Source organism: Paenibacillus sp. EKM212P (genome assembly GCF_011066115.1).
GTDB classification, from domain to species: domain Bacteria; phylum Bacillota; class Bacilli; order Paenibacillales; family Paenibacillaceae; genus Paenibacillus; species Paenibacillus polymyxa_B.
This window is the reverse complement of sequence record NZ_JAAMNR010000003.1, coordinates 576712-692054: the sequence shown is the minus strand read 5'-3', so window position 1 is coordinate 692054 and position 115343 is coordinate 576712. Positions and strand designations below refer to the sequence as shown.

The following is a 115343-nucleotide window of genomic DNA, read 5'->3' as shown; positions in this document are numbered from 1 at the left end:
AGATCGCTCAATAAGGGTTGCCAATCGTATGCTCAGCTCTCACGAGCTGGGCATATCACTTTATTCGTCTGGAGGAATGAATATGAAGCAGTACATTATTCGAAGACTGCTGCAACTCATCCCCACACTTATTGGCATATCCATTATCGTATTTGCGATTTCAGCCATGGTGCCGGGTGATTATATTACAGCCAAGCAGAACCCGAATATGACGGCCGAAAAGGCGCAGCAGCTACGACATATCTACGGGCTGGATAAACCGGAATACCAACGCTATTTTATATGGGCCGGTAATATGTTAAAGGGGAATATGGGGGATTCATTACAGCATAAGCAGCCGGTAACGAAGGTCATTGGCAATTATGTATGGAACTCATTTATTATCGCTTTTTTTAGTCTTATTTTTAGCTGGTTGATTGCGGTTATTGCAGGGGTATTTTCAGCCAAGTTCCAATATTCGTTATTCGATAAGTTTGTCACATTATTCATTTTCTTATGTATGTCGCTGCCTTCATTTTTTATTGGTCTATTGGTCATCAAAATATTTGCCCTGGAGTGGGGGGTTCTCCCGGTTGGGGGCATGACCACAGCAGGGATGGAGCCAGGCTCGTGGGCTTATATGGTGGATGTTCTCAAGCATATGTTTCTGCCGACACTCGTACTTACGATGCTGAGCACAGGAAGTCTGACCCGGTATTTCCGTACAGGCATGTTGGAGGTCATTCGTCAGGATTATATTCGTACCGCACGCGCCAAAGGCCTGAAGGAACGTACGGTTATTTTCAAGCACGCACTGCGCAATGCACTGATTCCAGCCATCACACTACTCGGCTTCGAGCTTCCGGCCTTATTTGGTGGAGCGATGATTCTGGAGAAGGTTTTTGTGTGGCCGGGTGTGGGTCAGGTCTATCTGGAGTCGATCAGTATGCGGGATTATCCGTTTATGTTGGGCTTCACGATTTTCCTAGCGGTACTTACGCTTATCGGTAATTTGCTCTCTGATGTATTGTATGGCATGGCAGATCCAAGAATTCGCTTGAAGTAGGAGGGATACTATTGTCCGCAGAAACAGTCACGATTGAAACGAATCAAAAGGCGGCGATCCGTCCTGAAGCGTCTCCATGGAGAATCGCCGTTCGCCGTTTTAACCAAAACCGTCTGGCTTTGGCTGGTCTCGTTATATTAATTCTGATGGTTACCATTTGTATATTTGGACCGATGATTTCACCTTATCATTTAGATGATTACAAGCTAGCTGACAAAAATTTATCGCCTAATGCTAAGTACTGGCTTGGGACGGATAAGTTTGGTAGAGATATTTTGCTGCGTACGATGCTGGCCGGCCGTATTTCCTTGACGGTGGGGCTAGTTGCCACGTTTATTTCGGTCATGATCGGGGCGACGCTGGGTGCGTTGGCAGGATTTTATCGTAAAGGCGTAGATACGGTTATTATGCGGATTGCCGATATTTTCATGGCACTCCCTACATTACCGCTGCTTATTATTTTAGGTGCTGTTCTGTCGGATTTGAAGGTCGATCCGTCGAATCGCATTTATTTTCTGATGCTCATTATCGGGATTCTGAGCTGGACGAGCTTGTCCCGTCTGGTCAGGGGGCAGATTCTTACGCTGCGTGAACAGGAGTTCATGCAAGCGACGGAAGCGCTAGGCTTGAGAGACCGCCGCAAAATATTCCGACATTTGCTGCCGAACACCATTCCTACCATTATTGTTACGGCTACGCTTGGAGTAGCGGGTGCGATTATTACAGAATCTGCGCTCAGTTACTTGGGAATCGGTGTTGTGCCGCCCACACCTTCGTGGGGGAATATGATATCGGCTGCGAATAACCTAATTGACTTCCGCAAACGGCCTTGGATATGGGTTCCACCGGGAATGTGTATTCTCATTACCGTTGTAGCGATTAACCTGATTGGCGACGGTTTGCGTGACGCGCTGGACCCTAAAATGAAGAAGTAGGAGACGAACGTTTATGGAAAATGCTTTGATTGAATTTCGTAACCTGAAAACCCACTTTCATACCTCTAACGGAACTGTCAAAGCGGTCAATGACGTCAGTTTTAAAATTCGTGAGGGTGAAACGCTCTGTGTGGTAGGAGAATCAGGCTGCGGTAAGAGTGTAACAGCGATGACGATGATGCGGTTGATTGATTCTCCCCACACCTCAGACGGACAAATCTGGTTTGAGGGCAAGGACCTCCTAAAACTCAATAAAGGTCAAATGCAGCAGATTCGCGGCAATGACATCTCGATTATTTTTCAGGAGCCCATGTCTTCTCTGAATCCCGTGCTTACGATTGGGGAACAGATCACGGAGCCATTGCTGATGCACACATTAATGAGTAAAAAAGAAGCACATGCTCGGGCAATTGAGCTGATTAATTTGGTGGGGATTTCACGTTCAGAGGAAATATTTCATTCCTATCCTCATGAATTGAGTGGCGGTATGCGCCAGCGGATTATGATTGCCATCGCATTAAGCTGTAATCCGAAGCTATTGATTGCGGATGAACCAACAACGGCACTGGATGTTACGATTCAAGCTCAGATTCTGGATTTAATGCGGGATTTGAAGGATAAGCTTAAAACGTCCATTATGCTCATCACGCACGACTTGGGCGTCGTGGCAGAAATGGCTGATTATGTGGTTGTTATGTATGCTGGAAACGTCATTGAAGAGGCGCCTGTCATTGAGCTGTTTAAAAATCCGCAACATCCATATACTCAAGGCTTATTAAAGGCGAAGCCCGTCATTAATCAGAAAATGGATCGACTCTATTCCATCCCAGGACAGGTTCCAAACCCGATTGAGCTAGGAGAAAATTGTCATTTTCATGATCGGTGCGCCCATTGTATGCAAATTTGCAAGGATCAGGCTCCTCCCTTGAATGAAAAGGAGAATGGTCATAAGGTTGCCTGCTGGCTATATGAGAAAGAAGGAGGGCAACGGATATGAGCGAGCCTTTGATTCAAGTGGAAGGGCTGAAAAAGTATTTCCCGATCACAGGCGGAATTTTTCAGCGTACTGTCGGACATGTGAAAGCAGTCGATGACGTATCCTTTAACATTCATAAGGGTGAATCCTTCGGTCTGGTAGGAGAATCGGGTTGCGGCAAAAGTACGATTGGACGTACGATTCTCAGATTGATGGATAAGACAGAGGGATCGGTACGATATAAAGGCGAAGACTTGCACGCGTTAAACAAAGAGCAGATCCGTGCGCTTCGTCCGAAGTTGCAAATCGTCTTTCAGGACCCTTTTAGCTCACTGAATCCGAGAATTAAGGTCGGTGAAGCCATTGGAGAGGCGTTGCTGGATCACGGGTTGATTGATCGTAGTGAGCTGCGGAAGAAGGTCAATGAAACGCTGAACATTTGCGGGCTGTCCTCGTATCATTATGATCGGTATCCGCATGAGTTCTCTGGCGGTCAGCGCCAGCGGATCGGGATTGCACGGGCTTTGATTTTGAATCCTGATTTTATTGTGGCTGACGAGCCGGTATCTGCTCTGGATGTGTCTATTCAGGCCCAGATCATTAACTTGTTAAGTGATTTGCAGCAGGAACGCCAATTGACCTATCTGTTCATCTCGCATGATCTAAGTGTAGTCGAGCATCTGTGTAGCCGGATAGGTGTGATGTATCTGGGTTCAATGGTAGAGCTTTCCTCCAAGGAGGAACTGTTCAGTAATCCGCTTCATCCGTACACGAAGGCGCTGCTATCGGCAGTACCGATTCCCGATCCCACGATCAAGAGACAACGGATTGTGTTGAAAGGAGACATCCCATCTCCGGCCAATCCGCCTTCAGGATGCAAGTTTCATACACGTTGTCCTATGGCAGAAGCACGTTGTAAAACAGAGACTCCGGTATACCGCGATGCGGGCGATCAGCATTTTGTAGCCTGTCACTTTGCCTAAAATATAATAATTAGGAAGCAAAATATCCGTCATCCTGAAAGCAGAATTGACGGATATTTTGGCGTGGAATAAAAAAGGTAAAAAAATTGTATCTTTTTTTCGAAAAATTGCAGACAAAATGGATTTTTCATCGTCTAATAAAGTATGGAGGTTATTACGATGATGAAAAAACACTGGTTACGTTGGGCTATTGTCGTCCCGGTACTTATTATATTGATTTTTATTACGCTTGGACCCCGCCTATTGATCGGAAAGCCGAATGTGGATGCAGAGGCTGCGGTGCTGATGGACATGCATACTGGGGAATTGCTGATGGATGTGAACGGTGATACGCCTATGCCTTCCGCAAATATGTCCAAGCTCATGACCGAGCTATTGGTGCTGGAGGATATTCGGGCCGGACGGTTAGGCTGGAATGATGAAGTGCGAATTAGCCGTTACGCCAGTACAGTGGGCGGTGTAAATCTCTCCCTCCGGTATGGTGAAAGGATGACCGTATCCGAATTGTTCCAGAGTATGGTTGTGTATTCAGCGAATGATGCCGCTGTCGCGTTAGCGGAGCGTTCAGCAGGGAATGAATCAGCTTTTGTGAAGCGTATGAATGGAAAAGCCGCCCAAATTGGGTTGTCATCCGATAGTCGCTTTAGCAATGCGTCTGGGGCAGGTCAGAGTGAACTGGGGCCGAATCACCCTGAGGATATTCAGGGAGAAACGAAAATGACAGCAAGCGACACGGCAAAGTTGGCCTCCTATTTGATTACGTCACACCCGGAGATTTTGAGAACGTCCAGTCGTACACAAATGGAGTTGAAGGATAAAGGCATCTACATTAGTAATACGAACTGGATGCTGCCTTCCTTGGCTGGACCGTACTCTTACGCGGGAACGGACGGACTGAAAGCAGGGTACACAAGCGATGCTGGATACTGCTTCACGGGCACAGCTGAGCAGCATGGAAGACGGCTAGTTGCTGTGGTGCTGGGTGCACCGAGCAAGGAAGAGCGTTTTGAGCAGACACGGAGGTTGTTCGATTATGGTTTTTCCCTGTCGACTTCTTTCCCGGTGAGACTGCAAAATTTGGTGAAACTGGCTCCACATTAAGGCGAAAAATGACTTTGAAAGCTACATAGGATACGGATATAAACATGAATTGGGGCTTTGACCGTGAGGTCGAAGCCTTTTTTGGTATGAATTCGAGGAGCTGACCACGCCATGACACTTTTGACAACAAGGTAGTAGACCTTTTATGCTTTGAGGGGAAGTTTCAGCTTCATGTGGGACCAATTTGGTTTAATGATGAGATGGGATTTGTGACGGAAAGAAGGAAGGTACCTGTTATGGAGAGAAGACATAAGAGAAGGACCAGTGGAAAGCCAAAAAAGAAAAAGAGGTTTACCGCTCTATATATTTCATGTATTGTTTTATTTTTGATTGCAGTGGGAGGCTACCTGTTCCGCAAACAGCTGACACTGGTGGCTTTTGATTGGTTTGTATCACCGACGTTGGAAAGCAAGCTGGAGAAATCTTATCAGCCGCGACAATCTGGGGAACAGCAGCAGCAAGAGACAGTAGCTTACCGTAAGGAACCCTTTTCGGTGCTGTTACTGGGTACAGATCAAAGGCCAAATGAAAAGGCGCGTGGTCGTTCGGATACGGTTATGTATGCAGTAGTACGGCCCGCGGAATCGCGTGTGCTTTTGGTTTCCATTCCAAGGGATACGTACGTACAGATTGCCGGACATGATCCGAATCGCGATGGCGAGGATGATTTTGATAAGTTGGGGCATGCTTATGCGTTCGGAGGCGAAGATATGTCCATGGCTACAGTAGAGAAGTTGATGGAGCATAAGGCCGATTATTATGCTACGATTAATTTCCAGGGTATTCAGGAGGCGGTGAATGCAGTGGGTGGAGTTGTGCTTCCAATCGACAAGCCCATTGAGAATAAGAACCCGCTGCATATCAAGTTCCGTATTGAGGCGGGCAAGCCGCTTTATAATGGTGAGGAAGCGATGTATTATGTTAGATATCGGGAAGATAGCGACTTCAACCGCACAAAACGGCAGCAAATATTTTTAAACGCTATGGCGGATAAGCTGCTGAATATCAACGGAATTACCAAGATCCCGGAGCTGCTCGATATTATGGGAGCAAATTTTAAAACCGATATGGAACCTACTTTTATTACTGGACTTGGCAAGCAAGCTATTTCGCAGGGGAATCCACAAATTTCAAGTTTTACGATTACGGGGGAAGGGTTCAAGAAGAAGGGCCTGTATTATGACCGGGCTAATGAACAGGAACTTGAATATGCCAGACTCATCATTGCGAACTGGCTTGATTCTGATACAACCCCGCAGACGCTGAGGCTTCCCGACAAGCAGGACATTCAGTGAGTAATCAATGGATTTATATTTGATTTTGAGGGGGATTCGTTTCTCATGAATATCGCTTTTTTCTTGCTTCCCAAACAGGAAGTTGCTTGTGTAACGGCAGATGCTACTTTACGGCAAACGTTGGAACGGATGGAATATCACCGTTTTACAGCGGTTCCTATTTTGGATAAAGAAGGTAGATATACAGGTACGGTTACAGAAGGTGATCTGTTGTGGCATATGAAAGAGTCCGAGGGGAAAATCACCTTTGAAAACGCTTCTAAGTTCATGCTTAAGGACGTTCCGTTGCGGGTTACGATGAAGCCCGTATCCATTGACGCGAACATGGAGGATTTAATTAATTTGGCGAAGGTGCAGAACTTTGTGCCCGTTGTAGATGATATGGAACGGTTTATTGGCATTGTACGTCGCAGCCAGATTATTGAGTATTGTGAAAAATTTGTGTCCAGGGAATCGCTTAATACTTCAAGCTAAAATAAGCAGCAAAGCTGGTCCGAAAATAACGATTTACCCTACGGGGTAACACTTATTTTCAGAATAGGATATGCTATAATGGAGAATAAAGCTTTTTCAGAGGGGTGTGACTCTTCATCATATGCCTAAAGAAATGGATGTAGTTAAACGGGCCAAGGTTATTGAATGGCTTAAAACAGAGGTGCTTGACCAAGTCTCCCGTCTGTTTAAGGCGATGTGGGAAGGCAGTACAGCCCGCATCGGTGATTGTTTGGCGAGTTTGGTGATGAGCAGTTATATTTTGGGGAGGCGCCTTGGAGTGTCTTACCGTGAATTGGATGATCTACTCATCGACAAGCTAAGAAAGCACAGAAAAGAAGGACACCAGCTGGAGGATTGGTATCAGGACATTTCCGCACTGGAAGAACATATGCGTAAGAGGTGAAAACGTTGAAATTCCGCTTGGCAACTGTAGCATGGAGCGTCATTTATTTGCTTCTGCTGCTGACTCTATTGACACCATTAAGAATCATTACCGTATTTTTGCTGATTGTGCCTGGCGCTGTATTGTTTTCATCGCTGCCTTTCAAAGGATTTCTGGTCCACGTCATACCGGTGCTGTTAATTATAGCGCTACTCGATGTGTATTCGCTGCTCCCTGCCATTTATTTTCTGATTCCTTCAATAATGATGGGACGGATTTATAAAAAGGGAGGACCTGCTTTTCAAGCGTTGATGACCGGGATGGGCGTTATTTTAGCCGAGTTGTTGGTTGTTCTGTTTATCGCTACGTATTCCTTTGGATTTGATCTTTCGCAGTACCTTCGTGATCAGGCTGCGATATCGGCAAGTATTGTACAGCAGGTTTTGAGTGCTAATCCGATGTTTTCAAACATGAATTGGACGGCAGAGGATACGCAGAAACTCGGCACAATGTTGATTGGAAAAATTCCGTATGTGCTGATCGTGACCTCGTTCATATTGGCGGTGATTACGCATGCTTTGGCACGTCCGGCATTGAGCAGTCTCGATGTACCGGTACGCAAAATGAAGCCTGCCCGCGAGTGGAGGCTACCACGCGCACTGATCTGGTATTATCTGCTGGCAATTGTAATTGAATGGATAGCAGGGTCTTCCGATAGCAGCTGGATTCAAATGGTTTCCATTAGTATGCTACCGCTGATTCATGCATGTTTTATTATCCAGACGATTGGTTTTGTATACTTCTGGACGCATAGCCGTAAAATGAGCCCGGTGATTGCGTTGCTGCTGTCGCTCGTCGTTCTGGTGTTCCAGCCGCTCCGCATTATAGGTATTATTGATTTGGCCTTTCCGCTGCGTGAAGCTATTACAAGATCAAAGAAATAGGGTGAACAGTCATGCCTAAATTTCTACAAAAACGCTGGCACGGCTATCAGACGGTCTGGGCGTTTTTACTGCTGCTGGTGCTTGTCATATGTATTTCCATGTACAACTGGGAACTGGGTGTGATAGGACTGCTGCTGTCATTCTTGCTCGGCGGGCTGATGCTGAAGACGGAATTGGATTTTCGTCGGGAACTGAATCAATATATCAGCGGTCTTTCCTTCCGGATCAAGCGGGTGGAAGGGGAAGCGATTAGTGCATTGCCGTTCGGCATCATTTTATACAGTGAAAATCGAACGGTAGAATGGCACAATCGGTTTGCCGGGGAGATGTTCGAGGAGCAATCACTGATTGGTGAGTCTCTTCAAGATTTGTTCCCTCAACTCGCAGGTGCTCTAAGCACCAAGAAGGAAACAAAGGAGCCTGCTCGTGAGCTGAAGGTGGAGCTACAGCATGATGAGCGTCATTATCAGTTTCTGATCGTGCCCGATGAGCGTCTGATATATTTGTATGAAGTCACGGAGTTGGCGGTGCTACGCAAGCAGTATGAAAACGAGCGGTTGGCGCTCGGTATCGTCATGCTCGATAATATGGACGAGGCTGCTCAGGGAATGGACGATCAGCAGCGCACCGCGCTTATTGCGAAGGTGTCAAGCGAGATTACATCCTGGGCTAATCAGTACAATATTTATTTGCGTCGATTATCTTCTGAGCGTTATCTCATTATGCTAAATCATAAAGCGCTTCAGGAGCTAGAGCAAAGTCGATTCGTCATTCTGGATACCGTAAGGGAAATGACAGCGGATTTGAAAGTACCGATGACACTGAGTATTGGCTTGTCCTTCGGTGCAGAGAGCATCAAGGAGCTAGGCGAGCTGGCCCAGTCCAGTCTGGATATGGCACTTGGACGTGGGGGCGATCAGGCAGCAGTGAAGGCGGGACAACGCCTGTCCTTTTACGGAGGCAAGTCCAATGCTGTCGAGAAGCGGACCAGAGTACGTGCCCGGGTCATTGCACATGCGCTGCGTGATCTGATGCAGGAGAGCGATCGCGTGCTGATCATGGGACACAAAATACCGGACATGGATGCGGTGGGAGCGGCCATCGGTGTGTGGAAGGCTGCGGCACTTTACAATGTAGAGGCACATATCGTACTGGATAAATCCAATCCGTCTATCGACCGAATGATGGAGCAGGTAAACAAGGATGAGAAGTTATCGCAAGCGCTCATGACGCCAGAGCAGTCGCTTCAGCTGATGACTGAGCACAGTCTGCTGGTCGTGGTGGACACGCACAAGGCCTCCATGACGATTGAGCCGCGTCTGGTGCAAACGGCTAGTCGGGTGGTGGTTGTCGACCATCATCGGCGGGGCGAGGAATTTATTAACGATTCGGTTCTGATCTACTTGGAGCCCTATGCGTCATCGGCCTGTGAGCTGGTGACCGAGCTGCTGCAATATATCCATGAGAAGGTCCAACTGACACCGCTGGAGGCAACATCACTGTTGGCAGGGATTACGGTGGATACCAAGCATTTTTCCCTGCATACAGGCTCGCGTACATTCGAGGCAGCCGGCTTTTTACGGCGTAGCGGGGCAGATACAGTTATGATCCAGCGCATGTTAAAAGAGGACTTGGATGAATATATTGCTAAGGCGGAAATTATTAAGCATGCTAAAATGATATATGGGCATATCGCAATTGCGGTAACTGAGCCTGGACAGAAAATACCGCAGCTCCTGATTGCTCAGGTGGCGGATTCATTACTCAATATGACGGATGTACTGGCCTCCTTTGTGGTCAGTGAACGTCCTGACGGCCTGGTGGGGATCAGCGCCCGTTCACTCGGACGCATGAACGTACAGGTCGTCATGGAACGGCTAGGCGGCGGAGGACATCTGACGAATGCGGCGGTTCAGCTGGATTGCCCGCTGGAGGAAGCTAAGCGCAGAGTGGTCGACGTGCTGGCCGAAATTGATGGGGAAGAGGGGTTATTTGAATGAAAGTGATATTCATTAAAGATATGAAGGGCCAAGGCAAGAAGGGGCAAATTAAGGAAGTGTCGGACGGTTATGCAGCGAATTTCCTGTTGCCGCGTGGTGTTGCCCGCCCAGCGACAGAAGGAAATATGAAGACGCTGGAAAATCAGAATGCTGCTGAGGAAAAGCGCAAGCAAGAGGAAAAGGAAGAGGCGCAAGCGCTTGGCAAAAAGCTGGAAGAGACAACGGTTCAGCTCAAGGCGAAGGCTGGTGAAGGTGGACGGCTATTCGGCGCGATTACAAGCAAGCAAATCGCGGAGGCAGTAGCTAAAACTGGCATCAAGCTGGACAAACGCAAAATTGAGCTGGAAGAACCGATTCGTACGTTGGGCGTGACTCAAATGACCGTTAAGCTTCATCCTGAGGTCAAAGCTACGCTGAAAGTACAGGTGACTGAAGAATAATTATGGGCGGCGAATTTTTTGATCGGATTCCTCCGCAAAATCTGGAGGCTGAACAGGCGGTTATCGGGTCTATTTTGCTCCAGTCTGAAGCACTGATTACCGCAATGGAGCGGGTGCAGACCGAGGACTTTTATGATAAGGCTCATCAGATGATTTACGAAGCAATGATTGAGCTGGGTGAATCCGGACAGCCGATTGACTTGGTTACGCTGACCTCGAAAATTCAGGACAAGGGACAGCTAGAGGATATCGGCGGTGTCAGTTATCTGGCGAAGCTGGCTCACGGGGTGCCAACAGCGGCTAACGTGGATTACTATGCCCAGATCATTGAAGAAAAAGCGATGCTTCGTCGCTTGATTCGTGCAGCTACACAGATTGTGAGCGAAGGCTATAGCAGTGGCGAGGATGTCGCTGGTATGCTGAGCGATGCTGAGCGCAAGATTATGGAGATATCCAACGGGCGCTCAGGTAGTGGCTTTATTGCCATCCGCGATGTCGTGATGGAAGTGTTTGACCGCGTTGAATTGCTGCATCAGAATAAGGGCAATACGACCGGAATTCCGTCTGGATTTGTTGATTTGGACAAGATGACGGCGGGTTTCCAGCGCAATGACTTGATCATTGTGGCCGCCCGTCCATCCGTAGGTAAAACAGCGTTCGCTCTGAATATTGCGCAAAACGTTGCAGTTCGGGCAAAAGAGACAGTAGCCATCTTCAGTCTGGAGATGTCGGCCGCTCAGCTCGTGCAGCGGATGATTTGCGCCGAGGCCAATCTGGACGCGAACGTCATGCGGACAGGTGAATTTAAAGGTGACGACGATTGGGCGAAGCTGACGATGGGCATTGCAGCCTTGTCAGAGGCGGAAATCTATATCGATGATACGCCTGGCATCACTGTGGCTGATATCCGTGCCAAATGCCGCCGTCTCAAAGCGGAAAAGGGACTGGGTATGATCGTAATTGACTACTTGCAGCTGATCCACGGACGAGGCAAAGCAGGCGAGAACCGCCAGCAGGAGGTATCCGAAATTTCACGGACATTGAAGCAAATCGCTCGTGAGCTTGAAGTGCCTGTAATTGCCCTCTCCCAGCTGAGTCGGGGTGTGGAGCAGCGTCAAGACAAGCGGCCAATGATGAGTGACTTGCGGGAATCGGGTTCTATCGAGCAGGATGCTGATATCGTGGCGTTTCTGTACCGGGATGATTACTATAATCAGGAAACAGAAAAGAAGAATATTATTGAGATTATCATTGCCAAGCAGCGTAACGGCCCGGTCGGTACGGTAGAATTGGTCTTTCTCAAAAATTATAATAAATTCGCTAATTACGAGCGTGCCCATTCGGATGCGTTCGCCGGATAACATATTAGTATCATTAGAAAAGGCTCTTTCGACGCGGATTTCGCGATCTCGAAAGGGTCTTTTTTTATAGAATTCACGTATTTTCATATAAGGAATGAAACTCTCAATTACGAACAATACTATTTTCATGTAATATAATGTTCGCTTTTTATTTGACTTTAAAAAATGGTGCTGTTACACTTATAGTGCTGCTTCAACGCAGTGGGGAGATCATTACGCCCGGGGCTTTCCGAACCTACGGAATGTCTGCGACGGACGTTTTTTCCTGCTGTCCGAGAACGCTCCATATCTGCTCGCTCAGGCGGTTGAAGTCGGATATGCGTAGTGTGTCAGCTCAAAATCAGAGTGTCTGTGGGCACTCCACGGAGGAATGAAACATGTCAACTGTAGTCGTTGTGGGAACACAATGGGGAGACGAAGGCAAAGGTAAAATCACGGACTATCTGGCGGAAAGCGCTGAAGTGGTGGCCCGTTACCAAGGCGGAAACAATGCTGGTCATACGATTCTCATTGACGGTAAAAAGTACAAGCTGAGCCTGATTCCATCCGGCGTTTTTTATGAAGATAAAAAGTGTGTTATTGGCAACGGCATGGTAGTCAATCCAGCCGCTCTTATTGAAGAAATTACTTACATTCATGATAATGGCTTTTCTACGAAAAATTTGGTCATTAGTGACCGTGCACATGTGATTATGCCGTACCATATGACGCTGGATGTGCTGGAAGAAGACCGCAAAGGTCCTAACAAAATTGGTACTACCCGTAAAGGGATTGGCCCTGCTTATATGGATAAAGCTGCACGTAACGGTATTCGTATTGCTGATTTGCTGGATGCAGAGGAATTCGAAAAGAAGCTGCGCCACCAAACGAAAGAAAAAAATCAAGTGATTGAACAAGTATATGGCGGCGAGCCATTGGATGTAGAAGCAATACTGAAACAGTATCTGGAATATGCTGAATTTATCCGTCCTTATGTAGGCGATACGTCTGTCGTATTGAATGATGCGATTGACGCAAATCAAAAGGTACTGTTTGAGGGTGCGCAAGGCGTTATGCTCGATATCGACCAAGGTACGTATCCATACGTTACGTCCTCTAACCCGTCGGCTGGCGGCGTATGTATTGGTTCCGGTGTGGGACCATCCAAGATTCAACAAGTCATCGGTGTAGCTAAATCGTACACAACTCGTGTAGGTGATGGACCCTTCCCAACTGAGCTGAACGATGAAGTCGGCGATTACATTCGTGAAACAGGTCATGAGTACGGTACGGTTACAGGTCGTGCTCGTCGTGTGGGCTGGTTTGACAGCGTCGTTGTGCGTCATGCCCGTCGTGTCAGTGGGTTAACGGGTCTTTCCCTGAACTCGCTGGACGTATTGACTGGCCTGAAAACGGTGAAAATTTGCACAGGTTACAAGTACCGCGGCGAGGTGATTACGCATTATCCGGCTAGCCTGAAAATGCTGGCGGAATGCGAAGCGGTATATGAAGAAATGCCAGGTTGGAGCGAAGACATCACTGGTGTGAAAACGCTGGAGGAACTGCCTGAGACTACACGCAATTACGTACAACGTGTGTCTGATCTGACAGGTATCCCAATCGCTATTTTCTCGGTTGGGCGTAATCGCGATCAAACGAATCAGGTGCTTCCGATTTATTTGTAGGACAAGAATGATATAGCTATTGATACACGTTCAAAGAGAGAGGCTGTTAGCAGCCTCTCTCTTTTTTTATTCTGTGAAGTGTTAAATGGTTACTCCCCCTTTACATAATCTTATCTTCCTTGTCGATTTGTGATAACAAACCCTCTCTATAATCCAAATAGAAAAGAGATTCGGACGTCTAGACGTCTTGAGAGGGATGAATTATGAACTGGTATCTTCGCTCACTCGGCACACGCAAAATTGTGGAATTCATCGTGCTTGTCATTTTCGTCATTTTTTTCCTGGGACCTCTGACCAACCTTCTCCTTTTGGCGGTTTCGGGAAAATGGCAGTATCCTGCACCGCTCCCGCAGAGCTTGTCACTGGAATGGTGGAAGTTTGTACTTACCCAGGATGATGTACTCAGCTCGATTTCCCTATCCTTCCTGATTGCGATTACCGTTACGGTCTGCTCCATTATCGTATGTATTCCTGCTGCTTATGCCTTTGCACGAATTTCTTTCCCGCTCAGTAAGTGGTTTCTTTTCTCATTCCTGCTTACGCATGCTTTTCCGAAAATGGGTTTGTATGTGTCTATTGCCGTACTATTCTACCAATTCGGGTTGATGAACACCTTTGCAGGCATTGTGCTTATCCATATGGTAAACACGCTCATGTATATGACCTGGATTCCTTCCTCTGCCTTCCGCAGCGTACATCGTGCACAGGAGGAGTCAGCGCGGGATGCCGGAGCCGGACCATTTCGGGTGTTTTGGAAAATCACCTTTCCTATGGCGCTGCCCGGCATTGTGGTCGCCTCCATTTTTACCTTTCTTGCTTCACTGGATGAAGCACAGGGGACACTCCTTGTCGGAACGCCGGACTATAAAACAATGCCGGTCATCATGTATTCCATCATTGCTGATTATCCGAGCACAACAGGCGCTGTTTTCTCAGTCATTCTTACCCTACCAACGATCATTCTGCTATTGGCAGCCAAGCGTTTTGTAAGTGCCGATGTACTGGCAGGCGGATTTCAGGTGAAATAACGTAATTGGTCAAAAGAGGAGTTTGTAAAATCCTGAAAAAGGAGCCTAAGCTAATGCCCATTCAATTATCCATTCAAGAGTTAACCAAGCGCTTCAAGACAGGAGACGGAGTCAAAGGCATTTCACTTGACGTGATGAAGGGAGAGCTGGTGACACTGCTGGGACCTTCCGGCTGTGGTAAAACAACCGTGCTTCGCTCCATTGGCGGCTTTTTGGACCCGGACAGTGGCGACATTCAGATTCAGGGTAAAAGCGTACTCAAGCTGCCGCCCGAAAAGCGTCCGACGGCTATGGTGTTCCAAAGCTATAATTTGTGGCCGCATATGACCGTGTATGACAACCTGGCTTTCGGGTTGAAGATTCGAAAGGTGAAGAAGACAGAGATTGACCGTCAGCTGAAGGAAGCGCTAGCGCTGGTTCGGCTAGAGAGCGCAGAGCGTAAAACGCCGGGACAGCTCTCGGGAGGTCAGCAGCAGCGGGTAGCACTCGCTCGGGCTTTGCTGCTAAAGCCTGATGTATTGCTGCTGGACGAGCCCTTTTCCGCGCTTGATGCCAAATTGCGTATGGAGATGAGAGAGGAGCTGCGCGATATCCAGAACCAGACGGGGATGACGATGGTGTTCGTCACCCATGATCAGGAGGAGGCGCTGTCCATTTCCGACCGCATCGTCGTTATGAATGCGGGCCGGATTGAGCAGCTTTCTTCACCGCAGGAGATCTATGACAAGCCACAGTCACTTTTTGTAGCAGGTTTTATTGGCCGGATCAATTTATTAAAGGGGGTGAGTACAGGTCGCAGTGTCTCTGTGAGCGGAATACCGTTTGCACAAGAGTATGAATACACGGGTGAATCCATGGTTGGTGTAAGGCCAGAGGATATTGTTCTGACGACGGAAGAAAAAGGTTCTCTAGCCGGAACGATCAGACAAGTGATGATTCTCGGGCATTATGCGGAAGTTTCGCTGGATAGCGGTACCCATCATCTGAAAATGTTTGTGCCGCGTGAACGAGCGACCGAGCTGCGCAGTGGAGAGCACATCAGATTCAGCTTCAGTAAAATTGTTACTTTTCCAGCAGCACAGTGAAGATTCACGATCAACCTCTATATCGCATCAATGTCCATCACGAACGCATCATCTGGTGATGCTGCGAACTTGTGCAACTATCTAAAGGAGGCAACAACGTGTTTGGGAAAAAGAATATGGGTCTGGTTTTGGCAGGGGTACTTAGTTTATCGTTGTTGGCTGGCTGTGGAAACGGCGGTAATGCCGCTACGGCTACAGGGGAAGCCAAGTCTACCAAAGCGGGAGCCGCTACGGGAACGACGGAAATCTCCCTGTACACTGGAGGGTCTCTGAACGTCAAAGAGCTGTGGGAAACGTTAATCAAGGACTTTGAAGCTAAAAATGATCACGTTAAGGTCAAACTGGTGTATTTGCCAGCAGGAACCGGAGGTGCATCTACACTGGACCGTCTGATCGCAGCCAAGAAAAGCGGACAAACCGATACAGATATCGACCTGTACGAAGGCAGTCTGGATGACATCACTAAAGGGGTAGGCGAAAAACTGTGGGAAACGGTGGACGCTGCCAAAGTTCCAAATTTGAAGAATGTGGATGAAACGTATCTCAAGCAAGTCAACAATCAGGCCATTCCATACCGTGCTTCTTCGGTTGTCCTTGCCTATAACAGTGCAAAAGTAGCGACACCTCCGAAAACAGCCGACGAGCTGTACACGTGGATTCGCCAGCATCCGGGCAAGTTCGCCTATAATGACCCGTCCACAGGTGGATCAGGCAGCTCATTTGTGAACACGGTTATCTATAATTTCCTTCCGCCAGAGGCGATGAACAGTGATGATCCGGCAAATATGAAAAAATGGGATCAAGGTTTTTCACTGCTCAAGGAACTGGGCCCTTCAATGTACCAAAAAGGAGTCTATCCTAAGAAGAACCAAGGCACGCTTGATATTTTGGCAAGTGGAGAGGTAGACATGGTCCCAGCCTGGTCTGATATGGCGCTCGAACAACTGGCAAAAGGGCTGCTTCCAGACACGGTGAAGCTGACACAGATCGACCCTGCTTTTACAGGTGGCCCCTCTTATCTGATGGTTCCTTCACTTTCCTCCAAAAAAGAAGCAACCCAGGAATTCTTGAATTATATACTGACGCCCGAAGCGCAAACGGTGGTTATTAATAAAATGTATGGCTATCCAGGGATTAAGTGGAATCTGATGCCAACGGAGCTGCAAGAGAAATTCAACAGTGTATCTTCTGGATACCGCAGCTTTAACAGCGGAGAGCTTCAGCAGGAAATCTACAAACGCTGGCAAAGTGAAGTAGCGGGCGGTTGAGGATGAGTTCATTGTCCAAAAGGGGGATGCTGGGGCTTGCTCTGGTCATCCCGTCTTTTCTCATTTTGCTGGTCGTCGTTATTATTCCGATTCTCTATGCCGTGAAGGAAAGCTTGATTGATCAATATGGAACGGGCTACGGTCTGGCCAATTATATTCGGCTGTTCACGGAACCTGCCATGCGTAGAAATATCATGTATACCATTAATGTCACGTTAGTCTCGACGGCCCTTACTCTGGTCATCAGCTATGCTTTGGCGATTTATCTGAGATTCGGCAAAGGAGTTGTCGTGAAGTGGATAGGCCGCTTGTATTTTATTCCGATGTTTGTTCCCGGTGTAATTGCAACGTATGCGATCATTACAATGTATGGCAATCACGGTTGGGCCGCACGTCTTTTGCTGCCGCTCGGCATTGAGACGATTCCGAGGATTATTTATGACTACAAAGGGCTGGTGCTGGCTAATTTGTGGTTCAACATTCCGTTCGCAACCATGCTGCTGAGCTCGGCACTTGCCAGTATTCCAAACGCTGTCGTCGAAAGTGCCAGAGATGCCGGAGCCAGCACGATGCAGCTGTTTGGTCGCTTTATTTTACCCCTTTCCTACAAAACGATGTGGGTTGCGGTGACCTTCATTTTCATGGGAATCATGGGAAGCTTTACGGCTCCCTTCCTGATCGGTGCCAACTCACCACAAGTGCTGGGTGTTGCGATGCAGCAGGTGTTTTCCAGCTATCAGGAGACGCATACGGCCAGTGCAATGGCAGTGTTTATGTTTTTACTGTGTTCTTTTATGGGCTACTTTTATATTCGGACAATGGTGAAAGATGCGGATGCCAGCTAGACCGCCGTTATACACTAAGGAGGTTACAGGGATGAACAGCCAAGCAGAGGTGCAAATTACCGGGTTTAGTGGGCGAGTATGGGAAAAGGATCTGCTGGATTGCGGTTATCGGATTGCCTTACACAAGGCGGAGGTTGAGCTCAGCCCGGGAAACGGGTTCCGGTTTAGGTTCTCCATGCCAGAAGACGGATACGCGGAGCTTGATCTGTTCGCCAGATCAGACAGTGACTGGGCTGCGACAGATCGAGAATCTGCCTTCGTACGCCTCTACCTGAATGAAGCCTATAATCAAGATGTCATTTTGTACTATGGCAGCAATCAGGGAGTATATACCCGTTTGTTGGGATATCTAAAAGAAGGCGATTACGAGGTCTATGCTGAATTTCGCGAACTGGAATCGGCTCCGCTTGTATCTCGAGCATGGATCGACGGGGTTGAACTGCGCTGCGTGGCTGATTCCTCTCCAAGATCGCTGATTTACCGCCATACCCCGCTTTTATATGGCCGCAATCTGTCACATCCCTATGAGAATCGCTTTACGGATACACCGCTTGTTTTGTTCTATTCCATAGAAGTGAACGAGGGGAAGACGGTCATCGAATACCAGATGATGTTCAGCCATGAAGATGAGGGAACGCCCGCGCCGCTGCTTATGAGCAAATGGGGAAGAACCACCGATATCGAATGGATGTACCGCGTAGAGCTAGATGCAGAGGACAATGTTCTGGAAGCCGTTTTCCAGGGGGCACATCATATTACGACTGCGTTTAATGGGAATTATGATCTGGGCGGGCATCCTGTTCTCCAATCCGCAACAACCAACGGAAACTTTAAGGATGACATTTCATCGGACTATCGTTTTATGCTGCCGCCTGCTTTCCATTGGAAACCAGAGGAAGAGCCGCGTGAGGCGGTCATGAGCCGTTTTCCTTTTGCCTATCAGGTCACTGGGTGGGAGATGGAACGTCAGCAGGAGCTGGAAATGCCATCACAAGCGTCTTCCATTACACTTGCACACCAGCGTAGCTATGTGTTTATCCAGACTTCCAAACGTCCCTTGCGGGATTCAGGCAGAGAATCGGCTCCAGCGTCCAGACCTGGCTTCAATCGGCGCGAGGAAGATGCCTGTGTCGATGTTCAGCTTCGCCTTCACGGCTCGGAGCAGTGGTATTCATCGTGCCATCATGATCTGAGACTCGGAGATTTTAGAGCCGCTTATGAGGGGGCAGAGTCACATTTTTCTACCACGATCAAGCTGTCTGGAGAGGCTGTGCTCGAGGATATAGCTGAAATCAGAGCCGTATTGCTTGAAGGCGGTGCGGACAGCATGGAAGTAGCCGGACTGTGTGCTTTTACGTTAAACGAGGATAATCTCCCGCAGTTTCCGGGTATTCGTACAGACCGGGTGATTAAGCTGATGCGGCTTCAACCCGTGGGTGTTTTATGGGCGGCAGACAAAGACATGTCAGGTGATGAAGAACATCCTGTGAATGATATGGTAAAGCATGTTGTGGATGAACTGTCTAGCCAGGATGGGGAGTCATGAGCAGACTACTGTATGTGGAAGGAACGGTCGACAGAACCAGCACCCAGAGCCATATTACGTACTCCTTCCATATTCCACAGATGACTGAAACGATTCGTATTCACTTCTCTTACACGCCCAAGTTATTGGAGGATCAAGAGCAAGCACGAGGAATCATTGAGGAAAGCATGAGCAAATACGGATACGACGAGCCGGGGCATTCATCCGATCTATGGAAGAAGTATGTACCGCTGCAAAATTTATTAACGCTGTCTGTCGATGATCCTCTCCGTCACCGTGGAAATGCGCACCGTCCCGAGATGCAGCAGGAGCATTGGCTCGGTTCGTCTGCGGCCTCGCCGGGATTCCTCGCAGGAGATCATCCGGCGGGCATGTGGCGGATTACGGTCAGTCTGCATGCCGTTGTGACCGAGACGCTTGCCTACCAAATTCATGTATTGGGGGAGGAAGCAGCATATGCTTAAATGGATTCCAGCTGAGCTTCACACCCATACGCTTCACAGCGACGGAAAGCAGACGCTGGAGGAGCTTGTTCAAAGCGCAGTGAATCTGGGACTTGAATGCATCGCTATGACGGATCACAACACGCAATCGGCACTTGCGGATCAGGAACAGGTTCAGCGGCAGTTTGGTCTCCCGATCATTTCAGGGATGGAGTGGACGACCTTTTACGGGCATATGCTGACGCTTGGGGTTGACCGCTTTATCGACTGGCGTGTGCTGGGACCAGATGACATCCATGAGGGGATTCGGCAGGTGCATGAGCAGGGAGGCATTGCAGGGATTGCCCATCCGTTCAGGATCGGAAGTCCGATCTGTACGGGGTGCTTTTGGGAATACACGATTCAGGATTGGCATGAGATGGATTATATAGAGGTCTGGTCAACGCTTATGCCATCTATTAAGCGGGATAGCCAGCGGGCGTTTGCCATGTGGACCGATTTGTTGAATCAAGGGTATCGCATCACTGCGGTAAGCGGTCGGGACTGGCATGTGTCTAAACCGGATGATGCACTTCCGGCTGTTACGTATCTGGGGGTTCATGATGAAGCAGAAGAGCGAGAAGGTTTAGCAGGCCGGTCAGTTGAGGCGATTCGCCAAGGTTCAGTGTCAGTTACGATGGGACCGTTACTGACGATGTGGGCACAGATTAAGGGCAGAGAACATCGTTATCATATCGGCGAATGTATAGAGCTGACTGTAGAGGATTCACTATCTGTGACGGTTCAATTGGATGTGGAAGCAAGAGCAGCCCATTACAACCTCAAGCCTCAGAATCTTCGTCTTCTGCTGACAAGTAGTCTTGGAATATGCTCCGAGATTCAGATCCCTGCTCAAACTGGAGAATATACGCTGTCATTGCAAGATCCGCTAGGAAAGGGCTGGATACGAGCCGAGCTATACGGCTGCATGGAAGACTGCGTGATGATGATTGCTTTTACGAATCCGATTTATATGGATTAACACAATAGAAAGGCTGGGCTTCGGACGGTGTCAACAAAACAAGAGAACATAAAGCAGCGTATAGAAGAATATATGAAGGTTAATCAAATGGGTCCGGGGGATCGTCTGCCGTCGGAAACTGCACTTTCCCAATCGTTTCGTGTCTCGCGTACGACGCTACGGGGAGCTATTCGCCAACTGGAATCGGAAGGTAAGCTACTAGTAAAACACGGGAGTGGCACGTTTGCGACTTGCCCGCTGCCGAGTATTCCAAGCTCGCTGGACCGCCTGTACAGCATCGGGGACATGATTCGTTCGGCAGGGCTACGGGAAGACGAGCAGCTGGAATCCATTCAGAGAATTTCGGTTTGTCCTCCTGATATTGCCGAACAGATGAGATTTTCCGAGAATGAGCCCATGATTGCTCTAGAGCGTACACGCACTGCCAACGGAGAGGCTGTAGCCCACTCTATAAACTGGATGCCAGAGAAATTAGCCGGTCCCATTCTGGAAGGTGACTCTTTTTCAGGCTCGCTTTTTCAGAGTCTTGAGTTCAAGGCGGGGGTGCGAATCGTCGGAGCGTATTCCGAGCTTACCGTTCCCAACTATGACGACGCACATATGACACGTCTGCTGAAGCATCCGCAGGCTACGGTATTACTATTGAAGCAGCTTCACTATGATGAAATGAACAGGCAGGTGCTGTATTCTCTGGATTATGTCCGCAGTGACATTTTCCGTTTCTGGGTGCGTCGTACGCGCTGATTCAATCAGAATGTGGCATCTCCTATTGAATTGTGCTAGTTTTACATATTCCATGGGTTAAAAATCGTCATATCTCGTCAATACTGATCTATATGCACTTCATGATGATACACACATGGCAGGATGCGTATAAGGAGGTAACGGGATATGAGGTGGTTTGGATGGCTGCTCAAAAAAGGAATGACGGTCGTGTTGGTTAGCGCACTAACGCTGGCAGTGACAGGTGTAGTCGTTAATGCTTATGTTCAATCGCTGCTGCGGCAGTTTAACATTCAGCTTGATCATCAGCCCATATGGGGATTGGGTTGGCTAAAAGGCAGCGCTGGCACTGACCAAAGCACAGACACGGGGAAGAACAAGACGACAGGAAGTGGCTCGGGAAGTGTAACACCGCCTGATGATGCGTTGCCTGTCATGGGACAGGGCTTAGAAGAAAGCGGAAGTGAGGCTGGTGGGGCAGCCAATGGCAAGGTGTCTCAGGAGGGGGCCACGTCGGCGGGAACATCAGGCAATGAGTCTCGGAAGCAGGCAGAAGGTACAACAGCTACACCTGAAACAAGTATTGAAGGCCATGATTTGGTTATTACGCCTGACCATTTGACGGAGAAGAAGAACAATTTACCAGCGGCACAGAAGCAGGAGATTTTTGCGATTCTGATGAATAAGCTGCCGCCGGAGGAGATGCAGAAGATATCAGCTGCGATGGAAGGCGGTCTCACCGAGCAGGAGCTTCAGGATATTCAGCAGGTGCTTGCGAAGTATTTGACCAAAGAGGAATATAACAAGCTGATGGATTTGCTTAAATGAGTATTTTGCAAAATCCTGAATAAATAACGATGAATTCAGGGGCAATGCTTATGCTCCAAATAGGACTGTAGAATCCGCGCCATGCGCGGATTTTTTTGCGTGTCAGGAAGTAATTGGGGTGTAGTTGAATTCTTTGTAAAGGCTATGTTAAAGTAAACAGTGTTGTGAAAAGGTTAAATTTTTGAAACCTTTTACGCAACTATGCAATGGTAGATAGCGACTAATATCATAGATACTTGTGAATACAGGCTAGATTCATAGTGTCAAAGACTAATAATGAACGCATTTATATAGAGATAAGATATGCTGAAAAGGAGAGAGTCATGAAGGTTTTGAAGGAGCAGGATTCACCAGACAGCAGGAATGCAGCTTCAAACGTTGCAGATAAGTCTGCTGTGGAAGCGGGGAAAATAGCAAAGTGGTGGAGCGGTCGGAGAAAATGGCTGAGCTGGACGGCAGGCGGTGTGGTGATTGCAGGCAGTCTTATTTTTGCGAGTAATCAGTATGTCGGGGCTAACACAGTTCCTTATTATAAAGTGTATGTAAAAGGCGTCGAGGTCGGAAATATCTTGAATGAGCAACAACTTAAACAGCTATACGCAACGAAGAGCAAACAGTATAAGGATAAGTATCCCGGCGTCGATATGGTGCTCAATACGAGCGCGGTAACGACAGACATTGAGAAGGCATATAAAGCGGATATCGACAGCGCAGCTACGCTGAAGAAGCTGGATGGTATGTTGACAGCGTATGCCAAAGGGGTAGAAGTGAAGGTCAACGGTCAGACGGTTGGCATTGTAAAGGACAAAGCGACTGCACAGGCGGCTTTAAAGCAAGTACAGAAGAAGTACACACCTGTGGGTGAGGGTACATCTACAGGCATCAAGGGGCTGGTTCGCAAAACATCTGTGGGCAGTAGTCATGCGAGTGCTAGTACTAAAACCCCTAAGGCATGGCTGGAGTCTGCCAGTATCCGTGAGAAAATCGCGTATGAGCCTGTGAAAGCAGACCCGAACAAGGTGCTGACCGAGGCTGAAGCAGTCAAAGTGTTGACTGAGGGGCGTGAGGCTCCTATCACGTATACAGTGCAAGAAGGCGATTCTTTGTCGTCGATTGCAACTAAATTTAATATGACCGCTTGGGAGATTAAGCAGAACAATCCCGGCTCGCGTGAGCTGTATTTGCAAATTGGAGACGAATTGAAGCTTACTGCTCCGAAGGCTCCGGTTACGGTGCGAACAGTAGAGAAGGTCGTCGAACAGATTGCCATCGAGCCTGAGGTTGAGATTCGCCAGAGCGATGAACTGAAGGCAGGAGTTACCAAAGTGGTCAGACCGGGACAAGCAGGTCTTAAAGAGATGGACTATCGTTTGACCAAGGAGAACGGTGAGGTCGTGCAAGAGGAATGGCTCGGTCAAAAGGTGCTGCAGCCGTCTGTTACTGAGGTGGTTCTTAGAGGAACGAAGGTCGTGGGAGAAGGCTCAGGACAGTTCGCTTGGCCGGTGTCCGGCGCATCGATGTCAAGTAGCTTTGGCGCACGCTGGGGACGTATGCATGAGGGTGTCGATTTGGTCGGTAGTGCTGACATTCGCGCATCAGATGAAGGCGTGGTAACATTTGCAGGTCAGCAGAATGGATACGGTAATGTCATTATGATCGATCATGGCAACGGCTACCAAACCGTGTACGGGCATTTGAGCAGCATTGGCGTTCATGTAGGACAGGTGGTTCAGCAAGGCGAGTCGATCGGGGTCATGGGGAACACAGGGCGCTCGACCGGGACGCATCTGCATTTTGAAATTCGTAAAGATAATACGCCACGCAATCCAATGACGTATTTAAGATAGGTTGGATGTTTATACCGAGAGTTACATGATTTATGAGGATCAATGAGAAAGGCCATGTTTTTCTGCATGCTTAACAGTAGGTGCAGGCATGGTTTTTTTCTGCGTAAAGAAAAGAGTCTGGAGAAGTAATGGAATGGCGCACGGGTATGATAGAATAGAATAAGCATCTTATAGGTACTGACAAACGAAAGTTATTATAGATTATGATCCGTGAAAAGAGGTGAAAGCTGTATGCAAGGAACGATTCTGGTAGTGGATGATGAACAGCCCATCGCTGATATTTTGAAATTTAATTTGGAAAAAGAGGGCTACCAGGTGATTTGCGCCTTCGATGGAATCAGCGCGGTGGATATTGCAGTCAAGCAGCAGCCTGACCTGATCCTGCTGGACCTGATGCTGCCGGGCATGGACGGCATGGACGTATGCCGAGAGGTGCGCGGACATCAGCTCCAGACGCCGATTATTATGCTGACCGCCAAGGACGGCGAAATCGACAAAGTGCTGGGGCTGGAGCTGGGCGCGGACGATTATGTAACAAAGCCGTTCAGCACACGGGAATTGCTGGCACGGGTGAAGGCACAGATGCGCAGACAGCAACGCGGCAGGGCAGATGCGTCGGAAAGCCGACCGCAGGAGGATAAGCAGGGGCTGCGCGTGGGCGACCTCTTTTTTGATACGGATATGTATACAGCTTACAAAAACGGAACACCGCTTGACCTGACGCACCGCGAATATGAGCTATTGCACTACATGGCGAAGAATGCCGGAAAGGTCATGACGCGGGAACATTTGCTCCAGGCGGTATGGGGCTTCGAATACTACGGGGATGTGCGGACAGTGGATGTGACCATTCGGAGGTTGCGCGAGAAGATTGAGGAGAATCCGAGCAAGCCGGAGACCATCCTGACGCGCCGTGGCCTTGGATATATCGTGAGCGGGGGCAAAGGTGGCCTGCGGGCATGAGATGGCTGTCTTTCTTTCGTACCATTCATGCAAAGTTGATTATTATCTATGTGCTGCTGATCTTGGTGGCTATGCAGCTGATAGGAGTCTATTTTGTCAGCTCGATGAAGAACTCCCTCACGAGTAATTTTACGCAGGATCTGCAAGCACGGGCGGAAATGCTGTCCGTGCTGGCGGAGCAGGATCTGAGTGGCAGTGATGGCAAAATGGAAGAAGACAGCGTGGAAAGCCTGCGCGCACGCGTGAATAATTTGTTTGATTTCAGCGGTGCGGAAATTCAGGTGCTGGATGCCAGCGGCAAAGTGTTGATTACTTCCCAAGGCTCACACGCCGATTATGTCGGACGCAAAAATACGCAGACAGTGGTCAGCCGCGCACTCCAAGGTATCCGTGATAACGAGGAATACATGGTGGACGAGGATAATGTCCGCAAGAAGGTCGTCGCCAAGCCTGTTATCAGCCAAGGCAAGATTGTCGGCGCGGTGTACATCGCCGCTTCGATGACCGAGCTCTACGATACGATGAAACGCATTAACAATGTGTTTCTCTCAGGTATGCTCATTGCGCTGGCGCTAACGGCTGTGCTGGGCGTGGTATTGGCCCACACGATTACGCATCCGATTAAGGTGATGACACGTCATGCAACAGAGGTTGCCGAAGGCAAATTCGATCAGCAGATGCCGGTGTTTGGGGATGATGAGATCGGCAGGCTCAGCGTGGCCTTTAACTATATGACAGGCCGTCTGCGTGAGGCACTGTCTCAAAATGAAGAGGAGAAGGAGAAGCTCTCCTCCATCTTGACCAATATGAGCGACGGTGTGGTCGCTACTGATGACAATGGCCGGGTCATTCTGGTCAACCGCCGGGCCAGCGCCATGCTGGGCGTGAACGAAAACGAAATGACCGGCAGGCATATCGCGGTACTGCTGGGGATCGACCCGGAAGAAACCGAGGCCCTGTATAGCGGATCTTCGGCCTCCACGCTCTTGCAGCTGGAGCCAGCCGGTCAGGATGAACCCATCGTCATCCGTGTGACATTCACGCCGATTCATCGGCGGGAATTTGGCATTACGGGAACGATTGCCGTGCTCCAGGACGTGACGGAGCAGGAGGAGATGGAGACGACACGGCGGGAATTCGTAGCGAATGTATCACATGAGCTGCGCACTCCGTTGACGACCATCCGCAGCTATGCTGAGGCGCTGGATGACGGCGCGATGGCTGAACCGCAGCTCGCGGAGCGCTTTGTAGGCGTGATCCGCAACGAGACAGAGCGTATGATCCGGTTGGTTACGGATTTGCTGCATCTGTCACGGCTCGATTCCAATGAGGCACCTTTGCGGATGCAGCCTGCCGATGTGATGGAGATGCTGGACGAGGTCGCAGATCGGTTTTCTTTTCAAATGAAGCAAAAGCACATTCGCTCAGGGATGTTCGTAGAGCAGGGAATCGGTAAAGTCGTGATCGACCGGGACCAAATTGAGCAGGTGCTGGATAACCTGATGTCCAATGCGTTGAAATATACGCCAGATGGCGGGAGTATTCGGATTGAAGCTCGCCGCAACAGTGAGGGAATGCTGTCCATTTCGGTACAAGACACCGGAATTGGTATTCCCAAAAAAGATCTGGACCGGATTTTTGAACGGTTTTATCGTGTAGATAAGGCGAGATCGCGCAATATGGGTGGCACGGGACTGGGGCTGTCGATTGCCCGGGAAATTGTAAAGGCGCATGGGGGCCAGATTTTTCTGGAGTCGGAATACGGTCAGGGAACCTGCACGACCTTTACGCTACCCATGTCGAGTGAAGGGAGGGAAGCACAGTGAAGGAACGTTTGAAATCCTGGACGCTTATTTTGCTGGTTGCTTCCAGCCTGGTACAGACTTATTTTTTGATTTACCGCCTTCCAGGCAGTGATTCTGTACTCACTTCAGAAACGAACTATGTCAAAACCGAAAGCATGGGGCAGGAGAAAAAGATTGAGAACCTTGTGTTTCCTGATAAAATGCTCATTCACCAAGGTGAGAAGAAGCATACCGTTTTTTATCCGGGTGTTACTTTTTACGATTTAATTTATACACGGCTGGAAAGCCGGAGCTTTAACAACTTCCAACGTCGAAGTATCCAATCGGCGGACTGGGCGCAGATTCGCAGCGAAAATGAAGGCCTCGAATTATCCTTTTCAGGCGGAGTCCCGGTTTCATTACTGGAACGGGTCATGCGTCTGACGCCGGATTCGGTGTTTCAGGGAGAGACGATTAACCGCATTTGGATCTATATAGACGAAAAAAATGCCAAGCCACACGCGCTTTTTTTCAGTGCTAGAGGCGATGTGGTGTATGAGGCGAACCAGTTCGACATGACGGTAGAGGACATTCGGCAGCATGTGAATTTCGGTGAAAATGCCCCGTTGTACGAGCTGGTGGATAATCAGTACTACATTCCCGTGAATGACCTGGAAACTGTGCAGCCTGTGGTGTATGCCGGGTTGTTTACGACGGAGCAAATGCAGCGGAACTTGTTCTTCGATCCGGGGATTACGCGCAATATTCAGGAGAAGGACGGCTCACAAATTTACACGGACAGCAAGCGTAGTCTGCAAATCAAGCAGGAGCAACGATGGATGAGCTATACCGATCCCAGTGCGCCAGGGGCAAGTGGAAGCAGTCCAATTAGGGATGTGCTGGCCGCAGTTGATTTTGTGAATCAGCATGGCGGTTGGGATGCTTCGTACCAAATGAAATTAAGAAGCAGCGATGAAAATCGAACGACTGTGTTGTTTCAGCAGTATTATGGTGCTTATCCGGTGCTGGACACACCATCGTTCCGCTTTGGTACAATTTCGCTGCAAATCCAGCAAGAAACGGCTTCTGTCTATGAACGTTCGCTACTGTATCTCAAGGGAGGAGAGCAATCCTCGAAGAAGGTTATGCTGCCGGGTGGCGAGCCCTTGAAGAAGCAACTGGAGACTGTAAGCAAAGGGAAAACGATTCGAGATCTGACTCCCGTATATCAACCGGAGCTGACCAATGATGGACTGAAGCTTGCTCCTGAATGGCGCGTTACGCTCAGTGACGGTTCTGTTGCAGAAATTCATGCTGTTCCTGTAACAACAGCATCCAACACAACACAAACGAAGCCAGACCGGGAGACAAAGAGGTGACAGGAAGGGGGAACGGGAATGGATTGGAGCCGCGCCAAGAACGTATTGATCTGTACATTTTTGCTGCTCAATGTGGTATTGGGTTACCAATTGTGGCATGATGCGCAGGAAACGGCAGGGCCGAATCTGGATTTTACTTCATTGGATGAAAATACGCAGCGTTTAATGGAAGAGAAAAGCATTCAGGTGTTGGCTCCGATTCCCGGGGATACCCCGCAACTGCCTAAACTTTCTTACACATATGTTCATAGTGGAGAAAAGGATGATCGTGTGCAGCTGGTGAAGCCGGTGGACAGCAAACTGGTATTCACCCATGACGCGCTAGTTGAGGCATTGGAGCCACAAATCAAGGATATCGATAACTTTCAGTACGATCCGCTGGATGTTCAGGAGGAGTTGGCATCCGGACAAGCAGATGCCTTTGTACTTCATCCGCTGGTTCAGGGCAAGTGGCCGCTATTTAATGTGAAGCTAGCTCTGTTTTATAGTAATCAGAAGATTACAGGGTATCGCAAAATTAAGGTCGATCTCCAGCCTTCGGATGAGGCAAAGAAAATGCTGCCTGCGTCCAAAGCACTGGCAAGGCTGATTGACGGTTATTTGCCGCGTGATACGATTGTGAAGGATATCCGGCTCGGTTATTACGGACAGACCTTTAACTCCGATAGCCAGGTGGCTGCGCCCGTGTGGCGGTTTATGCTGGACAACGGGAAAGGTGTGTATTATGTGCAGATGAACGGAGATGTCATTAGTCCAAAGACAGAACATACAGAAGGGTCTTGAACAGATATGGGGATTTCATTTACCGTGCTGTCGAGCGGTTCGACCGGCAACGCTACCGTTGTGCGGAACGAAGACACGACATTGCTCATCGACGCAGGTCTCAGCGCGAAGCGTATTGACGAATTGCTGAAAGAACGCGATCTGAGCGGAGAAGAGTTGGATGGTATTTTGGTCACGCATGAGCATTCTGATCATGTTAAAGGACTAGGCGCCATGGCGCGTAAATATAATTTACCTATATATGCTAACGAGAAGACATGGTTTGCCATCAGCAATGCTGTTGGGCAAATCGCAGACGATAACCGCAGAATATTGGAGACAGGCGCAACGCGGGAATTTGAGTCATTACGCGTGGAGTCTTTTGGCATATCCCATGATGCGGCTGAGCCTGTAGGGTATAGCTTTTATGATGGGGCAGAGAAACTCAGTGTAGCGACCGATCTCGGCTATGTCAGCGACAAAGTGAAACAGGCGATATCAGACGCGGATGTATTGGTGCTGGAGTCTAATCATGATGTGGAAATGCTGCGTATGGGTCGTTACCCGTGGAACATCAAGCGCCGTATTCTCAGTGATATCGGTCATTTATCCAATGAGATGGCGGGCGCGATTCTTAGCGAGCTGCTGACAGGCCGTACGAAGCGAACGTATTTGGCACATTTGAGCCGCGACCACAATATGATGGAACTTGCGAAGTTGACTGTACGTGGGGCGATGGAAGACCGCGGCTGTTTTTACAAGGACAGTGAATTTCGATTGTGCGATACGTACTATGATCGTCCTACACCTTGGGATAAGGTAAGTGAGCCATAAAGCTGTCCAGCTCGGCGGCTTTGCGTTCTACCTCTTCACGGGTCACTACGCCTTTGTCCACCAGTAGTTCAATCAATGTACTTAGCGCCAGTGTATTGCGGTAATGCTCGTCTTTCAAATCCGCAAGCTTGGCAGCCATGCGAACTTCATCCATAGCCGAACGATGTGAATTCATCATATATTCCTCCTGTAAAAATATTTTAGAAATGGCGTGCAATGAGCTTGGTTCTGCCTGTGGTTTTGCTGGGTGCTGTGATACAATAAAGCTAACAACGGAAAGCTTTCTGAAGGAAGGCTCTCATCGAAAGTATAGGCAGCTTTAAGCGGACGGGAACAGGCCAGAACGTCTCTATGAGACGATCATTTTGTAATAGAATAGAAGACTTGTTACTATTGTAGTCCATTGGTTTGGAAATCATTCCTCTTTTTTCCTCTATTCGGGGTCAGATTCGGCGTGTATGCTAATTTATGAGATTCGGTTGCTTAGGAAGGCATCATTTGTGGTGATTAATAAGTAGGCCGGAACGATTGGTTGCTGGATTCCGATGATAAGGGATATTCAATCCATTTGAGATGTTCAACGGAGCAGGTTCTCTGTAGCATAGGTTGGCGCAAGCCCGAATAGCCCTAATTTTTTAGTGAGTGTCGGTGCATGACAACGAAGGGGAGAGGATTAGCATGGGCTTGTTTGAGGACGATTTTTATTCAACAAAGGTATCCACACGTGCGGCTAAAAAAATGGCATTTAAGGCGCGCCGTGGAGGACGGGGACGTTGGCCACACAGGAAGCGTGGAGTAAGTCCGGTGCAAGCTGCTGTCATTAGCGGTGCAGTCAGTGCAGTGGTTGCTGTGCTGTTGTTCAGCTTTATTACAGGTCTGCCCTCCACTACAGCGGTAACCGGAGCCAGTCACTATCCCTTGCGGCAAGCAGCGGGTGATCCGTATGATCGGATTGTGCAGGCGGCAGCCAAGGTGCGCCCAGCCGTCGTCAGCATCGTGAATCTGAAAGAGGAAGATGGTAAAAGCACGGAACAATCCGCGCTTGGATCGGGTGTCATTTTCCGGGTGAGTTCGGGCAAAGCCTTCATTATGACGAATAATCATGTGATCGAAGGATCAGATGATCTGGATATTGTAACGGTAGACGGCGTCAGAAAAGAGGCAAAGCTGATCGGAAAGGATCGCATTAGTGATATCGCTGTACTCGCGGTGGACGATAAAGGCATTAGCACGGTAGCGGATATCGGCGATTCCAGCAAACTTCGTCTGGGTGAGACGGTCATTGCTATTGGCAACCCGCTCGGCTTGGGAGACACGCTTACCTCCGGTATTGTGAGCTATACGAATCGCATCATTCCGATTTCCATTAATCAGGATGGCGTATATGACTGGGAGCAACATGTCATCCAGACCGATGCGGCGATTAATGAGGGAAACAGTGGCGGCGCGCTGGTCGATCTGGACGGACGTGTGATTGGCATCAATACGATGAAAATCGCTGATACTGGTGTTGAGGGACTTGGCTTCGCCATTCCTGCCAATGAGGTAATGAAGACGGTGAATGAACTGGTTGAGGACGGCAAGATCACCCGCCCTTATCTGGGGGTATACACGGTGGACCTCAATAATGAATATGCACCGCTGGATGAAACTCAGCGCAAGGAGCTCAAGTTGCCGGACAGCGTGAAAAATGGGGCAGTCGTTCTGGAGGCCCATGGTCCTGCCAAGGAGGGTGGCTTGAAGCTGAACGATGTCATTACAGCGTTTGATAGCGAACCGATTAACTCTACGCTTGATTTGCGTCGCTACTTGTACGATAACAAGAAGATTGGCGATGAGCTGAAGGTTACTTTTTACCGGGCAGGCAAGGAAGAATCCGTGACATTAAAATTAACAGATAAGCCGGAAGGCTAAGGTAACTTATAGGCTTAACTATAAAAAGGCGTTCACCGGCTTAGTTCCGGGAACGCCTTTTTTCGATCTTCTGCTGCGCCTTAGATTAAGATGTCGTTCCCGTCACACGGGTTCCGCTCTTGGTGATTTTGTATGTCACCACATCGCCACTCCAAAAATGGAACTTCAGCGTGACGTCACCATCTTTTACACTATTAAAAAATTCAGGCAATAGCTTGATGCCATTGGCCTCATAGGCAGGGGAAAAGGTATTGCCAAATTCCTTATAAGGTGTCCAATCCTGTGGACCCGCATTGCCACCATTCGTATAAACGGCTTCCATCGTGGCAAGCTGGCTGCCGCGGAAGTCCGTTGGAATGGTAAAGGCTTGTGTAGTTCCTTCGATAGCACTTAGTTTTGGAGTATCATACACGACTACTTTGAAATTCCAGTCTGTCCCCTTGTTAAACTTAGCGGTAATGACGGCATTCTCCCCATATTTACTGGAAGTGGTCAGACTGGTGAGCAAGCTGGCTTTGAAGGTTAATGTGTCTCCGCTCAGCGTATAGTCGGTGCCCTGTTTTAGTTGCTTGCTGTTAGCACTGAGTGTGTTCAGCTGATTGCCGTTCAGGTTTAAGGTGACCTTGGTGTCCTGAGCAGAGGTGCCTTTCTTCAAGTGAATGAGGTCACGGTTTGCATTGGAGGAACGCCCTTTTAGGCTGGCTTTAATAACATTAAAGAGTTCGGGATCAGACCATTTGTACGTTGTGCGGTTAAAATGCTGGCCGTTATCCCAGAGTATGCCTGTTATTTTCTTCTCCTTCATGTAGTAGGTCAGGAACTCGAAAAATTTTAGCTTTTCGCCCTGTTCAATAACGCCTGTATGTTTATCGAAGCCGAGTAGACCGAATTCACCTACAATAACCGGAATACCTTTGGCTACAAAGGTGTTATAGACGTTATCAAAGGTTTGGATGATATCGTCTTTAGTATCTTTATCAAAAGTAGTATGGCCCGCAATATTTACACTGAAAGGCCAATAACCATAATAGTGGACGGTGGCAATCAGATTGGGATCGTTCAGCTTGGTTATCGTGTTGTACAGCTCGTTGATTTTGGCCTGAGCAGGTGCGGTGTCCAAGCCAGGCAGAACAAGGGGACGAGTGGCATTTTTACCGCCAGAGGCGCGGACAATTTTGTGAAAGGATACGTTCAGTTCTTGGAGCATCTGATTCATTTTCGCTTCATCCGTAGTCCCTCCTTCGGAGAAACGGGGTTCGTTAATACTTTCGAACATCAGCTTGTTAGGCTGGTCTTTAAAGCGCGGGGCAATTTGTGTCCATAATGCGTTATAGCGAGCCAGCACCTCATCATGTTTGGGCTCCATACTGCTTACCCACGTCCATGAATCATGATGGACATTGATCATGACGTACAGATTAGCATCCAGTGCCCAGCGAACAACCTCTTCCACACGGTTCATGTAGGCAGACTCAACGGTATAGTTTGGTGCTGCTCCAATGTGCTTATCCCAGGTGACCGGGATGCGTATGCTTTTGTACCCTTGGGCGGCAATTTGCTGGATCAACGCCTGGGTAATGCGCGGATTGCCCCAGGCTGTCTCATCCGCGCCGACAGCATCCAGAGAATTTCCTAAATTCCATCCAGGCTGCATGGCTTCTACATACGATTGCATGCTGCTCACAGCCGCAGCTTGTGGTGCTTGTCCGTCAGATTCGGCAGCAGCGGCAACGGATGCGAACGTAGATAACAACAGGGTAATGGCAAGCGTCAACGACAGCAATGAAACGGGTCTTCGTTTTAACATAACAGGCCCCTTTACAAAGTTATTTTTGAAAGCGCTTTCTAATAAAACACTACCACACTATTTGAATATGGAATACCTGTATAATTCATGTAAAAATCATGTGTTAATTAGATATTTTAATTTTGTAAGCGTTATTATTGAAAAAATACAGAAATGAGTGTAGAATCTATGGCCCTACGTGGATTGTAGTATCGGATTTGTAAATACAAAAGAAAGAAGGAGATGAATATGAATAAGTGGGACACGGAAGAGGCCATTCGACGCTGGGATATGCATGCAGAAAACTTTACGGCCAAGTACACGGAGGAAGGGGATCGATCTCGCGAAGTACTGCTGAATCCGGCATTGCAAGCCTGTATGGGACCCCTCGGGGGCAAAAAAGTGCTAGATGCCGGCTGTGGCGAAGGCTATCTAAGCCGTAAAATGGCCAGGGCGGGTGCGTTGGTAGAGGCTGTCGATTACTCGACAGAGATGCTGAGGCTAGCCAAAGAGCGAACTCCATCAGCGTTGGGAATTACATATCATCATGGCAATCTGGAAAAGCTGCAGATGTTCGGGGACCAGAGCTTTGATCTGATCGTGTCCAATATGGTCATACAGGACTTGGCTCATTATGAGCAGGCGATTGCCGAAATGCAGCGATTATTAGTTCCAGGGGGCCGCTTTATTTTTTCTATTCTGCATCCGTGCTTCCAGACGCCACAGAGTGGTTGGGTGAAGGATGAGACAGGGAAAAAACTGTATTGGAAAGTGGACCAATATTTCAACGAAGGCCCATTGGAGCAAGCGATCCCTTATGATCAGGAAGAAAAGTTTTTGTACTTTCACCGTACGCTGGGCAGCTATGTACAGACCATTATTGAGGCGGGTTTGCTGTTGGAAGGGATGATCGAACCCAAGCCTTCTGCCGAAATGTTGGAAAAATATCCCCATTTTCACGAGGACCTGAATGTCAGTAATTTTCTTATTTTTACAACCAGACGCCTGGGGTAAAAAGCAAGCCCTTTCCTTTCCCCGTCAAGTGTGGTAGAACAAAAGAAGGCGGTTTTGGCACAACTACAACAGGAAGAGCTTCAAACGGAAAGGGATGCAACTGGAATGTACGTGGTATGTAAAGAGCATGTGGAACTGGCAATTGATATGTTCGTCGATGAATACGAGGATGCACCGGATGTCGTCGATCTTAAGGAAACAAAATTTTCGGATTGGGACCCTCCAGTGAAGTGCAAGGAATGTGAGAACAAAGCAGAGTTTTTGGTCGTCTAAAAAACAAGCACGGGCGTTTCGGGCAGAAACGTCCTTTTTGTATACCAGAATTTTTGCGGAAATACCCCATACATAGACCTATATTTATTCCCACCACGTGCTGAGACAGGAGTGAACGATGGATGGACCCTTTGCTGCATTCACTATTTCGTCCGCTTCAAGTCAATGGAAGTGATCCCTCCACATATTATATCGAACAAAAGCCGTCTGCTGCGCTTAGAGCTTATATAGCTTGCTATTGGGAGTCTGGTCCGGCTAATAGGGTGGTAGAAGAGAATCTAGCAGCTTCGTGCGAAGACACTGCTTCGTTAAGCTTGCCGCATGAAGAAACCATGGAGCGGGTATTACCTGACGGCTGTACGGATATTCTATTTGAATACGACCCGGTGAGTAAGCGTCAGGAACTCTCGTACTGTGGGACATTTACGCAACCGTTTGTGTCTACCAGACAAGCAGGATCCGAGACACGCATTTTTGCGGTGCGATTTTTCCCCGGTGGGGCACATTATTTTCACGGGATGCCGACTCACTTGTTTACAGGTGGTAATTATCGCTTGGAAGATCTATGGCCCGAAAGCATCGCCGTCATAGGTGAGCGCATTATGGAAGCGCAGAATTTCAATGAACGGGTGCACATAATGGATGAGTATCTTAACCAGCTTCTGCTGCGCCGTAGGATAAGCGATTGTGACCTGATGAAAAACTTGCTGCATCGCATCTTTGTGAGCGGTGGGAGTGTGGGGGTTAAGGAGCTGGCGGAGCGTGAGGCAATCGGTGAAAGACAGCTTAACCGCAAGTTCGGACAATGGATCGGAATCAGCCCCAAAAAGTTCAGTGAAGTCGTCCGCTTCCAGAGTGTTCTGCATAGTATCCAAAGCGGCGGGGGTCTGGATTGGACGGAGCTAGCATTGAGGCACAGCTTTTTCGACCAGGCGCATTTAATCCGCGATTTCCGCAGGTTTTATGGAGATTCTCCGCTTACTGCGGCTAAGGATTTACGGAAGTTGTCCGATTTTTACAATACACGCCCAGAGGCTTCGGCTATACTCAAAATATGAATAAGAATGGCAAAGGAGAGATGTGAATATGAGTGGAACGCTGCAAGTTCGCGATCATCTGCTGAATGAGCTAGAGACCGGAGTACGAACGGGGGAAGCCTTGATCCGTAAAATACGTCCAGAGGATTGGAGCTTTCGCCCACAGGATAATTTCCGTTCGCTGCTGGAGTTAGTTCATCACTTTGTGCTTATTCCTGCTTCGGATCTTGCGATAATGCAGGAGAAGTCTGAGGGTGAAGTGGGAAGCATTGAAAACAGCCTGTCCGGGGTGGAAGATCCCGAGCGCTTGGCTGCCACTTTCAGGCAGAATTTTGAAGCTTATAAGGCTTATATTCTTTCGCTTAGCGAAGATGATTATCTGAATCGTTCGACAAAGGCCTTCTATATGGAGCACGGACATCTACAGGTTCAATGGCAGATTGAGACCGTGACCCATGTGTTCCATCATCGCTCGCAGATTTATAATTATCTGAAGCAACTGGGACATGAAGTGAGCTTTTTTATGTTGTACGCTTGAGTATTGTTATAGAAGGTTAGAAGGGCACCTGTGTGGTGCTCTTTTTTGGATTTATTCAAGACTTTTTTAGGGTGGAATGACTTAGTCGAACGCGCGTGAGACTTCTTTACTAACGCGTCTGAGGATGCTGATTTGTTCTTCATTCAATCTGCTGGTCAACGCAACAAACTCATCTATTGCCTCTTGCCGAATAGTTTCGTCTTCAGTCATATGTTCTTTGGAAAACATCAATTCACTGATAGACACGTTTAAGGCAGTTAACACTTTCTCCAAGGTATCAATCGAAATGTTTCTTTCGCCTCTTTCTAATGCACCAATATATCTATAGTCCAAGCTTGCGATGTCAGCCAGTTTTTGCTGTGTAGGTCCCTTTGCATTTCGAATAGCCCGGATTCTTGTACCCATTTGCTTGCGTAATTCTGTCATACTAACCACCTCATAACAAGCTTATGGAAGATGAAGTGTAAAAGTCAGGTAGAAAAGAATTATTCAATTCTTTTTTTGCTGTAACTCAACTAAAGCAACAATATTTTTTGTTATAGTAGTAAGAATTTCGAGCTCTGTTGTTTCTCTTGAATTTATGAGTAACATAAGTTCATTTATGATCTGTTTTCGATCCGTATTTTCATCGAATTGAAAAAGTTCAAAGGCTGGAACGTTTAATGCTAGAATTATTTTTTCCAACGTCTCCAATGAAATATTTCGATCTCCACGTTCTACTCCACCAATATAACTGTAATGAAGTCCTGCTGCTTCTGCCAGTTGTTCCTGTGTCCATCCTTTAGCTTTTCTTAGCTCCCGTATTCGGTTTCCGACACTTTCTGGTAAACTCATGTAATCACCTCCACTTAAGGTTAGAAGAGGAGAGAATATCGTTACAGACCATCTTATACAAAATAAACACATATAAAACTGTACTTTTAAGTACTATTTATATTGACCTCCTTTTTCACTTTCTATACAATTGGTTATGAATGGAAATATAAGGAGGGGCTACTCTTGAGAACTTCTATCCTGAAATCACTCAAACCGGACATCATTGTTGAAATGTTAGAGATGGCTGGGGCTTTTGAAAATTGGAAAAAGGTAATGGAGACGGCGGATATTTTGTACCAATGTGTACAGCGCATCTACGAAGAACGGCAGTATCATAAAGCAATGAAATTATCCATCCCGTATGTCAATTTAGAACGTCCATTGGTATATTATTTTGGATTCAGTCACCTGATGTGTGGAATGGCTCATCAGAATCAGGGTGCATATGAACAGGCAAGGGAGTGCATCTATAAGTATGCTGAGCTGGGGTGGATGGAGGATCTAAAGGAAGAAGATAATCAGGTTGTCGAGGAGTTCAGGTTTTTAGCCAAAACTAATTTATATGCAGTAGAAATTTTGTCTGGAAATATAGAGCTTGTCGAGGAATACGTAGCCTTTTTGCAGGATAATCTAGAGGAAATATTACCGGGGCTGAATACCGTATTACAGGCAGCGCTTATGTATCATTTGGATGTAGAGGATATTTTACATACGTTTGCAGAGCAGATTGATGAATTCGGGAGTTATGAAGACGCAGAGAACATATCTTACTATTATAGCTACTGCTATCACTTGGCTTTGTACTATCGGGAGTACGATAGATTACAGGATGCAGTGGGACTTACTTTGCAGGCGATGCAACTAGCCGATCAGTCGGGCAATGATGGCCAATTTAAGAAATGTACAGCATTGTTCGAATCATTGCGGGAGTCAGCGACAGCGGAACAAATCAGCGGATATCAGCAGATGCTAATGCAGTGTCTTGATGAACACGAAGCGGACAGGCAATTCATTGGATAATCCGCTATGACCTGAACAGGGAATAGGCTCGTAGTGGTGAGGAAATAGATAGGTAAGAGGCGCATCAGGTGCTAAAATAACTATGTTACAGGTATGTTTTTAATTTAGGGATCGTAAATGCGATTTTACGTTATCATTCGACATAGATAGGGGTATGGAATTTGTTTATTCAGCTTATAGGTGTTGGTAAGTTAAAAGAGAAGTATTTGGTCATGGGCATTCAGGAATACGCTAAACGGCTGGGCCCGTACATTAAGTTTCAAATGATCGAAGTAGCCGATGAAAAGGCTCCCGATACACTGAGCGAGGCGGAGGTTCGACAGGTCAAGGAGCGAGAGGGAGAGCGCATCCTTGCTCATGTGAAAAGCGAAGCACACGTCATTGTACTCGCCATCGACGGCAAACTGTGGAGCTCGGAAGAACTCGCAGAGGAATTGGACAAGCTCGGCACCTACGGCACAAGCCATGTTGTCTTCGTCATTGGCGGCAGTCACGGCCTTTCTGACGAAGTCCTCCGTCGCGCCCAGCAGAAGCTGAGCTTCGGAAGGATGACTTTGCCGCATCAGCTGATGCGATTGGTGCTGGTGGAACAGATTTATCGGGCGGTGAAGATTAATCGGGGGGAACCATATCACAAGTGATGGTAAGATAGAAAGGGAGGCCATCACCTCCCCCCAGCTTGCTTTTATTAAAATTGCGACGGTTACTCCATCCAAAAGTCGGGGAATTAAAGGATTCTAAGAAGTCATAATCAGGATATAACTTCGGCAGTAGGCTGAAGGCTCGCTCATGCAGAGACTCAATGGTGAAGTCAAAAATCAGATTAATCTTTGTATGAGGCTATTCTTTGTCGACAAAAATAGAACGACAAAATGTTCTTGCTGGAGATACCGCATCTCAGGCATCAACAGGTCAACTGCGGCCTGCGGATGATCTACGGAGTATACTGACAGGTCTGCTCAGTCTACGTGCTAACTGCAAGGTAGCGGTGATCGGCGGGCCTTCCCCTTGCCGATACCTTTGATGGACAACAGCTCAAACTCCGTGACGTTCATCAACTCCTGCACGGTGGGAAAGCGTTCAAAGATTTCATCGACAATATAGGAGCCGGGCTTCTCAGCGAGTGCATCTCCCAGCAATGATTTGATCTTATTCAGTTCGTTCGGATGGTTCATATCTGCTTCCTCCAGTAAACACAAAAAGAGAAGTCTGATTCGACTTCTCCCGTTGCGTGATAATATGTTGTTTTGTATGATAATGATTTTCTTGAGTCGCCTCATTTGCGGGCGGCTTCTTTTTCTATTTCTTCAATCTGCATCTGAATCAGGACAAACTCCACAAGAGCCTGAGCGTACCCCCTGCTACTTTTTCTTTAGGGACAGTGACAAGTGAGAGGATACTTAGAAGATAGTGAGAATATCTACTATTAAAATCATTGGCTATATAGACCATACATGGTGTGAATCAGTTTACAGCATTTGTATGATAAAGTACTATTGAACTATATGATTCTTATTGAGTGGTACTGATTATACTAAAAGAGTTATATTGAATAATACGTATGATAATATTCAGAAGATGGTTTTTAATATGGATTTCATGGAGGAATACTTATGAAGGTATACTGCTCATCTCAACATTATGGTGACCAAGCGATTTCATCTGAACTATCAAGTCCAATTATTGAAATGCTGACTAATCTTAGCTTTGAAGTGAAAAAAGGTACTGGAAAGAAGCTAAGAAAAATAATATCAGATGCATTGGTTGAACTTGGTTGGTCTGATAAAATTAGGGTCGATTCTGAAAATAATATTACGATTACCTCTATGAAAGGGAATATTGGACTTTGTCTACAGACAGGTAATGTAAGCCGATTTTATGCTGACATTTTAAAGTTACAATCCTTGTACATAAAAGATAAAGCAGACGCAGCGATATACATTATTCCTATGAAAATTGCTTCTAAAAAAATTGGTAGTAATCATGCATATTTTGAACGGCTAGTTGAAGAATTGAATTTATACAAACACATAATTACACTTCCGATGCTTGTCATTGGTTTAGAGTAGGGAGAGATAGGGATGGAATATGGTTGGTCTTTACCTAGGAGAATAACTCACTTGAATGAACTTAGACAGACTGATGACAAGGATAATCCGCAGTTTCAATTGTTTTTTCAAAATAGAAGGCAATTTTTTACCATTTATACAGTGCCGATTGGTCTTCCAAAGTATAGATTAGCGAACGGAAGAACACAGGCTTCACAAGAAAGTTACTTATCTAAGAATCCAGATTTACCCCAGGACTACTTTGAACGCGATGAGGAGAATGTTAGCGTTCAAGAAGTTCAACATACGCTACTGAAAGGGTTATTAGGTTCGGGTGGGAAAAATATTATTAAATTTTTTAAAAACAATAGACAAAATGAACCATTAATATTAACTCATACTGGATTTGTTGTAAATGGTAATCGTCGACTTTGTGCTTTAAGGGAGCTATTGGAGGAAGACGAGGTTAAGTATAGTTATTTTTCTCATATAGATCTAATAATTCTTCCTCCATGTGAAGAAAAGGATATTGATGAACTTGAGGCCCAGTTGCAAGTCGTTACTGATATCAAGGCTGATTATAATTGGATTAGTGAAGCTTGTATGTTACGTAACAGACATATAAAACATAGATATTCACTTGAAAGCTTGGCCCAAATTTATGATAAAACAGTCCCTCAAATTGAGGACATCCTGGACACGTTGCATCATGTAGACATGTACCTTGACAGCCAAAATAAATCAAAAAGATATGAAGAAGTAGTAAAACAAGAATATGCATTTAAACAACTGAAAAAGGCTAGAAAAAAAATAAAAAACGACGCTAAAAGGACTATTTTTACCACGATAGCTTATACAATGCTGTCTGCTCCTCCAGAAACAGGACGACTTTGGGATTCTATTCCGGAAGCTGAAGAGAATCTAGAGAAAATAATAGCAAATTTACAAGACGAACTCGAAATTGATGTTGAGCTAAAAGGTGACGACAGTTACTCACTCTTGGATGATGAAGAAGACGAGTTGGAATCACTGATAGTTTCAGTAAGTGAATCAAGGAACAAAGAAAGAATCCTAGAAGTAGTTGATGATGTTATTCGTGAGCAACGTGAGATAGAGAGAGAATCACGAAATAAGAAATACGTTTTGATCCAAGTTAATAAAGCGAATACTTTTTTAAAAAATGCTATTAATGGAGTAAGTAGAGATACTGAGAGTTCAGGTATAGATCAACAGCTTGATGAGATTCTAATTTCGGTTTCAAAACTGAGGGAGTTGCTGAGAAAAAATGTTACACATTGATTATCTAGATCAACCACATAGTGCCTACTTGAAACTGGATGAAGAATCCTTAGCTTGGGGAGAAATAAGAAGGGCTTGTCAAGAAAAAGGTGAGACTACCAATGTCAGTGAACAAAGCCTTTCTATGCCGTGGTGGGTGTTTCTTTCTGCAAGGAAATCACTAAAAATTGTGGCTGTAAAGTATCATTTGAAAATAGAATTTTCTTTTAAAGTGCAAGAGTTACTTAGAGCGGCTAATCAAAAGCGAGCTCAATTTAAGGAAATTGAAAAAGTAGAGCCTGTTGGAGAAGAAGAATTAGTTGAGAAATTAATAGAGGTCGGTTTTAGCAGAACTTTAACGGAACATCAATTAAGGAATGTTGCAAAATTAGCATCTTTGTCTGCAGGGGCAACTTTTTCTGTCCCTGGAGCTGGAAAAACAACAGAGGCATTAGCATATTATTATTTCAAAAAGGAAAGTGAACGAACAGTACTTTTTATAGTCGCCCCAAAAAATGCTTTTGCGGCATGGGACGAACAACTTGAAATATGTATGCCCAATGCACAAACATTCGTTAGACTAACTGGGGGAGAGCGTTTAATCCAAGCGGCATTGTTGAAAAATCCTAAACATATCATTATTACTTACCAGCAGTTGCCGCGGGTTATTGATTTAATTTCCGCATACTTAATGGATAAGCATGTAGTTATGTTTCTCGACGAGAGTCATCGTATAAAGAGTGGCGAAGACATCGTGACTGGTAAGGCGGTCCTTTCACTCTCCCATCTACCATCACAAAAGTTGATTATGTCAGGTACACCGATGCCAAACTCGCCGTATGATTTGATTGCACAATTTAATTTTTTGTACCCGGAGATTGAAGTAGATGAAGAAAGTGTTGTTGACACCATTAATCGGATTTACGTCAGAACAACTAAGGCAGAGCTTGGCCTGAGGGAGCCTAAGTATAAAATAGTTGCAATTCCAATGAGCCCTTCTCAAAGGAAGTTATATGATTTACTTCGTTCAGAAGAAGCAAGACAATATGAAAAGCTAAAGGCCAATCAAAGAAATGCATTTAGAACAATGGGCAAGAGTATAATGCGAATGCTTCAACTAACTTCTAATCCAGCATTGATAATAAAAACTTTAAAGAACTCTAACGATTGGATGTCTGATTTTTTGCTCGATGATCAAAGTCCCAAAATTGAATATGTTTGCAATAGAGCTAGGCAACTAGCTCAGCAAGGAAAAAAATGCATTATATGGTCAAGCTTCGTTGAGAATATTGAGCTTTTAAATTTACGTTTAGAGGATTTAGGAGCTAATTATATTCATGGAGGGGTTGATGCAGGAAGTGAGGATGATGATTTATCAAGAGAAGGCAAAATTAAAAGGTTTCTTAATGAGAAAGATGCATTTGTCTTAATTGCTAATCCTGCCGCTGCGAGTGAGGGGATTAGTTTGCATACAGAGTGTCACCATGCTATTTATTTAGATCGGAACTATAATGCCGCTCAATTTTTACAGTCTGTAGATAGAATCCACCGATTAGGTCTATCTGATGATGTTGAAACTGAAGTGGAGATACTTATTTGTCCTGACAGTGTTGATGAATCAGTAAATAGAAGATTGAACATTAAAATAGATAGGATGTCGGAAGTTCTACAAGACAGCTCAATTAAGGTGGAACCGGAGTATGTTAATCCAGAGTTGTTTGAAGAATCAATATCAATGCAAGACATTAATGATTTTGTTCAACATTTGAAGGGATTATAAGCTAATATGTCCGTTTCTGTAGGGGTGCTATATTCAGCATTTAAGTTTTTAGAATTGTTGCACAAAACCGTTAGTACAGAAGAAGATATTAAAAATAGCTTTTCTAAGTTCTACGTTGCTAGTTTAAATAGTGTGTTTGAAGTGTGTAAATTATGTAATTGGATGAAGGTTGAACCAACAGGTAGCCTTGTGGTCACTGAACGAGGATATGAAGTGTTATCAGAAAAAATTCCATATAAATTCTTGCGAATTCAACTGAAACATATGATTTATTTGAACAAGCCAAGTTGGTCAAAAGTATTACATTACGGCCGATTAGAGTCATTTCAATACCTACCGACAGATATAAAACAATGCTTTGAGGAAGCCCAATTAACGGATGGCTATGATTTAGAAACCGTAACTTGGTGGGATACTGTATCAACATTTATAAGAAACGGTAAGGATGAGAGAAAATTATCCATAGGCAGAATGGGGGAGCGTCTATCTCTTAAATATGAAGAGGACAGAGTGGGAGAAACTCCAACTTGGAAATCAATTGAGAGTAACCTGGTTGGCTATGACTTATTGTCATGGCTCGACTCAGATAAAGCTGAAAAACTAAAAATTGAAGTTAAAACAACCACGATCGACGATACAGAAAAGATTACTTTCTACCTTACAAAAAATGAATGGGAAGTAGCAAGTACGTTATCCAATTATGTTTTTCATTTGTGGTCATTATACAATGGAGAAAAATTATATGTTTTCCCCCCTAATTTGATAGAAAATCAAATCCCAATAAACCAGGGGAAAGGATATTGGGAGAATGCAAAAATTGAACTGTCAAGATACGAACTGGGAAAACACAAAAGAAGTGGGTAACTGTTAACCAAGCGTTACCCACTTCTTTTAGTTATCAAAATCAAGAATATCCAAAAAAGCATCTTCTTCTCTAATTATTTGGTTAAGGTAGTTTTTCTTTTCATATTTGATGGCAGGGACTAATCTGTAGTCGTCGCTTTCAATACGAACATTACTAACTAGAGGGGGGATATCTCTATCAAATAGGTCGCTTAATTTTGAAGAATCTACTAATTCCAAAATTTGTCCTGCTGTTATCTCTCGATCCAAATTTTTTGTGTCGCCTTTAGTGTATAAATAATAAGGATTATTAGGGTAATTTTGCAAAATTTCAGGTAAATCGGTTATTGATATTACTTTCGTGGATGTTATCAAGCCATATTTGGTAAACGGAGCTTTACTGGCTTGTTGTTCCAAATGAAGGCTAAAAGTTTCAATAGCTATGTCTTGCTCATTTATAACCATAAAATAATCAACCTTACCAAGCTTATTATCAGGTAATTGAGTATCTAGAGACTCAAAAGCTAGATTTAGGAGTACTGGTTTTATGATTTCTTTTTTATCATATACTAATGGCTTTTCTGACTTAAGAATAGGTCTGAGTCGTTTAATTAAAGCTTTTTGATACTTTAAAACCCGAAGCCGATAAACCGCATTTTTCATTATTTCTTTAAGTTCATTTTGGACATCGTAATAAGCCTGTATATCGGGCCACTTATGTTCTATAAGAGGGATGGTTACTTTTTCGAATACTTTCTTATAATCAGGATTAGTATCGATTCCAAGAAACCGACGCTCTAATTTCATTGCAGTTGCTAATAGCACACCAGTTCCAGCATAAGGATCCAGAACCACATCATTTTTGTCTGACGATAGTAAAATAAGACGGGCCATCATTTCTGGTGGGAAAGGACAAGCATGTCGGAATTCTTCTTCTCCAAAATCTATTTTATTTCCCCAACTGCCCTGTGTTGGAATTGGAAATTCCCATATGTTTTCTGGGACTTTCCCTTCTGGATTATATCTCTCTGGGTAATCAATCCACCACTCCATTAGTTTGTCAACATTCTTTATCCGGTCAATGTGATATTTGTAAGTATCACTTTTAGTGAACATAAGAATGTATTCAAAAACGTTTCTCATTTGGCCTTTTCTGGACCAAGGTAGTGTCTTTCCTTTATCCCAAATAATTGTATCTTGATGGCTCCATCCAATAGACTCCAATTCCTTTGCTATATCATCTGGTAGACGAATCAACTTACCATTTCGCTTCATAGTGTCCACAATGACGAATAAAGTAGCGGAGTCTTTGGATACATCATAGACACCTTGGAAAGTTCTCTTTATATCAGAAAGATATTCATTGTAGGATTGTTTGTAACCCGTTTGTTCTTCCACATCACCATATTTCTTCATATTCCAATATGGTGGAGAGGTAATGATGAGGTCAACGAATGGTTCAGCTCCAGGAAATAATTCATGTATGTTCACAGAGCTTGCTGTTACATAAGAATTTAGTTTATCTAGATGTTGAAGGTTTATTGTCATTTCTTTGCATCCTTCCGTTTAAAGCTACAATGTCTATTATACCAACAAAATCATTGAGGATCTATAGTGCAATATTATAAGAATATGGGTAATGGTCTTTTCCTTGATATTCACTCTTAGAAAATTGAAGATAATTATTTCGAGTATTTTCCCTACTTGTGATAAGGATGATTATTAATAATTCTATAATTTTCCAGACGTATAAGAAGAAGAAGTAATTAAAGAAATTGCTGATTTTCATGGAATAGATCTAAAAACTCTTGAATAGTACACTGGGGGGATGACCCCCAGTGTACTATTATTTTATGTTTTATTAGTTTACCATATCAGCCGATACGGTGAACCGTATCATAAGTAGGGCGAAACTTGAAATTGCGAAATTTATCAGGACTATAAAAAGTGGCAGTCTTCGACTTTTTCGTTGGACTGCCGTCTTTCTTTTACATTACTAATGCAGATTAAAATGGTGTGGATTCGAAAGGGAAGTTTTTTCCTCTATCCTCTGTCTATGAAAAAAGATCCTCTCTCAAAACCAACTCCTACCCACTCTCCCGATTTGTATGCTTTAATAAAATGAGCAGTATTAACAAGAAGCGTTGAAAGTGGGATTCTATGAAGCGACTAACGATTGGCCTGTTCGCCCATGTGGATGCAGGTAAGACAACTTTTGCGGAACAGCTGCTGTACCATACGAACAGTATCCGGTCGCGGGGGCGGGTGGATCATCAGGATGCGTTTCTAGACAGCCACGACATCGAGCGGGCAAGGGGTATTACGGTGTTCGCAGATCAGGCGTTAATAGAATATAAAGGAGACAGCTATTATTTAATAGACACGCCCGGACACGTCGATTTCTCCCCGGAGATGGAGCGGGCGATTCAGGTCATTGATTATGCCATCCTGATTGTAAGCGCAGTTGAAGGTGTCCAGGGTCATACGGAGACGGTCTGGCAGCTGCTGCGCAAGCATCGAATTCCGACGTTCTTCTTTATCAACAAGACGGATCGGATCGGTGCGGATGCAGGCAGAACCGAGGCGGATATCCGTCAGCAGTTGACGGGGGAAGTATGCTGCATTACACAGAGCTTCGCTGACGGCATAGTCGGTGAGCCGCTGCGGGAGGCCATGGCGGAGCGGGACGAAGCGTTGCTGGAAGCATTCCTGGAGGGGAGAGAGGATTCCGGCTTCTGGCTGGAGGCCTTGCAGAGGATGATAGCGGCGGGTCATCTCTTCCCCTGTGCTTACGGCTCTGCGCTTCAGGATACAGGCGTCATTGAATTTCTGGATCAGCTGCATCTGCTGACGACAACCACTTATGACGGGAATGCTTCGTTCCAGGGGCGGGTTTATAAAATTCGGCACGATGCAGGCGGAGCGAGACTCACGTTCATTAAGGCGCTGGGTGGTCGGCTGAAGGTGAGAGAACAGCTTAGTTACGAGAGCGGCGGAGTTCAATATGACGAAAAAATTACGCGGCTCTTCTTGTTTAACGGCCTTAAATCGCAGCCGGTGGAATAAGTGGAAGCTGGCGATTTGTTTGCGGTTGCCGGCTTGTCCGCCGCCGGGGCTGGACAAGGCCTGGGGTCGATATCGGACAAGTTAGCTTACGATTCGGAGCCGACGTTACAATCGAAGGTATTATTCGATAATTTAATACATGTACAGAAGGTGCTCGGTGCTTTTCGCACGCTGGAGGCAGAGGAGCCTTCTCTGAACGTCGTTTGGGATGAGAAATTGCATGAGATTTCTATCCGCGTCATGGGATTGATTCAACTGGAAGTGCTGGATCAGCTTGTTAGAGAGCGGTTTGGCTTTGCTATCTCTTTTGGACAACCGGAAATCTTGTATAAGGAAACGATTCAATCGGCTGTGAAAGGGTACGGCCACTTCGAACCGCTCAGGCATTATGCGGAAGTGCATCTGCTGATTGAACCGGGAGAAAGGGGCAACGGCATCCTGTTCGATAGCAGATGTCATGCCGATGATCTGAATGTCAGCTATCAGAATCTGATTCGGAATCATCTCTATGAACGGGAGCATCACGGACTGCTGACCGGCATGCCGGTCACCGACGTGAACATTACGCTTCTGAGGGGCCGCGCGCATAAAGAACATACCCACGGCGGCGATTTTCGTGAGGCTGCCTTTCGAGCACTACGGCAGGGACTGGAGAAGGCGGACAACGTGCTGCTGGAGCCCTATTACGATTTCAAAATCAAGGTCGCTATCGATGAAATGGGCAGGGTGCTGTCCGATGTTCAGCGTGCTTCAGGTATTTTTAATCCTCCGCAGACAACCGGAACGCAAGCGGTGGTCACGGGCAGGGTGCCCGTGTCGACTTTCATGAACTACAGTGCCGAATTTGCATCCTTTACGCATGGACGAGGCAGTATCCGCTGCGTGTTCAGCGGCTATGATCGCTGCCATAATACGGAGGAAGTCATAGAGCGGATAGGCTACCGCAAAGGGGCAGACCCACTGTATACATCCTCCTCCATCTTTTGCGCCAAGGGGGCGGGTTACTCGGTGCCATGGGATGAGGCGGAAGCCAAGATGCACCTTGAATTAGAACCTTAATCGCCCATATTTCCAGGATTCAGGTAGAAAGTAGGTAGATTTAGGACAAACAATTTTTATAATGGAAATAAGATGTATATTTTATAGGGCTAAGGGGCGAATGTCATGAAACCGACGCAAGGAATAGAGGCGCTGGTGGCAGAAATTGCCGATGTGGCTAGGACATCCTTTCGCACTCTTTTTGAAAATGGCGAACGTTACTATTACTGCACGCTATTTACTACTGGAGAGGGACATGCGCCAAGCATCTCCGCCTGGTCATGGGAGGCCTTGGAGAGGGAAGCGGCCAGGCAAGGAGAAGGAAGTGACATGCCGGGGTCAACGATTGCGGAACTCATCAAATGGTCTTATGCCGATTCACCCTATTGTTGTTACGAGGATGAGGACTTCGATGATGTTAAACAATTATTTATGGAGCGTCCTTCCAGTGCGGAGCTTGAAGCTGATGAATGGAATCGTGAATTTGATTCGAGGCTGAAGGCCATGGAACTGGCGATGAAAATGCTCGATGATGAAGGCGTGTTTGCCTTGAATCAACCGCGAGAGTCTGTATGTGTCCTTGTCGAGATCATGCCGCCAGATGAGATCAATACGGAAATCGCCCTACGTTTGAATCGGGCGGAGTCTCCGGCTATGCGAGCATGGCTGGCGGAAGCGGCGGAGTAAGGGCGTTCGCGTTTCTTGAGGGAGAGTTGTAAAATGCCTAATCATCAAGCGGTTTTTGGCGTGCGTATGTCCCATTCGCACAAGCAGGCAGCCCGCCCCTGGCGTAAACTGAATTATAATCAGTGAGCGAGGTGAACTTCCATGGCACAATCGAAAGAGATGCGTGCACGGGCTAAGAAGTTTCAGGGCCGTCCGGTCTGTGTCACCCTGCACAGCGGAGAGACTTACGTCGGCTACATCACCGACGCTAATTATGGCGGGTTAGTACTTGCCAGCGCCGGAGTCCCCCCACGCGCTTCTTCCGGGAAGCAAGACTCCCGATCTCTCAAACGCAGAGCTGGTGCGCATGCCCCGGGCGTCCGTCTCGGCAACCGGAAAGGCGGCGCGCGTAAGCCGTCTGGCCGTTCGCGCTCCCGCAAGCCGGACGCCAAGGTGTCGGCATTCCTGCCGATGATGGGCTCGCTGTTAGGCGGCCTTGGCGGCTCCACTGCAGGCGCAGGAGGGCTTGGCAGTATGCTCGGCGGCGGCCTGCGGCTGTTCGGCATGATCCAGAAATTTGTCCCGGTCGTGAAGATGGGCTACGGTATGATCAAGTCCATTCGCCCGTTTCTCGGCGCCGTTAAAGGCTTGATGCCCCCGGCCAGTCCAGCCACGCCGGATAACGAATAATCGTATCCCTGTGGACTTTAAGTCCCCTTTGAGTGGTCAAAGGGGGCTAGCTCACACCATCACTTTCTAACAAGAATAAAAATGATCACGGTCTTCGTCATCAAATTTGCCAAGTGTCCGTCTCCTAACAAATTCGTGTTGGCCCCATATGGATTCCTTTACTACACCGATTGTATATTGGTGGATACTTACTTAAAAATACATATCATTTTAAAGAGGTACGACCCATAGAAAAAATAATAAAATTGCTGGATAAGCAAACAAAGGAAACCTGGCTATGGTCAACAGGAGGGTTCAAATATGTGGTTTGGGAAGAAAGAAACGCAACTGGATCGAATAAAAAACAAACTGAGTCAAGCTATGCGCAAAGACGCGGATTTCTCGGTGTTTGGAGCATCCTCACATCAATATAGGGTTAAAGAGAAGCTTACAGCAAAAGAGCTGGCGGACTGGCAAGCCCACAATCAGGTTACACTTCCTGAGCCTTACGCGCTGTTTTTAACGAAAGTCGGCAACGGTGGCGCTGGCCCCTACTATGGAATTTATTCAATTGAAAAGGCAACTTCCTACACCGAGCGCCAGGCACTCCTTGCAAAATCCGTTCTGCATCCCGGGATGGCCAAAGAGGAATGGAACCATCTAATTGAGCCCCTGACCAAGGATGAGGACATTCCCGATGAGGAATACGACGACACCTGTAATAAGGTGTTGGGCGGCATGTTGTGCATAGGCACACAAGGTTGCGAATACGACATGTATCTCGTACTTGAAGGGAAATACAGGGGGAGAATTGTGTACACCTCCGATTTTCATCCCGATCATCCTTTTTTCTTTGTCTATGAAGACAGCTTTCTGGACTGGTACGAGCGTTGGCTGGATGAAATTATTCTGGATTATGATATCGGGTGGTTTGGCAGTCGAATGCCGGGTGATGAGAATGCGCTGATCCAGATTTATCAGAGCGCTCCAAATGAAGAAATCCAAGCCAAAGCGCTTAATGGAATGTTCAAGTTTAAGAAAGTCTCTCAGCCAACCCTTGCTTTTTTGAAAAATATTGCGGAGCAAAGCCCAAAAAATCGGACCACAGCCATTTGGCTAATCTGCAAAACTTCTTTTGACGCGGGTAGAAAATATCTTCTGGAGCTGTTGCAATCGGATGGGCATGAGGATTTTCTGCAAGCTTTACAGATTCTGCATGCTTCCGGTAAAACTGTGAATTTAACAGAATTTATTCCAGTGATCTTGCAAAGGCTTGACAGGATTCACGACCCGGAAACGTTGCGTTATGCAGGGTATATCTTGGAAGATTACGGTGCGATTACTCTCCAGAACTTTGCGCCTTTCTTGTGTCACGCCGACCCGAAAATGCAGACCACTGCCATCTATGCCGCGCGCAGTTGCGAAAACAAGCTGGGAATCTGGCAGATCATTGAACAGATGTTGATGGAGGGCGGCCCGCAGGTTCTGAATAACTTAATTTTATACTGGGGCATTATCCCACATGAGAAGTTGCTGCCTTACTATAAGGCGGTATGGCCGGAATACAAAAGCAATCCGAATTTCAGAGAAAAATTTATCGGTTGTTTGCGAGAACTGCATTTGCCAGATGATTATTTCGACAAAGACGAATCGTAATGAAGGTGTACATGCCCCCCCCAAGGCTGTCTCCTCCATTCATACAGAGGTTTTGTTTTTCCATAAGCATGAATAAGAATGTGGACTAAATGCTAATGCTTGATAGAATATCATTCTATATGGTTGTATTCAGGATTTTATTAAGGCAGATTGGAGAGGTAAAATGGGAAATACGGATAAGTTTGAAATGATAGCTAATGTATATGACACTTCTGAAAGAATTCAGATTGCAAAGGCATCATCTGATGCCATTCGTGAATATGTAGTTGACGCTAACAGTAAGAATGCTATTGATTTTGGGTGTGGAACGGGCCTTATCGGAATGAACTTGTTAAACGATTTTAATTCTATGCTTTTTCTGGATACTTCACAAAACATGATTAATCAAATAAAACAAAAAATTACTGATCTTCATATTCAGAATGCAGATACATTATGCTTTGATTTTGAAAAGGAAGGTCTAACGGATTTGCATGCGGATTATATTTTTATGGCTCAGGTTCTGCTCCATATTCATGATGTTGAATTCGTTTTATCCAGATTATTTGATGTTCTAAATGAAGGAGGACATTTACTAATTGTAGATTTTAATAAAAATGAAAAAGTAGTTTCAGATATAGTTCATAACGGATTTAATCAAGAAGAGCTGGCTGACAGTATGACTAAAATAGGTTATAGAGATATTCAATCCAAAACTTTTTATAATGGAAGTAAAATATTCATGGGGCAAGATGCATCTATGTTTATTCTTGATTCTCGAAAATAAACTTTTAGGCAGAAATCAGCTCTCCTTATAGTCGGGGTTCCAAGGTACAACGAAATAAAAGGCCGCCCCTTATGAGCCCCATGCTTCTTGTATAGTCCGAAATCGGATTTACGAGGAAGCCGAAAAAATGCTAAAACGCTACTGACATCCCGTTGTCAGTAGCGTTTTTGTATATTAGGAGCATGCGAATAGCGCAGTGTTTTGGAGATAGGGCGACCTTTCTCAAAATCTTATCATAGAGGTGGAATTTATTTATGAGCAATATCAATTGGGAAGTTGATCCGGACCACAGTTCCGTCGAGTTTTCGGTGACACATTTAATGATTAATAGAATCAAAGGAGTATTCGAGCATTTCCAAGCGATCTTGAGTTTTGACCCCAATGATTTAACAACCATGGGTATTCAGGCTTCCATAGACGCAAATAGTATCACAACTCGCCAATCGCAACGAGATGAGCACCTGAAGAGCGACGACTTCCTTCATGCAGCCAAGTATCCAACCATTACGTTTCAAAGCACCAGCTGCGTCCTTGCTGGCGAAAGGCAATATGAACTTACAGGCAACCTAACTCTGCATGGAGTAACAAAACCCATCACTTTCCATACCGTTTTTGAAGGACTAAATAAAGACCCTCGCGGCCGGGAACGTGTAGGATTTCATTCAACAGCCAGTATTGAACGCAATGAATTTGGCTTGACATTCAACTCGCATCTGGAAAAAGGCGGGATTGTTGTCGGGAACGAAGTGAGAATCGAACTTTATATCGAGGCAATTAAAATAGTAGATTAGCGGTCCTAAAGGCCATCCTTTTATCGGGATGGTCCTTATTCAAAAACTTGCCGCTATAAGTAGATGCCTTGGCGGCCTCATGTTGAGCCTTCCAAGCTTCCATCCGATTGATCTGGCTTGTAGCATAGCTTGGGGGGGATAGTTTTATCAACCTGCGTTATCCGACAATACATGGCCATTCCTTCTTTGGTTAGATGAGGCAGTATAAGGCTCCATAGGATGGACAAGATGTTTTTGGCATTTGGAAGAAACTTTTGGAGAAGAATTATTTCCTGTGTACCATACATATTTATCGATAGTAAAGAAATAGACAAATCTTCATATTGCCCGGCATATAATTCTTCCTTCATAATTCCTTTATTAACAAACCCCTTAAATATATTGGTAAAAAGCATATAGAAATCATTAACAACCTTAATTTGCATTTTAGCTATCTCCGGATACAACTTAGGCAATTCTGTAAAACTGGAGAAATAAAAGAAATATTTTTTACGGAATGCATTAAGAATTAAAAACTGCTGATTCAGCCCTTCGATAGAAACCTCCGCTGAGAAATTTAAGTTTTGGTATTCTTCATACTGCATTGCCATAACACCAATCATAAGATCATGTTTTTTTTTGAAATAGTATGTCAAATTACCAGGACTTATATTTAACGCATCGGAAATATCCCTCAATGTTACATATGCATATCCTTTTTTATTAAATAATTCAATTGAAGTCTCAAGGATCTTATCCCTTAAATTAATATCCATTTCTATCTCCTTTAGAGCGTTTGTGCTATGCACTTGAAATCAAAAGCATTATATCATAAATTGTTTCTTCAAGCCGAAATAAGTAGCTTGATTAAGAATACGGAAGAATTCGAGAGATAATTTGCGAAAATCTTCAGCCAAGAGTGCCATCCCCAATAAAGACCAGAGTTGAGTTGCTGTATTTGCAGGAATATACTGATTTTAGTACACGTGTACTAAAACTGTTCTGAATAATTATTGAAGGGAGTGAACCCGCTTGCAAGAAATTAGAAAGAGACCTAGGAGATATCCTGTTTGATGTTAATGAAATTAAACAGTTCTATGACGAGGCTTCCAGCAAGGATAAGAGCCTAGAATATATCCAGGGAAAGTTCACAATGCGATTGAACAGGATACAGAAGCACGCTGCTTATTGATTGACTGGTTTGAAGAAAAACTATCAAATGGAGGCAAGCTATGAATCCATTACCTATTGACATAAACGAAAGAAGTAATCACTTTTATGAACTTACTTGGAAAGAAGTACAGATTCCTATGAGAGACGGGAATTATCTCGCCGCAAATCTTTATCAGCCTAATGTGGATGGGAGTTTTCCAGTAATCATGACGATGTGTCCGTATGGAAAGGATCTTCATTTCTCTCAATTTGCTCCTGCTAATCCAACAATCGCAATAGAATATACACACTCGCAGGATAAAGGGCCCTTAATTAGTTGGGAAACACCAAATCCTGAATTTTGGGTGCCGCAAGGCTATACTGTCTTGCGAGTAGATGAACGTGGTATCGGTAATTCTCCAGGAAAGCTGGATATATTATCAAATTCTTTAAAGAAGGATTATTATGATGCAATCGAATGGGCTGGAACGCAACCATGGAGCAATGGAAAGATAGGGCTGCTGGGCATCTCCTATTTGGCTATGAGTCAATGGGCCGTGGCATCCGAACAACCTCCTCATTTATCTTGTATCATACCTTGGGAAGGTACAGTAGATTATTATGCAGAATTCTGTTGTCCGGGCGGAATCCAGGCGAACGGTTTTCTTTCATTCTGGTGGAAGAACGGAGTTTTGGCGCATCAATACAATCCCGATGGAAAATTCTCGGAAGAACAATTGCAAGCCAATCGCATTGATTTCCCGGAGATGGTAAAAAATAATCCATTACGTGATCAATCGTGGACGAATCGATTTTCTGATTTGAGTAAAGTAGAGGTGCCTTTATTATCCGCAAGCAACTGGTTTAGCGCCGGAATGCATACCCGTGGAAATTTCCTGGGTTTTCAGAATGCGGTATCAGAGCACAAGTGGCTTGAAGTACATATCGGGAGCCATGTGGGTGCATTTTACACCGCTCAGGGTCGGGAACTGCAGAAAAAATTTCTGGATTATTGGCTTAAAGGAATCGATACTGGCATAATGAGAGAACCGAAAGTGAAGCTTGCCATTCCTCGCGGAGGCAATAACTACACATGGCGCTACGAGAACGAGTATCCGCTTAAGCGCACCCAATGGACCCGCTTTTACCTTGATGCAAGCTCGAATTTGCTTTCGCAAGAGCCTCCGCAAGCCAAGGCCCAGCTTTGCTATGAAGGCGATAAGGAGTGCGAGTCAAAGCACTGGGCGAAGCCTTTTATGGTGAAAGAATTCTCGAGAGAGGAAAACAATTCAAAGCGTGTTCTGTTTGAAACCGATCCGTTTGATAACGAAACAGAAATTCTCGGGCCTATCAAACTCCGTTTGTGGGCATCGTCAACTACAGATGATATGGACATTTTCGTATCTTTGCGAAATATTGACTCACTAGGCAATGAGGTCGTTAACTCAGGAGCACTAACAGAGAAATTCCCAATTAGCCAGGGCTGGCTGCGCGCTTCCTTACGTAAAACTGATGATGAATTATCTACGGAGTATAAGCCTTATTACACCTTCGATGAGTTTCAAAAGCTGGTTCCAGGAGAAGTCTATTGCTTGGATATTGAGATATGGGATAGTGCAATTGTTGTAGCTAAAGGGAACCGATTGCTCCTGGAAATTGGAAGTCAGAATCAAAGTGGCTGCGCACTGCTGACTCAGACGGGGGATGACAGGGTATGGGATGCAGACATTACTCTATATACAGGGGATGAATTTGATTCTTATTTGTTGCTGCCGATCATACCCTAACTGAGTTCAAGTTGACAGGCTTCCCAACGCCCATGATTTTCAAATACTAAAAGCCAGCCGACTCCAGAACAGCAGCTTCCGATAGTTGGCTGGCTAATTTCATATTTCCATAGTTTGAACACAGGTCCTAAAACAATAAAAAATAAAAAAGTCAAAGAGAGGCTCTAATTTTATTTGAACAAATGCGCTCCCCATGGTTTCGAGCAAAAAATTGTGTTTTTGCTGAAAAAAATACTGTAGTGCTGCTAAAATCAATATTAGCAATGAATCAATTATGTTCAATGGCGAAGAACCAGTTGTTTTTTCTCATTAGGTTTGCAGACCGTTCTTTCGCCTTGTGTCATATGACATTATGGCACTGGTAGATTTGACATCAAGAGCCGTAGGATACGACTACTACTTGTAAAGGATGTGGGCTCTTTGATGACAAGAACCGTCGTCAGCTTTATTCAAAATGGCTATTTCCTACTGCTTACTTTCGCTACCGGATTGTTTTACTTTTGCTTTTATCTGGTCGCTCTTACATTAGGCTTGAGTCTTTCGTTTACCGTCGCGGGCGTTCCTCTGATTACTCGCATTTTGCGAACTACATACGTCTTCCTGCAATTTGAACGCACACAGACCAAGATCTATACGGATATTACCACAGAGCTTTACGTTAGACCAATAAACACCGATGCCTCTATCTGGCTTCAAGCAAGGAAGGAGCTGCTAAATCGGCGCAACTGGATCGCTATCGGCTGGCTGATGCTGAAGCTCCCGGTGGGGATTTTAAGCCTCATTAGTGCGGCCTTGCTTTATATAACTCCACTCGCGATGATTGCGACCCCGCTCCTCTTTCCGTTATTTAATTATTATTTTATGGGTTTTCTTGTAGATACTGTGATAAAATCCATGCTGGTTTCGGCCTCAGGAGTCGTATTCACTATGGTGAGCTATAGGCTTGCGAACAGCTTGACGCGTATGCTAGGCGGCTACACCCGTCTTATGATCAAGAGTGTGAACCGTTAACCGGAATGTCCCGGTCTGGATTTAAAAGTATTGTTGGATGATGTTCTGCTCTATAATAGTTACGTAATGTCATACTGATAGTTCTTAGGGGTTGATGGTTTTGTTCGATATGGTAAAGCAGTGGTTCTGGTACGACTGGTTCATGCTTATGATCCGCCTGATTTGCAGTACTTCTCTCCTGCTCACTATCATAGAGCGGCAAGCTCATTTCACGCTGCCGCTTTGGGTTCTTGTGTTTTGGCAGCTTATTGCTTTTTCCGTTCCCTGGCTGTGCTTGCAGCTCAATTATAGATACTACCTGCTTACCGAGATTGTGATCCCGGGCGGGCTGTGCTTGTATTTAGCTTCATTTTTTCCGGAAGCCTACCTCACATTCCTGTTGTATCCATTTTTAATTGCCGCTAACAGCAAACAAAGAACATATCTTTGGTCAGGTCCTTTATCGGTATTGCTCCTACCCACTATAATTAAGCTGCTTGTAGAGCAGACTGATTTTTGGGTTATGACCATTCAATTCGGGACGGCTTATGCATTCGGATTTTCCTTCCATTTATTGATGGTCAATCATCGTCAAAGCGAAATTATACGCGAGCAAAATGCGGTGCTGGAGCAGTACTTGTCCCAAATCGAGCACATCACGCTGGCCGAAGAGCGGAATCGGCTCTCTAAAGAGCTTCATGATACTGTCGGTCATGCGTACACTTCCCTCATTATGGGGTTGGAAACCTTGCGCCCCGAGCTAGAGACGGATACAGGAACGAAACGGCTCGATTCCCTATTGAACCTGGCCCGGAAGAATATGGAGGAAGTGAGAGGCTATGTGCATCAAATCGAATCTCCGCATGAAGAACTCCCACTGCTTCAGTCTTTGCGGAAGCTGGCAGAGGAGTTTCAGGAGCATGCTAAGGTGTCGGTTCGTTTCCAGGCCTTCGGAGAGGAATACCCTGTAACGAAGCAAGCGAAGATAGCTCTGTATCGCTGCTTGCAAGAATCATTGACGAATGCCGTGCGTCATGGACACTCGACGGAGGTTACGGTTTTGGTGCAATTCGAGCCTCAGCAGACGAGGCTGGAAATTCAAGATAACGGCCGCGGGATGGAACATGGACGGGATGGCTTCGGCTTGAACGCCATGAAAGAGCGAGCGATGAATCTGCAAGGTCATGTTGGCGTCTATACCCAACCGGGCGAAGGCACCCTCGTTACCTGCACCCTGCCACGACAAACGGAGCTTAAGGATGATGTCATCCGTCTGTTGGTCGTCGATGACCAGCCTTTTATCCGTGAAAGTCTGCGGACTCTTCTCGAGGAGCAGCAAGATTTGCAAGTCGTAGGGGTGGCAGAAGATGGCGAGCAAGCCATCGAACTGTGCAGGCAGGTTCAGCCTCAGCTGGTGCTCATGGATTTGGACATGCCGAACCTGGACGGAATCTCCGCATCCCGTACCATAAAACAAACGTGGCCCCACATCCGCATCTTGATTCTCACCACGTTCGAAGATACTGGACAGGCTCTGGAAGCGCTGCGAAGCGGAGCGGACGGATACTTATTGAAGTCGATGAAGCCGGTAGAGCTCGCCGAAACAATACGCACGGTCTATCGCGGAGGCACGCTGATCGATCAGGAGATGTCGCACAAATTGTTTGCACAGCTGGAAGCCGCCAAGAGCGGGGAAGATCCGTCGACAACGCAAGTGGCCGCGACCTATGATTTAACTCCACGGGAGCTTGAAATTTTACAGTCCGTGTCGAAAGGACTGCGATATAAAACCATTGCCTCCAAATTGTATTTATCTGATGGTACGGTTAGAAACTATGCGTCATCGGTCTATCTGAAGCTGGGGGTTCGCAACCGGGAGGAAGCGGTGCAAAAAGCCCGGGAGGCAGGGCTTCTAGAATAAACTTACGGCTCGATGAGGATTTCCGTTGGATATGGAAAAAACTAAAAACAAGCGGCAGCATCAGCAGCCGCTTGTTTCTTATTGTACAAGAAACCCCCAGTTTGATCGGAGGTTCAGGAAACTTATATAAAGTATCATTATGTTACTTTTTCTGGTTAGCCTTTTGAATTAGTGACTGATTGGCAACGTATAGTAATTAAATGCTTGATCTAATAAGGCACTGGCTTCTTGACGCTTCAAAAGCTGTTTGGAGCGGAAGTTTATGGAGCCGTCTGAGTTGATCTTGGTATCCGGGTCCATGATACCTTGGGAAACCAGAGCTGTGACTGCTTTAACTGCCCAAGCATCCGTTTCGCCACTCAATTTAACCTTAATTCTAGGCTCAACCTGTTTCAGGTTCTGGATCATTACCGCCGCCATTTGTCTAGTGATAGGAGAATTAGGCTGATAATTACGTAGTCCGGCCATCATCTGCTTCTTATTCAGTTCAATCATGAAAGGTTGTTTATACCACCCGTGGGCGCGCAGCAGCACTTCTGAGAATTCCCCCTGAGTCATCGTTCCTTTCGGATCAAAGAGGTTGGCTGACTTTCCGCTCATGACTTTCAAAGCATTAAGGTTGTTTATATATGGGATATATTTACTATCCGCAGGTACATCAGAAAATGGTGAATCAATGTTTATTTTTTGCGCATAAGCAACGAGGTCTGGGAGCTGCATGTAATACAAATATGCAATATGGCCTGCTTCATTTTTATTAAACGTCAGTTTATTACCTGATTCATCTTCAAATAATAAAGGGTGGATCATTTTTAGTGTATGTTTGCCTGATGTTCCTGTCTCCATTATTAATTTCCGGTCCGAATACGAAACCTTCGTCCTTAAGGCAGCGATACGCGTGTTTTGGTATAATCCCACGTAGTCTTGGGCCTGCTGTTCACTTATTGTCGCGTAGGTTGACTTTGGAACTTCAGATTTTCTCGGATAATAATGATTCATAAATTCTTCATACACGTCAAGACTCATCATGGAGTCGTTATTGTAGGACATGTACATCGCTGTATTCTTCTCAGGCAGAATAACAATCAAGGAAGAATGCCCTGTAACATTTCCTCCTTTTAGAATCACATGCTGATTATTCATCTTCTCTTTGAAGTAGCCCTCGAATCCAATTGTTGTAACCGGGAACTCCTTGTCGGGGAATAATTGGTATGTGTGCATTTGCTCTATGCTCTTTGGACTCACCACTTCTTTACCTTTGTACTTGCCTTTGTTCAGGTGCATCATGAGGTACTTCGCCATGTCATCTGCTGTTGAAACGATACCGCCTTCAGGTTTTTCCGTTGGTTTAAACCCGTCCAAGGGTATCAGTTCACCTGTTGGTCCATAGTGAGCAGCCATTCTGCTTAACAATTGGGGGGTAAACCGCACACTCGTCGAAGTCATGCCTAACGGTTTGAAAATATTCTCTTCCATATATCGGGAATATGACATGCCCGATACGTTTGCTACTGCATATCCCGCTAGCATGAAACCAAAATTGTCATAAGTGTACGCTTCTCCTGGAGGCCTGACAACAGTTGGCATATTTGATGCAATGTACTTCTTCATTGGAAAATATTTGTCCGCGTATTCTGGATGCATTTCCATGAGAATATCTGGTTCATCAAATCCACTTGAATATGTAAGTAGATCAAACATCGTCAGTTTTTTTCCTGTTTTATTCGGAACCTTTATTCCTCCTAAATACTCTTGGATATCGTGTTTTAAGTCCATTTTCCCCTTATTGACCAACTGCATAGCTGCCAATGCAGTGAATGACTTTGTAACAGAGCCAATTTGAAAAACGGTATTTTTATCAACAGGAATTTTTTTGCCCTTGTCGGCATAACCGTAACCTTTGCTTAGCATCACTTTCCCACCTGCGACGACCACAAAATTAGAACCAACTGTATTAAACTTCTTCATCTTGTCCGCAAAAACACCATCTGCAAAAGCTTCTAGTTCCTTGGGATCTCGCGGTCCCTCCAAGCTAGCCTTTTCAGATGCAACTGGTACGTTTACGGGTGCGGCAACTGACGCGCCGTTGGGTGCCATACATGCGGTAGTTATCGTAGTAGATAATAGTAGAACCGCGAGAATGGTGTAAATCATTTTTTCCATGAATGGTTTCTCCTTGAAATGTATTTTTGCCTTATAGCGTCTGGCAAAACCAAGTATGGCAAAGGACTTGTCATACCAACAAGTTACATTTCATCATCCACCATTACCAAGTCACTCCAAAGTGTCATATGACAATTAGGCACTAGGTGCCTAGTGTTCCATGGTAATATCGTTTTTGGGTGTATCCATTTGATTGTTCACAATGAATGTTGGACCCCTTCACTTCAGTTTTTTCTTTACCGTCTCCCCTTCAATCAACACGGGCTGATAATAGGTTTGGTTGCGTAGATCCTTCTTTCCTTGCAGTTTCTTAATAACCCAATCGGCGGCATCACGTCCCATTTGTTCCTGTGGGTGTGTTAATGTCGTGAGTTTGATGTTTGCATTCTTGGAAATATAGGAATTATCTTGACCAATAATGGATAAGTCTTCGGGAACAGATATACCAAGTTGTCTGCATACATGTACAACTTCTAATCCTACCTCGTCGTTATAGCAGACAATTGCGGTTAACCCGTCTCTTTGTTCGGTTAGGAATTTTTTTAAGTTGGTGGACAGGTCCTGCTTCGTCTCTGTATAGAATGAGAGCACCTGCTCGGGGTGAAACCGTAATTTGGCTTCTCCAAGCGCCTTGATATAGCCCTTCATTCGATGCTTTCCTTGTAAATCATCCATTTTGGCAATGATACCAATGTGTGTGTGTCCGTTAGCAATCAATTCTTTTGTTGCCAGATAGCTGGATTGTACGTCATCGAGACAAAAGAAGGGAACTTCCAACTCTTCATAATAAGCATTAATCATGATGAACGGAACATCCTGCTCCTTGAACGTCAGATAGTAAGAGATATTGGGATTATATAGATTGCTCTTCGTAGGCTCAATGATCAAGCCATCCACACCAAAGGACAACATCATCTCTAAAGCTTTCTTTTCCTGTGCGACATCATTATTTGTACTAGCTAATAGCAATGAATAATTATCTTCATTCAATCTGGCTTCAATCCCGCGAATAATAGAAGGGAAGATGTAATCGGAAATGTAGGTTGTGATGACTCCGATGGTTTTATTACTGGAATTCCCGCCGGTTTTTGATCGGAATTGGTTGCTGACATAGGTGCCAGATCCTTTTTCACTTCTTAAAAAACCCTCGTTGGATAGTTCTAAAATTGCCTTTCGTACCGTCTGGCGACTAACTTTATACATATCCTGCAAAGCCGATTCCGTTGGAATTTGTTCTCCTACGCTGTATGCTCCTGATAGAATGTTGCTCTTTATATCCTCAAGGATGACCTGATACTTTGGTTTCACTTTATTCCTTCTTTCCTGGTTGTCCTAATACTAATTTACCTACCCATAATATTTGTGTGTACATATTTTAGCATAATTATGAACTTATTATAATCCAAAGCCTAACATGCGTTAATACTAACGCGAAAATAGAGAAACACTCGGTTCATAAGAATATTTGTAGGTATAACTATGTATTCTTGTTGACAAATGTACGAACAAAAAATATACTAAGGTTGTAAATTAAAGAAAGCGCCTTCTTTCAATTATTGCGATTATAACAGTTGTTCAGAGAGAGGAGTAACGTGAGCATGGATCAAGACATTAAACAAGCGATTACTAAGGGAGAAACCTCACTTGGTATCGAATTTGGATCCACACGTATTAAGGCAGTGCTGATTGATCATCAATTTGAAACCATCGCATCTGGAAGCTATGAGTGGGAAAATCTCTTGGTAGACGGTTATTGGACGTACAACTTAGAGAGTATTATTACGGGTCTGCAAGAGGCTTATAGTGAAATGAAGCAAGAGGTTGAACAAAAATATGGGATCACCCTTCGTACTGTTGGTTCTATAGGATTCTCTGCAATGATGCACGGCTATATGGCTTTTGACAGCAAGGGCGAGTTGCTTGTTCCGTTCCGTACTTGGCGGAATGCGACAACTGGTGCTGCGGCAAAAGTGTTAACTGATAAATTCCAATTCAACATCCCTGAGCGATGGAGTATTGCTCACCTGTATCAAGCTATATTGAACGAAGAGCAACATGTCCCTCAGATTGATTTTATGACGACGTTAGCTGGATATATTCACTGGCTGCTGACTGGCAATAAGGCTATTGGCGTCGGGGATGCTTCGGGCATATTCCCAATTGATGAGACTACACATGATTATAACGAATCGATGGTTAAGCAGTTCGATGAACTCATTGCAGCCAAAGGTTACGATTGGAAGCTAGAAGGAATTCTCCCTAAAGTTTATATTTCAGGCGAGCAGGCAGGTGTACTAACCGCCGAGGGAGCTAAAATCTTAGATAAATCCGAAGATTTACAACCAGGTATTCCGCTTTGTCCTCCAGAAGGTGATGCGGGAACAGGGATGGTCGCTACGAATAGTGTGAGAAAACGGACGGGTAACGTCTCTGTGGGAACCTCGGTTTTTGCCATGCTTGTATTAGAGAAGGACCTTTCAGCGGTATATCCGGAAATTGATCTGGTGACTACACCGAATGGTAATCCGGTCGGAATGGTTCATGCCAACAACTGTTCAAGTGATATCAATGCTTGGCTGGGATTGTTCCGTGAATTCTCTGAGGCAATGGGGCAAAAGGCGGATCCGAATCAATTGTTCAGTGTGCTGCTGAACAAGGCTTTGGAAGCAGATCCAGATGGCGGCGGTTTACTCAGCTATGGCTATTTGTCAGGGGAGAATATCACCGGAATAGAGAAAGGCCGGCCATTGTTTGTCCGCTCTCCTGAAAGCCGTTTCAATTTGGCCAATTTCATGCGGACTCATCTTTTCACTGCGTTTGCTGCTTTGAAAATCGGAATGGATATTTTGACAAAGAAAGAAAATGTCGCAATTGACAGCATTCTGGCTCACGGTGGTTTATTTAAAACCCCTATCGTCGGACAAAAAATTGTTGCGGCTGCCATGAATGTCCCGGTATCAGTGATGTCAACAGCCGGAGAAGGCGGGGCGTGGGGGATTGCTATTCTGGCTTCTTACATGATGAACAAGGATCAACAAGAAAGTCTGGAAGACTTCCTCGACCAAAAAGTATTTAGAGATGCTGAGGGGCAAGAAATTTCTCCCGACAGTTCCGACGTTAAGGGATTTGAAGCATTCATGGAACGCTACACACAAGGCCTGGCGATTGAACAGGCTGCTGTAGATAATCTAGTGGAAAACTGGAGGAATTGACGTGTTAGAGCAACTGAAAGAAGAAGTATATCAAGCCAATCTGGATTTGCCTAAACATGGACTCGTGAAATACACCTGGGGTAACGTAAGCGCTGTTGATCGTGAGAGCCGCTTATTCGTTATCAAACCAAGTGGTGTTAGCTATGACACGATGAAACCTAGCGATATGGTGGTTGTTGATTTTGACGGTAATGTTGTTGAAGGAGAGATGAGACCTTCATCAGATACACCGACTCACGCCGTACTTTATAAGCATTATGCAGAGATCGGCGGTATTGTACACACGCATTCGACTTGGGCGACCATCTGGGCTCAAGCAGGCTTGGATGTACCTGTAATGGGGACTACTCATGCAGACACCTTCTATGGTTCTGTTCCTTGTGCCCGTTTCTTGACACAAGAGGAGATTGATCGTGGTTACGAAGCGGAAACCGGCCGTGTCATCATCGAAACTTTTGAGCAGCGCGGGCTGGATATTTTAGCAGTGCCAGGTGTTCTGCTTAAGGGTCATGCTCCCTTCACTTGGGGCAAAGATGCAAAATCGGCAGTCATGAATAGCGTCGTGTTGGAAGAAGTTTCGAAAATGAATTTATTCGCACGAGAATTGAATCATTTTGCTGAAGAATTGCCGCAGCGCATTCTAGATAAACACTATTTACGCAAACATGGGAAAGACGCGTACTACGGGCAAAAGTAATATAAACTAAAAAAATTAAGAAAAGAGGACGAATGATGTCAACAGTAGGTACAAAACAGTTCTGGTTTGTCGTAGGTTCACAGCATCTGTATGGGGAAGAAGCATTAGCAGAAGTTAAAGCACACGCACAAGAAATGACCGATGCCTTAAATAAGAGTGGCGTTCTGCCTTATCCACTTGTATTGCAGGATCTGGCGGTTAGTGCAGACAAAATCACCAATCTCATGAAAGAAGTCAACTATCGTGACGAGGTTGCTGGTGTCATCACTTGGATGCATACCTTCTCGCCTGCAAAAATGTGGATTCGTGGTACTAAATTGCTGCAGAAACCACTGCTTCATCTGGCTACACAGTTCAATGAAAGCATTCCTTGGGCTACGATTGACATGGACTTCATGAACCTCAATCAGGCAGCTCATGGTGACCGTGAATATGGATTCATCAATGCCCGTCTGAAGAAACAGAATAAAGTGGTTGTAGGGTACTGGGAACGTGCGGAAGTGCAGAAGCAAATCGCAGAGTGGATGGATGTAGCGGTTGCTTATAACGAAAGCTTCAATATCAAAGTTGCCCGCTTTGGCGACAACATGCGTAACGTTGGCGTTACGGAAGGCGATAAGGTCGAAGCTCAAATTCAATTTGGATGGACCGTTGACTACTTCGGAATTGGCGACCTTGTTCAGTACGTCAATGCTGTGAAAGAAGAAGAGATCGATGCTTTGTTCGCGGAATACTCCGAACTCTATGAATTTGATTATGGTACTTATAGCAAGGAAGCTTGGGAAGCCAGCGTAAGAGTGCAAGCAAGCTACGAAATTGCCCTTAAACGGTTCCTGGATCATGGCGGCTATACTGCCTTCACTACGAACTTCGAAGACCTCTATGGTATGAAACAGCTTCCTGGTCTTGCCGTTCAACGTTTGATGGCACAAGGATACGGCTTCGCCGGTGAAGGAGATTGGAAGACTGCAGCGCTCGATCGTCTGCTTAAAGTCATGAGCCATAACCAATCCACTGGCTTTATGGAAGACTACACCTATGAATTAGCGGCTGGTCAGGAATCGATCCTTCAATCCCATATGCTTGAAGTTGACCCAACGTTGGCAAGCAACAAGCCTAAAATCATCGTTTCTCCGTTAGGTATCGGCGATCGTGAAGATCCAGCTCGTCTGGTGTTTGACGGCAAGGCAGGAGACGGTGTAGTTGTTTCCATGGCTGACTTTGGCACGCATTATAAACTGTTGATCAATGATGTTACTGCATTTGAACCGACAGTTCCTGCTCCAAATCTTCCAGTGGCCCGTGTACTGTGGAATGTGAAGCCAAACTTCCAAGATGGGGTTAAAGCATGGATTGAGAACGGCGGCGGTCACCATACCGTGGTTTCCTTGAATCTAACCACAGACCAAATTGTTACTTATGCAAAACTGGTTAACCTGGAATACGTAATTATTAAGTAACTAGAAGATAGTCATCTACTAAAAGCATTGGGTCAGTCCTCAGGACCCAGTGCTTTTTATTAGTTTTCTAAGAATGTATAGATATGGGAAGCTTCCTAAGCTATCTGGCATTATAACGGGATAATTGGTTTCTCCTTAAGGTAATCATTTAATTCATAAGGATGTGATACTATGTCCAATTTACCAGCTACGAAAACGAAACTGGTTATCGTTGAAGGTATACCTGGCTCTGGCAAATCCACATTATCTAGACACATACATGACATGTTAAACACACATCCAATAGAATCGGAACTATTTTTAGAAGGGAACTTACGACATCCCGCTGATTATGAATCGGTTGCATGTATGCCGAACGAAGAACTTGATCGGCTCCGATCTATCTATTCCGAGGTGTTTCATTACATTGATCCGTTTGTATCTGTGAATGGCAACGACTCTTTAATCGCATATGCACTTGCGCAGCAATCAGCTCCAAATGGAATCCCTTCTAGTGTGTATGAGGAAATCCGGCGTTATGAAATTTACGATGGAGTACCCGTAGAAAAGCACTGCGAGTTGATGATTCAACGTTGGAAGTCTTTTGTTAAAGATCAGCGAGAAAAAGAAAAGTTGATAATACTCGAATGCTGTTTTTTACAGAACCCGGGGTGTTCATTACTCGCCCGACATAACGCTGGAGAAGATCGTTTTATTCAGCATGTATTACAGATTGCGGAGCAAATTCAGGAGTTAAATCCAATTTTGTTCTATTTGAAGCAACCGAATGTGCATGAGACGATTGAACGAGTTAAAACAATGAGATCTCAAGAATGGTTAGATTTCGCGATTTGGTACCATACGGAGCAAGATTATGGAAAGAACAAGGGGCTTTACGGGTATGAGGGATATATTCAGTTCCTTGAACATCGACGAGAGCTAGAATTACAAATTATTGAGCAACTTCCTTTTCAATCGTTTATTATGGATAACTCCGATTATGATTGGGTGAATCAACAACAGGCCGTTTCGAATATCATAATGAGGTATTTATAAGGGCCTATCCCGTAAAGACATATTTTACCGAGTTATTCATATACATGGACTGTTGATTCAATCATTGGAAATCTGTACTCTACATCATTTGCTTCTAAACGCTTTTTTGGTGTCTGTTATATTACTGCTAGTAAGTGAAGCCCAAATAATACAGCGTGTTGAGATCCATTCTTATTATTTCTGCAAAGAAAATTCTCACTTTTTAGCAGAAATGATTTATAATTATCAGATAATAGACAATATAATTTTTAAAAGATTATATTTTAGTTATAATAGAGACAGAAAAGATATGTTCCTGAGTGGAGCCTTGCTTCTTGTATCACCTAAGCAGGAGGGCCTGCTCTTTTTTGCAAATATAAGAGATAAGGAAGGTTTTTATGAATAGCATTCAGAAAAAAACAGACATTATCTTAATTGGTGCCGGAGTCATGAGCGCGACTCTGGGATCATTGCTGAAAGAGTTAGCACCGGAGTGGGAAATTCAAGTGTTTGAGAAACTCGCAAACGCGGGAGAAGAAAGCTCTAACGAATGGAATAATGCAGGTACAGGCCATGCTGCACTGTGCGAACTGAACTATACATCCGAGAAAGCTGACGGATCTATAGATATTCGTAAAGCTGTAGACATTAATGAGCAGTTTCAGCTTTCAAGACAGTTTTGGTCTTTTCTTGTAAACAGCAATTTGATTCGTAATCCACAGGACTTTATCAAGCCAATACCTCATATGAGTTTGGTAACAGGAGAGAAAAATGTATCTTTTTTGAAAAAAAGGTTTAAAGCGCTTTCAACTATTTCTCTGTTTCAAGGCATGGAATTTTCCGACGACCCTGAAAAGCTGAAGGAATGGATTCCGCTAATTATGGAAGGCCGTACATTGAATGAACCCATCGCGGCAACCAAAATCGACTCTGGAACAGATGTCAACTTTGGTGCTTTAACACGCATGTTGTTTGAGCATTTAAAAAGTAAAAACGTCGAGATCAATTACAAACATAGTGTAAAGGATATTAAACGTGCGAGCGACGGCTCGTGGAAGATCAAAGTTCATAATCTGGATAACGGTAAAATCGAATACCATAATGCCAAATTTGTCTTTATCGGTGGTGGGGGTGGAAGTCTACCTTTACTACAAAGAACCGGTATTCCTGAGTCCAAATATATCGGGGGATTCCCGGTAAGTGGACTATTTATGGTATGTAACAATCCCAAGGTTGTCGCCCAGCATCATGCAAAAGTATACGGTAAAGCTAAGGTTGGTGCTCCTCCCATGTCTGTTCCGCATCTGGATACAAGATATATCGGTAACCAAAAAGCACTGCTATTTGGACCGTTTGCCGGCTTCTCACCGAAGTTCTTGAAAACGGGCTCAAATTTGGATTTGATCGGTTCTGTAAAACCCAATAATCTCATCACGATGTTGGCCGCAGGCGCAAAAGAGATGGCATTGACCAAATATCTGATCCAGCAAGTGATGTTATCGAATGAAAAGCGTCTGGAAGAATTACGCGAGTTTATTCCGAACGCCAAAATCGAGGACTGGGGGATCGTGGTAGCAGGCCAACGTGTGCAGGTGATCAAAGATACGGAGGGCGGAAAAGGAACACTTCAATTTGGTACGGAAGTGGTTAGTGCCGCTGATGGTTCGGTAGCTGCACTGCTCGGCGCTTCTCCGGGTGCTTCTACTGCTGTTCACGTTATGCTGGAAGTATTGGAAAAATGCTTTCCACAACATATGGAAGAGTGGGAACCAAAAATCAAAGAGATGATTCCTTCTTATGGGGTGTCACTAGCGGAAAAACCAGAGCTTTACCAAGAAATTTACAATTCCACAACGGAGGTGCTGGGTCTGGGCGAAAAAGAACCGCTTCATCGTTAATTTTTGCATGGCTGGTAACTGGATCATCCCACTACTGTACAGGAATCTTACGATATATTTTAAAGTCGAATAAGCAACAACACCAAGCGGTGGGAAGCCCCCACCGCTAAAATGCTTGCTTAACAATACAAAATTTTGCAATCCTTGGGGTGGAAATAATTACTTAACGACCGTTCCCAATATGATAGGATGAAGCCAGACAGAAAAGAAAGCAGCACTATAGGCTCTATTCAGTTCCAGTTGTCCAATGAACTGGTGCAGCGGATTGCTACCCCGGCTTGGTTAAAACGCAGATGGGCGGGGAAAAGGCAGAGCTGTCGGTGGAGGATGGGGCGAAAACGGCGGTCCGACTGGCGACCCTGCCGGAGGATGGTCCAACGGGCGGATTCTATTACATGGATGATCGGCTTCCATGGTAAAGCTTTATGCATAAATAGATAGGGGCGCACCCACAAGAGGAGGTGCCCCTATCTATTTATATTACATTTGTGCGGTTGGACGGATTACGATTTCGTTCACATCAATATCGGCCGGTTGTTCAATTGCGAATCCAATTGCACGGGCTACCGCGTCAGGTGTCATGGCTAGTTTATCCCGAATGGCAGCGAGTTGATCTCTCAATGCGGGATTGGTCATACCCTCCGTGAAATTCGTCTGCACAATACCAGGCGAAATGATGGTCACGCGCAGCTTGTCGCCAGCCTCCTGGCGCAATCCCTCTGAGATGGCGCGCACGGCGAACTTCGTACCGGAGTAGACCGACTGGTTCGGCACAGTCTTATGTCCTGCTACAGAAGCGATGTTCACGAAATGTCCGGAACCCTGCTTGCGAAAGATAGGCAACGCTGCGGCTATACCGTACAAAACGCCTTTAATGTTGACATCAATCATGTCCTCCCAGTCCTCGACACACAGATCTTCGAGAGGGGAAATAGGCATAACGCCAGCGTTGCTGACGAGAACATCCAGCTTCCCGTACCGTTCGCAAGCCAAATTAACGAGGTTGCACAGATCCTCGCGCCGTCTCACGTCAGTGCGTGCATAAACAGCTTCGCCACCTCCACTTGAAATGCGTGTCGCCAGCGCTTCAAGGCGATCCGCTCCGCGGGCTCCAAGCACGACTTTTGCCCCACGCTCGGCAAGCAACAGTGCTGTTGCTTCTCCAATTCCGCTGCTTGCACCTGTAATCACGACGACTTTGTTCTCTATTCTTCCTTCCAAATGCATAGCCCAATCCCTCTTCCTCTAATCTATTTGCCTTAGGCCCTTTGTTGGCCTTGCAAGTAAATTTTAAGTAGAATTCGATTGAGACAGGTAGACCGATCAAGTCCAATTCTTGCCTAATCCTATTCGGCGTGCATATAATTAGCACATCAATATTAGCGTTCAACGGAAAGGACGGTGAAGCATGAATGATTTCGTCTCCTCCCCCCTCTGATATTTCTACGAATCTACAAGAACTGATTCATTTAATTCATCAACATGCGTCTTCGGATGGTACGTTTGTCTCGTCTGTGCCAGGACTTTATTTCAGACGTGCAAGCGATGTGTCCGAGCTGAATCATACGGTCCATATGCCCTCCCTGTACGTGGTTGCACAAGGCTCAAAGACAGCAATGCTGGCTGGAGAAAACTATGTGTACGATCCAACAACTTACATGGTCACATCAGTTCAGCTTCCCGTAACTGGTAAAATAACTCAGGCCTCGTCGGAGCTCCCTTATCTAAGTCTTCAATTATCCATTAGTCCAGACGTCATCCTGGACATTATCAAGAAGAGTCCTCCTCAATGTAACGTAAAGACTGGACCCGGCATACTGGTGAGCCAATTTGACCCTCTGCTGCTCGATGCGCTACTTCGGCTTGTCAGACTTTCGGATACGCCTGCGGATATTCAGTTTCTTGCGCCGCTTATCACGCACGAGATCCTTTATCGTGTATTACAAGGTGAGCAGGGAGCTTTAATCAGGCAATTTGCCGTAGTTGGCAGCTATGCACATAGCATCTCCAAAGCGATCCATCTGATAACCCGCGATTACTCTAAGCCTCTTGTGATCGAAGAGTTGGCGAAGGAAGTAAACATGAGCGCCTCTTCCTTACACAAGCATTTTAAAAAAGTAACAGCTATAAGTCCTCTGCAGTATCAGAAGGCCATTCGACTGCAGACTGCACGCCGCTTGCTGCTCTCGGAGGGAGTGGAAGCCGCCAATGCAGGCTTTCGCGTTGGCTATGAGAGCCCTTCGCAGTTCAGCCGGGAATATGGACGCATGTTTGGGCGTCCACCGATGAGTGATGTTAAACATTTGCGCAATTCCCTTAGTGTCTCAGTTGATTGAGAGATTCTTCGGGTGATCCGTGGAGGATGCCCAGAGGCAAGTTGTCTTTGGTCTGGTCAAAGAGGATATATCACACCAACGGAAGTTCGTCGAGCCGTTCGTAAATCAACAATCCTTTCTCTTTCGCCACCCTTACCATTTCATCAGCACCCTGAGAAGGTCCTCCAACTCGAAGCACGGCGTTACAGCAATCAAGCAGGCGAATGGAAGACGGATGAAAGATTCTGTTAAAAGTCTCGTCTCCCAAAGCAGTGGAACCAGCTGTCGCGATAAGGGGCAAAGCATACCACTCCCCCAGCACCGGCATATGACCAGCCTCGTAAACTTGAAGAGCAATTTCATTCATGTAGTTGACGTTCTTCTCAATTAATACATGATCATCATTCGTTCCAGATCGATACGGGCCTGCGATAAGGATATGAAGCGGTTTCGATTTCACTTTCAAGAGGCCCTGGATCTGAGCGTATTGGAGCAGCATTATCGTCTTGGCGTCACGAATCTCGCCGCTTTCGACCATGTTTAGCACTTGAGCAAACGGGAGTTCCATCACTTCAATGTTTTCCTGCTCCTCCTCAAGGCCACCACCGTCACCCGTTGTCATATCTTCACTATACTCGGCTACATAGAAGTGCAGGATTTCGGTAACGGAGCCCGGTGACATATAGGCCTCGCCAACTTTCTGCACACGGTTGATACGGTATCCCGTCTCCTCCTCCGTCTCCCGAAGAATACCTTCTTCCGGTGTTTCTTTATCGAGTAGTCCTGCACAGGTTTCGATAAGCATCCCAGTTTCATTGCCGTTCCGATAAGTAGGCATCCGGAACTGTCTGGTCAGTACAACGGTTTGTTTGTGCCGATTATAGAGCAGGATCGTTGCGCCGTTGCCGCGATCGTACACTTCACGGGATTGTGTCTCCCATTGTCCATTATTTTTTTCAAACTCGAATGTGACCTTATTTAAGATGTACCAGTTATCTGATAGAAGCTCCTCTTTTACAATCCGTACTCTTGGGTGATACTGTTGTGACTTCATCTTATTTCCTCCCTAGAAAGATTCCGTTCTCTTTAGTCATTTCGAGAGTTCCGTTCTGCTGCAGAAGCCGATTGACGTGGTCTCGAAACTTGTCAATAGCCGCTCCGACAAGTCGCTCTCTTGCGTTCATCGGAGTCGAGATTATATATTCGATCAGGGGTTCCGCTTCGTCGACCAACAGACAGTCCTCGTATCGAAGCAACCGAAGATCGGAAAAGCAAGAAGACAGCAAGTCCCCTCCGTTATCCAGGTGGAACCGTTTAATAGCATGATCCAACACATGAAGCTCAGGATCGAACGAAACCGCCAAGTGTTCGACCTCTTGTAGGTGTTGAGTGCTCATTGTAGAGGTGCATACTATACCTCCTTGCTTTAAGATACGGTGCATCTCGCGGATTGCTCTAGGGATGTCCGGCACGTGGTACAGCATGTTGTTAGCGATAACCATATCGAATTGCTCTTCATGGAATGGGATCTGTTGCGCGTCAACAGATAAAAACTTAAACTGCGGATTGTTGCTTCCCAAGCGACAACGTGCTTCTTCCACCATCCCGCTTGACATATCGGTAAGCGTGATACGCCAGCTGCTTGGAATTCGTTCGGCGTTTCTTATCCAAAAGGTCCCGTCGCCGCAGCCCAACTCGAGAATGTGTGCTCCCGGTTGGACCTCCAGTTGTTCAAAGATCCAACGATGCCAGCCTTGGGGATTCGTACTGTACTTGTCGTAAAGATGTATCCGCGTTTGCAGACGGTTCGCCGTCCGATATTGCTCCCCCCAATTTTGCTCACTCTGCACGGTTTGAATAACATCCGCCAAATGGTTCCAATCGGAGCCATAAGCCGACATTTCCATAGCATCTCGTATTGCATGTACTACGTGCTCTGTATGAGCAATTTTCTTTTGTAAAACATCGAGTTGTGCTTGCAACGAGTGTCTGATCTCTCCGTTGGATGGCGATTCTGCATCTAAAATGTCCATTATTGTTTGAAGCGATAACCCTAGATACTTCAACATCTGAATTCGCTGTAATCTTTCCATATCTTTCATGTTGTACAGTCTTATGGATCCAGTACGATGACCTCCTGGACTCAGAAGTCCAATTTGGTCGTAATATCGCAATGTCCTGACCGTTATCCCTGTACGTTTGGCAAGCTGTCCTGTCGTCAGACAGTTCTCTTTTTCCATCCATTGCTCACATCCAATTGATTGCTCTAGCATGTCGTTCTCAGTCAGTATAGCAAATGACGTAACGTCACCTTCAAGAAAAATTTATGCAATAAGAAAAGAGAAAACTACCCTACAAGTCAGATGCTTTTCAAATAACTGAATTATTAAGAGAAGAGGGGATCGAGGTTTTCGTTTCAAGTCCATATCAACGGGCAATCCTAACCATTCAAGAATTAGCTCAATGCTCAGGACAAGAAGTTTTAATATTCGAGGATCTTAAAGAAAGAATTTTTTCTAGTGAAGACAACCGAATGCCCGATGATGAATTATTCCCTTTGTTAGATAAGTCATTTTCTGATCCCAACTTTTCTTTAACGGGAGGAGAGTCTAATGCAGTTTGTCAGAACCGAAGTATAACGGTCTTAAAGGAATTGTTAAAAATCTACCGAGGACGGAAAGTCGCATTAGGCACTCATGGAGCTGTGATGACTTTAATGATGGGGTATTATGACAAGCAGTGCGATTTGAATTTTTTACTACACACATCCAAACCAGACGTATACAGAATGGAATTCAATGATCAGGAATTAGTTGAGGTAAAAAGATTGTGGAACATGCCGTAATAGTTTGTGAGGAAAAGGTATAAGGACTATTCTCCAAAAAGAGACCACCCTTAAAAAAGGATGGTCTCTCTTCAAAGCTTTTCTTTTATAGCTATTGCGGTGAACCGTTAATCAAATCCTCAGATATTTTTACCAGGTCTTCTTTGCTCAGCGGGCTGTCCTGGTTATCAGATATGTTGTAGTGTAAACGCCTTTTTTCATCGAGCCATCCCAGTCGATTTTTCCCTACCTCCAAGGGCGTGCTTGTTTCGCTTGCCCTGATGTAATAGGCCTTGGTTCCTTTGATCATCAGTTCCTCAGCCGAATCCTGTTCATTTTGCATCACGGTCGTCTTTGTGACTTCGGGAGCGTACTTGGTGACGGTGATGTTTACATAGTCACTTCCTCTTGCATACCGGGCAAAGGTGAAGTCTGACTTGTCCCAGCTCAGCTTTTGAATAAACAGATTTTCACCTTTCGGTGCAGCTTTGGCCTGTTGCATCAGTTTATCCGTTAAAGCCCGATATTCCTCTTTGTTCATCATCCCAGGATATGCAGCGACTGGATAGACGTATCCGAAATCAAATCGGTAGCCATCTGGCAGATGAGTGGGACTATGCAACAGTGGGGCTTCTGTCCGCTTGATTTCATCCTGCAGACTGCTGAAGCTAGAAAGTTCAGTCGGTTTGTATGCAAACAGGACAGGATTAGACGAATTTCTTGGATTCATAGAATCGTCCTTAACGTAATAGGCGGCATACTCTCCAGGCTGTAGACGGTCTCTCACCTTTTCGTTCCACTGTGTGTAGGTGGTTGTATACGTTTGGGAAGCGTCCGTTTCGGCAGGTGTTTTGGCGGTATTTAATACGACATCGCCTTTGCCGTTACGGAATTCCAGATATTGCGAAGCCGCGTACCCAGTCACAGAGGCGCCCAATACAAAAAGTAAGATCATAATAGGAGCGGTGATGCGCGGTTGAAGACGCATTTTTACGATGAGTCCCTTTTGGGGTTTCGACTTTTGGTAGACCTGTTCCATCACTTTGTCCGAGACGTCAAAGGCTTGTATTTTTAAGACGTTCTCTGGCTCCGTCAGCATATCCATATTTTTTAAGCCCCTGTCTTTCAGATCGGTGTATTTCAGACCTTGTTCCTGAGTTCTGTCTTGTAATTCACGCATTTTGGGTCCTCCTTTATGGGCTCCATCATTTTTTTGAGCTTTGTTTTTGTTCTGCCGTATTTTTTCTTGATAGCTTCCTCGCTTTTGTTCATAATTTCCCCGATTTCTCCAAACGATTTTTCTTCAAAAATGCGTAGCACCAGCAGGTTTCGTTCTTCTGCATTCAGCTGGCCCAATGCCCGGCTTAGCGGTTCACTGAAAAGCTGACGTTCCATAACCTGCGCAGCGCTGTCTGAAGTCATGTTAGTTGAGTTGAACAGGGTAATTTTAAATTTGCGCTGTAGATTTTTTCTGCGAATCAGGTTCAGGCAGTGATGATAAGCCAATTTATACAGCCAGGAGGAGAAGCCCACTGTGGGCTTGTACATACTGATTTTCTCGAAAGCACTAACGAAAATATCCTGTACAGCCTCTTCCGCTTCTTGCTCACTTCCTAATATCCGCCAGCAGTACACAAAAATCTGACGCTGATACTCCTTTACAATGTAGGCGTAATCCTGGATCTCGCCAGCTTGGACCCGTTTAATTCTATATTCGACTTCCTCATTCAAAGATTTAGGCACCCCCTCTGATTAAAAAGAAAACTATATCTGTATAACAAATGAAGATGAACCAAAGGGACATCTTTTCTAAAATTTTTTGAGTATTAAATCAACCCTCTAAGAGAATACGATAAAGCAGAACAATTATCACCAACGTTGTTGATTTCATAGAGCTTGGATTTTTATTGTGGAAATAAATAAAATAATAAATATACCTATCAAAAAATTAAAAAATAGATTGTAAAGAAAAAAGGGGATGGGAAATGAAGTTTTATGATAATAGGGGAGTCCAGATGGTGGTTGCACTTATGGAAAAATACTCTTTATGTAATCATCTCTAATGTCTTGATGTGGATTATATCCGTACCTATGTGGTGGCTGCTAGTTGAACGTGTGAAAACAGACCAGGGCGCTGAAATTTTCATTTCGTCATTACCATTCATTATATTGTTATACATATTTGCTGTATTGCTACCCGAGATTTCAATTGTTCTATTTAGACATTACATTTTTAATAACTTTAGACGTCGCAATAGTAAGTAATCTCTGAAACGATTCAGGAGTGCTTTTTCAAAATAACCTATGGATTAGGTGAAGATGACGATATGGTTTTATCCAAGAGAGCATGCGATTTTCTTGCAAATTCAAAATGGAAAGATAAATTAAACGATCAAGAGATAAACTCGGCAATCCCGCCCGTATAGCTAACGAAAACCATCGGCTATGCTGGGCGGGATTGCCTCACCCTCTTTAGTGCAGCGTATCTTCTACTTATTCCCTTTACGTACCTTTAACAGCTTACCCTTTACGGTTGTATTCTTCATAATCTCAAGCACCAGTGGACCTTTACCATTCAGAATCTCAACATCTGTCGCATAATCCAGAATCGTAATAATCCCGATATCATCTGCGGTGACCCCGTCAAGCTTAGCGATGGTCCCCACGAAGTCGACAGCTCTAAGTTTTTTCTTCTTACCGCCGTTAAAGTTCAGCTTCATAATCTGTTGGTTTAATTGCTCGCGCTTATCTTTTTTGAGTGCGGTTTTTACATGCAGTTTCTGCTCAAAATCTTCTCTACGGAGGTCAACAGCCTCTTCCGAGGGAGCCTTTACCTGCGGAATCGCAAACCCAATATATGCTTCAATATCAGCTAATCTTCGGCCATCCTTAGGAGTGATGAGGGAAATGGCTTTCCCCGTTTTGCCAGCACGTCCCGTACGTCCTGTGCGGTGAACATAGCTTTCCTTCTCAAGGGGAATATCGTAGTTAATGACATGGGTGATATTCGTGATATCAATCCCTCTGGCGGCAACATCTGTCGCGATCAAGTAACGGAATTGACCCCTTCTAAATGCATTCATTACCTCAAATCGCTCGTCTTGCTCCATGCCACCATGAATGCGATCACATGGATATTCAAGATCAGCCAATGCTCTGAATAATGTATCTACATTTTCCTGCGTACGACAGAAAATAATGCAGCTGTCAGGATTCTCAACAATGAGCAGATCTTGCAGTAGTGCCAGCTTGTCTGACTCCTTCACCTGAATAAGAGAGTGATCAATTGTAGCGGTCGTTATACCGGCTGCTTTTATTTCAATTTCAACAGGATCGTTCATATACTTGTGTGACAGTCTGGCTACATCATCAGGAAAAGTAGCGGAGAATAACATGGTAACCCGGTCACTAGGCAGGGCCTGAATGATCGACTGAACTTGCTCGATAAAGCCCATATTCAGCATCTCGTCAGCTTCATCAATCACGAGGTAGGCCATTCGATCTAACGATAGCGTGCCTCGTTCAATATGGTCCAGTACACGTCCTGGCGTACCTACAGCCATATGTGTTCTTTGTTTTAACTCGGCCTTTTGTATATGAAAAGGATGTTTTCCATAAAGGGGCGTTGCTTTTATCCGCTTAAAGCGTCCAATATTCGTGATGTCCTCGGTGACCTGTAACGCGAGTTCACGGGTTGGCGTCAGGATTAAAGCTTGGGGCTTATTCTCATTCCAATCTACTAGCTCACAAAGTGGAATACCATATGCTGCTGTTTTGCCGCTACCTGTTTGCGATTTGGCGACAAGATCCTTCTTCTCAAGCGCAACAGGAATAACTTCCGTTTGAATCTCTGTTGGCGTCTCATAGCCCAAGCTATTGAGCGCTCTTACAATTTCTTCACTTAATGCGTAATCTGTAAAATGCTTCTGACTCATTTTCAACCTCTTCTGCGCTGTATTTGAATACCAATACATATATAATGTCATCGTGTATCGAACTTATACTCATCTAGTATACTCTATATCCAGGCTTACTCTAATACATATCCATGTTACTGTTTGTCTAATCGTATCCTTGGAGCGTTTAACGAAGGGCTCGTCCATTTTCTCGTGTATGGTATCTGATGTGTTGGTCGACTGAGCTATTTCGCAATTTAACGACCAACAAACTTTACCCCATATGGATCTACGTTGAACAATTTTATGGAGAATTAATTTTGTCTTGCTGTTTTCCAGTACTTATCTTCAATTGTATCGGCATGTTTCGATATCCGCATGGCGTGAAAACATGTGTTACGCACAAAGGGCACCCGATCGGGTGCCCTTTGAATTGCCGTTAGCGCGGAAAACCGTATCAAAAGTATTGTTACGATGAAAAGTGAACCCAATCTCTCCCTTGGACAGCTTCCATCTTTTTAAAGAAAATTTGAGCGCGTTTATTCTCAGTAGAAGTTATCCAGGTCATATGAGCATATCCATGATTTTGTGAGTACTTTTGACATTCTAAAAAAAGCTGTGATTCCACTTCTGTATCTCTAAATGATTCCATTACAAATAGGTCGTTCATAACTGTGATTTTGTCTGCTTTCATCGTGCTAAAGGTAAAGAATAATGTAGCAAAGCCGATTAATTCTCCATTTTGTTCCGCCACAAATTGTATACCGTTTTGCTGCTCAAAAAGGGTTTGAATCAAATTATGAATTTTTTCGATAGGTGGCCTAGGGTTTTGATAAAAACCAACGATGTACTCATACATTAACTCGGTCAAACTGCTTAAATCATCAGGCTTAGCGTTTCTTATTAAAAATGACATTAGATGTACTCCCTTTTCATTAGTTTTGAATTAATATACAACATTAAGTATATATATGTAAAATTAAGATCAGTGAAGGAATCGTTTGAACTCATGTAAATGCGAAAAAGTATGTAATATGAGCGCAACAAAGGCTGCCGAGAAAATGTATCCGGTAGCCTTTGTTGCGCTGAGGGACATGTGCGTCGAGAATACACCCATTCGTAAAAATTGAATTCAATCCGAATTACTTAAGCAGTGTAAGTGTCACCTCTATCGTGTTATCAATAAATGATCGTTCTGGACGAGACTTTATCATTACGGTCAGTCCAATTAACGATACGACTAGCGCCTGAGATACAGCCTTCGCATCGAGCCCGATTTCAAGTTCACCTGATTGTATACCTCGTTCAATGGTTTCTTGAAATATAACCGATAGGTACATTTGATGTTCCCTTGTAAGAATTTCAAATTTCTCATCATGGGGCGCAAGTTCAACCATTGTATTGATGCAAAAGCATCCTTTTCTAGGGTTTTCTGCATATTCTTCATCGACCACACCCTCAAAAAAAGTTCGAAATGCTTCTTTTACAGATGGATTGCTTTGAAGTTTGGTTCGGATCATAGAAGCACGGGACATCATGTATTTGCGCAGCGCAGCTTCGAACAATTCTTTTTTGCCTCCAAAAGTGGAATATATACTGGGTCGTTGAATTTCCATTCTGGAAGTTAAATCACTCAGTGAGGTAGCTTCATATCCCTTCTCCCAAAATATTTGCATAGCTGCATCTAATACTTTATCTTCGTCAAATTCGCGGATTCGTCCCATAATCAATACCTCTCATTACTTATAATTTTATTCTTAATTCAATGACTCTGATTATAATTGTCAGGGGTCTTTATTTGCGTACCAATTAGTATGTTATTATCTTATAATTAGCCCGTTATAATGTCAAATGCAGATTGGTTTATCGCACCAAGGAGATATCAGTATGAGGATAAATCAAAGTATTTTTACTGTATTTATTGACAGTATTCTTTTTAATGAGTTATATTTACTGGGAAAAATACATTACCGATCGGTATGATATTTTATCGGTATTTAATTGGCATACAAAGAAAGCTATTAGAATAGGAGAGATGGACCATGGAGATAGGTATTACTTCGTTTGTAGAAACAAAGCCTGACGTTCAGACAGGTGAAGTGATAAGTCACGCACAGCGATTGCGCGAAGTTGTCGAGGAAATTATCCTTGCTGATCAAGTGGGAATTGATGTGTTTGGGGTAGGTGAGCATCATCGGAAGGATTATTCGGCATCTTCACCAGCAATTGTACTGTCAGCGGCTGCAGCGCAGACGAAACGGATTCGGCTGACCAGTGCAGTCACAGTGCTTTCTTCAGCTGATCCCGTTCGCGTTTTTCAGGATTTTGCTACGCTGGATGGTATTTCGAATGGACGTGCGGAGATTATGGCGGGTCGAGGTTCCTTTATTGAATCTTTTCCACTGTTTGGCTATGACTTGGAAGACTATGATGAGCTGTTTGAACAACATCTGGAATTGCTCCTTAAAATACGGGAGTCCGAGAAAGTAACCTGGAAGGGCGGACATCGGCCAGCGATTAACAATTTGGGTGTGTATCCACGGCCGGTTCAGAATCCTTTACCGATATGGGTTGGCAGCGGAGGCAGGCAGGATTCTGCTATCCGTGCAGGTCTGTTAGGACTGCCCTTGATGTTGGCGATCATTGGTGGAAATCCGATGAATTTTGCACCGCTTGTACAGCTTTATAAGAAGGCAGCAGCGCACGCTGGTCATGACGAATCGCAGCTTAAGGTTGGATCGCACTCGATAGGATTTGTTGGAGAGAATAATGAACGAGCTGCAGATACATATTTCCCTTCTACGATGGCAGGTATGAATAGATTAGGCAGGGAGCGGGGCTGGGCGCATTATGATCGTTCTAGCTACGATGCCGCGCGCAGCTTTGAAGGTGCGCTGTATGTTGGCGATCCTGAGACTGTTGCCCAGAAGATCATTCACCTTCGCAAACATGTAGGTGTTACACGCTTTATGCTGTATGTTCCGTTAAGTACAATGCCGCATGCCGAGGTGATGAGAGCCATTGAACTGATGGGAACAGAGGTAGCACCCCGAGTTCGGAAGGAAATAGCCCAGTGGGAAGCGGAGACGGAAAAAAGATTATAAAGACCAAACATAGGAGTGATTCACATGGATTTTGAAAATCGTTTGTACCCAGAATTTAGGTCGGTAATTGCACAATTTCCTGGATTTCAATTGGAAGAAAATTTAGAACTGAGTAGAAGCTATTTGTCGAGTCCTCCCATTGAGCAGTCGGAGCACGTACACACGACAAGCCGGATGATTCCGAACGTAGCAGGCGAGATATTAGTTAAAATCTACGAACCTGCCCAGCGAACTGACGTTAGGCTTCCGGCCATGCTGTGGATTCACGGGGGAGGCTATGTGATGGGGCATCCTGATATGGACGATGCTTTGTGCGAACGCTTCGTGCAGGCGGCTAAATGCGTCGTCGTATCGGTCGATTACCGACTTGCTCCCGAGCATCCCTACCCAGCTGCCATCGATGACTGTTATGCCGCTTTGACGTGGATGACCGATGAAGCTGAGCTGCTGGGCATCGACTTAGATCGAGTCGCAATTGCCGGAGCAAGTGGGGGCGGCGGTCTGACCGCAGCACTTGCTTTAATGGCCCGTGACAAAGGCGGGCCAGCCCTCATTTTTCAAATGCCGCTGTATCCGATGATCGATGACCGTAGTATTACGGCGTCAAGTCATGAGATTACGGCCGATAACGCACCATGGAACCGGAAGAACAACTTGGCGGCCTGGAACATGTACTTGGGGGATCGTACTGAAGACACCGAGGTGTCCCCATACGCTGTGCCGTCGAGAGCGGAATGCTTGGCTGGGCTACCGCCGACCTATACGTGCATTGGCCAGCTCGATCTGTTCCGAGATGAGACGATTGAATATGTGACACGCCTTGCCCAAGCTGGGGTAGACGTTGAATTCCATCTGTATCCCGGCACATTCCACAACTTTGAGGGGATGGTTCCGCAAGCAGAAGTAAGCCAGCGTGCTAGCCAAAGTTATGTGGACGCGATTGCAAGAGCGCTTAATCCTTAAACTATTAAATGGGCAGTCTCCAAAGTGATATGCTTCCAAAAAAGTAGACAGGTTAAATAATAAAACTTGCTACTGTAAGGGGAGCATATCACTTTTTGCAGTAATCTTTTTTGTCGTTTGATACGAGGCTAGATTTTAACCGAAACGATGTGTTAAAGGAGCACCAGGTGTTCAGTCGCCCCGCAATGATGTAAAGTTTTTCGGGTAAAATCTTTACTTTTACATGTAGCGGACAATAACCTTACATTCTTATAATTGGAAATGTAAGCGATTTATTTAGAGGTAGGAATATTAAAAACTATACGTATGAGGAGGAGATTGTATGTCGAAATTTAAAGTGGGCAAGTTGGTAAGCAGCTTGGCGTTGGCGGGTGTGTTGTTATCATCAGTTCTGATAAACCCGGCTAGTGCCAGTATGGCGAACGGTGGCAAATTCCTCGGGAATATCATTGCTGGAAGTGTCCCTGCAAGTTTCGGAACATACTGGAACCAGGTGACGCCAGAGAATTCGACCAAATGGGGGTCGGTTGAAGGCAGTCGTAACAACATGAACTGGTCGCAGGCGGATACCGCCTACAATTATGCCCGTAACAATGGCTTCCCGTTCAAGTTCCATACATTGGTATGGGGTGCTCAGGAGCCAGGTTGGATTAGCGGACTGTCGGCTGCTGATCAGAAGGCGGAAGTGACCCAGTGGATTAAAGCAGCAGGTCAACGCTATCCGAATGCGGAGTTTGTAGATGTGGTGAATGAGCCCCTGCATCAGAAGCCATCCTTCCGCAATGCCATAGGAGGTGACGGATCGACCGGATGGGATTGGGTCATATGGTCATTCCAACAGGCCAGACAAGCTTTCCCGAATGCCAAGCTGATGATTAATGAATATGGAATTATCAACGATCCCTCGTTAACCGACCAATATGTCAATATTATTAATCAGCTCAAGAGCAGAGGCCTGATTGACGGAATTGGTATTCAATGCCACCAGTTTAGCATGGACACTGTTTCAGTTAACACGATGAACACTGTACTGAACAAGCTGGCGGCAACAGGATTGCCAATCTATGTGTCGGAACTGGATATAACTGGTGACGACAACACCCAGCTTGCCAGATACAAGGAGAAATTTCCGGTATTATGGAAGCATTCTGCGGTGAAGGGAGTTACGCTCTGGGGGTATATCCAGGGACAAACTTGGAAGCCGAACACACATCTGCTGAATTCTAACGGCACGGAACGTCCCGCGCTCCAATGGCTGAGACAATATGTGCAGAGTTAAACTATAGGTGGCACTTAAAACCCAACAGATGCGAACTTTTGCCAAATGTCTGGGCTGGGTAGATGTTTATTTGACGAAGTCTTGGCTGAAATGTTATACGCCCAAGGCTTCTTTTTATTTAGCTTAAACCTAACGTATCAAAACCTAATCCAACTCAATTAAGCTTACATACCCAATCCATCACTTTAACCCACTTGAAATAAAACCGTCTGGACGGTATAGTAAAGAGGGGTGATCAATATGAATACAACTAAAAAAGCATTAAAAAGAGAATTAATTCTTAAAGCGGCCTCGATGATTGTGCACGAAGAAGGAGTAGAGAAATTAACGTTAGAAGCGGTGGCTAAGAAAGCGGGAATAAGTAAAGGAGGATTGCTTTACCATTTTCCGAATAAAGATGAATTGATTTTGGGAATGGTTGAACAACTATCGACCAGCTTTGTCTCCGAATTTAATGAGAGAGCAGAAAACGATATGCATTCCAAAGGAAGATGGACTCGCGCGTATATGAATACATCATTTTCTGGCGATCGGAATGAAAGTGACCTGTATACCGCTCTTTCAGCAGCACAGTTTACGAACCCTCACATGCTAAAATTACTTCAGGACGAGTATGAGAATATCCAAAATAAAATTGAAAACGACGAATTGGACCCCGTTCGTTCCACGATAGTCCGATTAGCTATAGACGGTTTGTGGTTTGCTGAAATGTTTGGGCTTGCTCCTCCCAATGAAGAAATGAGGCAAAAAATGATGGAAGAATTGAAAACATATATAAAGGAGAATGAATAATGGCTTATCTTTTCTTGGCAATCTCTATTGTTGGTGAACTTGTTGGAACTTCAATGCTTAAAGCTTCAGAAGGTTTCACCAGACTGTATCCGACTCTATTCACAATTGTGGCGTTCGTGATCTCTTTCTTCTTTATCTCCTTATCCCTTAAGACGCTCCCCTTAAATATGACTTATGCCATCTGGTCAGGTGTAGGAGCCGTTGCTACAACGCTTATTTCAGTATTGATTTGGAAAGAAAAAATTAATACAGGAAGTATCGCAGGTATTGCTTTAATTGTTATTGGCGTGGTGGTACTGAACCTATTTGGTGCAGGACATGGTGAGGCAAAAGGAACAACAGAAGCAACGAGTTCAATCGTTCAAAAATGAGATGAAATAGTATAGACACAAGAACATCGTAGAGAAAATGTATTCCAAAGGAGTGCCCTAATGAAGGGAAAAACCACTTCATTAGGGCACTGGAGATTTACTACCACTATCGATCACTGCCAGTTTGTGTGAAAGGACCCTGCTGCATCACTTCGTTCATAAGTATGGGCACCAAAATAATCCCTTTGTGCTTGCAAAAGGTTAGCATTCGAAATGCCTGTCCGGTAACTATCATAATAAGTAAGTGAAGCACTTAAACATGGAAACGAAGTGCCAGAATTAATACCCTCACAGACAACTTTTCGTAATCCTTTTTGATACTCTTTAACTTTTTCAGCAAAATACGGGGCGATTAATAGATTAGCCAAATTCGGCTGTTCTTGATATGTTTCGCTTATTACGTTTAAGAATTCAGCACGAATGATGCAACCACCACGGAAAATAAGGGCTATATCCTTTAAAGGTAAATTCCATCCGTAAAGTTCAGAAGTCATTTTATATTGTATAAATCCTTGCGCGTAGGCACAAATCTTACCCATATAAAAAGCTTGTCTAATGTACTCAGTCCACACATCTTTATCTAAACTTCGCTGATCAATCCCTGGTCCTGTTAGAATATTTTCTGCATAAACTCGTTCTTCTTTTAAAGAGGAGATGTAACGGGCAAACAATGACTCTGTAATAATGGATGATGGGATCCCATTGTCAATTGCTTGAATGCTTGTCCATTTACCTGTGCCCTTTTGCCCTGTTTTATCAAGAATCACATCGATTAGTGGTAAGCCTGTTACATCATCCTTTTTCCGTAAAATCTCTGCGGTGATTTGAATTAAATAACTTTTCAGTTCCCCTTGATTCCATATTTCAAAGATATCAGCAATTTCATTCACAGATAAACGTAACCTTTTTCTTAAAAATGTATAGGTTTCTGCGATTAACTGCATATCTGCATACTCGATTCCGTTATGTACCATTTTTACAAAGTGACCGGACCCTTTTGGACCCATATAAACACAGCAAGGGTCTCCGTCCACTTGGGCTGCTATTTTTGTTAGAATAGGAGCTGCTTTTTCATATACGTTTTTATCTCCACCAGGCATGATCGAAGGTCCATTTAAAGCCCCGACTTCGCCGCCAGAGATACCGATTCCTAAATAACCGATTCCTTTTGACTTCAATTCATCATATCTACGTTCCGTATCTTTGTAATGGGAGTTACCACCGTCCATAATCACATCGCCTGCTTCAAGGAAGGGTACTAATGTACCTATTACCGAATCGACCGGTTTGCCCGCTGTTACCATAAGGAAGATTTTCCTTGGAGTTTTTAAGGAGTAAACAAAATCTTGAATTTCGTAGTAGGGATGGATGGAGTGACCTTCACTTTTTTTAACAAGATCATCCGTTAAATCCCTCGTATAATTATAGACAGCGACTTGCTCACCCTTACCAGCCATGTTTAAAGCGATATTACAGCCCATTACCCCTAAACCAATGACACCAATTGTGTTGGACATTTTTTCTGCTCCTTTTATTTGAAATGAATAGGCCGTAGATCCTCACTTATAGGCTTAGAAGATTCTAAGAAAAATAAGTGGGGGATCTACCGCCCGGGAATCATGATTTATACGAATAAACTTAGTACTAAAATAAATCCTAATCCAGCTACAGAAATGATGGTCTCAAGCAATGTCCATGTTGCAAATGTTTCTTTCATGCTTAAACCAAAATATTCTTTAAACATCCAGAAACCAGCATCGTTAACATGTGAGGCTATTAAACTACCCGCTCCTGTTGCAAGCACAACTAAAGCAAGATTAACGTCGGATTGTCCTAACATCGGAATAACTAAACCAGCGGTTGTTAAAGCTGCAACAGTTGCAGAACCTAAGGAAATACGTAATATTGCAGCGATGATCCAGGCAAGCAAGATGGGTGATAATGTAGTTCCATTGAATAATTCAGCTACATAGTCACCTACGCCGCCATTAATCAGTACTTGTTTGAAGGCTCCGCCACCCCCAATGATTAAGAGCATCATCCCAATATGAGTAATAGCCGTTGTACAAGATGCCATTACATTTTTGATTGGAATTTTTCGTGCTATTCCCATGGTGTAGACAGCTACCAGTAAGGAAATTAACATGGAAGTTGATGCATCACCAATAAAACGGATCGCTGCTAGTAAACTGCTATCTTCAAATCCCATTGTTTTTTGAAGCAAAGTAATAACCGTAGCAATAGACATTAAAATAACAGGAAGCATTGCAGTAAATACACTGATACCAAATCCCGGAGTTTCCTCGGATTTAAATACTTTTTGTTCACCTAAAGAGGCAATATTACCGGTTTTCGTAAATGATGCAGGTACGAGTTTTTTGGCAAGCTTAGTAAATACAGGTCCAGCTAAAATAACGGTTGGAATGGCAATAATGAAACCGTAAAGTAAAACCTCACCAAGGTTCGCGCCATATTCACCAGCAATAACTGTTGGCCCTGGATGTGGAGGTAAGAAACCATGTGTTACGGATAAAGCTGCAACCATCGGAATCCCGAGATATAAAATAGAAACCTTTAATTCTTTTGAAATGGCAAATATGATTGGAATTAACAATACTAATCCTACTTCAAAAAATAACGCCACACCGATAATGAATGAAGCAGCTACGACTGCCCATTGGATATTTTTTTCACCAAATTTGTCTACGAGGGTCATGGCAATTCGTTGAGCACCACCAGAATCAGCGATCAACTTACCCAACATCGCTCCAAGTCCAAAGATTAACGCTAAGTGACCAAGTGTTCCGCCTAATCCGGCTTCGATGGTTTTGACAATTTCCTCTAATGGCATTCCAAGTGCTAAAGCGACGCCGAACGATACAATGATTAATGAAATAAAGGTATTCAATTTGAAACCCATTATTAAAACTAATAATGCTAAAATTCCAATCGCTACGATAACTAATGGCATTGTAATTACCCCCTGTTTTTATCTTTTTAGTGTTTAATTAAGCTTCTTTGATAATTGGAAATCCGTGTATAATCATCTTCTAACACTCTGGATAGGTTAATGAAAATCGGCAGCAATTTCCTATATTCCTTGGTCGCTTCTTCTTTTGGTGTATGTTTGTTGGTACTACCAATCATTTCAGAAACGACTTCAAAGGACTGGATTTGTCCGGTGGCATACAAGCCTAAAATACAAGCTCCTAGACAAGAACTTTCGTAGCTTTCTGGAACGACGACTTCAGATGAGAATATGTCAGACATCATTTGCCGCCAAACATCTGATCTTGCGAAGCCTCCAGTAGCTTGAATTCGGGTCACAGGACCGTCCATACATTCGGTTAATGCTAAAAATACGGTGTACAAATTGTAAATGACTCCTTCTAGGGCTGCGCGAATCATATGTTCTTTCTTATGTGACATCGTTAAACCGAAGAATGAGCCACGTACGTCTGGGTTCCATAATGGCGCACGTTCACCAGCCAGGTATGGATGGAATAACAATCCGTCAGATCCTGGTCTTACACGTTCAGCAATCTTGGTTAGTACATCATATGGATCAATTCCTAGTCTTTTCGCTGTTTCTACTTCTGATGAGGCAAGTTCGTCACGGATCCAGCGAAGGACCATCCCGCCATTGTTCACCGGCCCCCCAATAACCCAGTGCTTTTCTGTTAAGGCATAACAAAATATTCTTCCCTTTTCGTCTGTTTGAGGCTTGTCTATAATGGTTCGAATGGCACCGCTTGTCCCGATTGTGACGGCAACTTCGCCTTTTCGTATCGCATTTACACCTAGATTAGAAAGGACTCCATCGCTAGCTCCAATGACAAACGATGTTTGTGGATCGATCCCCATCTTTTTTGCTAAATCTGAATTACAGTTGGTAAATATCCTGGTTGTTGGCACAAGCTCAGATAATTGAGAAGGGGTTATACCAGCAATTTTTAATGCTTCTTCATCCCAATCTAATTTTTCTAGATTCATCATGCCCATGGCAGAAGCTAGGGAATAATCCACTACATATTGATCAAAGAACTTTTTAAAAATATATTCTTTAATTCCGATATACTTTTTAACCTTGACAGCGGTTTCAGGAAGGTCATTCACAATCCAGGCTATTTTCGTTAAGGGTGACATGGGGTGAATGGGTGTTCCTGTTCGTTTATAGACTTCATGGCCATTCAGCTCATCTTTTATTTTATGTGCCCATGCTTCACTTCGATTATCTGCCCAAGTGATACAAGACGTCAGTGGGCGGTCATTTTCATCCATCGCAATGACACTATGCATGGCACTGCTAAATGAAACAAACGATAGCTTTTTTTGTGAGTGATGTTTCATTATATTCGAAATGGCTTGTAGGACAGCCTGAAAAATCTCTTCTGGGTTTTGTTCAGCTGTCGCTATATCTGGTGTATAAAGCGGGTATCCAATATTCTCTTGTTGGATGACTTCGCCTTTTTCGCTAAATAGAACGGCTTTCGTACTTGTGGTTCCGATATCTATACCTAACATATAGTTAGTCATTTTGTTGCACGACTCCTTTAGATAGCATTTGTTGTGACATCCATAGGTCTTCTACTTTACCTTGAACATCATCAAAGTTTTCATGTAAAGACTTGATCATGAGGTCTCTATCTTTTACTTTGATTGCTTCAATATAAAGTTCGTGATTGTTTATAATCCGTGTAAAATCTTCATACTTTTCTGTGAAACGCATACGCATCGACAAAAGAATGAGACTTTCCATAACAGGCTTTAAATTATTCCAGATCATCAGAATATGTGAATGATTGGCTGCACGAATAATCGTTTCATGGAACAAGACATCTTGATATGAAAACTCATCAGCATCACTATATTTGACGGCGACTTTCATCATTTCGAGAATTTTACTAAGTTCCTTCGCCAAATCATTAGTGTCCATCTTTACAAGACGTTCAAATACGAAGGATTCTATGAGCAGACGGACATCATAAATTTCTTCTATTTCTTTTTCTGATAGGCCAATAACAACGGCTCCCATTCTTTCTAATCGAATGATATTTTCGGATGCCAGTATTTTTAACGCTTCACGAATGGGTGAGCGACTTACAGTGAAATCAGCAGCTAGTTTATTTTCAGATAATATGGTACCGCTTTCAATCCCGCCAGAAATAATGCGCATTCTAAGCTCGGATGTTACGCGATCACCAGCAGAGGCTTTTAAAAGCCATTTGGAGGGATATAGGAATTCTGATTCGACCATCATTTCACCTTCTCAATTAATCAAGTATACTTGTATACAGGTATTATAATCTGAAATTTTAAATTTGCAAGCGTATACATTAAATTTGTTTTGTAACTCCTCGATAGATAAAATGAAAATTGCATATTAAGACATAGATCCTGTTCGGATTTTTTGTTCAAATGCACAATCAATTTCGTCTGTTCTTCAATATTTTTAACGTGCGGCAATCGATATAATGAAAGCGTAATCAAAAATTGCCCGGGGGGTTAGACAGATGGAAGGATTGACGATCAGTTGGATAGGAGCTCTGGCAGGGCTGGCTATTGCAATTATTCTGATATTAAGAAAGCTGAATCCGGTTTACGCTTTATTTTTGGGAGCTATTGTAGGCGCTTTATTGGGCGGAGCCAATTTGGAACAGACGATCAGCGTGTTAATAAGCGGTACGCAAAGTGTGATGGGGACGGTCATTCGTGTGCTTGCCGCAGGTGTATTGGCAGGTGTAATGATGGAATCCGGGGCAGCGGAGACGATTGCGCAGGCTATTGTAAAGAAGTTCGGCGGCAGTAAAGCGATACTCGCACTAGCCTTGGCGACGATGATTATTACGGCGGTAGGTGTATTTATTCCCGTTGCCGTGTTGATTGTGGCACCTATTGCATTGTCGGTCGGTAACAAAATGGGGATTTCCAAGCTGGCGCTCCTGTTGGCTTTGTCTGGAGGCGGAAAAGCGGGGAACATCATCTCTCCCAATCCTAATACGATTGCAGCGGCGCGCGGATTTAATCTGGATTTAAGCCACGTGATGTTGGCGGGTGTGGTTCCTGCGATATGCGGTTTAATCATGACTGTTTTGGTGGCATCTATGTTGAAAACCAAAGGTGTGAAGGTGTCTGATCAGGATATCATGGACAGTGATGTCGATACATCGAAATACCCGGCGTTGGGACGGGCGATTGTAGCCCCGCTGGTAGCTGTTATTTTGCTGATGATTAACCCGATTGGTTCCATCTCTGGTATTGAAGCACTTTCGAATTTCAAGGTGGATGCGATGTACATTTTGCCGATCGCTGGGATTGTGGGTATGCTGGCCATGGGACAAGGGCGCAATATCCTGAAGTATTCGGCCTCCGGTTTGAATAAAATGACGGCGACCGTGCTGATTTTGATCGGTGCAGGTGGGATTGCGGGTCTGATCTCTGCCTCCAACTTGTCTGCTCAGGTGGTTGGCCTGATTGAAGCTTCGGGAGTTTCCGGTACATTTTTGGCACCGCTTGCAGGTATTCTGATGGCAGCTGCTACGGCGTCCACCTCGACGGGCGTTATTTTGGCGACAGGCTCGTTTGGGGAAGCCATTCTGAACATGGGAACGGCCCCGCTCGCTGCAGCTGTGATGGTGCATACAGGAGCTACAGTCATTGATTCCTTGCCGCAGGGCAACTATTTTCACGTCACGGCAGACAGCATGAAAATGAGCATTAAACAACGGATGGGATTGATTCCTTACGAAGCTATTGTGGGTGGAACGATGGCAATTGTAGCGACAATTATGTATGGATTTTTACTTTAATATTCACGATGGGGTGAGAAGATGAGAGAGAAAACATTTGTGCTGGCACCAGATTCTTTTAAAGAAAGCATGACGGCTAAAGAAGTGTGTATCGCGATGGAGAAAGGACTGCGCAAGGTCTATCCGGCGGCGAATTATGTCCACGTACCGATGGCGGACGGCGGTGAAGGAACGGTGCAGTCACTGGTGGATGCGACAGGCGGGCAGATTCGTTATATCGAGGTGACAGGACCGCTTGGAGAACCTGTAACTGCTGCATACGGCTTGCTGGGAGACGGCACCACGGCGGCAATCGAGATGGCATCCGCCAGTGGAATCCATTTGGTCAACAAGGATAACAAAAACCCGTTAAAGACAACAACCTACGGCACAGGGGAGTTAATCCGTGAATGTCTGAACCAGGGAATTCGAAAAATTATCATCGGCATTGGCGGAAGCGCGACGAATGATGGCGGTATAGGAATGGCGGAAGCGCTGGGCGCCAGATTTTTGGATGCAACAGGTAATACTCTTCCGCGCGGCGGCGGTAGTCTGGGCGAGCTGGCCAGTGTTGATATTTCATCACTGGATGACCGCTTGCAGCAGGTACAACTGATTGTTGCCTGTGATGTGACAAATCCGCTGTGCGGAGAGCATGGGGCATCTCAAGTATTCGGGCCACAAAAAGGGGCAACCCCGGAGATGGTGCAGCAATTGGATGCCAATCTTGCTCATTACGCCGATGTGGTGAAACAGCAGCTGGGCAAGGATGTGCGCGATCTCCCAGGCGCAGGCGCAGCAGGTGGATTGGGTGCGGGCTTATTGATTTTCACTCAGGCGACGCTTCAAAAAGGCATTGAAATTGTGATTGAATACACCGGTTTAAAACAAAAGCTCGCCACTGCCGATATCGTTTTGACGGGGGAAGGCGGTATTGATTTTCAGACCAAATTCGGTAAAACTCCTTATGGAGTAGCTCAGGCGGCAAAACAGTCTGGTAAAAAGGTTATTGCCGTCGCAGGTTATATCGGGGAAGGGATCGACACGTTGTACAAGGAAGGGATAGATGCGGTGTTTGGCATCGTGCCGGGAGCCTCGGAGCTCGGTAAGCTGCTGGCCGAAGGGCCGCAAAACGTAGAGCGTACGTGCGAGAATATCGCAAGAGTACTTCAGTTCAGCGAGAAATGAACAGATGGAGAAGTGATTATAAACATAAAACGGCATCATACAAATACGATATAATACGAGCGCTCGCCTGTAATCCCGAACTTAGCCAAAGCCGGATTGACTGAGAAATTTGGGAGTGACGGCGAGCGGAAATATGATATTACTGGCGCATGGTCTGGCGTGATACAGCAGTTCATTGATACAGTGCCAATAAGCCATGCGTAAGCTCAAAAAGCTGAAGGAGATTCCGGGGATCTTTACCGGTTAAGGTATGGATGCGCTTCAGGCGGTATTGCAGCGTATTTCGGTGAATATTTAATTCATCTGCGGTAAAGGAGACACTGCCGTTATGGTTAATAAAGCTTCGCAGCGTATCCAGCAAATCCACAGTATCTTCCAGCTTGCTAACCAGATAGATCGTGTTCGTCAGGTTCGTTTGACTCAATTTGACCAGAAATTCGACTTCCGCAAAAGAAATTTTTTGCACAGGCGGGCGCAAAGCCAGTAAAACATTCATAGCTGACTTGGCTTGCATATAAACATCCGCAATGTTGTGCTCTTGTCTGCTGACCGTAATCAGCACATCGGGATGACTGCGCACAAGTGGCTCTAGCAGTTTGTCTGTCGGCTCCTGATTTTGTATTAGAATGAGATAGCAGTCTTCTTCCATGCGAAAGGATGGATGCTGCATGAATATATTGGACAAATCGGCTAAATGAGCTGGATCAGTAGGCAGATATTTTACATATACAGCCGAAGTTTTTAGAAGCAAATCAATGTGATATTGAGCTGCTTCTTTTTTTATTTTTTGCGTGTAAGCTCCCTGATGATTTAACAACATTTCCAGCACAGATTTTTTGCGATTGGCTTCATGGGCCAGATGCTCCAATGAGATCCGCTGTTCAATCAGGAGAGACACCGTGGTTTTAACAATACTGCAAAAAGGACGCACTTCATCGGGATTGCCTGAAATACCAATGACACCAACTAACTCATGATGAATGACAATCGGTTCATTGGTTCCCTTTTTCTCATAGTGGCCGTCCTGCCACACTTCAACCATTTTCCCAGTTTCGAGCGCCTGAACAGCTCCTTGGTGAATGGTTCCGATTCGTTCACTCTCGCCGCTGCCAATGATGATGCCTCGTTCATTCATAATATTGATATTGTATGGAATATCCTTCATCATTTTGTCTACGATGTCTTGGGCTTGCTTTTCGGAGAGCTGAAACAAAATCCGGATTCCTCCTTTATCTATAGTGATATAGCGTATTTTAATGTACCACCTTAATGAAAGGGTTTTCAATTCATTGTGCATCTGAACAATATGATAAGGCGGATTACCGACCATGTCAGTCAATTTTATCATAGATGTGAAATTGCAGCGTATTATGATAATCCATTAGACGATGTTATATATTTTTGTATTGAGTGTAATCTAAGGAAGAGTATAGCTGTACGCAAAAAAACAGGGCTCATAGGAGCACCTGCTTTTTGTATCTATCCTTTTTATTGCCAGCCACGCTGTCTAATGACGAACCTCGCGGAAGCTATAGGTAATGTCGTGTAGTTCTTTCTTTAAACGGGCATCTTTAGACGCTGGTGCATATCCAAGCACCTGGTAGTAATTACTTTCGGTCTCAATAATCGCTACATGGGTAACATATTTGTCCATATCTTTCTTGCCTTTAATCACGAACTCAAGGGCAGGATATCCATAAATGGTTGTGTTAGAGACAGGTCCTACACTAGACAGGTTCCACTCTTTGGTTAAGTTATTTTCAGCTTTCTTACCATACTGTTGGAGAGTTATATTGCCCAATTGCTTTTTTGAGTGGGATAGTACCACAACGGATTTTTGAATGTACGGATTGAATATTGCAATCTCTGCTTTTCCTTCACGGTCCGGGTCTGTTGACCAGTCCAGCGGGGCCGTGATTTGAAACCGTCCATCTTTACTTACATAGCTTTGCTCTTTCTTGCTCACCGGAACTTCAGGAGGTACGTAACTGTCTGCAAGTATAAAAATAGCATTTACAAACGAGGCTCCCAAGATCACCATTGCGGTAAAAAATATAAAGAGCGAACGTTTCATTGTCTTTTTGCTAATGGGCTCTAAATCCCGTACCTTTACAACATATGTACCTGCAGCTAAATCACCAATTCGTTGTCTTGATGCAGTTACTAACACACTGATACCAGCAGGTATCCCACCCATTAGCAATGGATTGGTGTCTATTAGCCTGAGCAGCGTACGAATGAGTGATTTAAGAAAACCGGGAGGCCTTCCTTCCCCGTTAACCACCTTAATACGAAAGACGAACTTACCCAGCGTATAGCCTGTGTAACCTTCCAAAAGCAAATAATAGCTGAAGAAAGCAATAAGCAGAATACAACGGGATGCAATCGCTAAAGGTAAAAACCATCTGTCCGTTATTTGAATAACAGAAATAAAAAAACAAATATACCCGATTACAAAAAATATGCAATCAAAAACCGTTGCTCCCCACCGTCTAAACAGAGTAGAATTCCCGTATGTTTTTGATAACGCCGCCATCCTGTTTGGATCTACCCCATAATTTTGACCATGCCGAATGTACGTCTGTCTTGAAGTTTCCTGCGGAATGTGTGATATGTGCTGTTCGTCCAAAAAATACACCTCTTCTTAATAATTAAAAACACACTCCTTATATTAACGGTCATTTTATAATCCATGTTTAGGAAAACATTCTATAAACAAAGAAATTATTATAAATATCCCTTCCTCTCATTGAACCGCATTCAGGCGCTAGTAGAGCCAGAGAATGCCCAATCCTTGCGGTTGCTTGAAAAAGCAGGCTTTCGGCAAGAAGGGCTCCTCTCCCAATATGAATTTACGTTAGGGAAATATGATGATCTTTACATGTGCGCATTGGTCAAATCAGAGTATATCAATCGTTCTCAGAAATGATAGATGTAGGTGAATCAAGCAGGGGAGCATGGATAGGAAGAAGGTTGATCATTGTACAACATGATCGACCTTCAGCGGCATACCCATTTCATATTGCTCAATGGGGTCTTTCGAGAGACCTATTTTTTGGATAAAGCCTTCAAGAGAGTCATTGTCAGACAGACAGATGTACACCTTCTCAATCTTTTGGGTCTCTGCTGCTCTATGAAGGAGGGCGCATCCTAATCCTTGGTTGCGATGCTTAGGATCGACCCAAAGAAAGTTGATTTTACCCTTAGCACTCATGCTCACCATGCCGAGGCACGTTTGATTCACTTCGTAGATGCCGAGAAAAGCTTCCTGTGTACTGGTGGCGTAATAAGGTGTGTCGCTTTGCCAATGGATGTGGCAGTCGGTGAGGGTCTTACGAAAAGCTGCGATGTCATCAAATGTAACTTCCTTAAGAATATACGAAGATGAGAGGGCAGCGGGTGGGGCGGAGGGCAGAGTGCCGTTGTAGTATTTCAGCGTATAGCGTGGCTGATAGCCTTGCTTTTCATATAATTTAACGGCCAGATGATTATCCTTGATGACTTCGAGCCATAGCTGCTGGCAGTCCGCGGAGATGGCTGTTTGTTTATGTAATTCCAGCAACTTGTTGCTAATCCCTTGACCGCGGTAAGCCGGAGCGATGCATAGCGTGCCGCAACGCATGGTCTTGTACCCGTCGAACTGCCGGACACCGCCGAGAATTAAGCCGATCGGTTGATCCTCATCCATGGCAAGGAAAGAGTGATTCCGTGTATTACCCTCTGGACCAAAAAAACGTGCTGCGAAATCGTCCTGATCCATGGTCAGGCGAATGGAATAATCCGAGAACCCAAGCGAAAATGCTTGAAAAATGTGTTCCATACTGACGTCATTGCATCTCACATAGGTGATCACCGTTATTCCCCCTAGAAATTCATACTATATTTGGATTATAGGGAATTAAGGGAGCTCCATCAATCTCCTGCTGAAATAAAAAAACCCCTTAAAAAAGGGGATTGGTGCTGTGTGTTGTAGGGTTGCAATTCGTGTCGCTAAGATCAGGATTGGTAGAGAGGTCACGATAATGGTTGAGCTTATATTCAATAATTTTTTGGGTTTCCATTAGTCTGGAAATTTCTTGTTGAATCTTCTGATTATGTTTCTCAAGTAAGGAATATCTGTCAGGAAGGGTAATGTTACCTTGCTCCGAAAGTTCTCGATAATGCTTCATTTCCTCTATGGTCATTCCAGTGGCTTTTAATCGGGTTAAAAAGATAATCCCCAGAATCTGATCTCTACTGTAGAACCTGTGTCCGTTAGCCTTTCGTTCTGCATAAGGCAGCAAGCCAATTCGCTCATAATAGCGTATGGTATCCTCTGTTAAACCTGTTAGTTCTGCAGCTTGACTAATAGAGGTTATGGTCTCCGGAATTTCCTGCAAAGTATCCCACTCCTTAATTGTAACGATTACCAAGGCACTTCTCCATTCGAGTCGAAAAATCCTCCTGTCGGCCCTCCATCATTTAAAGTGGCTAAACGGACAACGACAGCAGCGGCTTGCTGTACCGAACCCGGTCCTGTAAAGCCATTTAAGTCGGTGGCGGTAAAACCAGGGTCAGCCGAATTGATTTTGAGAGGTGAGTCTTTGAATTCTTTGGCAAGGGTGACGGTGAACATATTAACCGCTGCTTTGCTGCTATTGTAGGCAAGCAAATTAAATTGTGCATGCTCATGCTCAGGATCGCTATTATAGGTTAGCGAGCCAAGGCCACTCGACAAGTTAACGATTCTACCGCATGGGGATTCTTGCAATAAAGGCAACATGGCTTGCGTCACCGCGACCAAACCGAAAAAGTTTGTTTCATACGTTTCTCTTAAATCGTCCAAAGAGAACTGACTTGGAGGAGTGGCTCCTCCTAAAGATATGCCGGCATTGTTGATTAGTACATCAAGGGAACCAGATTTTTGTTTGATCTGATGGACTGCGGAATCAATCGTACTTTGATTCGTCAAGTCTAACAAAATCAATCGGGCTTCTACTCCCTCATTAGCCAACTTAGCCACCGCTTCCCGGCCGCTCTGCTCATTCCGTGAGCCAATCAGGATTGTAAGACCCATACCCCCCAATTGTCTGGCTGTTTCATACCCGATGCCTTTGTTGGCCCCAGTAATAAGAGCTGTTTTCCCAATAGTCATGAGCGATTCCTCTTTTCATTATTCTTGAATTTGGCGGCCACCATGCTTTAAATGTACTACTTGGAGTATACTTAAAGTCAACACAAAACCAGCAAAAATATAGCTCGAAATGCCCTGGACATTCTTTATTTTAGAAGATGGGAGAATGGAATGAATAAAAGGCAAATGGAAATTTTACGCATGTTGTTAACTGAACCGGACCGGTTGTGGTTGGCGCAGGATCTGGCGGATATGACCGACTGCTCTGAAAAGACGATCCGCAACGATCTGAAAGTAATTGAAGATTATATCGTCAAGCATTCTGATGCCAATCTGGTGAGAAGGCCGGGACGCGGCATTTATCTGGAGATGGGTGAAGCGGATCAGAATGAATTGTTCCATCGACTGTATGCGGACGAGAGTACAGCCCAACATGAGTCGGATGAGGAAAGGGTGCTTCATCTCGCCTATCGGCTCTTGATGAATGCCAAGCCTGTGACCATCCAGGATCTAGCTTCACAGTATTATGTGAACAAGACGGTGATTCGTAGAGATATGGAGAAGATCGATGGCTGGCTGCACAGCTTTGATCTGGCCTTGATTACCAAGCAGCGCGTTGGATTGACCATTCAAGGCTCTGAGAAAAATAAGCGCATCGCTTTGGCGCGGATGAACCAGCTGATTGACAGTCCTGAGTTAACAGGACAGATGATGCGCAAACAGTTTGAATCGCACGAGATTACAACCATAAATCATGAATTAAAAGCATTTCAAAAACGCTATGAGCTCAGCTTTACTGACGAAGCTTTCGAAGCTCTAATGCTGCATATCCTCTTAATGGTCAAACGAACCAAGATGGGACAACCCATTTCGCTCTCCAAGCAGGACATTGCCTTTTTGCAGGAGAGACGCGAATTTACATGGGCTACGTCTTTTTTGCAGCAGTTGCAAAAGTTGTTTGCTGTGCCTTTTTCCAAGGAAGAGACGGCGTATTTAACTCTGCACCTGCTTAGTGGGAAGTTCCGTTACCAGCAGGAGGGAAGAACAGGAAAACAAGGTGAGCTGGCAGATAGCCACCCGCTTTTGCCTGAGTTGATTGAGCAGTTAGTTCGGCGGATGTCCGAGCTGAATATGATTGCCTTTTCTAAAGACAAGATGTTACTGAAAGGGTTGAATGTCCATTTATATACGACCCTGAACCGTCTTCAATATGGATTGACCGTGTCCAATCCTATGCTGGCCGAGATCAAGAAGATGTACCCCTACATGTTCGACCGAGTTATTATTACACTGGAAGAGGTGGGACAATGGACCCGGCTATCCTTCCCCGAGGAGGAAGCGGCGTATTTAACGCTGCATTTTCAGGCTTCTGTGGAGCGATTGCACCAGAAAGAGAGTCATCCCCAGAGAGCCATCATCGTGTGTCACATGGGCATCGGTATGTCCCAACTGCTACGCACCAAGGTGGAACGTAAATTTCCGGCTGTACATGTGGAGACAACCCTTTCCAAAGCAGAAGTGCAGGACTATCTGGCAGCCCAGGAGGTGGATCTCGTCATTACCACTGTAGATCTCCCAGAGATGAACATTCCGCACATTCTCGTCTCTCCCTTGCTGGATGCCAAGGACGAACGTCGGCTGGAGCAAGTGATCCGACGACTGGATGAGCCGGAACAGAGGGCGGCAGACGAATCTGTATTTTTTAAGTATACAACCCCTTTTTTGGTCTTTCCCCAGCAGGAAGTGCAGCGTCCGGAACAATTGATCTCCAAGCTGGCGCAAATACTGGAGGACAAGGGATATGTGGAGCCAGGTTATGTGGACAGCGTACTGGCGCGAGAAAAAATGTCGGCCACGACGATTGGGGGAGGCATAGCCATCCCGCATGGCGGTTCTGAGTGGATAAGGCAGTCCTCCATTGTAATCGCTACCTTGAAGCAGCCGCTTACCTGGGGAACCGAGAAAGTAGAGCTTGTGTTCTTGCTTGCGGTCAAACAGGATGGGCGGGAAGAAATGCGCCAGTTATTTAAGGAATTGTCCCTGATCAGTGAGCAGCCTGCTTTAGTTCATGCCTTATCTAAGGAGACCGATGCGATGAGATTATTAGGGAGAATGAAGGGATAAACTAAAATCAAAGCTGTGCTCTGGAACAGGACTTATAGATAAGTCCTGTTTTTTGTCGGTATAATTCCGTTTTTCCGAAAGTTCCGGTAAAAAGTTCGTCCGATAACAGCAAGATAGGCGTTTATACTATCAATGTAAGCGGAAACAACAGAGAGAAGGGGAATAGACTATGAAGATATTGGCGATTACCTCATGTCCTAACGGAATTGCACATACGTATATGGCAGCTGAGAATCTGCAAAAGGCAGCAGCAAAGCTGGGCATCGAGATGAAGGTCGAGACACAAGGCTCCATTGGAGTCGAAAATCAACTGACCGAGCAGGAGATCCGTGAGGCAGATGGCATTATTATTGCAGCGGATAAAACGGTGGTTAAAGACCGCTTCGTCGGTAAGAAACTGCTGGTCGTTGGCGTACAGGATGGCATTCGCCGTCCAGAAGAATTGATCCAGCGGGTGATGAAGGGTAATGTACCTGTGTACCAAGCAGAGTCACGTTCTGCCGAAGGTAGCTCACAGGAGAACAAACCGAAACAAAATCCCATCTACCGCCACTTGATGAACGGTGTATCCTATATGGTACCCTTCATCGTCATTGGGGGATTGCTCATTGCCATTGCGTTGACGATTGGCGGTGAGAAGACACCAGGCGGTCTGGTTATACCGGACGGTTCATTCTGGAAGACGGTTCAGGATATCGGTTCGGCTTCGTTTACCTTTATGATACCGATCCTCGCCGGATTTATCGCGATGAGCATTGCAGATAGACCGGGGCTTGCACCGGGTATGATTGGCGGATTCATTGCTGCGAACGGCAGCTTTTATGGAAGTGAGGCGGGGGCTGGATTTATCGGCGGCATTATCGCCGGTTTCCTGGCCGGTTATGTTGCACTTGGGATTCGGAAAATCAAGGTTGGCCGAGCATTACAGCCGATCATGCCTATAATTATTATCCCTGTATTGGCATCGTTAATTGTTGGATTAATCTTTGTCTTTGTAATCGGTGCTCCAGTCGCACAATTGTTTGAAGCTTTAACAGGTTGGCTTGCAGGTATGCAAGGTACAAGCTCAATTCTACTGGCATTGATTCTAGGTGCGATGATCTCCTTTGATATGGGCGGCCCTGTGAACAAAGTCGCTTTCTTATTCGGTTCGGCCATGATCGGCGAAGGAAATTATGAAATTATGGGGCCAATTGCCGTTGCGATTTGTATTCCGCCGATTGGGATGGGACTTGCAGCGATGATCAACAAACGTAAATTTGCACCTGCGGAACGCGAGGCTGGGAAGGCAACATTCACAATGGGGTTGTTCGGTATTACCGAAGGTGCAATTCCATTCGCGGCGCAAGATCCACTGCGTGTTATTCCTAGTATCATGGTAGGATCCATGGTCGGTTCAGTCATTGCGATGTTGGGGAATGTAGGTGACAAGGTAGCTCACGGTGGACCGATTGTAGCTGTACTTGGTGCAGTGGACCATGTGCTCATGTTCTTCATCGCCGTTATTGTCGGCGTAGCTGTATCGGTTGTCCTGGTGAGCTTGCTGAAAAAAGATATTGCAGCAACTGTAACTCCTGATGTTGCTGGGGAAGCTGGACAATCTGCGATTACTACAACGGCCGCTACGGAGTCATCTGCTTCAACAACTGTTACAAATAATGGGCCAGCCGTTTCTCCACAAGCCATTCACATTGAGAAACTGACGGATATTGTAACGATGGATCTGATTAATTTGGATCTGGAAGGAACGACACGAGATGCTGTGGTTGATGAAATGATCGGAGTACTTGAGAGAACTGGAGCCGTAAGCTCTGCCAGTGATTTCAAACAGGCGATATTAGCCAGAGAGGAAGAAGGCTCCACAGGCATTGGAATGAATATTGCCATTCCTCATGGCAAATCGGAAGCGGTCCTGAAGCCAAGCGTGGTCTTCGGCATCAAGCAGGGCGGTGTTGACTGGAATAGTGCAGACGGAAGTGAAGCAAAACTGATCTTCATGATTGCCGTACCGCGCAACAGCAAGGAAAATGCGCATCTGAAAGTATTGCAAATGTTATCGCGTGAGCTGATGGATGATCATTTCAGAGAAGCGCTCCTGGCGGTTAAAACGAAGGAAGAAGCATATCAATTGCTGGATCAGGTGCATTAATTCATGCGATAAGATCTTGAATCAAAAAAAAGAGGCTCCCGAAGTTTTAGCCGGGAGCCTCTTTTTTGAGAAGGTCTTTGCGTAAGTCAGCGGCGTTCACCGCGTGACATGAGCATGATGCCCAGAAACACAAAGCCTGCACCAGCCAGATGAGCAAATGAGAAGGATTCACGGAGGATGATATAGGACAGCAGCAATGTACTGACAGGAATACAACCCGTGTATACAGCTGCTGTACTAGCCGGTACTCTTGATACACCCCGAAACCATAATACGTAGCCTAATGCGGTGACAAAGATACCATAATATAAGACTAGCCCCATCTCCCCTACACCAACGTGGTTAAAGTTGTACTGTCGGGCCTCCCCGAAGGAACAACCCAGAAACATAAGGAATGAAAAGAGTGTTATATACATAGTCCCAAGCAGGGAAGAGACGTCGCTGGATAGCATCTTGCGTAATACCGTCAGTGCCGCTTCTCCGAACACAGCAGACAGAACAAGCAGCATGCCAATGAACGAGGTTGCGTTGGGAGCATTGAACCAGAGCGCCGATATGTGAGGCACTTGCAACGCCAAAACACCGAGCAGAGAACAGGCAATCCCGAGACCGGGGCGGAGCGTAATCTTTTCTCTCAGCAGCACATACGAAAGAAGTGCAACGATAGCTGGGGTTAAGCTAGTTAAAATTCCGCTTTCGGAAGCAGAGGCGTAGGTCAGCCCGTACAGCATTAGGACACGGAAGAGAAACATGCCGACCAGTGCTTGAATGAACAGGATTAAGGCATCCCGTTTGCTGATCCTTAGTGAATACTTCTTGATGAATACAATGGGTACCAAGAACAGAAGGGCAACAGCCAGACTGGCAGATTGCGATAAAAAAACAGGTAGCTGCATCACGACCAGTTTACCGACTACCACAGAACTGCCGACAATGGAGGTTGCGATCACTAATTCCATGTAAGTCGAAAAGGTTGGTTTGTTCATTTCATCTCACCTCTTGTACAGATATTGATATATACTGTAGCAATAGAAACTGGGCACTTGTAGATCCAGTTGAAGAGGTTTTTGACAGTACCGCTTGAGGGGGCAACCTATGTGGTTATCTATCGATAAGAATGTGACAGTTCCGATGCTGCGTCAGGTGTATCAAGCGATACGGGACCGTATTTTAGCCGGAGAACTGCATGCAGGATATAAACTTCCTTCGACCCGGGTACTGGCCTTACAGTTGAATGTTTCCCGGAATGTTATCCTCGAAGCTTATGAAATGCTGCTAGCCGAAGGCTTAGCCATTGCGCGCTCGGGTTCAGGTACCTATGTAGCGGAAGGGGCCGTCCTTCCAGGTTATGTATCCGCACCGCCTATCGAGGCGTCTGCGTCTGCAGTGGAATCTGCATATTCAAATGAGATGTCTGTAATTTCCTTCCGGACAGGCCTTCCTGCATTGGAATTATTTCCGCGCAAATCATGGGCTGACTTGCTTCAGAGCGTATGCAAAGAGGCTCCTGATCTGGCACTAGGTTATGGCGATCCTGCTGGAGAGCCTGAGTTACGCAGGGAGCTGGCCGACTATTTGGTTCACACCAGAGGAGTGAAAGCCAGCCCGGAACATATTGTAATCACTAGCGGAGCAGTACAAGCGATTCAGCTTGTCACCCGTCTGTTACTGTCAGCTGGAGACGAAGCCCTGGTAGAGGAACCGACAAATGAAGATTTAAAAAGCATTCTGGCGGCCACAGGAGCCACATTGCGGAGTATGCCTGTTGATGATTCGGGAGTTATAACAGCCGATCTGCCGCAAAAGAGACACCCCAAACTGGCATATCTGACACCCTCGCACCAGTTCCCGCTGGGTGGTATCTTGCCGATCCAAAGGCGGATCGAGCTTATTCAGTATGCAGCCCGGACAGGATGTCTTCTGCTCGAAGATGATTATGACAGTGAGTTCCGGTATGACGGGGCGCCCGTCCACTCCTTGCAGAGTCTGGACCCAGAACGGGTGCTATATGTCGGGACGTTTAGCAAAATATTGTTCCCTGCGCTGCGGATCGGCTATATTGTTCTTCCCTCGTCACGAGTCGCTGATTTTATCCGTTTAAAGCAACTGGCGGATTACCAGACAGCGAGCCTGGAACAAATTGTGTTGAGTCGGTATATCAGGAAGCGACTCCTTCATAAGCATGTACATAAGATGAAAAAAGTGTACGCCAAGCGTCGTCAGGTCCTGCTTGATAGCCTGGAACAGCATTTTACAGGGCAATACCGGATATGTGGCCGATCGGCTGGTTTACATTTGGTAGCAGAGTTTCAGTTCCCACTCCGAGAGAATCTGCTAGAACATCTCCGTAGCGAAAATGTATTTGCGGCACAGCTCGAAGGAAACCGACTGCTAATGGGCTACGGGCATCTAAAGGAAAATGAAATTCATGAAGGGGTTAGCAGGATTAGGAATGCCCTGCTACGGTAGTACACGCAAAAGCAGCCTATCCTTAGGTGAGGATAGGCTGCCCTTTTCATAACAAGATATCGTGTTCCATGATCACTATTCATACGAGGTTTGAGCCATGTAATCCTACATAAAGTCAAAAAAATAACGAATTACGTGGAAAAAGACGGGCGAGGTGTAGGTCAAGCTATCCACCCGGCTTAAGTAGCTTTTTTTCAAAGCATCGAACTTATCATCATCGCCGATTAATAAATCCCGCTTCAGCACGGAAACCGTTAAGCTGCCGAAGAAACCGCTCAAGCTGATCAGCATGCCGAAAATAATTCCAAATTTCAGGTCAAACGGCGTCAGGTAGGGATAGATGAAATAGGAAGCCGCTATAGTTACGGGAAAAGCGAGTGCAAAGCCTTCCCAAGTTATATTGGGATTGGATGTCGGGACGATTTTCCGCTTTCCGAAATAGAGTGATGCTAGATAGTGTACGACATCATTGAGCTGCGTCAGTACCACTAGAAAAAGTACAAGTTTCGCTCCGTATTGCGGCGTAGCAAACTGAAAATAGGCCAGATGACTCAACCCGAAAACCATCAGCATGAGTCCCCATTGGGTCGAGCTGACACTGCGCAGAAAACCAACCGTTCCTTTGTTGAGCAATCGCGGGAGCGGTAGCAGCAAGAATACATAGATAGGGATAAAGACAATAAACATTCCATACCACCCGATATAAATCCAATAAAATTGTACGGGAATCGCCAAGTACGCCCATAGAAACAATCTGCGATCAGCTTTTCTGGATCTAATCATGGAAAAGTATTCTTTTAGCGCAAAAAAGGTGAGTGCCATCAAGGAAAGCAGTGACATGATCGGATTGAAAAGAGTTGCCAAGCAAAAGATAAAGAACATACCCCACCATGTCTTGATGCGAAGCCCAATAGCTGCATAGTCTTTGTCTGGCTGTGTTTTGACTACTACTATGTAAATCAGATGGATGACCAATAAGGCTGTAAAAATAAGGATTAACGTTAATAGCGAACTATCCATTACCACTCACCAACTTATCGCGAAATAGGGTTCCATTAGGGTTCCTATGTTATTATGAAGGAATAATTCAAACTTGATAAGGGGAAATTTCGTAAATGGTAGCAGATCAATCCGTCTTTATCTTGCTTACGAATACGGGAACGTTTCTTACGAGAGTCATTAAAAGCTATACGAGAGCGCCATACAATCACGCCTCCATTTCCTTCAACCGGGAACTTTCGGAGTTATACAGCTTCGGGAGAAAGACCCCTAATAACCCTCTGGATGGTGGTTTCGTGAAAGAGGATATTAAGACAGGTACATACAGCAGATTTCCGAATACAACATGTGTTATCTACGAGCTTCAAGTAACCGACCGTGAAGTTGAAAAAATGAAGCGAGTTTTACATGTATTTATCCGAAGTCGTCAAAAATATATGTATAACTTACTGGGTTTGATTGGTATTGCACTCAAAGAACCAGTCGAGTTCAGTAATTCTTATTTTTGTTCGCAATTCGTTGCGGAAATTTTACAGCGATCCGGCATAAAAATATGGAACAAGTTGCCCGCTCTTGTTACGCCAGATGATTTTCGGCAAAGTGATCGATTCCATTTGATCTACGAGGGGAAATTGAGCGAGTATGATCCTCAAGCTTGAGGACCAGCACCGCATTACTTAGACCTCTTCCGGCACAATTACCTCGATATGACGCGGTAAAATACCAAGCTCGATAGGCAAAGACGGCCCTTCCTCACCATCTACATTCGTACTGACCGGTTCTGCGGAGCTGACACTTACATGCTTTGCAGTAAAGTAAACGATATCACTATGATCCTTCAGGTTGCCTAAAAATAAGGATATGCTGGCCGTCACGGTGTTCAATATATTGAGGTTTTTGAAAATAAAGCAGTGAAGCAGACCATCGTCAACAGCCGCATCGGGTGCCAGTTTCTCGAATCCGCCAACTGAATTGGTTAACGTAGCCAAAAAGAGTGGCGATTTTCCTTCCCAGGTCTTGTCATCATAGCGGACGATAAGTGAGTGGGCAGGATGGCTGATAAGCTCTTTCATGCCTTCTTTGAAGTAGGCAAACGTGCCAAACGTGGATTTATCGTCTGATGATACAGCTGATAGCGATTCAGCAAGCGAACCTGTGGCAACCACATTGGCAAACATTCGGCCGTTTAAGAGGCCCATATCTACGTTTTTCACGCGGGTAGAAGTCAGTGTACGGATTGCCAGCTCAGGACTTAGCGGAATGTGTAAGGCACGGGCAAAATCATTGACTGTCCCAAGGGGGATGACACCCAGTCTTGGACGGTGGTCTTGATCAATGAAGCCGTTGATGGTTTCGTGAAGTGTGCCATCCCCACCGATGGAAACGACTAGGTCACAAGCTTCCTCACACGCATTAACGCAAAAACGGGTGGCGTCCAATTCCTTTGCCGTCTCTTTAACCGTAACAACGTATCCTTGATCACGTAGAATTTCTTCTACGCTTCTGACATGTTGGAGGGATTCCTCTTTGCCGGAAGAGGGATTTACAATGATCATAGCTCTCTTCATATACAGGTTCCTTTCTCTGGGGAAAGTTTGGGTTACCCACTCTTACCCGAAAAGCAGACCTTTAGACTCTAGATTAGACATGTGTTATATTTTTAGTTACTATATAAAAGTAAATAAAATCTGAATGGAGGATTTCATATGAAAATCGCATTAACAGGAGCAACGGGGCAACTGGGTTCCATCGTGGTAGATACGTTGCTTACATTTGTCTCCGCAAACGATCTTATTGTTAGCGTAAGAAATCCAGAAAAAGCAGAGAACTTAAGGTCTCGTGGCGTCGACGTTCGTCATGGCGACTTTGATAAACCGGAGACGCTGGATCAGGCGTTTGCTGGAGTAGACCGGTTGCTGATTATATCCGCAGACGGGGATAATGATACTAGAATCCGTCAGCATAAAGCGGCTGTTGATGCTGCTGTACGTGCTGGAGTAGGCTTCATCGCCTATACTAGCGCTGCCAATGCCGCTGACAGCACTCTATTCCTTGCACCCGTACATCGCATCACGGAGGAGTTCATTCGTGAGTCAGGCATTCCTTACTCCTTCCTGCGTAATAATTGGTATCTGGAAAATGAGGCAGGCACGATCCAATCCGTACTCGCGGGGGCTCCTTGGCTAACCTCGGCAGGGTCCGGTAAAGTAGGTTGGGCTACCCGCGCAGATTATGCGCAAGCAGCTGCAACCGTTTTGTCTGGCGAAGGGCATGAGAATACAATATACGAGCTCTCCGGTAAGCCGATTACCCAAGAAGAGTTTGCAGCGATACTGGCTGAGGTTCTGGGCAAAGACGTTCCTGTACAGCAGGTGGATGATGCTACGTATGCCGAGGTTATGCTCGGTGCGGGAGTCCCGGAAGGTGCAATCCCTATTGTGGTCGGTATTCAACAAGCGATTCGTGAAGGAGCCCTGGATGTCGTAAGCAACGATTTCGAGAAGCTGTTGAAACGCCCCCTTACGCCGCTTAGCCAAGGAATGAGTGAACTGATCAAGCAAACCCAAGCATAATAAACGTGCCATAGAGTACAATTTCAACATATGATACTGCTTATGTCTAAAACGGATGCTGCCTAGAGAGGCCAGCATCCGTTTTAGTTACATGTTCACCCTCTGGATATTTTAAGAGGCAGGGCGCTTACGTATCGGTACAAAACTCAGATTAATTTCATCCATGAGTGGAATCGTGACTGTTTATCCAATATACTTGTAGGGAACTCCAAGGGAGACTTGGAGCAGGCTTGGTCTATCCAGGAAGCTTAGCATAGCAGTAGAATTTGAAAATGAATGGAGTACATAATACCATGTCTAATTTACCAAATTGTCCTGAATGTAATTCAGAGTACACTTATGAGGATCGCAGTCTTTTCATTTGCCCGGAATGCGCTCATGAGTGGTCTACCGAGTCAGAAGCAAGCAGTGAAGACGTAAAGGTCGTCAAAGATGCGAATGGTAACATCCTGCAGGATGGTGACTCTGTAACGGTCATTAAAGACCTTAAAGTGAAGGGAAGCTCATCCGTCTTGAAAATCGGGACCAAAGTAAAAAACATCCGTCTGGTGGATGGCGATCATGATATTGACTGCAAAATTGATGGTTTTGGAGCAATGAAGCTAAAATCGGAGTTTGTAAAAAAGAATTAAAATGTAAGAAAGGAGAAGCCGGGGCTTCTCCTTTCTTATGTTTATAATGGTGCTAACCATACGGTTCCTGTTCCCCTGTACACATTTACCAGCCCTTCGCCGGAAGCAGCCGAGCCCATTTTGGTTTTCCCGGATTTTTCGACGGTGAACTGTAAGGTATTGGACCACATGAGGGCGAAGTTACCATCCACCTTCAGCACATCATTTTGCAATTCTATAACGACCGCTTCTTCGGAAGGGATCGGAGCTTGAAGTGCAAGCACTCCTTTTCCGCGGGCGCTTAAATTAAATAACCCTTCTCCGCCCAGTGCAGCAGAGGAAAGATTACTACGTGCAACGACGGATATGTCTAGCGTCGTGTCACAAGCCAAAAACAAGCCGTCTTCGATGGCAATATCATCATTGTCCACATCAATAAGCCAAATATATTGGTAGGTAGGCTCCAGCATGATGGTACCCGTGCCTTTATAGTGTGGTTTAATGGCACCTGTCCCGGTTACAGCACCGGACACCAAGTTTCGCATTAAGCCTCCAACGCCTTTTACACCGGTAGTCATTTCCATGCTACCCACAGTATATTGCATGGCTCCCGCCTTCATCATAATCTCACTATTATTGATTTCGATCATGAGTTGTTTGCGGCGCATGTTACTTTTGCTCATATAGTAATTGTTTTTCGCAGCCTCCACCGAGGTGGAACTCAAATCTGTTATATATTCCAGTACCGTAAATCCGCCTAATTGGTCAGTGATGGCAACATTGCTGTTATCCTTTAAATTGTTAATGACAAAAGCCATAAATGTATGTGCCTCCTTGTTGTATTCATGTTGTGGGATGGGAATCTTCTTTATTCCATACAATATTCGACAAAGAGACTTCTTTTCCTGCGGCGAATCTAGACACTTCCCTTGGCTGGTTTTCAGACTCAGAAAAAGAGAGCTTGAAAAAGATGCAAAAAAGGTTCAATATAAAGATATCGGTTTTTAAAATGATTGGCTTTGAAGGCAGCCGTATGAAAATAGGGGGTAGAACAAGTGGAGATAGGGATAAGCACGTTTGTAGAAACAACGCCGGATCCCCAAACGGGTGAGGTCATCAGTCATGCACAACGAATACGTGAAGTTGTCGAGGAGATTGTGCTTGCAGATCAGGTAGGGCTGGATGTGTACGGCGTGGGGGAGCATCATCGTAAAGATTATGCAGCATCTGCTCCGGCTGTTATCCTCGCTGCTGCTGCTGCGCAGACCCAACGAATTCGGTTAACCAGTGCAGTTACGGTGCTTTCATCGGATGATCCCGTGCGTGTGTTTCAGGATTTTGCTACACTGGACGGCATTTCGAATGGACGAGCTGAGATTATGGCAGGCCGGGGTTCTTTTATCGAATCGTTCCCGTTATTTGGGTATGATTTGGATAACTACGATGAGTTATTCGATGAAAAGCTGGAGCTATTATTGAAAATACGGGAATCCGAGAAAGTTACCTGGAAAGGCGGACATCGGCCGGCAATCAACAATTTGGGCGTGTATCCGCGTCCAGTTCAAAATCCGTTGCCCGTATGGATTGGGAGTGGGGGTAATCAGGAATCTGTGGTTCGTGCAGGCTTGCTCGGATTGCCGTTGGTTCTGGCGATTATTGGGGGTAGTCCTGTACAGTTTGCTCCGTTGGTGGAACTGTATAAAAAAGCCGCTAGGCATGCTGGTCATGATGCATCGCTGCTTCCGGTTGCATCACACTCACATGGTTTTATCGCAGAGACGACTGAGCTGGCAGCGGATAAATTCTTCCCTTCCACTCAGCAGAGCATGAATGTGCTTGGGCGTGAACGCGGTTGGGGCCCTTACACTCGCTCCAGCTTCGATGCTGCACGCAGTTTTGAAGGAGCGTTGTATGTAGGTGATTCCGACACGGTTGCCAAGAAAATTATTCATCTGCGTAAACAAGTAGGCATTACACGTTTTCTGTTGCACGTGCCTGTCGGTACGATGCCGCATGACGATGTCATGAGAGCAATTGAGCTATTGGGAACAGAGGTAGCACCACGGGTTCGTGAAGAGATATCCAAGTGGGAATCCGAAAGTAAATAAACGGAATTACTTCATAGATAAAAGAGAAAGGAGCAGACCATGGGAGTGAGGTCGCTCCTTTTAATAAAAAATATGACTGCTTTAGATCTCATGCAATGTTGCGAATTAGGAATTCTACATCAATTCTTTCTCAGTTTTGTAGGTACTGCAACACGGTTGGATGACAGAGGTTTTCCCTGTTTCAATTTTTTAGCCGTTCTAGGTATTCTTACGACTAAGGATCCTTCTGTGCTTTGTTTGGAAGGCAAGGCTATGCGGATATTCCCGGATTGAGGGGCGCTTTGGCTAGCGCTGCTAACCAGGTTGATGGTGTAACTTGCGTAGATTGGACTGACAGGAATCCGCCGCATACCTAAATTCCTACAGGTCGTACATCCTACGTTCCAACACCAATGGAAGGCCTGGCTAGGGAGCTGGGTAAAATAAGAACCTGACCATGTGCGTCCAAAGCTACTTTCGGCATAGTAATAGAACGTATTGCCTCCGGCATATCCACTCCAAACTTCTCTTGTCTGCCCAGGATCTACACGATACCAGCCAATCTTGGCATAGCTGATAGGACTACAATTGAAGTTCGGATAAGCGTAAGCAATATAGATAGCCGCATTAGTACTGTTGCGAAAATTGAGACCCATTGTCGTCACTTCTTTCCTCATATATTAATCCTACAGAATATTCTATGAGAGTTTTGAAGGAAGGGAACGGACAGGAGTCTCTTAATCGCTAAAATTGAACCATTTGCTGATGTCTATTTTGTGATGTTCATTCATAGATCGCCATTCGTTTGATTCTGGTTGATAGATATAATCTTTTTGCCAGATCGTGATGTTTTCCACGATTGCTCGTATGGAAGAGGCGATATAGGAGATTTCCTGATTCGTCATCATGGGATGGAGCGACAGACGCACCCAGCCGGGTTTTCGAGATAAGTCTCCCGCATGGATCAGGTCTGTCATTTGTTTAGATGTTTGTGGGTCGATGCCCAGCAAATAATGTCCGTAGGGGCCTGCACAAGAGCAACCGCCCCGGACCTGAATGCCAAACCGATCATTCAATAGTTTTACAATCAGGTTATAGTGAATATGGCCGACAACGAAAGAAACGATTCCCAATCGTTCTTGGCTGCTTCCTCCTAAGATGTGTAGCCCTGGTATGGTACTCAAGCTCTTTAGTAATAATGATGTCAATTCCTTTTTGCGCTCCAACAGACGCTTCTGTCCCATTTGTTCCTTCAGCCGAATGCAGAGCGCGGTTCGAGTGGCTTGTAGAAAGGCAGGCGTCCCTCCATCCTCACGGGCTTCAGCATTATCTTTATACTCGTATCCACCCCAAGGATTAGTCCAGCTAACTGTGCCCCCTCCGGGCTGATCTGGAGCACAATGGAGGCACAGCCTCGAATCCATAATTAAAACGCCGCTTGTACCGGGACCCCCAAGAAATTTGTGGGGTGAAAATACAATCCCGTCCAGTTTCTCAAGCGGATCTGTGGGGTGCATGTTGATCTCGGCGTAAGGTGCGCTTGCCGAAAAATCAACGAAACAAACGCCACCATGTTCGTGCATTTTGCGGGCTAGCTGGTAAATCGGTACTTCGAACCCTGTAACATTGGAGCAAGCGGTAAAGGCGCCGATTTTGATAGGGCGATGCCGGAATTGAAGCAGCAGTCGTTCGAGATGAGTTGGATCGACCATCCCGCCGGGACCCGGAGGAAGACACACTACGTCTCCAATGGTTTCTGCCCAGGAAATATGATTGGAATGATGCTCCATGTGGGTAACGAAAATAACGGGACGTTCTTTTTCGGCGATGGGGTAGAGAGGCTTTAAATTTTCATGTATTTTCAATCCTAACAGTCGCTGAAGCTTATTCACTGCACCTGTCATACCAGACCCGGCGAACAGGATGATATCATGTTCATTGGCATGAACGTGGCTTTTAATGATTTGTTTCGCTTCTTCATAGGCTTGGGTCATCAGAGTTCCTGTCAAATTAGACTCCGTATGCGTGTTCGCCACGAAAGGGCCTAATTCATTTGCTATTTTCGACTCGATGGGTCCATACAGACGGCCGCTGGCTGCCCAATCCGCATAAATCAGCTTTTTTTGCCCGTATGGAGATTCAAAGGTCTGATGATATCCGATTGTACTTTCACGATACCTTTGGAAATAAGCCTCGTTAGAAGGCTGATACCTACAATTACTGCTTCCAATTCGAGCCATGAGCATACGGCGCCTCCCAAGTCGTTCTGTCTTCTTAGGGTACGTAGGTAGGCCCGAATGGGTTAAAAAAAATAGGCGAGTGTCATCATTTAGTCACAATAAAGGCCTCATCCAACAGCCGGATAAGGCAGTAGGTCTATCTTATATAAACAACTGCATATCGGATTCGAGCGCATCTTTTAGATACGTTTTGGCCTCGATAATTTCTAGTTCAGGTATAAATTCTTCCGGTTTAAAACCCATAATATCGACCGATAGCTTACAGGCATAAAATTTTACATTTTTCTTTCGCGCTCCTTTCAGAAAATGAATGAGCTTCGGGGCTTCGTTATCTTCGATCATTTCCGTCAGCATCAGCTTGCCAAGGCCGCTAAAATTCATTTTGGATAATGGCAGCTCTTCGGGTCCTTTTGGAGTCATCCAGCCCATGATTTTTTCATAAATCGTCTTGTCTTCAAACGTCATCTTATCAGGGTCACGAACCAGAAATAGTCCCCAGAACGCAAAAAACATCGTCACATCCACATCCAGCTCCCGAGCTGTATTTGCCAGAATCAGTCCAGCCATTGCCTTATCATAATCGCCGCTGAACATAAGCAGATTCATCCTTTTATCCACAATTCCCGCCTCCATTACCAACAGATATATTCAGTATGGATTTCGGAATGAGAACTATGCCCAGTTCACATATTGATCACAATTATGGAGAGGGTTGTTGGCAAGAAAAGTTTTTAGCGTTACTTTCCCTTGGAGATAAAGGGCCGGATGCTTTCTTTGAGCGTAGTGAGCGGACCGCCGATCAACTGTTCCAAATCATCCGACGTGGAGCGCGTATCTATTTTGCCTAAAAACCCAAATATCCAATTTTTGATTTGGGGGTTATGACAGAGGGAGACGGATATGCCTGTAAGCTCGGTCAAAGCTGCTGTCAAATCTGAAAAGGCCCAGGGACTGGAAGAGGTCAATTCATATTTCTTGTTCTTATGGTGGTCTGGATCGGATAGCACTGCTGCAATCCCTCTGGCAAGATCCCAACGCGTGACAGTGTTAAACTTCCAGTCCCCAGGGTAGATATCGAGTGCGCCCTTCGCTATGGCGGTGTTTAGATCGAGAGTTTTGACAAAATCGGTATACAAAGCGTTCCGTAGAAAAGTGTAAGGAATTCCGGTAGTACAAATGGCGTGTTCTGTAGCCAAATGCAGATTGGAGAGGGGAATGGAGCTGGCTTCAGAAAAGGCAAAGCTGGTGTATAAAATGTGTTCTACTTCACATTTTTTAGCTGCTTCTATGATATGGGTATGTTGACGAATACGAATCGTATCGTCGGGATGTGAACTTGAAATCAACAACAGTTGGGAAGCATCCGCGAATGCTTGCTCAAGTGAATCAGGTTGATCGTAGTCACCCAAGCGTACTGTAATTCCCTGTGCCTCATAGTGTTTTCCGGTTTCAAGGTGGCGAACACAAGCGGTAATTTCATGAGGTGAGACTTTTTGCAGGAGCTGTTGTATGATTAAGCTCCCCAATTGACCATTGGCTCCAGTAATAACGATCGACATGGAATATCATTCCTTTTATACAAATGAGATTTTAGTTAAGGGCTTAACAAATTGAGTAAAAAAGCTGTATTACGTCCTCTTTAATTTGTTGAGCAGGGAAAGGAGCTGCTTCAATTCCTGATCATTCAACACCTGCATTTTTTCCTCAATCCTCTGCCGGTTTTCGGGTAAATTACGCAACAGGAGGCTTTGCCCTTCGATTGTGATAGAAATTACTGATTTTCTGCCGTCCATGGGATGGCCTTCCCGGCGAATGAACCCTTCGTTTTCGAGCGGGGTGAGCAGCAGGCTAATATTTGATTTGGTGACACCGATCCTTTGGGCGAGCACAGATGGGAGAATTGTGCCTCCTTCCTTCATGATTTCAACCAGAATTCGAATTCTGGCTCCATTGGTTCCCTTCGAATGCCAGTATTTTTCTGAGACATCAACTAATCCAGCTGTCGTTTCCACCAGTGAAAAGAAAACCAGAGAATGCAGCGGCAAATCAAGTACGTAATCCTGTAGATCTTTCAAACGATCACCACCATAAATGTAGTTAAGTGCTTAACTAATATGAATTTACTAAAGTTCGGCAGTGCTTGTCAAATTAATTTTTTTAGCTCTGATAGGCGGATTCCAAGGTCGCTATCGCTGTTGTATCTGTTTGG

Annotated in this window: 105 protein-coding genes and 2 pseudogenes (1 of these 107 running past the window's edge); 71 read left to right on the top strand and 36 right to left on the bottom strand. The window is 45.2% G+C overall.

Features of this window, described 5'->3' with window-relative positions:
* The 29 genes from G9G54_RS12370 to G9G54_RS12230 all read left to right on the top strand — a co-directional run.
* On the top strand, positions 1–14 hold the 3' portion of the coding sequence (locus G9G54_RS12370) for an ABC transporter substrate-binding protein (protein WP_165178321.1). It extends 1726 nt beyond the left edge of the window; 14 of the gene's 1740 nt are visible here — the last part of the coding sequence; its start codon lies beyond the left edge, outside the window; the stop codon is at positions 12–14.
* Positions 15–82: 68 nt separating this feature from the next.
* Complete coding sequence (locus G9G54_RS12365) at positions 83–1045, top strand: ABC transporter permease (protein ID WP_039272122.1); 963 nt, start codon at positions 83–85, stop codon at positions 1043–1045.
* Between the two features lie 11 nt (positions 1046–1056).
* Positions 1057–1980 (top strand): oligopeptide ABC transporter permease, encoded by a 924-nt coding sequence (opp4C, locus tag G9G54_RS12360; protein WP_061830439.1) that lies wholly within the window; start codon positions 1057–1059, stop codon positions 1978–1980.
* A gap of 13 nt (positions 1981–1993) precedes the next feature.
* The gene (locus G9G54_RS12355) at positions 1994–2977 is read left to right on the top strand and encodes an ABC transporter ATP-binding protein (RefSeq protein WP_149034876.1); all 984 of its coding nucleotides are present in this window, start codon (positions 1994–1996) and stop codon (positions 2975–2977) included.
* Positions 2974–3939: an ABC transporter ATP-binding protein gene (locus tag G9G54_RS12350; RefSeq protein WP_039272116.1), complete on the top strand. Its 966-nt coding sequence runs from the start codon at positions 2974–2976 to the stop codon at positions 3937–3939. The genes G9G54_RS12355 and G9G54_RS12350 overlap by 4 nt, the downstream gene beginning before the upstream one ends.
* A 159-nt stretch (positions 3940–4098) precedes the next feature.
* Complete coding sequence (locus G9G54_RS12345; RefSeq protein ID WP_013312794.1) at positions 4099–5040, top strand: D-alanyl-D-alanine carboxypeptidase family protein; 942 nt, start codon at positions 4099–4101, stop codon at positions 5038–5040.
* A gap of 236 nt (positions 5041–5276) precedes the next feature.
* A complete protein-coding gene (locus G9G54_RS12340; RefSeq protein WP_061830437.1) occupies positions 5277–6335 on the top strand; it encodes an LCP family protein in 1059 nt (352 codons plus the stop codon).
* A gap of 45 nt (positions 6336–6380) precedes the next feature.
* Positions 6381–6809 carry a CBS domain-containing protein gene (locus G9G54_RS12335; protein ID WP_013312792.1) on the top strand — a complete coding sequence of 143 codons (429 nt, stop codon included), beginning with the start codon at positions 6381–6383 and terminating at the stop codon, positions 6807–6809.
* Between the two features lie 121 nt (positions 6810–6930).
* Positions 6931–7233 carry a MazG-like family protein gene (locus G9G54_RS12330; protein ID WP_013312791.1) on the top strand — a complete coding sequence of 101 codons (303 nt, stop codon included), beginning with the start codon at positions 6931–6933 and terminating at the stop codon, positions 7231–7233.
* Positions 7234–7238: 5 nt separating this feature from the next.
* On the top strand, positions 7239–8156 hold the full coding sequence (locus tag G9G54_RS12325) for a DUF2232 domain-containing protein (RefSeq protein WP_165178320.1): 918 nt from the start codon (positions 7239–7241) through the stop codon (positions 8154–8156).
* 11 nt (positions 8157–8167) lie between these two features.
* Positions 8168–10156, top strand: coding sequence for a DHH family phosphoesterase (locus G9G54_RS12320; RefSeq protein WP_134902030.1), 1989 nt, complete (start codon positions 8168–8170; stop codon positions 10154–10156).
* Positions 10153–10596: a 50S ribosomal protein L9 gene (gene rplI / locus G9G54_RS12315; RefSeq protein WP_013312788.1), complete on the top strand. Its 444-nt coding sequence runs from the start codon at positions 10153–10155 to the stop codon at positions 10594–10596. Before G9G54_RS12320 ends, rplI begins: the two co-directional genes overlap by 4 nt.
* Before the next feature lie 2 nt (positions 10597–10598).
* A complete protein-coding gene (gene dnaB / locus G9G54_RS12310) occupies positions 10599–11957 on the top strand; it encodes a replicative DNA helicase (RefSeq protein ID WP_013373892.1) in 1359 nt (452 codons plus the stop codon).
* 377 nt (positions 11958–12334) lie between these two features.
* On the top strand, positions 12335–13621 hold the full coding sequence (locus tag G9G54_RS12305) for an adenylosuccinate synthase (protein WP_029518946.1): 1287 nt from the start codon (positions 12335–12337) through the stop codon (positions 13619–13621).
* Between the two features lie 203 nt (positions 13622–13824).
* Positions 13825–14649, top strand: a complete 825-nt coding sequence (locus tag G9G54_RS12300) for an ABC transporter permease (protein ID WP_023991134.1) — start codon at positions 13825–13827, stop codon at positions 14647–14649.
* Positions 14650–14702: 53 nt separating this feature from the next.
* Positions 14703–15734: an ABC transporter ATP-binding protein gene (locus G9G54_RS12295; RefSeq protein ID WP_165178319.1), complete on the top strand. Its 1032-nt coding sequence runs from the start codon at positions 14703–14705 to the stop codon at positions 15732–15734.
* A gap of 98 nt (positions 15735–15832) precedes the next feature.
* Positions 15833–17002, top strand: a complete 1170-nt coding sequence (locus G9G54_RS12290; RefSeq protein WP_025723151.1) for an extracellular solute-binding protein — start codon at positions 15833–15835, stop codon at positions 17000–17002.
* Between the two features lie 2 nt (positions 17003–17004).
* Entirely contained in the window at positions 17005–17847 is an 843-nt protein-coding gene (locus tag G9G54_RS12285) for an ABC transporter permease (RefSeq protein ID WP_165178318.1), read from the top strand.
* Between the two features lie 31 nt (positions 17848–17878).
* Complete coding sequence (locus G9G54_RS12280; protein WP_165178317.1) at positions 17879–19393, top strand: hypothetical protein; 1515 nt, start codon at positions 17879–17881, stop codon at positions 19391–19393.
* Positions 19390–19857, top strand: a complete 468-nt coding sequence (locus G9G54_RS12275) for a hypothetical protein (protein WP_165178316.1) — start codon at positions 19390–19392, stop codon at positions 19855–19857. The genes G9G54_RS12280 and G9G54_RS12275 overlap by 4 nt, the downstream gene beginning before the upstream one ends.
* Positions 19850–20857 carry a CehA/McbA family metallohydrolase gene (locus tag G9G54_RS12270; RefSeq protein ID WP_165178315.1) on the top strand — a complete coding sequence of 336 codons (1008 nt, stop codon included), beginning with the start codon at positions 19850–19852 and terminating at the stop codon, positions 20855–20857. Before G9G54_RS12275 ends, G9G54_RS12270 begins: the two co-directional genes overlap by 8 nt.
* Positions 20858–20884: 27 nt before the next feature.
* Positions 20885–21601, top strand: coding sequence for a GntR family transcriptional regulator (locus tag G9G54_RS12265; protein WP_165178314.1), 717 nt, complete (start codon positions 20885–20887; stop codon positions 21599–21601).
* 147 nt (positions 21602–21748) lie between these two features.
* Positions 21749–22408 (top strand): hypothetical protein, encoded by a 660-nt coding sequence (locus G9G54_RS12260; protein WP_165178313.1) that lies wholly within the window; start codon positions 21749–21751, stop codon positions 22406–22408.
* Positions 22409–22731: 323 nt separating this feature from the next.
* Positions 22732–24255 (top strand): M23 family metallopeptidase, encoded by a 1524-nt coding sequence (locus G9G54_RS12255; RefSeq protein WP_165178312.1) that lies wholly within the window; start codon positions 22732–22734, stop codon positions 24253–24255.
* Positions 24256–24486: 231 nt separating this feature from the next.
* Positions 24487–25218 carry a response regulator YycF gene (gene yycF, locus G9G54_RS12250; RefSeq protein WP_029518933.1) on the top strand — a complete coding sequence of 244 codons (732 nt, stop codon included), beginning with the start codon at positions 24487–24489 and terminating at the stop codon, positions 25216–25218.
* Positions 25215–27044: a cell wall metabolism sensor histidine kinase WalK gene (gene walK / locus G9G54_RS12245; RefSeq protein WP_160788382.1), complete on the top strand. Its 1830-nt coding sequence runs from the start codon at positions 25215–25217 to the stop codon at positions 27042–27044. The genes yycF and walK overlap by 4 nt, the downstream gene beginning before the upstream one ends.
* Positions 27041–28381 (top strand): YycH family regulatory protein, encoded by a 1341-nt coding sequence (locus G9G54_RS12240; protein ID WP_165178311.1) that lies wholly within the window; start codon positions 27041–27043, stop codon positions 28379–28381. Before walK ends, G9G54_RS12240 begins: the two co-directional genes overlap by 4 nt.
* 18 nt (positions 28382–28399) lie before the next feature.
* Positions 28400–29164: a two-component system regulatory protein YycI gene (gene yycI / locus G9G54_RS12235; RefSeq protein ID WP_028540969.1), complete on the top strand. Its 765-nt coding sequence runs from the start codon at positions 28400–28402 to the stop codon at positions 29162–29164.
* Positions 29165–29170: 6 nt separating this feature from the next.
* Complete coding sequence (locus tag G9G54_RS12230; RefSeq protein WP_023991120.1) at positions 29171–29977, top strand: MBL fold metallo-hydrolase; 807 nt, start codon at positions 29171–29173, stop codon at positions 29975–29977.
* Here the strand turns inward: G9G54_RS12230 and G9G54_RS12225 are convergent.
* Positions 29946–30152 carry a hypothetical protein gene (locus G9G54_RS12225; RefSeq protein ID WP_025723164.1) on the bottom strand — a complete coding sequence of 69 codons (207 nt, stop codon included), beginning with the start codon at positions 30150–30152 and terminating at the stop codon, positions 29946–29948. The two genes, G9G54_RS12230 and G9G54_RS12225, sit on opposite strands and share 32 nt — an antisense overlap.
* Before the next feature lie 503 nt (positions 30153–30655).
* Between G9G54_RS12225 and G9G54_RS12220 the strand changes: the two genes are divergently transcribed.
* The gene (locus tag G9G54_RS12220) at positions 30656–31891 is read left to right on the top strand and encodes a S1C family serine protease (protein ID WP_165178310.1); all 1236 of its coding nucleotides are present in this window, start codon (positions 30656–30658) and stop codon (positions 31889–31891) included.
* 85 nt (positions 31892–31976) lie between these two features.
* Here the strand turns inward: G9G54_RS12220 and G9G54_RS12215 are convergent, their stop codons facing one another.
* Positions 31977–33698 carry a cellulase family glycosylhydrolase gene (locus G9G54_RS12215; RefSeq protein ID WP_165178309.1) on the bottom strand — a complete coding sequence of 574 codons (1722 nt, stop codon included), beginning with the start codon at positions 33696–33698 and terminating at the stop codon, positions 31977–31979.
* A gap of 228 nt (positions 33699–33926) precedes the next feature.
* Between G9G54_RS12215 and G9G54_RS12210 the strand changes: the two genes are divergently transcribed.
* The 4 genes from G9G54_RS12210 to G9G54_RS12195 all read left to right on the top strand — a co-directional run bounded on the left by G9G54_RS12210 (position 33927) and on the right by G9G54_RS12195 (position 36539).
* Positions 33927–34691 carry a class I SAM-dependent methyltransferase gene (locus G9G54_RS12210; RefSeq protein WP_165178308.1) on the top strand — a complete coding sequence of 255 codons (765 nt, stop codon included), beginning with the start codon at positions 33927–33929 and terminating at the stop codon, positions 34689–34691.
* Positions 34692–34796: 105 nt separating this feature from the next.
* Positions 34797–34964, top strand: a complete 168-nt coding sequence (locus G9G54_RS12205) for a CxxH/CxxC protein (RefSeq protein WP_007433184.1) — start codon at positions 34797–34799, stop codon at positions 34962–34964.
* A 122-nt stretch (positions 34965–35086) separates the two neighbouring features.
* On the top strand, positions 35087–36022 hold the full coding sequence (locus tag G9G54_RS12200; protein ID WP_165178307.1) for an AraC family transcriptional regulator: 936 nt from the start codon (positions 35087–35089) through the stop codon (positions 36020–36022).
* A 28-nt stretch (positions 36023–36050) separates the two neighbouring features.
* Positions 36051–36539 (top strand): DinB family protein, encoded by a 489-nt coding sequence (locus G9G54_RS12195; RefSeq protein WP_165178306.1) that lies wholly within the window; start codon positions 36051–36053, stop codon positions 36537–36539.
* An 81-nt stretch (positions 36540–36620) separates the two neighbouring features.
* Here the strand turns inward: G9G54_RS12195 and G9G54_RS12190 are convergent, their stop codons facing one another.
* Positions 36621–36965 carry a helix-turn-helix domain-containing protein gene (locus G9G54_RS12190; RefSeq protein WP_165178305.1) on the bottom strand — a complete coding sequence of 115 codons (345 nt, stop codon included), beginning with the start codon at positions 36963–36965 and terminating at the stop codon, positions 36621–36623.
* A 63-nt stretch (positions 36966–37028) separates the two neighbouring features.
* Positions 37029–37373: a helix-turn-helix domain-containing protein gene (locus tag G9G54_RS12185; RefSeq protein WP_165178304.1), complete on the bottom strand. Its 345-nt coding sequence runs from the start codon at positions 37371–37373 to the stop codon at positions 37029–37031.
* A 165-nt stretch (positions 37374–37538) separates the two neighbouring features.
* Between G9G54_RS12185 and G9G54_RS12180 the strand changes: the two genes are divergently transcribed.
* Together G9G54_RS12180 and rlmH are read left to right on the top strand one after the other, a co-directional pair.
* Positions 37539–38375: a DNA-binding protein gene (locus G9G54_RS12180; RefSeq protein ID WP_165178303.1), complete on the top strand. Its 837-nt coding sequence runs from the start codon at positions 37539–37541 to the stop codon at positions 38373–38375.
* A gap of 161 nt (positions 38376–38536) precedes the next feature.
* Positions 38537–39016: a 23S rRNA (pseudouridine(1915)-N(3))-methyltransferase RlmH gene (gene rlmH / locus G9G54_RS12175; RefSeq protein ID WP_013312768.1), complete on the top strand. Its 480-nt coding sequence runs from the start codon at positions 38537–38539 to the stop codon at positions 39014–39016.
* 177 nt (positions 39017–39193) lie between these two features.
* Here rlmH and G9G54_RS26225 read toward each other — a convergent pair whose 3' ends face one another.
* Together G9G54_RS26225 and G9G54_RS12165 are read right to left on the bottom strand one after the other, a co-directional pair.
* Positions 39194–39328 (bottom strand): JAB domain-containing protein, encoded by a 135-nt coding sequence (locus G9G54_RS26225; RefSeq protein ID WP_413630612.1) that lies wholly within the window; start codon positions 39326–39328, stop codon positions 39194–39196.
* 18 nt (positions 39329–39346) lie between these two features.
* The gene (locus G9G54_RS12165; RefSeq protein ID WP_165178301.1) at positions 39347–39550 is read right to left on the bottom strand and encodes a hypothetical protein; all 204 of its coding nucleotides are present in this window, start codon (positions 39548–39550) and stop codon (positions 39347–39349) included.
* 438 nt (positions 39551–39988) lie between these two features.
* On the opposite strand from G9G54_RS12165, the gene G9G54_RS12160 reads away from it, so the two are divergent.
* From G9G54_RS12160 to G9G54_RS12145, 4 genes are read left to right on the top strand one after another with little or no spacing between them, the layout of a single operon-like run.
* The gene (locus G9G54_RS12160; RefSeq protein WP_165178300.1) at positions 39989–40444 is read left to right on the top strand and encodes a BglII/BstYI family type II restriction endonuclease; all 456 of its coding nucleotides are present in this window, start codon (positions 39989–39991) and stop codon (positions 40442–40444) included.
* Positions 40445–40495: 51 nt separating this feature from the next.
* Positions 40496–41722 (top strand): hypothetical protein, encoded by a 1227-nt coding sequence (locus tag G9G54_RS12155; RefSeq protein ID WP_165178299.1) that lies wholly within the window; start codon positions 40496–40498, stop codon positions 41720–41722.
* Positions 41709–43481: a DEAD/DEAH box helicase gene (locus G9G54_RS12150; RefSeq protein WP_165178298.1), complete on the top strand. Its 1773-nt coding sequence runs from the start codon at positions 41709–41711 to the stop codon at positions 43479–43481. Before G9G54_RS12155 ends, G9G54_RS12150 begins: the two co-directional genes overlap by 14 nt.
* Positions 43482–43487: 6 nt before the next feature.
* Positions 43488–44345 (top strand): protein NO VEIN domain-containing protein, encoded by an 858-nt coding sequence (locus G9G54_RS12145; protein WP_165178297.1) that lies wholly within the window; start codon positions 43488–43490, stop codon positions 44343–44345.
* Positions 44346–44372: 27 nt separating this feature from the next.
* On the opposite strand, the gene G9G54_RS12140 is transcribed toward G9G54_RS12145, so the two are convergent.
* Positions 44373–45872, bottom strand: coding sequence for a DNA-methyltransferase (locus G9G54_RS12140; protein ID WP_165178296.1), 1500 nt, complete (start codon positions 45870–45872; stop codon positions 44373–44375).
* A 612-nt stretch (positions 45873–46484) separates the two neighbouring features.
* Here G9G54_RS12140 and G9G54_RS12135 point away from each other — a divergent pair.
* The 6 genes and pseudogenes from G9G54_RS12135 to G9G54_RS12110 all read left to right on the top strand — a co-directional run bounded on the left by G9G54_RS12135 (position 46485) and on the right by G9G54_RS12110 (position 52976).
* Positions 46485–48449, top strand: a pseudogene (locus G9G54_RS12135) (GTP-binding protein).
* A gap of 105 nt (positions 48450–48554) precedes the next feature.
* A complete protein-coding gene (locus tag G9G54_RS12130) occupies positions 48555–49115 on the top strand; it encodes a DUF4303 domain-containing protein (RefSeq protein ID WP_165178295.1) in 561 nt (186 codons plus the stop codon).
* Between the two features lie 141 nt (positions 49116–49256).
* On the top strand, positions 49257–49784 hold the full coding sequence (locus G9G54_RS12125; RefSeq protein WP_053326487.1) for a hypothetical protein: 528 nt from the start codon (positions 49257–49259) through the stop codon (positions 49782–49784).
* Positions 49785–50084: 300 nt separating this feature from the next.
* Positions 50085–51419 carry an SMI1/KNR4 family protein gene (locus G9G54_RS12120; RefSeq protein WP_165178294.1) on the top strand — a complete coding sequence of 445 codons (1335 nt, stop codon included), beginning with the start codon at positions 50085–50087 and terminating at the stop codon, positions 51417–51419.
* 163 nt (positions 51420–51582) lie between these two features.
* Entirely contained in the window at positions 51583–52185 is a 603-nt protein-coding gene (locus G9G54_RS12115; RefSeq protein WP_165178293.1) for a class I SAM-dependent methyltransferase, read from the top strand.
* 254 nt (positions 52186–52439) lie between these two features.
* Positions 52440–52976, top strand: coding sequence for a YceI family protein (locus tag G9G54_RS12110; protein WP_165178292.1), 537 nt, complete (start codon positions 52440–52442; stop codon positions 52974–52976).
* Between the two features lie 77 nt (positions 52977–53053).
* On the opposite strand, the gene G9G54_RS12105 is transcribed toward G9G54_RS12110, so the two are convergent.
* Positions 53054–53731 (bottom strand): TetR/AcrR family transcriptional regulator, encoded by a 678-nt coding sequence (locus G9G54_RS12105; protein WP_165178291.1) that lies wholly within the window; start codon positions 53729–53731, stop codon positions 53054–53056.
* 456 nt (positions 53732–54187) lie between these two features.
* Here G9G54_RS12105 and G9G54_RS12100 point away from each other — a divergent pair, with 456 nt between their 5' ends.
* The 3 genes from G9G54_RS12100 (at position 54188) to G9G54_RS12090 (ending at position 58805) form a co-directional block, all read left to right on the top strand.
* Positions 54188–55894 carry a CocE/NonD family hydrolase gene (locus G9G54_RS12100; protein WP_165178290.1) on the top strand — a complete coding sequence of 569 codons (1707 nt, stop codon included), beginning with the start codon at positions 54188–54190 and terminating at the stop codon, positions 55892–55894.
* 423 nt (positions 55895–56317) lie between these two features.
* Positions 56318–56905, top strand: a complete 588-nt coding sequence (locus tag G9G54_RS12095; protein WP_165178352.1) for a sensor domain-containing protein — start codon at positions 56318–56320, stop codon at positions 56903–56905.
* A 100-nt stretch (positions 56906–57005) separates the two neighbouring features.
* Positions 57006–58805: a helix-turn-helix transcriptional regulator gene (locus G9G54_RS12090; protein ID WP_165178289.1), complete on the top strand. Its 1800-nt coding sequence runs from the start codon at positions 57006–57008 to the stop codon at positions 58803–58805.
* A 168-nt stretch (positions 58806–58973) separates the two neighbouring features.
* Here G9G54_RS12090 and G9G54_RS12085 read toward each other — a convergent pair whose 3' ends face one another.
* Positions 58974–60968 (bottom strand): serine hydrolase, encoded by a 1995-nt coding sequence (locus G9G54_RS12085; protein ID WP_165178287.1) that lies wholly within the window; start codon positions 60966–60968, stop codon positions 58974–58976.
* A gap of 219 nt (positions 60969–61187) precedes the next feature.
* Positions 61188–62276 (bottom strand): GntR family transcriptional regulator, encoded by a 1089-nt coding sequence (locus tag G9G54_RS12080; protein ID WP_165178285.1) that lies wholly within the window; start codon positions 62274–62276, stop codon positions 61188–61190.
* A gap of 290 nt (positions 62277–62566) precedes the next feature.
* Here G9G54_RS12080 and G9G54_RS12075 point away from each other — a divergent pair, with 290 nt between their 5' ends.
* The 6 genes from G9G54_RS12075 (at position 62567) to G9G54_RS12050 (ending at position 69668) form a co-directional block, all read left to right on the top strand.
* Positions 62567–64180, top strand: a complete 1614-nt coding sequence (locus G9G54_RS12075; RefSeq protein WP_165178283.1) for a xylulokinase — start codon at positions 62567–62569, stop codon at positions 64178–64180.
* 1 nt (position 64181) lies between these two features.
* Positions 64182–64877 (top strand): L-ribulose-5-phosphate 4-epimerase, encoded by a 696-nt coding sequence (locus G9G54_RS12070; protein ID WP_068939259.1) that lies wholly within the window; start codon positions 64182–64184, stop codon positions 64875–64877.
* Positions 64878–64912: 35 nt separating this feature from the next.
* The gene (gene araA, locus G9G54_RS12065; RefSeq protein ID WP_165178351.1) at positions 64913–66337 is read left to right on the top strand and encodes an L-arabinose isomerase; all 1425 of its coding nucleotides are present in this window, start codon (positions 64913–64915) and stop codon (positions 66335–66337) included.
* Between the two features lie 171 nt (positions 66338–66508).
* Positions 66509–67372, top strand: coding sequence for a hypothetical protein (locus G9G54_RS12060; protein WP_165178281.1), 864 nt, complete (start codon positions 66509–66511; stop codon positions 67370–67372).
* Between the two features lie 377 nt (positions 67373–67749).
* On the top strand, positions 67750–69249 hold the full coding sequence (locus G9G54_RS12055) for a malate:quinone oxidoreductase (RefSeq protein WP_165178279.1): 1500 nt from the start codon (positions 67750–67752) through the stop codon (positions 69247–69249).
* Positions 69250–69527: 278 nt separating this feature from the next.
* Positions 69528–69668: a hypothetical protein gene (locus tag G9G54_RS12050; protein WP_238807987.1), complete on the top strand. Its 141-nt coding sequence runs from the start codon at positions 69528–69530 to the stop codon at positions 69666–69668.
* Positions 69669–69729: 61 nt separating this feature from the next.
* On the opposite strand, the gene G9G54_RS12045 is transcribed toward G9G54_RS12050, so the two are convergent.
* Positions 69730–70476 carry an SDR family oxidoreductase gene (locus G9G54_RS12045; RefSeq protein ID WP_165178277.1) on the bottom strand — a complete coding sequence of 249 codons (747 nt, stop codon included), beginning with the start codon at positions 70474–70476 and terminating at the stop codon, positions 69730–69732.
* Positions 70477–70661: 185 nt separating this feature from the next.
* Here G9G54_RS12045 and G9G54_RS12040 point away from each other — a divergent pair, with 185 nt between their 5' ends.
* Entirely contained in the window at positions 70662–71585 is a 924-nt protein-coding gene (locus G9G54_RS12040; RefSeq protein WP_165178275.1) for an AraC family transcriptional regulator, read from the top strand.
* A 70-nt stretch (positions 71586–71655) separates the two neighbouring features.
* Here the strand turns inward: G9G54_RS12040 and nudK are convergent, their stop codons facing one another.
* On the bottom strand, positions 71656–72618 hold the full coding sequence (gene nudK / locus G9G54_RS12035; protein WP_165178274.1) for a GDP-mannose pyrophosphatase NudK: 963 nt from the start codon (positions 72616–72618) through the stop codon (positions 71656–71658).
* Between the two features lies 1 nt (position 72619).
* Positions 72620–73804, bottom strand: a complete 1185-nt coding sequence (locus G9G54_RS12030; RefSeq protein WP_165178272.1) for a MerR family transcriptional regulator — start codon at positions 73802–73804, stop codon at positions 72620–72622.
* A gap of 134 nt (positions 73805–73938) precedes the next feature.
* On the opposite strand from G9G54_RS12030, the pseudogene G9G54_RS12025 reads away from it, so the two are divergent.
* Positions 73939–74409: pseudogene (locus G9G54_RS12025) on the top strand (histidine phosphatase family protein); the annotation flags it as partial.
* 91 nt (positions 74410–74500) lie between these two features.
* Here the strand turns inward: G9G54_RS12025 and G9G54_RS12020 are convergent.
* The 5 genes from G9G54_RS12020 to G9G54_RS12000 all read right to left on the bottom strand — a co-directional run bounded on the left by G9G54_RS12020 (position 74501) and on the right by G9G54_RS12000 (position 80008).
* Positions 74501–75568: a DUF4367 domain-containing protein gene (locus G9G54_RS12020; protein ID WP_165178270.1), complete on the bottom strand. Its 1068-nt coding sequence runs from the start codon at positions 75566–75568 to the stop codon at positions 74501–74503.
* Positions 75529–76119, bottom strand: coding sequence for an RNA polymerase sigma factor (locus G9G54_RS12015; protein WP_165178268.1), 591 nt, complete (start codon positions 76117–76119; stop codon positions 75529–75531). The genes G9G54_RS12020 and G9G54_RS12015 overlap by 40 nt, the downstream gene beginning before the upstream one ends.
* A gap of 758 nt (positions 76120–76877) precedes the next feature.
* Positions 76878–78323 (bottom strand): DEAD/DEAH box helicase, encoded by a 1446-nt coding sequence (locus G9G54_RS12010; protein ID WP_165178266.1) that lies wholly within the window; start codon positions 78321–78323, stop codon positions 76878–76880.
* Between the two features lie 430 nt (positions 78324–78753).
* Positions 78754–79200, bottom strand: a complete 447-nt coding sequence (locus tag G9G54_RS12005; protein ID WP_165178264.1) for a GNAT family N-acetyltransferase — start codon at positions 79198–79200, stop codon at positions 78754–78756.
* A 226-nt stretch (positions 79201–79426) separates the two neighbouring features.
* Positions 79427–80008, bottom strand: coding sequence for a TetR/AcrR family transcriptional regulator (locus tag G9G54_RS12000; RefSeq protein WP_165178262.1), 582 nt, complete (start codon positions 80006–80008; stop codon positions 79427–79429).
* Positions 80009–80326: 318 nt separating this feature from the next.
* Between G9G54_RS12000 and G9G54_RS11995 the strand changes: the two genes are divergently transcribed.
* The 5 genes from G9G54_RS11995 to G9G54_RS11975 all read left to right on the top strand — a co-directional run bounded on the left by G9G54_RS11995 (position 80327) and on the right by G9G54_RS11975 (position 84793).
* Complete coding sequence (locus G9G54_RS11995) at positions 80327–81388, top strand: LLM class flavin-dependent oxidoreductase (protein WP_165178260.1); 1062 nt, start codon at positions 80327–80329, stop codon at positions 81386–81388.
* A 24-nt stretch (positions 81389–81412) separates the two neighbouring features.
* Positions 81413–82351, top strand: a complete 939-nt coding sequence (locus G9G54_RS11990; protein ID WP_165178258.1) for an alpha/beta hydrolase — start codon at positions 81413–81415, stop codon at positions 82349–82351.
* A 322-nt stretch (positions 82352–82673) separates the two neighbouring features.
* Complete coding sequence (locus tag G9G54_RS11985) at positions 82674–83630, top strand: endo-1,4-beta-xylanase (protein WP_165178256.1); 957 nt, start codon at positions 82674–82676, stop codon at positions 83628–83630.
* 240 nt (positions 83631–83870) lie between these two features.
* On the top strand, positions 83871–84422 hold the full coding sequence (locus tag G9G54_RS11980) for a TetR/AcrR family transcriptional regulator (RefSeq protein ID WP_165178254.1): 552 nt from the start codon (positions 83871–83873) through the stop codon (positions 84420–84422).
* A complete protein-coding gene (locus G9G54_RS11975; protein ID WP_069290722.1) occupies positions 84422–84793 on the top strand; it encodes a DMT family transporter in 372 nt (123 codons plus the stop codon). Before G9G54_RS11980 ends, G9G54_RS11975 begins: the two co-directional genes overlap by 1 nt.
* Positions 84794–84906: 113 nt before the next feature.
* Here the strand turns inward: G9G54_RS11975 and gnd are convergent, their stop codons facing one another.
* The 4 genes from gnd to G9G54_RS11955 all read right to left on the bottom strand — a co-directional run bounded on the left by gnd (position 84907) and on the right by G9G54_RS11955 (position 90053).
* A complete protein-coding gene (gene gnd / locus G9G54_RS11970) occupies positions 84907–86310 on the bottom strand; it encodes a decarboxylating NADP(+)-dependent phosphogluconate dehydrogenase (protein ID WP_165178252.1) in 1404 nt (467 codons plus the stop codon).
* Between the two features lie 107 nt (positions 86311–86417).
* Entirely contained in the window at positions 86418–87764 is a 1347-nt protein-coding gene (locus G9G54_RS11965; protein WP_023991059.1) for a GntP family permease, read from the bottom strand.
* Positions 87765–87790: 26 nt separating this feature from the next.
* On the bottom strand, positions 87791–89329 hold the full coding sequence (gene gntK / locus G9G54_RS11960; protein WP_165178250.1) for a gluconokinase: 1539 nt from the start codon (positions 89327–89329) through the stop codon (positions 87791–87793).
* The gene (locus G9G54_RS11955; protein WP_165178248.1) at positions 89322–90053 is read right to left on the bottom strand and encodes a GntR family transcriptional regulator; all 732 of its coding nucleotides are present in this window, start codon (positions 90051–90053) and stop codon (positions 89322–89324) included. Before G9G54_RS11955 ends, gntK begins: the two co-directional genes overlap by 8 nt.
* A gap of 253 nt (positions 90054–90306) precedes the next feature.
* Between G9G54_RS11955 and G9G54_RS11950 the strand changes: the two genes are divergently transcribed.
* Together G9G54_RS11950 and G9G54_RS11945 are read left to right on the top strand one after the other, a co-directional pair.
* The gene (locus tag G9G54_RS11950; RefSeq protein WP_028540931.1) at positions 90307–91602 is read left to right on the top strand and encodes a GntP family permease; all 1296 of its coding nucleotides are present in this window, start codon (positions 90307–90309) and stop codon (positions 91600–91602) included.
* Positions 91603–91623: 21 nt separating this feature from the next.
* Positions 91624–92769, top strand: coding sequence for a glycerate kinase family protein (locus G9G54_RS11945; RefSeq protein ID WP_061829766.1), 1146 nt, complete (start codon positions 91624–91626; stop codon positions 92767–92769).
* Between the two features lie 172 nt (positions 92770–92941).
* Here G9G54_RS11945 and G9G54_RS11940 read toward each other — a convergent pair whose 3' ends face one another.
* The 5 genes from G9G54_RS11940 to G9G54_RS11920 all read right to left on the bottom strand — a co-directional run bounded on the left by G9G54_RS11940 (position 92942) and on the right by G9G54_RS11920 (position 97903).
* Complete coding sequence (locus tag G9G54_RS11940) at positions 92942–93982, bottom strand: CdaR family transcriptional regulator (RefSeq protein WP_165178246.1); 1041 nt, start codon at positions 93980–93982, stop codon at positions 92942–92944.
* Positions 93983–94276: 294 nt separating this feature from the next.
* On the bottom strand, positions 94277–95407 hold the full coding sequence (locus tag G9G54_RS11935; protein ID WP_238807985.1) for an RDD family protein: 1131 nt from the start codon (positions 95405–95407) through the stop codon (positions 94277–94279).
* Between the two features lie 339 nt (positions 95408–95746).
* On the bottom strand, positions 95747–96622 hold the full coding sequence (locus G9G54_RS11930; protein ID WP_165178242.1) for a GNAT family N-acetyltransferase: 876 nt from the start codon (positions 96620–96622) through the stop codon (positions 95747–95749).
* Between the two features lie 88 nt (positions 96623–96710).
* Positions 96711–97181 (bottom strand): MerR family transcriptional regulator, encoded by a 471-nt coding sequence (locus tag G9G54_RS11925; RefSeq protein WP_238807983.1) that lies wholly within the window; start codon positions 97179–97181, stop codon positions 96711–96713.
* Positions 97175–97903: an SDR family oxidoreductase gene (locus tag G9G54_RS11920; protein WP_165178240.1), complete on the bottom strand. Its 729-nt coding sequence runs from the start codon at positions 97901–97903 to the stop codon at positions 97175–97177. Before G9G54_RS11920 ends, G9G54_RS11925 begins: the two co-directional genes overlap by 7 nt.
* Before the next feature lie 150 nt (positions 97904–98053).
* Here G9G54_RS11920 and G9G54_RS11915 point away from each other — a divergent pair, with 150 nt between their 5' ends.
* Positions 98054–100006, top strand: a complete 1953-nt coding sequence (locus tag G9G54_RS11915) for a BglG family transcription antiterminator (RefSeq protein ID WP_165178238.1) — start codon at positions 98054–98056, stop codon at positions 100004–100006.
* A gap of 169 nt (positions 100007–100175) precedes the next feature.
* Positions 100176–102155, top strand: coding sequence for a PTS fructose transporter subunit IIABC (locus G9G54_RS11910; RefSeq protein ID WP_165178236.1), 1980 nt, complete (start codon positions 100176–100178; stop codon positions 102153–102155).
* An 86-nt stretch (positions 102156–102241) separates the two neighbouring features.
* On the opposite strand, the gene G9G54_RS11905 is transcribed toward G9G54_RS11910, so the two are convergent.
* On the bottom strand, positions 102242–103141 hold the full coding sequence (locus tag G9G54_RS11905) for a DMT family transporter (RefSeq protein WP_165178234.1): 900 nt from the start codon (positions 103139–103141) through the stop codon (positions 102242–102244).
* Positions 103142–103250: 109 nt separating this feature from the next.
* On the opposite strand from G9G54_RS11905, the gene pdxR reads away from it, so the two are divergent.
* A complete protein-coding gene (gene pdxR / locus G9G54_RS11900; protein ID WP_165178232.1) occupies positions 103251–104624 on the top strand; it encodes a MocR-like pyridoxine biosynthesis transcription factor PdxR in 1374 nt (457 codons plus the stop codon).
* A 105-nt stretch (positions 104625–104729) separates the two neighbouring features.
* On the opposite strand, the gene G9G54_RS11895 is transcribed toward pdxR, so the two are convergent.
* Entirely contained in the window at positions 104730–105644 is a 915-nt protein-coding gene (locus tag G9G54_RS11895; RefSeq protein ID WP_165178230.1) for a phosphatidate cytidylyltransferase, read from the bottom strand.
* 95 nt (positions 105645–105739) lie between these two features.
* On the opposite strand from G9G54_RS11895, the gene G9G54_RS11890 reads away from it, so the two are divergent.
* Positions 105740–106282 (top strand): hypothetical protein, encoded by a 543-nt coding sequence (locus G9G54_RS11890; RefSeq protein WP_023991046.1) that lies wholly within the window; start codon positions 105740–105742, stop codon positions 106280–106282.
* Positions 106283–106300: 18 nt separating this feature from the next.
* Here the strand turns inward: G9G54_RS11890 and G9G54_RS11885 are convergent, their stop codons facing one another.
* The gene (locus tag G9G54_RS11885) at positions 106301–107191 is read right to left on the bottom strand and encodes a diacylglycerol/lipid kinase family protein (protein ID WP_165178228.1); all 891 of its coding nucleotides are present in this window, start codon (positions 107189–107191) and stop codon (positions 106301–106303) included.
* Between the two features lie 138 nt (positions 107192–107329).
* On the opposite strand from G9G54_RS11885, the gene G9G54_RS11880 reads away from it, so the two are divergent.
* Both G9G54_RS11880 and G9G54_RS11875 read left to right on the top strand, forming a co-directional pair.
* Positions 107330–108196, top strand: coding sequence for an SDR family oxidoreductase (locus G9G54_RS11880; RefSeq protein WP_061829777.1), 867 nt, complete (start codon positions 107330–107332; stop codon positions 108194–108196).
* A gap of 293 nt (positions 108197–108489) precedes the next feature.
* Positions 108490–108828 carry a zinc ribbon domain-containing protein YjdM gene (locus tag G9G54_RS11875; protein WP_013312677.1) on the top strand — a complete coding sequence of 113 codons (339 nt, stop codon included), beginning with the start codon at positions 108490–108492 and terminating at the stop codon, positions 108826–108828.
* 41 nt (positions 108829–108869) lie between these two features.
* Here the strand turns inward: G9G54_RS11875 and G9G54_RS11870 are convergent, their stop codons facing one another.
* Complete coding sequence (locus G9G54_RS11870; RefSeq protein ID WP_068939217.1) at positions 108870–109625, bottom strand: AIM24 family protein; 756 nt, start codon at positions 109623–109625, stop codon at positions 108870–108872.
* A 237-nt stretch (positions 109626–109862) separates the two neighbouring features.
* Between G9G54_RS11870 and G9G54_RS11865 the strand changes: the two genes are divergently transcribed.
* The gene (locus G9G54_RS11865) at positions 109863–110915 is read left to right on the top strand and encodes an LLM class flavin-dependent oxidoreductase (protein WP_134902742.1); all 1053 of its coding nucleotides are present in this window, start codon (positions 109863–109865) and stop codon (positions 110913–110915) included.
* A gap of 119 nt (positions 110916–111034) precedes the next feature.
* Here G9G54_RS11865 and G9G54_RS11860 read toward each other — a convergent pair whose 3' ends face one another.
* The 5 genes from G9G54_RS11860 to G9G54_RS11840 all read right to left on the bottom strand — a co-directional run bounded on the left by G9G54_RS11860 (position 111035) and on the right by G9G54_RS11840 (position 115209).
* Positions 111035–111550: a DUF1036 domain-containing protein gene (locus tag G9G54_RS11860; protein WP_165178348.1), complete on the bottom strand. Its 516-nt coding sequence runs from the start codon at positions 111548–111550 to the stop codon at positions 111035–111037.
* 81 nt (positions 111551–111631) lie between these two features.
* A complete protein-coding gene (locus G9G54_RS11855) occupies positions 111632–113140 on the bottom strand; it encodes an aminotransferase class V-fold PLP-dependent enzyme (protein WP_165178210.1) in 1509 nt (502 codons plus the stop codon).
* A 135-nt stretch (positions 113141–113275) separates the two neighbouring features.
* Positions 113276–113752 (bottom strand): DsrE/DsrF/DrsH-like family protein, encoded by a 477-nt coding sequence (locus tag G9G54_RS11850; RefSeq protein ID WP_023991039.1) that lies wholly within the window; start codon positions 113750–113752, stop codon positions 113276–113278.
* Between the two features lie 119 nt (positions 113753–113871).
* Complete coding sequence (locus G9G54_RS11845; protein ID WP_165178208.1) at positions 113872–114693, bottom strand: NAD(P)H-binding protein; 822 nt, start codon at positions 114691–114693, stop codon at positions 113872–113874.
* Positions 114694–114762: 69 nt separating this feature from the next.
* Complete coding sequence (locus G9G54_RS11840) at positions 114763–115209, bottom strand: MarR family winged helix-turn-helix transcriptional regulator (RefSeq protein WP_165178206.1); 447 nt, start codon at positions 115207–115209, stop codon at positions 114763–114765.
* Positions 115210–115343 lie beyond the last annotated feature (134 nt).

Excerpts from the sequence above, each read along its gene's own strand:
- G9G54_RS12060 (WP_165178281.1), top strand. The coding sequence starts at position 66,509 with ATGTCCAATTTACCAGCTACGAAAACGAAACTGGTTATCGTTGAAGGT.
- G9G54_RS11990 (WP_165178258.1), top strand. The coding sequence starts at position 81,413 with ATGGATTTTGAAAATCGTTTGTACCCAGAATTTAGGTCGGTAATTGCA.
- nudK (WP_165178274.1), bottom strand. The coding sequence starts at position 72,618 with ATGAAGTCACAACAGTATCACCCAAGAGTACGGATTGTAAAAGAGGAG.
- G9G54_RS12030 (WP_165178272.1), bottom strand. The coding sequence starts at position 73,804 with ATGGAAAAAGAGAACTGTCTGACGACAGGACAGCTTGCCAAACGTACA.
- G9G54_RS12095 (WP_165178352.1), top strand. The coding sequence starts at position 56,318 with ATGACAAGAACCGTCGTCAGCTTTATTCAAAATGGCTATTTCCTACTG.
- G9G54_RS11920 (WP_165178240.1), bottom strand. The coding sequence starts at position 97,903 with ATGACTATTGGGAAAACAGCTCTTATTACTGGGGCCAACAAAGGCATC.
- yycI (WP_028540969.1), top strand. The coding sequence starts at position 28,400 with ATGGATTGGAGCCGCGCCAAGAACGTATTGATCTGTACATTTTTGCTG.
- G9G54_RS11915 (WP_165178238.1), top strand. The coding sequence starts at position 98,054 with ATGAATAAAAGGCAAATGGAAATTTTACGCATGTTGTTAACTGAACCG.
- G9G54_RS11980 (WP_165178254.1), top strand. The coding sequence starts at position 83,871 with ATGAATACAACTAAAAAAGCATTAAAAAGAGAATTAATTCTTAAAGCG.
- G9G54_RS12085 (WP_165178287.1), bottom strand. The coding sequence starts at position 60,968 with ATGGAAAAAATGATTTACACCATTCTCGCGGTTCTACTATTATCTACT.
- araA (WP_165178351.1), top strand. The coding sequence starts at position 64,913 with ATGTCAACAGTAGGTACAAAACAGTTCTGGTTTGTCGTAGGTTCACAG.
- G9G54_RS12330 (WP_013312791.1), top strand. The coding sequence starts at position 6,931 with ATGCCTAAAGAAATGGATGTAGTTAAACGGGCCAAGGTTATTGAATGG.
- dnaB (WP_013373892.1), top strand. The coding sequence starts at position 10,599 with ATGGGCGGCGAATTTTTTGATCGGATTCCTCCGCAAAATCTGGAGGCT.
- G9G54_RS12340 (WP_061830437.1), top strand. The coding sequence starts at position 5,277 with ATGGAGAGAAGACATAAGAGAAGGACCAGTGGAAAGCCAAAAAAGAAA.
- G9G54_RS12335 (WP_013312792.1), top strand. The coding sequence starts at position 6,381 with ATGAATATCGCTTTTTTCTTGCTTCCCAAACAGGAAGTTGCTTGTGTA.
- G9G54_RS12020 (WP_165178270.1), bottom strand. The coding sequence starts at position 75,568 with ATGCGTGAATTACAAGACAGAACTCAGGAACAAGGTCTGAAATACACC.
- G9G54_RS11845 (WP_165178208.1), bottom strand. The coding sequence starts at position 114,693 with ATGTCGATCGTTATTACTGGAGCCAATGGTCAATTGGGGAGCTTAATC.
- G9G54_RS11895 (WP_165178230.1), bottom strand. The coding sequence starts at position 105,644 with ATGGATAGTTCGCTATTAACGTTAATCCTTATTTTTACAGCCTTATTG.
- G9G54_RS12105 (WP_165178291.1), bottom strand. The coding sequence starts at position 53,731 with ATGGATATTAATTTAAGGGATAAGATCCTTGAGACTTCAATTGAATTA.
- gntK (WP_165178250.1), bottom strand. The coding sequence starts at position 89,329 with ATGACTAACTATATGTTAGGTATAGATATCGGAACCACAAGTACGAAA.
- G9G54_RS12145 (WP_165178297.1), top strand. The coding sequence starts at position 43,488 with ATGTCCGTTTCTGTAGGGGTGCTATATTCAGCATTTAAGTTTTTAGAA.
- G9G54_RS12280 (WP_165178317.1), top strand. The coding sequence starts at position 17,879 with ATGAACAGCCAAGCAGAGGTGCAAATTACCGGGTTTAGTGGGCGAGTA.
- G9G54_RS11870 (WP_068939217.1), bottom strand. The coding sequence starts at position 109,625 with ATGGCTTTTGTCATTAACAATTTAAAGGATAACAGCAATGTTGCCATC.
- G9G54_RS12045 (WP_165178277.1), bottom strand. The coding sequence starts at position 70,476 with ATGCATTTGGAAGGAAGAATAGAGAACAAAGTCGTCGTGATTACAGGT.
- G9G54_RS12075 (WP_165178283.1), top strand. The coding sequence starts at position 62,567 with ATGGATCAAGACATTAAACAAGCGATTACTAAGGGAGAAACCTCACTT.
- G9G54_RS12215 (WP_165178309.1), bottom strand. The coding sequence starts at position 33,698 with ATGTTAAAACGAAGACCCGTTTCATTGCTGTCGTTGACGCTTGCCATT.
- G9G54_RS12140 (WP_165178296.1), bottom strand. The coding sequence starts at position 45,872 with ATGACAATAAACCTTCAACATCTAGATAAACTAAATTCTTATGTAACA.
- G9G54_RS12230 (WP_023991120.1), top strand. The coding sequence starts at position 29,171 with ATGGGGATTTCATTTACCGTGCTGTCGAGCGGTTCGACCGGCAACGCT.
- G9G54_RS12005 (WP_165178264.1), bottom strand. The coding sequence starts at position 79,200 with ATGTCATTTTTAATAAGAAACGCTAAGCCTGATGATTTAAGCAGTTTG.
- G9G54_RS12160 (WP_165178300.1), top strand. The coding sequence starts at position 39,989 with ATGAAGGTATACTGCTCATCTCAACATTATGGTGACCAAGCGATTTCA.
- G9G54_RS12355 (WP_149034876.1), top strand. The coding sequence starts at position 1,994 with ATGGAAAATGCTTTGATTGAATTTCGTAACCTGAAAACCCACTTTCAT.
- G9G54_RS12305 (WP_029518946.1), top strand. The coding sequence starts at position 12,335 with ATGTCAACTGTAGTCGTTGTGGGAACACAATGGGGAGACGAAGGCAAA.
- G9G54_RS11965 (WP_023991059.1), bottom strand. The coding sequence starts at position 87,764 with ATGCCATTAGTTATCGTAGCGATTGGAATTTTAGCATTATTAGTTTTA.
- G9G54_RS12195 (WP_165178306.1), top strand. The coding sequence starts at position 36,051 with ATGAGTGGAACGCTGCAAGTTCGCGATCATCTGCTGAATGAGCTAGAG.
- G9G54_RS12255 (WP_165178312.1), top strand. The coding sequence starts at position 22,732 with ATGAAGGTTTTGAAGGAGCAGGATTCACCAGACAGCAGGAATGCAGCT.
- G9G54_RS11860 (WP_165178348.1), bottom strand. The coding sequence starts at position 111,550 with ATGGGTCTCAATTTTCGCAACAGTACTAATGCGGCTATCTATATTGCT.
- G9G54_RS12055 (WP_165178279.1), top strand. The coding sequence starts at position 67,750 with ATGAATAGCATTCAGAAAAAAACAGACATTATCTTAATTGGTGCCGGA.
- G9G54_RS11855 (WP_165178210.1), bottom strand. The coding sequence starts at position 113,140 with ATGCTCATGGCTCGAATTGGAAGCAGTAATTGTAGGTATCAGCCTTCT.
- G9G54_RS11890 (WP_023991046.1), top strand. The coding sequence starts at position 105,740 with ATGGTAGCAGATCAATCCGTCTTTATCTTGCTTACGAATACGGGAACG.
- G9G54_RS12350 (WP_039272116.1), top strand. The coding sequence starts at position 2,974 with ATGAGCGAGCCTTTGATTCAAGTGGAAGGGCTGAAAAAGTATTTCCCG.
- G9G54_RS12200 (WP_165178307.1), top strand. The coding sequence starts at position 35,087 with ATGGACCCTTTGCTGCATTCACTATTTCGTCCGCTTCAAGTCAATGGA.
- G9G54_RS12120 (WP_165178294.1), top strand. The coding sequence starts at position 50,085 with ATGTGGTTTGGGAAGAAAGAAACGCAACTGGATCGAATAAAAAACAAA.
- G9G54_RS12295 (WP_165178319.1), top strand. The coding sequence starts at position 14,703 with ATGCCCATTCAATTATCCATTCAAGAGTTAACCAAGCGCTTCAAGACA.
- G9G54_RS12225 (WP_025723164.1), bottom strand. The coding sequence starts at position 30,152 with ATGAATTCACATCGTTCGGCTATGGATGAAGTTCGCATGGCTGCCAAG.
- G9G54_RS12010 (WP_165178266.1), bottom strand. The coding sequence starts at position 78,323 with ATGAGTCAGAAGCATTTTACAGATTACGCATTAAGTGAAGAAATTGTA.
- G9G54_RS11905 (WP_165178234.1), bottom strand. The coding sequence starts at position 103,141 with ATGAACAAACCAACCTTTTCGACTTACATGGAATTAGTGATCGCAACC.
- G9G54_RS12110 (WP_165178292.1), top strand. The coding sequence starts at position 52,440 with ATGAGCAATATCAATTGGGAAGTTGATCCGGACCACAGTTCCGTCGAG.
- G9G54_RS12260 (WP_165178313.1), top strand. The coding sequence starts at position 21,749 with ATGAGGTGGTTTGGATGGCTGCTCAAAAAAGGAATGACGGTCGTGTTG.
- G9G54_RS11945 (WP_061829766.1), top strand. The coding sequence starts at position 91,624 with ATGAGAGAGAAAACATTTGTGCTGGCACCAGATTCTTTTAAAGAAAGC.
- G9G54_RS12220 (WP_165178310.1), top strand. The coding sequence starts at position 30,656 with ATGGGCTTGTTTGAGGACGATTTTTATTCAACAAAGGTATCCACACGT.
- G9G54_RS11950 (WP_028540931.1), top strand. The coding sequence starts at position 90,307 with ATGGAAGGATTGACGATCAGTTGGATAGGAGCTCTGGCAGGGCTGGCT.
- G9G54_RS11995 (WP_165178260.1), top strand. The coding sequence starts at position 80,327 with ATGGAGATAGGTATTACTTCGTTTGTAGAAACAAAGCCTGACGTTCAG.
- G9G54_RS12345 (WP_013312794.1), top strand. The coding sequence starts at position 4,099 with ATGATGAAAAAACACTGGTTACGTTGGGCTATTGTCGTCCCGGTACTT.
- G9G54_RS12165 (WP_165178301.1), bottom strand. The coding sequence starts at position 39,550 with ATGAACCATCCGAACGAACTGAATAAGATCAAATCATTGCTGGGAGAT.
- gnd (WP_165178252.1), bottom strand. The coding sequence starts at position 86,310 with ATGTCCAACACAATTGGTGTCATTGGTTTAGGGGTAATGGGCTGTAAT.
- walK (WP_160788382.1), top strand. The coding sequence starts at position 25,215 with ATGAGATGGCTGTCTTTCTTTCGTACCATTCATGCAAAGTTGATTATT.
- G9G54_RS12100 (WP_165178290.1), top strand. The coding sequence starts at position 54,188 with ATGAATCCATTACCTATTGACATAAACGAAAGAAGTAATCACTTTTAT.
- G9G54_RS11875 (WP_013312677.1), top strand. The coding sequence starts at position 108,490 with ATGTCTAATTTACCAAATTGTCCTGAATGTAATTCAGAGTACACTTAT.
- pdxR (WP_165178232.1), top strand. The coding sequence starts at position 103,251 with ATGTGGTTATCTATCGATAAGAATGTGACAGTTCCGATGCTGCGTCAG.
- G9G54_RS12210 (WP_165178308.1), top strand. The coding sequence starts at position 33,927 with ATGAATAAGTGGGACACGGAAGAGGCCATTCGACGCTGGGATATGCAT.
- G9G54_RS12190 (WP_165178305.1), bottom strand. The coding sequence starts at position 36,965 with ATGACAGAATTACGCAAGCAAATGGGTACAAGAATCCGGGCTATTCGA.
- G9G54_RS11910 (WP_165178236.1), top strand. The coding sequence starts at position 100,176 with ATGAAGATATTGGCGATTACCTCATGTCCTAACGGAATTGCACATACG.
- G9G54_RS12270 (WP_165178315.1), top strand. The coding sequence starts at position 19,850 with ATGCTTAAATGGATTCCAGCTGAGCTTCACACCCATACGCTTCACAGC.
- G9G54_RS11885 (WP_165178228.1), bottom strand. The coding sequence starts at position 107,191 with ATGAAGAGAGCTATGATCATTGTAAATCCCTCTTCCGGCAAAGAGGAA.
- G9G54_RS12130 (WP_165178295.1), top strand. The coding sequence starts at position 48,555 with ATGAAACCGACGCAAGGAATAGAGGCGCTGGTGGCAGAAATTGCCGAT.
- G9G54_RS12275 (WP_165178316.1), top strand. The coding sequence starts at position 19,390 with ATGAGCAGACTACTGTATGTGGAAGGAACGGTCGACAGAACCAGCACC.
- G9G54_RS12040 (WP_165178275.1), top strand. The coding sequence starts at position 70,662 with ATGATTTCGTCTCCTCCCCCCTCTGATATTTCTACGAATCTACAAGAA.
- G9G54_RS12000 (WP_165178262.1), bottom strand. The coding sequence starts at position 80,008 with ATGGGACGAATCCGCGAATTTGACGAAGATAAAGTATTAGATGCAGCT.
- G9G54_RS12205 (WP_007433184.1), top strand. The coding sequence starts at position 34,797 with ATGTACGTGGTATGTAAAGAGCATGTGGAACTGGCAATTGATATGTTC.
- G9G54_RS11955 (WP_165178248.1), bottom strand. The coding sequence starts at position 90,053 with ATGATGGTCGAATCAGAATTCCTATATCCCTCCAAATGGCTTTTAAAA.
- G9G54_RS12300 (WP_023991134.1), top strand. The coding sequence starts at position 13,825 with ATGAACTGGTATCTTCGCTCACTCGGCACACGCAAAATTGTGGAATTC.
- G9G54_RS12115 (WP_165178293.1), top strand. The coding sequence starts at position 51,583 with ATGGGAAATACGGATAAGTTTGAAATGATAGCTAATGTATATGACACT.
- G9G54_RS12150 (WP_165178298.1), top strand. The coding sequence starts at position 41,709 with ATGTTACACATTGATTATCTAGATCAACCACATAGTGCCTACTTGAAA.
- G9G54_RS12185 (WP_165178304.1), bottom strand. The coding sequence starts at position 37,373 with ATGAGTTTACCAGAAAGTGTCGGAAACCGAATACGGGAGCTAAGAAAA.
- G9G54_RS11985 (WP_165178256.1), top strand. The coding sequence starts at position 82,674 with ATGTCGAAATTTAAAGTGGGCAAGTTGGTAAGCAGCTTGGCGTTGGCG.
- G9G54_RS12320 (WP_134902030.1), top strand. The coding sequence starts at position 8,168 with ATGCCTAAATTTCTACAAAAACGCTGGCACGGCTATCAGACGGTCTGG.
- G9G54_RS11880 (WP_061829777.1), top strand. The coding sequence starts at position 107,330 with ATGAAAATCGCATTAACAGGAGCAACGGGGCAACTGGGTTCCATCGTG.
- G9G54_RS12365 (WP_039272122.1), top strand. The coding sequence starts at position 83 with ATGAAGCAGTACATTATTCGAAGACTGCTGCAACTCATCCCCACACTT.
- G9G54_RS12285 (WP_165178318.1), top strand. The coding sequence starts at position 17,005 with ATGAGTTCATTGTCCAAAAGGGGGATGCTGGGGCTTGCTCTGGTCATC.
- yycF (WP_029518933.1), top strand. The coding sequence starts at position 24,487 with ATGCAAGGAACGATTCTGGTAGTGGATGATGAACAGCCCATCGCTGAT.
- rplI (WP_013312788.1), top strand. The coding sequence starts at position 10,153 with ATGAAAGTGATATTCATTAAAGATATGAAGGGCCAAGGCAAGAAGGGG.
- G9G54_RS12125 (WP_053326487.1), top strand. The coding sequence starts at position 49,257 with ATGGCACAATCGAAAGAGATGCGTGCACGGGCTAAGAAGTTTCAGGGC.
- G9G54_RS11975 (WP_069290722.1), top strand. The coding sequence starts at position 84,422 with ATGGCTTATCTTTTCTTGGCAATCTCTATTGTTGGTGAACTTGTTGGA.